General features: G+C 46.3%; 84 protein-coding genes and 1 tRNA gene (1 of these 85 only partly in view). 35 read left to right on the top strand and 50 right to left on the bottom strand.

Going from position 1 to position 115,343, the window contains the following annotated elements; translation table 11 throughout:
- Window positions 1-53: 53 nt before the first annotated feature.
- Both HMPREF1212_RS07820 and HMPREF1212_RS07815 read right to left on the bottom strand, forming a co-directional pair.
- Window positions 54-2,201: a TIM-barrel domain-containing protein gene (locus HMPREF1212_RS07820; RefSeq protein ID WP_046148983.1), complete on the bottom strand. Its 2,148-nt coding sequence runs from the start codon at window positions 2,199-2,201 to the stop codon at window positions 54-56.
- A gap of 102 nt (window positions 2,202-2,303) precedes the next feature.
- A complete protein-coding gene (locus tag HMPREF1212_RS07815) occupies window positions 2,304-5,723 on the bottom strand; it encodes a glycoside hydrolase family 2 protein (protein ID WP_046148982.1) in 3,420 nt (1,139 codons plus the stop codon).
- 193 nt (window positions 5,724-5,916) lie between these two features.
- On the opposite strand from HMPREF1212_RS07815, the gene HMPREF1212_RS07810 reads away from it, so the two are divergent.
- Together HMPREF1212_RS07810 and HMPREF1212_RS07805 are read left to right on the top strand one after the other, a co-directional pair.
- Window positions 5,917-7,191, top strand: a complete 1,275-nt coding sequence (locus HMPREF1212_RS07810) for a dicarboxylate/amino acid:cation symporter (protein WP_232430056.1) — start codon at window positions 5,917-5,919, stop codon at window positions 7,189-7,191.
- A 194-nt stretch (window positions 7,192-7,385) separates the two neighbouring features.
- The gene (locus tag HMPREF1212_RS07805) at window positions 7,386-7,631 is read left to right on the top strand and encodes an RNA recognition motif domain-containing protein (RefSeq protein ID WP_028727320.1); all 246 of its coding nucleotides are present in this window, start codon (window positions 7,386-7,388) and stop codon (window positions 7,629-7,631) included.
- A 139-nt stretch (window positions 7,632-7,770) separates the two neighbouring features.
- Here the strand turns inward: HMPREF1212_RS07805 and HMPREF1212_RS07800 are convergent, their stop codons facing one another.
- The 15 genes from HMPREF1212_RS07800 to HMPREF1212_RS07730 all read right to left on the bottom strand — a co-directional run bounded on the left by HMPREF1212_RS07800 (window position 7,771) and on the right by HMPREF1212_RS07730 (window position 36,865).
- Window positions 7,771-10,128 (bottom strand): ABC transporter permease, encoded by a 2,358-nt coding sequence (locus HMPREF1212_RS07800; RefSeq protein ID WP_046150282.1) that lies wholly within the window; start codon window positions 10,126-10,128, stop codon window positions 7,771-7,773.
- A 159-nt stretch (window positions 10,129-10,287) separates the two neighbouring features.
- Entirely contained in the window at window positions 10,288-12,660 is a 2,373-nt protein-coding gene (locus HMPREF1212_RS07795; protein WP_046148981.1) for an ABC transporter permease, read from the bottom strand.
- Window positions 12,661-12,814: 154 nt separating this feature from the next.
- Window positions 12,815-15,187 (bottom strand): ABC transporter permease, encoded by a 2,373-nt coding sequence (locus HMPREF1212_RS07790; RefSeq protein ID WP_046148980.1) that lies wholly within the window; start codon window positions 15,185-15,187, stop codon window positions 12,815-12,817.
- A gap of 247 nt (window positions 15,188-15,434) precedes the next feature.
- On the bottom strand, window positions 15,435-17,822 hold the full coding sequence (locus HMPREF1212_RS07785; protein WP_046148979.1) for an ABC transporter permease: 2,388 nt from the start codon (window positions 17,820-17,822) through the stop codon (window positions 15,435-15,437).
- 145 nt (window positions 17,823-17,967) lie between these two features.
- Entirely contained in the window at window positions 17,968-20,310 is a 2,343-nt protein-coding gene (locus tag HMPREF1212_RS07780; protein WP_046148978.1) for an ABC transporter permease, read from the bottom strand.
- A gap of 200 nt (window positions 20,311-20,510) precedes the next feature.
- The gene (locus HMPREF1212_RS07775; RefSeq protein ID WP_046148977.1) at window positions 20,511-22,868 is read right to left on the bottom strand and encodes an ABC transporter permease; all 2,358 of its coding nucleotides are present in this window, start codon (window positions 22,866-22,868) and stop codon (window positions 20,511-20,513) included.
- Between the two features lie 17 nt (window positions 22,869-22,885).
- Entirely contained in the window at window positions 22,886-25,258 is a 2,373-nt protein-coding gene (locus tag HMPREF1212_RS07770) for an FtsX-like permease family protein (RefSeq protein WP_046148976.1), read from the bottom strand.
- 649 nt (window positions 25,259-25,907) lie between these two features.
- Window positions 25,908-28,247, bottom strand: coding sequence for an ABC transporter permease (locus tag HMPREF1212_RS07765; protein WP_028727312.1), 2,340 nt, complete (start codon window positions 28,245-28,247; stop codon window positions 25,908-25,910).
- Between the two features lie 141 nt (window positions 28,248-28,388).
- Window positions 28,389-29,474, bottom strand: a complete 1,086-nt coding sequence (locus HMPREF1212_RS07760) for an alpha/beta fold hydrolase (RefSeq protein ID WP_052724937.1) — start codon at window positions 29,472-29,474, stop codon at window positions 28,389-28,391.
- A gap of 36 nt (window positions 29,475-29,510) precedes the next feature.
- Window positions 29,511-31,838, bottom strand: a complete 2,328-nt coding sequence (locus HMPREF1212_RS07755; protein WP_046148975.1) for an ABC transporter permease — start codon at window positions 31,836-31,838, stop codon at window positions 29,511-29,513.
- A gap of 36 nt (window positions 31,839-31,874) precedes the next feature.
- Complete coding sequence (locus HMPREF1212_RS07750) at window positions 31,875-34,208, bottom strand: ABC transporter permease (protein WP_046148974.1); 2,334 nt, start codon at window positions 34,206-34,208, stop codon at window positions 31,875-31,877.
- 137 nt (window positions 34,209-34,345) lie between these two features.
- Window positions 34,346-35,026, bottom strand: coding sequence for an ABC transporter ATP-binding protein (locus tag HMPREF1212_RS07745; RefSeq protein ID WP_028727308.1), 681 nt, complete (start codon window positions 35,024-35,026; stop codon window positions 34,346-34,348).
- A 236-nt stretch (window positions 35,027-35,262) separates the two neighbouring features.
- A complete protein-coding gene (locus HMPREF1212_RS07740; protein ID WP_028727307.1) occupies window positions 35,263-35,745 on the bottom strand; it encodes a DUF5024 domain-containing protein in 483 nt (160 codons plus the stop codon).
- Between the two features lie 38 nt (window positions 35,746-35,783).
- The gene (locus HMPREF1212_RS07735; protein WP_046148973.1) at window positions 35,784-36,365 is read right to left on the bottom strand and encodes a hypothetical protein; all 582 of its coding nucleotides are present in this window, start codon (window positions 36,363-36,365) and stop codon (window positions 35,784-35,786) included.
- Between the two features lie 5 nt (window positions 36,366-36,370).
- A complete protein-coding gene (locus HMPREF1212_RS07730; protein WP_046148972.1) occupies window positions 36,371-36,865 on the bottom strand; it encodes an RNA polymerase sigma factor in 495 nt (164 codons plus the stop codon).
- Window positions 36,866-37,006: 141 nt separating this feature from the next.
- Here HMPREF1212_RS07730 and HMPREF1212_RS07725 point away from each other — a divergent pair, with 141 nt between their 5' ends.
- Complete coding sequence (locus HMPREF1212_RS07725; RefSeq protein WP_046148971.1) at window positions 37,007-38,317, top strand: zinc-dependent metalloproteinase lipoprotein; 1,311 nt, start codon at window positions 37,007-37,009, stop codon at window positions 38,315-38,317.
- Between the two features lie 68 nt (window positions 38,318-38,385).
- Here HMPREF1212_RS07725 and HMPREF1212_RS07720 read toward each other — a convergent pair whose 3' ends face one another.
- The 6 genes from HMPREF1212_RS07720 to HMPREF1212_RS07700 all read right to left on the bottom strand — a co-directional run bounded on the left by HMPREF1212_RS07720 (window position 38,386) and on the right by HMPREF1212_RS07700 (window position 47,283).
- Window positions 38,386-39,204, bottom strand: a complete 819-nt coding sequence (locus HMPREF1212_RS07720) for a DUF6261 family protein (protein WP_046148970.1) — start codon at window positions 39,202-39,204, stop codon at window positions 38,386-38,388.
- Between the two features lie 316 nt (window positions 39,205-39,520).
- Window positions 39,521-41,899, bottom strand: a complete 2,379-nt coding sequence (locus HMPREF1212_RS07715) for an ABC transporter permease (RefSeq protein WP_046148969.1) — start codon at window positions 41,897-41,899, stop codon at window positions 39,521-39,523.
- A gap of 45 nt (window positions 41,900-41,944) precedes the next feature.
- Window positions 41,945-44,323 (bottom strand): FtsX-like permease family protein, encoded by a 2,379-nt coding sequence (locus tag HMPREF1212_RS07710; RefSeq protein ID WP_046148968.1) that lies wholly within the window; start codon window positions 44,321-44,323, stop codon window positions 41,945-41,947.
- 35 nt (window positions 44,324-44,358) lie between these two features.
- The gene (locus tag HMPREF1212_RS26950) at window positions 44,359-44,523 is read right to left on the bottom strand and encodes a hypothetical protein (RefSeq protein ID WP_157316966.1); all 165 of its coding nucleotides are present in this window, start codon (window positions 44,521-44,523) and stop codon (window positions 44,359-44,361) included.
- Between the two features lie 100 nt (window positions 44,524-44,623).
- Window positions 44,624-45,874 (bottom strand): efflux RND transporter periplasmic adaptor subunit, encoded by a 1,251-nt coding sequence (locus HMPREF1212_RS07705; protein WP_028727300.1) that lies wholly within the window; start codon window positions 45,872-45,874, stop codon window positions 44,624-44,626.
- 50 nt (window positions 45,875-45,924) lie between these two features.
- On the bottom strand, window positions 45,925-47,283 hold the full coding sequence (locus HMPREF1212_RS07700) for a TolC family protein (RefSeq protein WP_028727299.1): 1,359 nt from the start codon (window positions 47,281-47,283) through the stop codon (window positions 45,925-45,927).
- Between the two features lie 247 nt (window positions 47,284-47,530).
- Here HMPREF1212_RS07700 and HMPREF1212_RS07695 point away from each other — a divergent pair, with 247 nt between their 5' ends.
- From HMPREF1212_RS07695 to HMPREF1212_RS07670, 6 genes are all read left to right on the top strand, one after another.
- Window positions 47,531-48,883, top strand: coding sequence for a sigma-54-dependent transcriptional regulator (locus tag HMPREF1212_RS07695; protein ID WP_046148967.1), 1,353 nt, complete (start codon window positions 47,531-47,533; stop codon window positions 48,881-48,883).
- 33 nt (window positions 48,884-48,916) lie between these two features.
- Complete coding sequence (locus HMPREF1212_RS07690) at window positions 48,917-50,233, top strand: sensor histidine kinase (protein WP_046148966.1); 1,317 nt, start codon at window positions 48,917-48,919, stop codon at window positions 50,231-50,233.
- Between the two features lie 134 nt (window positions 50,234-50,367).
- On the top strand, window positions 50,368-51,621 hold the full coding sequence (locus HMPREF1212_RS07685) for an Nramp family divalent metal transporter (RefSeq protein WP_028727296.1): 1,254 nt from the start codon (window positions 50,368-50,370) through the stop codon (window positions 51,619-51,621).
- Window positions 51,622-51,811: 190 nt separating this feature from the next.
- Entirely contained in the window at window positions 51,812-53,560 is a 1,749-nt protein-coding gene (locus HMPREF1212_RS07680; protein WP_046150280.1) for a glutamine--tRNA ligase/YqeY domain fusion protein, read from the top strand.
- A 31-nt stretch (window positions 53,561-53,591) separates the two neighbouring features.
- A complete protein-coding gene (locus HMPREF1212_RS07675) occupies window positions 53,592-55,034 on the top strand; it encodes a tetratricopeptide repeat protein (RefSeq protein ID WP_046148965.1) in 1,443 nt (480 codons plus the stop codon).
- The gene (locus HMPREF1212_RS07670) at window positions 55,035-55,946 is read left to right on the top strand and encodes a DUF368 domain-containing protein (protein WP_046148964.1); all 912 of its coding nucleotides are present in this window, start codon (window positions 55,035-55,037) and stop codon (window positions 55,944-55,946) included.
- Window positions 55,947-56,254: 308 nt separating this feature from the next.
- Here the strand turns inward: HMPREF1212_RS07670 and HMPREF1212_RS07665 are convergent, their stop codons facing one another.
- The 5 genes from HMPREF1212_RS07665 to HMPREF1212_RS07645 form a co-directional block, all read right to left on the bottom strand.
- Window positions 56,255-57,649 (bottom strand): ABC transporter permease, encoded by a 1,395-nt coding sequence (locus tag HMPREF1212_RS07665; RefSeq protein WP_046148963.1) that lies wholly within the window; start codon window positions 57,647-57,649, stop codon window positions 56,255-56,257.
- Between the two features lie 15 nt (window positions 57,650-57,664).
- Window positions 57,665-59,200, bottom strand: a complete 1,536-nt coding sequence (locus tag HMPREF1212_RS07660; protein WP_046148962.1) for an ABC transporter permease subunit — start codon at window positions 59,198-59,200, stop codon at window positions 57,665-57,667.
- 29 nt (window positions 59,201-59,229) lie between these two features.
- Complete coding sequence (locus HMPREF1212_RS07655; RefSeq protein WP_028727290.1) at window positions 59,230-59,949, bottom strand: ABC transporter ATP-binding protein; 720 nt, start codon at window positions 59,947-59,949, stop codon at window positions 59,230-59,232.
- A gap of 45 nt (window positions 59,950-59,994) precedes the next feature.
- Window positions 59,995-61,434 (bottom strand): NEW3 domain-containing protein, encoded by a 1,440-nt coding sequence (locus HMPREF1212_RS07650; RefSeq protein ID WP_232430055.1) that lies wholly within the window; start codon window positions 61,432-61,434, stop codon window positions 59,995-59,997.
- A 224-nt stretch (window positions 61,435-61,658) separates the two neighbouring features.
- The gene (locus HMPREF1212_RS07645) at window positions 61,659-63,191 is read right to left on the bottom strand and encodes a TolC family protein (protein WP_046148961.1); all 1,533 of its coding nucleotides are present in this window, start codon (window positions 63,189-63,191) and stop codon (window positions 61,659-61,661) included.
- A 298-nt stretch (window positions 63,192-63,489) separates the two neighbouring features.
- Here HMPREF1212_RS07645 and HMPREF1212_RS07640 point away from each other — a divergent pair, with 298 nt between their 5' ends.
- From HMPREF1212_RS07640 to HMPREF1212_RS07600, 10 genes are all read left to right on the top strand, one after another.
- Window positions 63,490-65,790, top strand: coding sequence for a GH92 family glycosyl hydrolase (locus HMPREF1212_RS07640; RefSeq protein ID WP_046148960.1), 2,301 nt, complete (start codon window positions 63,490-63,492; stop codon window positions 65,788-65,790).
- Window positions 65,791-65,842: 52 nt separating this feature from the next.
- The gene (locus HMPREF1212_RS07635) at window positions 65,843-67,087 is read left to right on the top strand and encodes a GAF domain-containing sensor histidine kinase (protein WP_028727286.1); all 1,245 of its coding nucleotides are present in this window, start codon (window positions 65,843-65,845) and stop codon (window positions 67,085-67,087) included.
- The gene (locus tag HMPREF1212_RS07630; protein WP_046148959.1) at window positions 67,084-68,454 is read left to right on the top strand and encodes a sigma-54-dependent transcriptional regulator; all 1,371 of its coding nucleotides are present in this window, start codon (window positions 67,084-67,086) and stop codon (window positions 68,452-68,454) included. Before HMPREF1212_RS07635 ends, HMPREF1212_RS07630 begins: the two co-directional genes overlap by 4 nt.
- Before the next feature lie 140 nt (window positions 68,455-68,594).
- Window positions 68,595-68,822: a 4Fe-4S dicluster domain-containing protein gene (locus HMPREF1212_RS07625; protein WP_046148958.1), complete on the top strand. Its 228-nt coding sequence runs from the start codon at window positions 68,595-68,597 to the stop codon at window positions 68,820-68,822.
- Between the two features lie 7 nt (window positions 68,823-68,829).
- Window positions 68,830-69,909, top strand: coding sequence for a 3-methyl-2-oxobutanoate dehydrogenase subunit VorB (locus HMPREF1212_RS07620; protein WP_028727284.1), 1,080 nt, complete (start codon window positions 68,830-68,832; stop codon window positions 69,907-69,909).
- A gap of 5 nt (window positions 69,910-69,914) precedes the next feature.
- Window positions 69,915-70,085, top strand: a complete 171-nt coding sequence (locus tag HMPREF1212_RS27120; protein ID WP_167331495.1) for a hypothetical protein — start codon at window positions 69,915-69,917, stop codon at window positions 70,083-70,085.
- 13 nt (window positions 70,086-70,098) lie between these two features.
- On the top strand, window positions 70,099-70,863 hold the full coding sequence (locus HMPREF1212_RS07615) for a thiamine pyrophosphate-dependent enzyme (RefSeq protein WP_046148957.1): 765 nt from the start codon (window positions 70,099-70,101) through the stop codon (window positions 70,861-70,863).
- Between the two features lie 16 nt (window positions 70,864-70,879).
- On the top strand, window positions 70,880-71,422 hold the full coding sequence (locus HMPREF1212_RS07610; RefSeq protein ID WP_028727282.1) for a 2-oxoacid:acceptor oxidoreductase family protein: 543 nt from the start codon (window positions 70,880-70,882) through the stop codon (window positions 71,420-71,422).
- A gap of 70 nt (window positions 71,423-71,492) precedes the next feature.
- Window positions 71,493-73,628 (top strand): putative porin, encoded by a 2,136-nt coding sequence (locus HMPREF1212_RS07605; RefSeq protein ID WP_046148956.1) that lies wholly within the window; start codon window positions 71,493-71,495, stop codon window positions 73,626-73,628.
- A gap of 6 nt (window positions 73,629-73,634) precedes the next feature.
- Entirely contained in the window at window positions 73,635-74,462 is an 828-nt protein-coding gene (locus HMPREF1212_RS07600; RefSeq protein WP_028727280.1) for a transporter substrate-binding domain-containing protein, read from the top strand.
- 4 nt (window positions 74,463-74,466) lie between these two features.
- On the opposite strand, the gene HMPREF1212_RS07595 is transcribed toward HMPREF1212_RS07600, so the two are convergent.
- Window positions 74,467-76,011, bottom strand: coding sequence for a PAS domain-containing sensor histidine kinase (locus HMPREF1212_RS07595; RefSeq protein ID WP_046148955.1), 1,545 nt, complete (start codon window positions 76,009-76,011; stop codon window positions 74,467-74,469).
- Between the two features lie 182 nt (window positions 76,012-76,193).
- Between HMPREF1212_RS07595 and HMPREF1212_RS07590 the strand changes: the two genes are divergently transcribed.
- On the top strand, window positions 76,194-77,489 hold the full coding sequence (locus HMPREF1212_RS07590; RefSeq protein ID WP_046148954.1) for a DEAD/DEAH box helicase: 1,296 nt from the start codon (window positions 76,194-76,196) through the stop codon (window positions 77,487-77,489).
- A 90-nt stretch (window positions 77,490-77,579) separates the two neighbouring features.
- Here the strand turns inward: HMPREF1212_RS07590 and rho are convergent, their stop codons facing one another.
- From rho to HMPREF1212_RS26945, 7 genes are all read right to left on the bottom strand, one after another.
- Complete coding sequence (gene rho, locus HMPREF1212_RS07585; protein ID WP_046148953.1) at window positions 77,580-79,586, bottom strand: transcription termination factor Rho; 2,007 nt, start codon at window positions 79,584-79,586, stop codon at window positions 77,580-77,582.
- Window positions 79,587-79,776: 190 nt separating this feature from the next.
- Window positions 79,777-81,117 carry a tRNA lysidine(34) synthetase TilS gene (tilS, locus tag HMPREF1212_RS07580; RefSeq protein WP_046148952.1) on the bottom strand — a complete coding sequence of 447 codons (1,341 nt, stop codon included), beginning with the start codon at window positions 81,115-81,117 and terminating at the stop codon, window positions 79,777-79,779.
- Between the two features lie 76 nt (window positions 81,118-81,193).
- Window positions 81,194-81,958 (bottom strand): zinc ribbon domain-containing protein, encoded by a 765-nt coding sequence (locus HMPREF1212_RS07575; protein ID WP_028727270.1) that lies wholly within the window; start codon window positions 81,956-81,958, stop codon window positions 81,194-81,196.
- 1 nt (window position 81,959) lies between these two features.
- Window positions 81,960-83,057, bottom strand: a complete 1,098-nt coding sequence (locus HMPREF1212_RS07570; protein WP_046148951.1) for a Nif3-like dinuclear metal center hexameric protein — start codon at window positions 83,055-83,057, stop codon at window positions 81,960-81,962.
- Between the two features lie 12 nt (window positions 83,058-83,069).
- Window positions 83,070-84,827 carry an aspartate--tRNA ligase gene (gene aspS / locus HMPREF1212_RS07565; RefSeq protein ID WP_046148950.1) on the bottom strand — a complete coding sequence of 586 codons (1,758 nt, stop codon included), beginning with the start codon at window positions 84,825-84,827 and terminating at the stop codon, window positions 83,070-83,072.
- A 138-nt stretch (window positions 84,828-84,965) separates the two neighbouring features.
- Entirely contained in the window at window positions 84,966-85,541 is a 576-nt protein-coding gene (locus HMPREF1212_RS07560; RefSeq protein ID WP_052724936.1) for a fimbrillin family protein, read from the bottom strand.
- 71 nt (window positions 85,542-85,612) lie between these two features.
- Window positions 85,613-85,765 carry a hypothetical protein gene (locus HMPREF1212_RS26945; protein WP_157316964.1) on the bottom strand — a complete coding sequence of 51 codons (153 nt, stop codon included), beginning with the start codon at window positions 85,763-85,765 and terminating at the stop codon, window positions 85,613-85,615.
- A 680-nt stretch (window positions 85,766-86,445) separates the two neighbouring features.
- Between HMPREF1212_RS26945 and HMPREF1212_RS07550 the strand changes: the two genes are divergently transcribed.
- Entirely contained in the window at window positions 86,446-86,775 is a 330-nt protein-coding gene (locus HMPREF1212_RS07550; RefSeq protein ID WP_046148948.1) for a nucleotide pyrophosphohydrolase, read from the top strand.
- Between the two features lie 104 nt (window positions 86,776-86,879).
- Window positions 86,880-87,758, top strand: coding sequence for an IS1595 family transposase (locus HMPREF1212_RS07545; RefSeq protein WP_046148947.1), 879 nt, complete (start codon window positions 86,880-86,882; stop codon window positions 87,756-87,758).
- Window positions 87,759-88,118: 360 nt separating this feature from the next.
- Here the strand turns inward: HMPREF1212_RS07545 and HMPREF1212_RS26935 are convergent, their stop codons facing one another.
- Window positions 88,119-88,268, bottom strand: a complete 150-nt coding sequence (locus HMPREF1212_RS26935; protein WP_157316962.1) for a hypothetical protein — start codon at window positions 88,266-88,268, stop codon at window positions 88,119-88,121.
- Window positions 88,269-88,620: 352 nt separating this feature from the next.
- Here HMPREF1212_RS26935 and HMPREF1212_RS07540 point away from each other — a divergent pair, with 352 nt between their 5' ends.
- From HMPREF1212_RS07540 to HMPREF1212_RS26930, 3 genes are all read left to right on the top strand, one after another.
- On the top strand, window positions 88,621-88,908 hold the full coding sequence (locus tag HMPREF1212_RS07540) for a hypothetical protein (RefSeq protein ID WP_157316960.1): 288 nt from the start codon (window positions 88,621-88,623) through the stop codon (window positions 88,906-88,908).
- 6 nt (window positions 88,909-88,914) lie between these two features.
- Window positions 88,915-89,310, top strand: a complete 396-nt coding sequence (locus HMPREF1212_RS07535; RefSeq protein WP_046148945.1) for a hypothetical protein — start codon at window positions 88,915-88,917, stop codon at window positions 89,308-89,310.
- Between the two features lie 108 nt (window positions 89,311-89,418).
- Window positions 89,419-89,661, top strand: a complete 243-nt coding sequence (locus HMPREF1212_RS26930; RefSeq protein ID WP_157316958.1) for a hypothetical protein — start codon at window positions 89,419-89,421, stop codon at window positions 89,659-89,661.
- On the opposite strand, the gene HMPREF1212_RS07530 is transcribed toward HMPREF1212_RS26930, so the two are convergent.
- Window positions 89,658-89,861, bottom strand: a complete 204-nt coding sequence (locus HMPREF1212_RS07530; protein WP_046148944.1) for a hypothetical protein — start codon at window positions 89,859-89,861, stop codon at window positions 89,658-89,660. The two genes, HMPREF1212_RS26930 and HMPREF1212_RS07530, sit on opposite strands and share 4 nt — an antisense overlap.
- Window positions 89,862-89,926: 65 nt before the next feature.
- On the opposite strand from HMPREF1212_RS07530, the gene HMPREF1212_RS07525 reads away from it, so the two are divergent.
- On the top strand, window positions 89,927-91,864 hold the full coding sequence (locus tag HMPREF1212_RS07525) for a DUF2075 domain-containing protein (RefSeq protein ID WP_046148943.1): 1,938 nt from the start codon (window positions 89,927-89,929) through the stop codon (window positions 91,862-91,864).
- Window positions 91,865-91,922: 58 nt separating this feature from the next.
- A complete protein-coding gene (locus tag HMPREF1212_RS27540; protein ID WP_147337537.1) occupies window positions 91,923-92,072 on the top strand; it encodes an HTH domain-containing protein in 150 nt (49 codons plus the stop codon).
- Between the two features lie 79 nt (window positions 92,073-92,151).
- Here the strand turns inward: HMPREF1212_RS27540 and HMPREF1212_RS07520 are convergent.
- Window positions 92,152-92,226 (bottom strand) — tRNA-Pro (locus HMPREF1212_RS07520).
- A gap of 219 nt (window positions 92,227-92,445) precedes the next feature.
- Between HMPREF1212_RS07520 and HMPREF1212_RS07515 the strand changes: the two genes are divergently transcribed.
- Window positions 92,446-93,090 (top strand): recombinase family protein, encoded by a 645-nt coding sequence (locus HMPREF1212_RS07515; protein WP_028728445.1) that lies wholly within the window; start codon window positions 92,446-92,448, stop codon window positions 93,088-93,090.
- A gap of 86 nt (window positions 93,091-93,176) precedes the next feature.
- On the opposite strand, the gene HMPREF1212_RS07510 is transcribed toward HMPREF1212_RS07515, so the two are convergent.
- From HMPREF1212_RS07510 to hypF, 4 genes are all read right to left on the bottom strand, one after another.
- The gene (locus HMPREF1212_RS07510; RefSeq protein WP_028728444.1) at window positions 93,177-95,237 is read right to left on the bottom strand and encodes an acetate--CoA ligase family protein; all 2,061 of its coding nucleotides are present in this window, start codon (window positions 95,235-95,237) and stop codon (window positions 93,177-93,179) included.
- 79 nt (window positions 95,238-95,316) lie between these two features.
- Window positions 95,317-96,081 (bottom strand): hydrogenase nickel incorporation protein HypB, encoded by a 765-nt coding sequence (hypB, locus tag HMPREF1212_RS07505; protein ID WP_046148942.1) that lies wholly within the window; start codon window positions 96,079-96,081, stop codon window positions 95,317-95,319.
- 16 nt (window positions 96,082-96,097) lie between these two features.
- Window positions 96,098-96,439, bottom strand: a complete 342-nt coding sequence (hypA, locus tag HMPREF1212_RS07500) for a hydrogenase maturation nickel metallochaperone HypA (RefSeq protein WP_028728442.1) — start codon at window positions 96,437-96,439, stop codon at window positions 96,098-96,100.
- 1 nt (window position 96,440) lies between these two features.
- A complete protein-coding gene (gene hypF / locus HMPREF1212_RS07495) occupies window positions 96,441-98,708 on the bottom strand; it encodes a carbamoyltransferase HypF (RefSeq protein WP_046148941.1) in 2,268 nt (755 codons plus the stop codon).
- A 177-nt stretch (window positions 98,709-98,885) separates the two neighbouring features.
- Between hypF and HMPREF1212_RS07490 the strand changes: the two genes are divergently transcribed.
- From HMPREF1212_RS07490 to HMPREF1212_RS07460, 7 genes are all read left to right on the top strand, one after another.
- On the top strand, window positions 98,886-99,113 hold the full coding sequence (locus tag HMPREF1212_RS07490; RefSeq protein WP_046148940.1) for a HypC/HybG/HupF family hydrogenase formation chaperone: 228 nt from the start codon (window positions 98,886-98,888) through the stop codon (window positions 99,111-99,113).
- On the top strand, window positions 99,110-100,189 hold the full coding sequence (gene hypD / locus HMPREF1212_RS07485; protein ID WP_028728439.1) for a hydrogenase formation protein HypD: 1,080 nt from the start codon (window positions 99,110-99,112) through the stop codon (window positions 100,187-100,189). The genes HMPREF1212_RS07490 and hypD overlap by 4 nt, the downstream gene beginning before the upstream one ends.
- Before the next feature lies 1 nt (window position 100,190).
- On the top strand, window positions 100,191-101,237 hold the full coding sequence (hypE, locus tag HMPREF1212_RS07480) for a hydrogenase expression/formation protein HypE (RefSeq protein WP_028728438.1): 1,047 nt from the start codon (window positions 100,191-100,193) through the stop codon (window positions 101,235-101,237).
- A 135-nt stretch (window positions 101,238-101,372) separates the two neighbouring features.
- Window positions 101,373-102,470, top strand: a complete 1,098-nt coding sequence (locus tag HMPREF1212_RS07475) for a hydrogenase small subunit (RefSeq protein ID WP_028728437.1) — start codon at window positions 101,373-101,375, stop codon at window positions 102,468-102,470.
- 12 nt (window positions 102,471-102,482) lie between these two features.
- On the top strand, window positions 102,483-104,204 hold the full coding sequence (locus tag HMPREF1212_RS07470) for a nickel-dependent hydrogenase large subunit (protein ID WP_028728436.1): 1,722 nt from the start codon (window positions 102,483-102,485) through the stop codon (window positions 104,202-104,204).
- A gap of 11 nt (window positions 104,205-104,215) precedes the next feature.
- Entirely contained in the window at window positions 104,216-104,956 is a 741-nt protein-coding gene (gene cybH / locus HMPREF1212_RS07465) for a Ni/Fe-hydrogenase, b-type cytochrome subunit (protein WP_028728435.1), read from the top strand.
- 135 nt (window positions 104,957-105,091) lie between these two features.
- A complete protein-coding gene (locus HMPREF1212_RS07460; protein WP_028728434.1) occupies window positions 105,092-105,541 on the top strand; it encodes a HyaD/HybD family hydrogenase maturation endopeptidase in 450 nt (149 codons plus the stop codon).
- 16 nt (window positions 105,542-105,557) lie between these two features.
- On the opposite strand, the gene HMPREF1212_RS07455 is transcribed toward HMPREF1212_RS07460, so the two are convergent.
- From HMPREF1212_RS07455 to HMPREF1212_RS07425, 7 genes are all read right to left on the bottom strand, one after another.
- Window positions 105,558-106,541, bottom strand: coding sequence for a substrate-binding domain-containing protein (locus HMPREF1212_RS07455; protein ID WP_028728433.1), 984 nt, complete (start codon window positions 106,539-106,541; stop codon window positions 105,558-105,560).
- 159 nt (window positions 106,542-106,700) lie between these two features.
- Complete coding sequence (locus HMPREF1212_RS07450) at window positions 106,701-108,713, bottom strand: hypothetical protein (RefSeq protein WP_046148939.1); 2,013 nt, start codon at window positions 108,711-108,713, stop codon at window positions 106,701-106,703.
- A gap of 96 nt (window positions 108,714-108,809) precedes the next feature.
- Window positions 108,810-109,547: an MIP/aquaporin family protein gene (locus HMPREF1212_RS07445; protein WP_046148938.1), complete on the bottom strand. Its 738-nt coding sequence runs from the start codon at window positions 109,545-109,547 to the stop codon at window positions 108,810-108,812.
- A 25-nt stretch (window positions 109,548-109,572) separates the two neighbouring features.
- The gene (gene glpK, locus HMPREF1212_RS07440; protein WP_046148937.1) at window positions 109,573-111,084 is read right to left on the bottom strand and encodes a glycerol kinase GlpK; all 1,512 of its coding nucleotides are present in this window, start codon (window positions 111,082-111,084) and stop codon (window positions 109,573-109,575) included.
- A gap of 36 nt (window positions 111,085-111,120) precedes the next feature.
- Window positions 111,121-112,683, bottom strand: a complete 1,563-nt coding sequence (locus HMPREF1212_RS07435; protein WP_046148936.1) for a glycerol-3-phosphate dehydrogenase/oxidase — start codon at window positions 112,681-112,683, stop codon at window positions 111,121-111,123.
- Window positions 112,684-112,769: 86 nt separating this feature from the next.
- Window positions 112,770-115,115, bottom strand: coding sequence for a transglycosylase domain-containing protein (locus HMPREF1212_RS07430; RefSeq protein WP_046148935.1), 2,346 nt, complete (start codon window positions 115,113-115,115; stop codon window positions 112,770-112,772).
- Between the two features lie 39 nt (window positions 115,116-115,154).
- A protein-coding gene (locus HMPREF1212_RS07425; RefSeq protein WP_046148934.1) for a YeiH family protein crosses the window boundary here: on the bottom strand, window positions 115,155-115,343 show its final stretch. It continues 867 nt past the right edge of the window; only the last 189 of its 1,056 coding nucleotides appear in the window; the start codon falls outside the window, past its right edge; the stop codon is at window positions 115,155-115,157.

Genomic DNA, 115,343 nt, shown 5'->3' with positions numbered 1-115,343 from the left:
GAAACCAACTATGGTATGAAAGGAATGCAGTCGTGGTATGAATAGTGTCCGCCTTATTCGGTCATAAACCGGAAGTTATATTCGCTGAACGACCAAACTTTCTTTCCTTTCGGAACGATCGCTTTTCCTTTCTTACGGCCTTTCTTATCAACCGTAACGTTCAGATCGATACGGGTAAAGGCTCCTTTTTCATAATCATACGAACTGCCATCGTCGTCGTAGAGGGAAAAAGTACCCGGTTTCGTTCCGTAATGTCTTACTTCCAGCGGATACTGCCGGTCGGTAAACTTAGCCATAGCCGGCCATAAGGGGATGATACCGCCGTCTTTTACGTATACGGGGATATTTGAGTCGTTCGGCTTAACGGTAATCACTTCTCCTTCGCCCGCCAGTTTTCCGGTATAGAAATCATACCATTTACCTTGCGGAAGGACGACTTTGCGTTCTTTCTGCCCGGTAAACAAAGGGGCAACCAGTATGTTTTCGCCCACCATGAACTGGTCTTTCACTTCACGGCGTATGGCCATTGCGTAGGGGTTTTCCGTTGCATCCAGCTTTCCCTGTTCCGTTTCCGCTTCGACGGCATAACCATTTTCCAGGTTCATGGCACGTACAGGCGGTGTCCCGTAGAAAGCATAATCGGCAAAAGCTGAATATAAATAAGGGATCAATTGAATACGAAGCAGGGCTATCTCTTTAATTTCCTTTTCTACGTCGGGGAATGTCCAGGGCTTTGTGCCGTCTGCCCACGCATTCAACTGGGCGATAGGAGAAAAACAGACAGTCTGCATGCGGCGCAACCATTCTTCGGACGTCTTGGAAGAACGGACTTCAGGCGTCCACAGCACACCGATAAAGGAGCTGTTTATCAGGGCGGTAATAAAGCCCTTATGATCGTAATAGTCGTTATACAGCACGTACGGATAGGAATTGGTTCCGGCGTTGGCGGCACGGACTTGTCCGTAGGTACGTTTGTTCTGCTCACGGTACATCTTTGTCGTTGCATATTGCATCAGGGAACCGTACAGGTTGCGCAACTGTTCCGCCGGGATTCCGGAAGGGAAGGTGGCCACGTCAGGCCAGAGCCAGGAGTCGTAGCCATCGTTTTCATCCATTTTATAACCGCTCACTCCCATATCTACCTGATGTTTCCTGAAATGGTCGGTCATGATGCGTTGTACTTCCGGCATGGAATAATCGGGCACTTCACCCGACCAGACGGTATGCGATCCGGTATATGGTTTGATCTTGTTATATACTTCGCTATGTTTGGAAACATAAGGATTCATCCACAGATTCAGCTCAATCCCTTTATCCAGCATCTCTTTTACGAAGCCGGGGGCATCCGGGAAACGGCTCTTATCCCACTCGTAGGTACAAGGATAGGCTTTCGTGTGCCATCCCGGTTCGAGTCCGATCACGGAAAGCGGGAAACCTCTCTTTTCAAACTCGGCGACTTCATCCTTCACATCCCGGTCGGAGAACAACGTAGGCGTGCGGTGCCAGAAGCCCAATCCCCAACGGGGAGGCAATGTGCCTCCCCCGTTATACAAATTATACCGACGCACGGCATCCAGCATCGTCGGGCCGGCAAAAAGCAATAGTTCGACTCCTGTGGCAGGAACCAGTATTTCTATATTATCTGAATAGGGTTGTGCAGGCCAGGACGGATCGGCATTACGGTCTTTTTCTTCGGGAGCGTTCGGGCTGTCCTTCCGGACTGCCGTTCCCACCCATACATCTATATAACGGGCGGAATTAATCAGCACGCCATATCCGCGGGAAGAGACAAAGAAAGGAACCGGCGCATGCGTGCGGCCGTTATCGTTTTCGCCATAATGATCCATGTGCAGGCGCATGATGCGGCCGCGTTGTTCTACGGTTTTGAAATGGAGCCCCAGACCGAATATCTTCTCCCCTTTTTCCAGCGGAAAGCTGATATAGGTTTTACCATCCCTCAGTTCCGTCTTTACATCAGAACGGGAAATGGGCAAGATACTTTCCGGCATCTGCTCCAATGCTTCTTTTTTCGGAGTTATATCGAGTTCACTCAACAGATTGATCTTCTCCGGAGTGCCCACAGAGAGTTTCCATATCCCGGCACATTCATTACTGCCCCATTCTTTTGAGGTTACGTTCGATTGACCATAGGCTGTCATGACAAAGCCTATCGCCGCAAATAATAAGGTAAGTTTTCTCATGGTATTGTCTTCTGTGATATTTAGAATGCAAAATAAGAGTTTTTGATCTGAATAACAAATAGACGAATAAAGGCTGAAGATGGATAATCTTTCGATCGCCGGCTACTCCACTTTAAGCGTTATCGTCCCGCCAATCGTATCGCCCGCTTTCAGCGGTTTTCTGAACGGGGCATAATAGCTGTTCAGGAACATTTCATTACCGGCTGTTACGAAATCGGCAACCAGGAAACGGATCCTGTCTTTTTCCAGCCATGAACGCCAGTGCTGTTGGCCGTTGGATGCGACTGTTACCTTACTTCCGGAAGGGGCGACAAGTCCGGCATACCAGATGTTACGGCGAGTAGAACGGAAATCGTTGCTTCCCAATTCATTATAATCCAGGCTCCATGACCAGGTGGGTTCTACCCGCGGGTCAATATGCGAAGGCAAGCCGGAATAGAACAGGTCGGCCTCTCCTACCGGACGGCTGATATGATCTTCAGGATATACACTCCACAGGCCGTCGCGACGCCAGAAGGTTTTATCGAAAGAGGCCGGAGCTTCGAATACCAATCCCCATTGACGGGGGTTGACATCGCCCAATGCATCGAACGAATACGTGACGGAGAGCTTCCCCCCTGCGTTTATATGTAACTGATAGCCGCCCTCAAACTCCTTATAACTACCTTTTACGGAGATCACTACGTCGTCGCCGGCCTTCGTTGCTTCTATTTCAGACACTTTCCACTCCGTACAGATGTCGTTAAACAAAGGGGTGTTTGCATTATGGTTCGGATAGCAGCCGCCACCATTCAACGGAAGCGCCATCAGCCACGGGCCACCGTTCAGGATTTCCTCTTTGCCTTGTTTCAGGGAAAGGATTTGTCCGGTGGTACGATCTACTTCACAGGTGAAGTTCTTGCCGGTGATACGGTATTTATCGTTACTTTTCTTTAGTTGGGTAGCAGCCGGGGACAGTTCCGGCAACTCATTCTGTACCTGTTTTCCAACGGGAATGATATATTCGTCCGCCATAAAACCGCGCGGATCGGTAAACGAGAGATAAAGTTCGTTTGCCTGCTGCGGATCAGCGATCGGAATACGTATCTGTCCGGTTCGGCCAGGCTCGATGGAGACGAAAGAGATGCCTTGTTCGTTACCGTACTTCCAACTGATCTGCAACTCGTTGAAGTCGGTATAAGTATATCTGTTTTCCAGATCGACAGTCAGTTCACGGGCAGGAGACAGCTTTTCCGTATACACACGGATCGGGCTGTATATCTTTTTCATATCATAATATTCCGGTTTAGGACGACGCCAACCGTCGATCGGCCCCCAGGGGCCATAGCCCACCGCATCCCCGTCAGGCAACTGGAAGATATCGTCGATACCCGACCAGATGGAACCGCCCAGTACGCCGGCTGTCTTATACATATTATCCCATGTCGAGGACAAGGCCAGCGCCCAGTCGCTACGTACGCCGGGATCTGTTACCAGTTCGCTCCGGTTGTAGACATTGAGGTGGCAGTATTCACCGTAAATCATCGGGCGTTCGCTTTCGGCAGCTACCTTGTAACCGTTCGGCCCCGGGTAATGGATATTGGCTATCGGAGCCGTGCTTCCCTGGTTATTAAAACCGCCGTATGCCTGATCGTGGAAAGTATGCGGACGGGTCGGGTCGGCTTTCTTCACATAGACTTCCACCTGTGCAAATTCCTCGTTCCAGTACGACTCGTTTGCCATCGACCAGAAGATAACAGACGGATGGTTGCGGTAGAACTGGATAGTTTCCATATTCGACTGAAGGACATAGGGATAATATTTACTATCTCGGTAATTCAGCGTCTTCCAGTTTTCGTTGGCATGGTGGCCGATCCAGCAAACCGGCGCTTCCACTTCCACAAACATTCCCAATTCGTCGCAAAAGTCCAGCAGTTCTTCACAGGGTGGATAATGCGAGGTACGGATAAAGTTACAGTTTGCAGCCCGGTAGAGTTCCACATCTTTCTGCTCCAGTTCGGGAGTCAAGACACGTCCGGTCAGCGGATGGGCTTCGTGGTGGCAGACTCCTCTCAACTTAACGGCTTTTCCGTTCACCAGCAATTGGTTGCCTTTTACTTCCACTTCACGGAAGCCGAAACTTTTTTCGATCTGTTCCGTAGTTGCGTCGGCAGTGCCCAGTTCAACCTTCATCGTATATAAATGCGGATGTTCGTTATCCCATTTCCGGGGATTAGCGACCTTGCCGTTCAGCCACCCTGTCCAGGTTTCCCCCGGAGCCAGTTGCGGTATCGACTGATCCAGTACCACCGGCAGCCCGGTAATCGACAGACGTGCAGCGACATTCTTTTCCGTGTTCTTTCCGGCATTCGTAACGGCCAGATAGACTTTCAGGTCTGCATCTTCATACCGGTCGTCCAGATCGGTCACGATACGCAAGTCGGAAATATGTACTTCGGGTACGGCAAACAAAGTCACCTTGCGGGTTATCCCTCCTATCTGGTGAGCGGCATACTGCGTCAGGCTACCCAGCATATCGGCCAGCGATTCACTACGAACCTTCAGTGCTAATCTGTTTTCGCCCTGTTGCAAAGCACCGGTCGCATCCAGCTCGAACGCAGTCATACCTCCCATGTGAGAACCTATCTCTTTCCCGTTCAGCCAGACTACGCATTCGCTGGATACGCCGTCGAAACGTAGTTTCACTTGCTTCCCTTTCCAGTCTGCGGGTAAAGTAAATGTCGTCTGATAACCGCCAAAGCCGGCTGAATCAACTTTAAATCCCTGCATCGACCACTGTCCGGGAACGACAATCGGGTTCCAGTTTGCATCTGTCGCTTTACCGGTATAAAAATCAGCTTTCGGAGACGGATTAAACAACCAGGTTCCATTCAGCGAAAGTACCGGATTGTACACCCCCGGAACGCTGTAAGGAATGGTTGCATATACGGGTAGATGTTCTTCGGCATCTACCTCCGTATCGATCTTATAGGTCTGTGTATTCACCAGTGCCTGTTTTTGTTCGCCTTCAAACGGGATCGGCTTCCTGGGGTTCGATGAGTAAAGATTCAGTTCCGACACGAGGGCGTTCGGCCCTTTCAACACTTCAAATATCAGAACCAGCTGGCCGTAGGCAAATGCTTTCTTCGGCAGGTCGATCTTATAGCGTTGTTCCTTCCCAGCTTCAAGGGTAACAGGTGACTGCACTTCGTTTCCATCGGCTATGATCCGTTGTTGACGCTCGCTATCAGACAGATAGACTACTTCCAGCTGATAATCGGCCTGTATATCCATCCGGTCGAAAGCATAGATAACTGTTCCACCGAAATTACAGGTCTTTGCGGCTGCGCTTCCGTCTATCCCGCTGGGCATCGTGTAATTATCCCCTTTTACCAGAAACGGCTGTTTACCGTTTACACCGCAATCGTTTGTTGCCACTTGGTGCAGCTTAGCCGTTTGGGCATTCAGTGTTACAACGAAAAGTAACAAGATCAGGGCACTCAGGACAGGTATTCTACTCCTGGATTGTTTAAGGTTATTCATTCTTTTTCCATTTAATTTATTCCACTGCAATATTACGAAGTTCCGGCCAATCCTTGCTTATAAGAAGGGAACCGATTAAAAGAACAGAGGGAACAAATAAAAAAGAAAAGTAGACAAAACGGAACTTCCCCTATCAAATATAGGATAACGTTAATGATTTGCTTTTTTGAGGAAAGACTATTTTCTTTGTAATGTGAAAACGAAAACAGCTAAAAAGAAGACTTTTACATTCCCGCTATATCTACAGATACTTCTGGGAATGCTCGCAGGAATAGGTATAGGCATTATTGCAGTTTACACTAACGGAGAAAAATTCGTTCAGGATTGGATACGCCCCTGGGGGCAGATATTCATCCGACTGTTGCAGCTGATAGCTATTCCGTTGGTATTTATTTCCCTGGTTAAAGGTGTTACGGGGCTTAACGATATTAAAAAATTCTCCCGTCTCGGGGGGAAAACCATTCTGATTTATATCGGGACTACCTTCGTCGCCGTCGTATTAGGCCTTTTCCTCGGACTGATCGTGCAACCGGGAAAATTAGTCAACCGCGAACAGGTTGCCCATATGCAGGATAGCTATAAAACGATTGTCGAAGAAAAAAAGCAAGCCGCCGAGATGACACATAACCAGGGGCCGCTTGCCTTTCTTTATGATATCATTCCTAATAATATAGTCAGCGCCACAGCCGACAATTCGAAAATGCTGCAAGTAATCTTCTTTGCCGTCTTCTTCGGTATCGCAGCTCTGACCATTGCCCCGGACAAGGTAGCTCCGGTCATAAAGTTGTTTGACGGATTGAACGATATAATATTGAGGATGGTAGATTATATCATCAAATTCGCTCCCTGGGGAGTGGCCGCCCTGATGGCCGGACTGGTTACCGACTTTGGAGGGGATACAAGCATATTCAGCGCACTGGCGGTGTATGCCTTGACGGTTGTCGGCGGTATGTTTATACTGGTGTTGATATTCTATCCGTCACTGATCCATTTCTTTACCAGGATACATGTCAGGAATTTTATCCGTGCAATGTATCCGGTTCAGTTATTCGCTTTCAGTACCAGCAGCAGTGCTGCAACCCTCCCCCTCACACTCGAAACCGTAGAGCGCGAACTGAAAGTTTCCGAAGAAGTCAGTTCGTTCGTACTGCCTGTCGGGACGACGATCAATATGGACGGGACGAGCTGCTATCAGTCCATTGCGATCCTGTTCATAGCCCAGGTACTGGGAATAGACCTTAGTATCTCCCAGTTACTGATCATTGTTGCAATGACAATCCTCTCTTCTATCGGGACTCCCGCCATTCCGGGTGGAAGTTATGTGATCCTGACGATGGTGCTGACCTCTGTCGGTATCCCTGCCGAAGGACTGGCCTTGATTCTGGGTATCGACCGTCCGTTAGATATGTTGCGCACAGCCGTAAATGTAACGGGTGATGCTACCGTTGCATCTATTGTAGACAAGTAAAAAGCGATAAAACACCTGTATTCCATTAATTAATGGCCTTATTTCACAAAAAAGATATATTTATTAAATAATAATGGAGAACCATAGTGTTTTATCCAAATAGTTTACGTTCCTTTGCATCGCGAACAACAAGAAGTTTGAAAGCATATTGAACATCTGTTGCCGCTATTATTAATTTTTTTATTTTTATATTTATGAACATGTATGTTGGAAACCTTAGCTATAATGTTAGGGAATCAGATTTGAAAGAAGTTATGGAAGAGTACGGAACAGTTGATTCTGTAAAATTAATTATCGACCGTGACACAAGAAGATCTAAAGGTTTTGCTTTTGTTGAAATGCCTGACAATGCTGAAGCACAGAAAGCTATCAACGAATTGAACGGTGCAGAATATGCAGGCCGTGCAATGGTAGTAAAAGAAGCACTTCCCAGAAATTAATTAGCTGACATTATATTATTATATATCAGTAAGAAGAAGGATACTCCTATTGTGGAGTATCCTTTTTTTGTATCGTATCTCATAAGGTTTTACAACAAAACAAGTTTTATAACAAACCTGTTCTGTTGAACACGAATACTTATTCCGATTTCAAACTATCTACCGGATTGGCATTCGCCGCCCGCCAACTCTGGAACGTCACTGTCACGACCGTAATGATCAGCACAACAAGTAGAGCTACCAGAAATACCCACCAGTACATCGGTGTTTTATATGCGAAACTTTCTAACCATTTTCTAATACTATAGTAGCCAGCCGGTGCAGCTAAAGCGAAACAAATCAGCACAATATAAATATAGGAGCGGTTGAGCATCTCCAATATTTCTCCGTTAGTCGCACCATGCACCTTACGTACGCCGATTTCTTTCCGGCGATACTGCGTATCAAATACTACCAAACCAAATACCCCCACAAGTGATATGATAATCGCCAGTATGCTGAAGACCATTATCAGGCTACGCAGATTTTCCTCCTTATGGTACAGATTATCGAATACCGTATCATAGAACTGCACATCAAACGGATAAGCCGGATCAATGTCTGCCAATGTTTTACGGATATGATTGACAGCCGCATGTGCATCGGTTCCTGCTTTCAGGCGGACATAAGAAACAGGCATCGGGTAAGGGATCTTCCCCACCACAAAAGCAATATTGTTCTCTCCATTGCGAAGTGAAGTAAACTTTACGTTTTCGGTAAACCCTACGATTCGTCCCGGTATCCAGGATTCCAGAATATCTCCCGTTTCCATATCTACAGCTAATTTAGCCGTATGGTTAAATATATAAACAGGAGCTTCCGATAATTCATCAGACAAAGAAAAATCGCGTCCCTCTTCAATCGGAATACCCATCACCCGAAGAAAATTTGATGAAGCCATAATCATAAAGAAGTGGAATTCCTTTTGTTTCAATACTGCTCCATTGGTATTATATCCATCCTTTGAAGCAACTTTCTCCATCGCAAAAGCAACATCTTCAATCCCGGGAAACTCTTTCAACCGATTTACATACGTTTCATGGTGTTTAGTGTAAAGTTCTCCACTCAGCTCTACGATAGCGATCTGGTCTTTATCGAAACCAAGTGAGAAACTACGCATATAATCATTTTGCAACCGGACGAAGCTGGCTCCGATGATCAGCAGGATGGAGACTATAAATTGTACGCTAATCAGAACCGTACGCAGTTTACGACCCGAAGGAGAGAGTCCGAAACTCCCTTTCAGCACTAATGCAGGCGGGAAAGATGTCACATACCAGGAAGGATATAATCCGGCAACCACACCTGTTACCAATGCAACAAGTCCGGTAAGCAGGACAATAGGCAAATTCTTCTGAATGCTCAGATCAGCCTCCACAAATGGTAAAGCAGTAGCCTCGCCAAGCATCCAAACCAACACCAGACTGATCAACCAGGCTATAAGACTGACAATAGCAGCTTCAGCCAATAAAGCGTTTCGTAATAATGTATCGGAACTACCCAATACTTTCTGAGTATTGATACTTTTGATACGAAGAGGCGTCAGGGCCGTACTGAAATTAGTAAAATTGATGGCAGCAACAATAATGATCAATAATGCTATAAAGAACAGCAACAGAGTCACTTCCTTATTCCCGCTACGGAAGATCATACCATCCTGGCTTTCATTCAAATAGTAAATATCAGTCAATGGAGTCAGTTTGAGCTTCTCGTCCTTTTTACCTATCTTACCAAAATCAAAATGAGTATTGAAGTTATCAATTACATCTTGGGCAGCTCCGGCATCATCCAGCAATACATAACAAGCAAAATTACTAGCTTCGAAATTATCCCGCTGGAAGGTCGGCCCGATAGCCGTATAAATCAGGTTCCTCACCTGGGTATTGCCCGGAAAGTCTTTGTAGACAGCACCAACTGTATACTCCCGGTTATCTTTTGTCTGTACGGCTTCTTCGGCATGCAACACCTTACCTACAGCCGGCTGATTACCGAATATTTTACGTGCGGTACTTTCGGGCAAGATCAGTTTATCAGGATCATTCAGACAGTCTATATCTCCTTCCAGTATTGGAAAATCGAAGACACGAGTAATTCCGGGATTACTGGTATATACCGGTTCACGATAACCGATCTTTTCCCCATTCTCTATAACTGAGAAATAAATTGCCGGATTATATGGATAAATCAATGATCCGGCTTCGATATGCGGAGACGAATTCATAACAGTCTCAACAAATCCACGAGGCATAATAAGGCCAAATGTTCCGGGAGTTCCTAATTCCACTCTGAATACCCTTTCAGAAGTAGAATGACAGCGGTCGAAACTACGTTCATAATTTACCTGTATCAGGATAACGATAAAAGCAGCAAAAGCCACTGCCAGTCCGGCCACATTCAAAAAGGTAGCCATCTTGAAACGACGCAGCACACTCAAGAAGTTTCTTAGTATTGTTTTCATTATCATTTATGTTTTGTTATAAACATTCAAATTGCATGCCAAAACAGTAATACGCAACATATCAAACAATTACGCAATCGATCAGTAAACAACAATGTCTAATAATTAGACACTGATGTCAAATTATTAGACATTGATAATGAAATATATAAAGCCTTCTTATTCTGACTTTATGCTTTCCACCGGATTCGAATTGGCCACCTGCCAGTTCTGGTAAGTAACGGTTATAAAAGTGATGGCCGAAACAATAACAAAGGCTACCAGAAATACCCACCAATATATCGGCGTACGGTAAGCAAAGTTTTCCAACCAACAGTACACGCCATAGAAAGCAACCGGAGCCGCCAGAACAAAACAGATCAACAGGATCAAAAGATAGCTTTTGTTGAACATAAACAGTATCTCTGAAGTAGAAGAACCTAATACCTTCCGTACTGCCACTTCCTTGCGTTTGTGCTCACTTTCGAAAATGACCAAGCCAAAAACACCGACAACAGAGATAAATATAGCGATCAGACTGAACAGGGTTATCAGGTTACTTATCTTCAACTCCTTGTCGTACGTATGTTGCAACACCTCATCGTAAAAAGAAACTTTGAACGGATAGACAGGATCGATCTTGCTCAGCGAAGCTTTTACATGCTCCATTGCACCCCATAAGTCGCTACCGGCTTTTACTTTTACATAAGCTGTACTGTAATAGCGGACCCCGTCATTTCCCTTCCAATACTTTCCTCCGATATAAAAAGCCATTGGCGATACTTCGTTACGGAAAGAAGCAAACTTGATATTTGGAATAATTCCGGCAATCTCTTCCCCTTCTACCAGCTCACCCACTACCAGGTCATACATCTCGCGTGCCTTTTCATTAAAGATATATGTTCCTTTATCTTTCAAATCATCTTCCTGCCGGAAATCACGACCTTCAATTACTTTTATTCCCATGACATGCAAGAAACTCGGGGAAACCGGGATACATTGGAAATCGATATTCCTGTCCTTATAATCCCGTCCCCAACCCATATAATAGTCCCGGCTCGCCAAGATCTGGTCTGCACACGTGATAGCATCTATCCCTGAAAATGTTTTCATTTCACTTTCCAACACATCCAGGTTTTTATTGATCTTACCGTTCAGCTCGATAACAATCAGTTCGTCCTTATCGTATCCAAGCGGCGCACTTTGCATATAATGGTTTTGCAGGAACATGAATAGCGAACCGATAATCAGGATAAAGGATGCTATAAACTGAATACTAACCAGCGTACTCCGCAACGCACGTCCTTTAGGCGACAGCCCGAAGCTTCCTTTCAACACCAGGGCCGGTGGGAAAGAGGTGATATAACAGGCCGGATAAGCCCCTGCCAACGCACCGACCAACAAAGCTATGATTCCTGTAACACCGATAATTTTCCATTGCACCCCGAAAGACATATCGGCATCTACCAGAGAAGCAATAAACGAATTTTCCGCCAGGTGCAACGCCACCAGCGAAATCAAATATGCCACAAAACTGATAATGACTGCCTCACCCAGCAAACTCAGCCGCAGCAGGCCGTCTGAACTACCGAGCACCTTCTGCGTATTGATACTCTTTATACGCATCGGCGTCAATGCCGTACTGAAGTTTGTAAAATTGATACCGGCAATCAGCAGTATTATGAAAGCGATGGCAAATAGCACCTGTACCGTCTGGCGACTGGCTTTCGGCATCGAATCGTAAGAAACGTTGGTCAGGAAATGTAATTGGGTAAGCGGAGTAATATGCAGGTCGATTTTATCTCTTTCCCAGTCAAGATCAGAACCGGCCATTTTTGTTTTATCAAAATTCTTTTTGAAGTTTTCCTTCACATCTTCCGTATTTGCCGGATCATCCATGCGGAAAAAGAAAAAATAATTACTGTTGCCCCACTCATCGTAATTTTCTTTCGGATCCATCTGCATATAAATTATATTGCGGACAGATGAATTACGGGGAAAATCTTTAAAAACACCGTTGACGGTAGCGACTACCTTTCCCGATGTCCCACTCATCAATTGTTTACCGATAGCCGATTCATTACCGAACAGGCGATGCGCTATACTTTCAGGAATCATGACTGAACTCGGTTGTTCCAGCGCTGTTTCATCGCCTTCCACCATATCGAAATGGAAAACACGGGTAAAGTCGGGTGTCACTGTCGCAATCGGATCCTTAAAATTTTGTATCTCACCGTTCCGTTCGATACTGTAAAACCTGTCGGAATCCCATAATGTCATAAGAGCTCCGGCCTTGATATGCGGCGACGATTCTGTAAAAGCCCTTGCCAGAGGACGGCTCATAACTGCTATCAGTTCTCCCTGGTATTGCATATCCATCCGGTAAATTGCTTCAGATTCCGGCTGACAGGAATCGAACGTATAATCATAACTCACCTGCATCATGATCACCATAAATGCCGCGAAAGCAATGCTCAGCCCCAGAATATTCAATAAAATGGCCATCTGGAAGCGGCGGAAAATGCTGATAAAGTTTCGTAATATCGTATTCATATTGATTTTTTTACTTAATTCAATCAAATTTCATGCCAGAACGATAACTCTTTAGCAATCAAAAACATTCGCTACACCACTTAAAAATGAATGTCTAATAATTAGACAGTCGTGTCAAATTATTAGACATTCACAAAGGAAATTAAAACCTCGCTTACTCCGCCTTCATACTATCCACCGGATTGGAATTGGCGACCTGCCAGTTCTGGAAAGTAACGGTAATAAAAGTAATAACTGACACGATTACAAAAGAAACCAGGAATACCCACCAGTACATCGGCGTGCGATAAGCAAAGTTTTCCAACCAGCGATACACGCCATAGAATCCTACCGGAGCTGCCAGCAGGAAGCAGATTACCAGAATAAACAAATATCCTCTATTGAACATGACCAATATCTGTGATGTAGAAGATCCCAGAACTTTACGGACAGCGACCTCTCTCCTCCTGTACTCGCTCTCGAACACAACCAATCCGAATACACCGACAATAGAAATAAAGATGGCTATCACACTGAATAAGGTAATCAGATTACTGATCTTCAACTCCTTCACATATGTCCGCTGCAATATCTCATCATAGAAAGAAACCTTGAAGGGATAAACCGGATCGATCTTTGTTAACGATGTTTTCACATGTTTCATTGCAGCCCGCAAGTCGCTACCGGCTTTTACCCTGACATAAGCGGCACTATAATACTTGTTTCCTTCATCTCCCCAACGGTACTTTCCCCAGACATAAAAAGTCATGGGCGATACTTCGTTGCGGAAGGAAGCAAACTTCACATCCGGCATAAAACCGATTATCTCATCTCCGTTGATTTTATCACCCAGTTCCAGGTCGTATGTCTGACGGGCTTTCTCATTAAAGATATAGCATCCGGTATCTTTCAGATCGTCTTCAGGTCGGAAATCACGGCCTTCCGTCACCTTTATCCCCATTGCATGCAGGAAAGAAGGGGTAACAGGAATACATTGGAAGCTGATTTCCCGGTCTTTATAGTCACGTCCCCACCCCATATAATAGTCATGACTTGAAAGTACCTGTTCGGAACAAGCCAGCTCTTCAATCCCGGAGAATGTCTTCAACTCGCTCTCCAACACACCCAGATTCTTATTTATTTTACTATTCAATTCAATAATGATCAGCTCGTCTTTATCATATCCCAGCGGTGTATTTTGCATATAGTGGTTCTGTAAATACATGAACATGGCACCGATAATAAGGATAAAGGAAGCGATAAACTGGATGCTGACCAGCGTACTGCGAAGTACCCGTCCCTTGGACGACAACCCAAAACTTCCTTTCAACACCAACGCCGGCGGAAAAGAAGTGATGTAATAAGCAGGATATCCTCCGGCTAACACTCCGACAACCAATGAGATAATAGCCGTTGCAACAATAATCTCCGATTGTGCCGAAAAAGCCATATCCGCATCCAGCAGGGAAGCAATAAAAGATTTGCTTGCCACAAACAACATTCCCAGCGATATCAGATAAGCCACCACACTCACAATGACAGCTTCCGCCAGCAAACTAAGACGAAGTACGTTATCCGGACTACCCAATACCTTCTGCGTGTTGATACTCTTTATACGCATCGGGGTAAGCGCCGTACTGAAATTAGTGAAGTTGATACCGGCTATCAACAGGATAATGAAAGCGATGGCAAACAGAACACGTACCGTCTGCCGGCTAGCTTTCGGCATTGTATCGTAAGAGGTATTAGTCAGAAAATGTAATTCAGGAAGTGGCGTGAGGCGCAAGTCTAGTCCACCGCTTTCCCAGGTAAAATCTTTACCGAACTGAAGAGTCGCATCGAAATTCTTCTTAAAGTTCTCTTTTACATCTTCTATGTTGGCCGGATCATCCAGACGGAAAAAGAAATGATAATTATTGTTTCCATAGGCATCATAATTCTCTTTCGGGGATATCTGCCTGTAAATTATATTTCGCATGGAAGAGTTACGGGGGAAGTCCTTAAAAACACCGCTGATCGTATAGAGGGTATTCCCCGTTTCCACGCTCATCAGCCGTTTACCCATTGCCGATTCATTGCCGAAAAGACGACGCGCCATACTCTCGGGAATGATAGCAGTCTCCGGTTGATCCAAAGCCGTTTCATTCCCTTCCACCATATCAAAATGGAATACGCGGGTAACACCGGATGTAACTCCCGTTATCGCATCCTGGTAATTTTGCCTTTCCCCGTTATGTTCCACATAGTAAAACACCTCTGAATTCCACGAAGTCATAATCATGCCCCCCTTCACATGTGGCGACGATTCCGTAAAAGCTCTCGCAAAAGGACGACTGACCACAGACCCTAACCCTCCTTCATACTCCTTATCCAACCGGAAGATCGCATCAGCCTGCGGCTGACAAGAGTCGAATGTGTAGTCGTAATTCACCTGCATCATTATCACCATAAAGGCGGTAAAGGCAATACTTAACCCCAGTATATTCAGCAATGTCGCCATTTTGAAACGGCGAAGCACGCTGATGAAGTTCCTTAAAATAGTTTTCATATACAATTAAATTATTACTTCGATTTAAGATTGTCTATAGAATATCTATATCAATAGATACGTAATAATTTAATCAACGTTGCATAATTGTTATTCCTTTTTAAAACTATCTACCGGATATACATTGATTGTTCTCCATCTAAGACCTGTAATATATAATAAAAAGCCCTTGGATATCCAAGGGCTTTTTAAACAATCCGGCAATCCGGAACTGTACTAAAATAATTCTACAAAAAAACAATATAAACTATTCATTCTTGATACTGAATACCGGATTCTCTCTTGCCGCCCGCCAGTTCTGGAAAGTAACCGTAATGATCGTGATCATGGAAACCAGGATAAAAGCTATGACAAATACCCACCAGTAAATCGGGGTCTTATAAGCAAAACTTTCCAACCATTTATTTATTGAATAGAAAGCAACCGGGGCAGCCACAACAAAACAAATACATAATATATACACATACGTCTTATTAAACATTATCAGAATCTCGGAAGTAGTCGATCCCATCACTTTGCGTATACCGATTTCCTTTTTCCGGTACTGGCTGTCGAATACCACCAGGCCAAATACTCCTACGATCGAGATAAATACAGCGATCATACTGAACAAAGTGATCAACGAACTCAGGCTCTCTTCTTTTTCATACAACGTATTCAAAACCTGATCGAAGAACTTAATATCAAACGGGTAATCCGGATGTATCTCTCCCAATACCTCTTTTACGTGAGTCATCGCCGCACGCATATCCGAACCGGCCTTTACTTTTACATAAGCATATGCAGCACCTCCACTATATCCTGTACCCCGTACGTAGAAAGCCATCGGAGTCACTTCCGTACGGAAGGAAGCAAACTTTATATCCGGGATAAAACCTACCACATCGGCATCCTGAATCTTATCGCCCAGCACAAGTTCATAGAGATTCTTCGCCCGCTCATTAAAGATAAACGCACCATTAACCGTTAAGGCATCTTCTTCCCGGAAATCCCGGCCTTCATTTACATGGATATTCATTACTTTCAGGAACGACGGGTCTATCGGCATACACTGGAATTGTATGGTTTGTCCTCTCAACTCACGCCCCCACTCCATATACTGATCCTGGCTCGATAACATAAACTCGCCATAGGTCACATCTTCAATGCCGGCAAAAGACTTCAAACGACTCTCGAAAGCATCCGAGCTCTTCAGTATAGGCGCAGTAATACTCGTCACGATCAACTGATCCTTATCATATCCCAACGGGCTGCTTTGCATGAAATTATTTTGCAGATACATAAACATGGATCCGATGATCAGCACAAAAGAAGCGATGAATTGTATGCTGATAAGCGCATTACGCAATACCCGTCCCTGAGGGGACAAACCGAAACTACCTTTCAGCACCAATGCCGGTGAGAAAGAAGTCATATAATAAGAAGGATAAAGCCCCGCCAATAAACCGGTCAGCAGTGCGATCAGACCTGTTACGGTAAGCAACAGCGGATGCGCAGCGAAAGACATATCGGCATCGACTAACCCCGCAACAGGAGTTTTCGCAGCAATATAGACGAACCATAAAGCCAACAAATAAGCTACTACACTGATACAAACCGCTTCCATCAAGAGGGAGAAACGTAATACTCCGTCAGAGCTACCCAATACCTTTTGCGTATTGATACTCTTTACACGCATCGGAGTCAGGGCTGTACTGAAGTTGGTAAAGTTTATGCCTGCAATGATCAGTATAATCAATGAAATAGCAATAAGAACCAGTACGGTCTGCCTGCTCGATTTAGGAGTCATATCGAAAAGTACATCCGTAGTATAATGTACATCTTGTATACGAGTGAGACGGAAATTCGGTTCACCGGAGTACCACGACATATTCTTCCCCAGATCATCTTTCCTGTAATATTCCAGAAAGTCATTTACCAGCTCTTTAGCCGATTCAGGATTGTCGAGCCGGATATAAAAGTTGTAGCTGGAATTCCCCCAGTCATGCAAATCCTGCTTTTCATCCAGTTTCGTAAACACTGCATTCCGGATGATACTATTACGGGGAAGATCCTTATAGACACCACCAATCGTATAACCACCTTCTTTTGTTGTAAAATAACCGGCCAACCGTCCTTTACTCTCTTTCGCAGTGATCCGCTTACCGATAGCCGATTCCTGTCCGAAAATCTTCTGCGACAGGCTTTCCGGTATCAATACTCTATCCGGTTCGTTCAGGGTTTCGGCCGAGCCTTCCAGCATTTCGAAATCGAATACATCCATGAAAGAAGGATCGACAGCAATGGTCGGTTCCATATAGGTATCTATAAATCCTCCCCGGTCTACCCCATAAAAGGTTTCATTGTAGAAAGGAATAGTAACTGCACCGGCCAGAATATGCGGAGAGAAATCAGTAAAAACGTTACATAACGGACGCGAGAGGACAACCTGTGTCGATGATTTATCCCATTGTAATTCTACCCGATAGATATTATCGGCATTCTTATGGAATGTGTCGAAGTTCTTATCATAGTCTACCTGCATCATGATCACCATAAAAGCGGCAAAGGCAACAGATAGTCCCAGGATATTAAGAATTGTCGCCATCTTGAAGCGGCGCAATACACTGATAAAGTTACGAAGAATTGTTTTCATTAGATGTACTTTTTATTTAGATTGATTCAAATTGCGTGCCAAAACAGCCAACACACTAAATATCAGAATATTGAATATTCAAAGAATTATAGTATATGTCTAAATATTAGACACTGGTGTAAAATATTTAGACATAAAGAGTATATTAATTATCCCTAATATTCTCTACCGGATTGGAAATAGCCGCCTGATAGCTTTGTACTAATACGGTAATAAAAGAAATAATCAGACAGAACAACCCGGCAGTGGCATATATCCACGGTGAAAGTTCGATACGATAGGAATAGTCTGCCAGCCATCCGTTCATAAAGTACCAGACGAGCGGTACAGCAATAACGAAAGCGATTGCCACATACATCAGAAAAGCCTTTACTAACCGGATAAGAACCTGTGCGTTTGTTGAACCGAATACTTTACGCACGGCTATTTCGGACGAACGTTGCTGTATGAAATAAGTCGACATAGCCAACAACCCCAACAACGAGATAAGGACAGCGATCACGGCAAAGATCATTACAATCTTTAAAGTCCTTTTCTGGGCTGTAAACGATTTTTCAACCTGTTCATTGATAAACATTCCCGAAAACTCCAGACCTGTCAACTTCCCATAAACAGCCGCCACCTCTTTACGGGCCACAAACGGATCTCCTTTTACTTCGACAGTGATACTACGCAGTCTCACATCATCCCTATTCGAACAAATCATTACGACTGTCGGACGTTTCGCTGTCAGGATATTATTCAACTGGAAATCTTTAACGATACCGGCCAGCGGTACTTCCTCCCAATTCCTGTGTTTGTAAGAACGGGCATCCTCCGGTAATTCCAATACCTTCATAAACTCCTCGGAAAGATAGTAGCGCACAGTTCCCGCCACCTGATTATCCCGCAGGATTTCAAAACCGAGCATATCGAAAAAGGTCTTATCTCCACGGAACTCCTGCGAACTGATATTCTTACCGTCGTAAACACCGGTAAAGTTCATTCCCATACTGAAAGGAGTACCTTCCGACACCCCGACCCGGTTTACACAGGCCAGCTGTTCCAATTCGTTCACCAGGGTGTAACCAGTCTTGCGATCCGGCAGCTCCCCTCCGTAAATATCGATGATATTGGTCGAATTATAGCCTAACGGGGCATTGACCAGATATCTTATCTGCAAAAACATAGTAATCGAAGCAGCAACCAGACAGATCGTTATCACATTCTGAAAAATAATGAAGAACTTGCTGAATACCATCTTTGTCTGTTTACGGAAAGTTCCCCTCACCACTTCGATCGGTTTTGCATTCGAAATCACGATAGCCGGTAATAGCCCGGCCACAAATCCGGTCAAGGTGATCAGAAGAATGACAATCAATCCATTCAGCGGAGTAACCATTTCGGTAATATCTATCTTTTTCTGCAACAGGTCGCTGGCAAAGGGAGCAAAGAAAAAGGCCAGCAATAAACCGAGCAGAAAAGAAATCGTAGTCAACATGGTAGATTCCATGATCAGGCGCGCAAACAGCTCTTTCCGCGAAGAGCCCAGTAAACGCCTGGTAGCCATCTCTTTTGCCCGGAAACCTGTTTGTGCCACTGTCAGGTTGATATAATTGATAATAGCAAACAACAGGATAAGCAGGCCGACCGATAATAAAATAACTACAAATTTATAGTCACCCCTCTCTATCGTAACCGACCCGAGTTGTCCTTCCGGTTCCCAGAAATACAGCTTCTTCAGTGGGATAAACTCTACAACAGTCGACAACTCCCGTTCATATATCCAAAAGAATGTTTTAAACCAGTCCTTTATTTCTTCCGACCGGGAAGATATATCGGCTCCGGCACGTTCCATGACAAACACATTGACAGCTCCGGCACTGTTATAATTATCGAACATATCATATCCTACTGCCTTCAGATTATCTACCCGTGCCAAAATATCTTTATCGGGGATAACGGAATGCCGTATATCCTTCATCACTCCGTTGACAACCAGGGTCAGATCCTCTTTGACACGGATCGTTTTCCCTATCGGATCCTCATTTCCAAAATATTTGTTGGCAAAAGACTCGGATATCACGGCATAGTTTTTAGCAGCCAACGCCTGCTCCCAATTACCTTTTACCAAAGGGAAATTGAAGAAATCGAAAAAAGTCGTATCGGCAAGCATCAGGTTTACCGTCAGGTTCTGGTCACCGTTCTGAATAGGAAGATGGTCAAAGATGTTACAGAATACATGGCATACTTTTTCAATCTCCGGATAACGTTCTTCCAGACGGTACCCAATCTCAAAAGCAGATCCTATATCCCTCCCGTTACTTAATTCATAAATACGTTCCGCTTTTTCGTGATAGCGATCGGTCGACAGTTCACCGACTACATAACTGGCAATCAGAATCACAAACATCAGTGATACGGATAAGCCGAACAGGTCGATAGCCGTGTAGGCCTTGTTCCTCCCTAAGAAATTAAGGAAGGATTTAAAATTCAAAATATTACTCATGGTTCATCAACAATTTGGTTTTACTCACACCTTATATTACTACTATTCATTAGATACCTTATTCTATTCAAAATGCGTGCCAAAAGGGATAACACACTAAACACCAACCATATAAACCTGTACATAAAAAGAAGTCCTGTCCAATAATTGGACAGGACTGTCTAGTTTCTTTACAAATCAATACCGTTAATCCGGAAGGATCAATTATCCTTTATATTCTCTACCGGATTGGTTGTTGCCGCCTGATAGCTCTGTATAAATACGGTTACAAATGAAACCAACAGACAGAACAATCCGGATACGACAAATATCCACGGAGACAACGTGATTCGGTATGAATAATCGACCAGCCAACCGTTCATGAAATGCCAGATCAGCGGTATGGCGATGATAAAGGCAATCGCCACATAGGTAAGGAATGCTTTAACCAATCGGACAAGAACTTGTATGTCCGTTGAACCGAAAACTTTACGTACGGCTATCTCGGAAGAACGTTGCTGGATAAAATAGGTCGACATGGCCAGCAATCCCAGCAAGGAGATCAGGATGGCGATGAAGGCGAAGATCACTACGATGGTCAGTGTTCTTTCCTGAACGGCAAACGATTCTTCAACCTGCTCATCCATAAACTTACCGGTAAAGTCCATGCCGGTCACCTGTTTAAAAGTGTCGGCTACTTTCTGGCGGGCAACATAGGGATCACCACTCACTTCAACGAGAATGTTCCAAGGCTTATCTTCAAGATCTTTCGGGTTATCTTTCAGAATGATGAACATCGGGCTGTTTTGTTGCAGGATATTACGCAGCTGGAAGTCACGTACAATACCCGCCAGGGGCTGGGTACCCCAGTGGGAAAGGTCGACGGTACTGGCATCGTCGGACAGTTCCAAGGCACGCATGGCACTCTCGGTGAGATAATAGCGAGACGAATTGGCCACATGGTTATCGCGCAGGAATTCAAAGCCGAGGATACCGGCATACGACTTGTCGCAACGGAGCATCTGGAAGCTGATTTTCTTACCGTCCGCGTAACGGGCAGTGTAATTCATTCCCATATTGAAAGGGGTTCCCAGTCCGGCTCCGACACGATCGACGCTGGCCAGTTGTTTCAGTTCGTTCATAAGCGTGAAACAGGTCTGCTCGTCGGGCAGCTCCATACCGTTTATGTCGATAATGTTGGTCGTATTATAGCCGAGAGGAGCCTTAATCATATATCTCACCTGCAAAAACATGGTAAGCGAAGCGGCAATCAGGCAGATGGTAATAGTATTCTGAAAGACGATGAAAAACTTGCTAAACACCATCTTCGTCTGCTTACGGAACGTACCGCGTACTACTTCGATAGGCTTGGCATTGGAGATCACAATGGCCGGCAACAATCCAGAGATAAAGCCGGTGAGGGCGATCAGGAGTATCACGATCATACTGTTCAATGGAGTGAACATGCCAAGCAGATCGATCTTCCTATCCAACAGATTACCGGCATACGGAGCGAATACGAAAGCCAACAGCAATCCGAACAGGAAAGAAACAGCCGTCATCAGCGTCGATTCCATGATCAAACGTGAGAAAAGTTCCTTACGCGATGAGCCAAGCAGACGACGGGTAGCCATCTCTTTAGCACGGAAACCGGTTTGTGCTACCGTCAGGTTGACATAGTTGATTATAGCGAAGATCAGGATGAGCAGGCCTACGGACATCAGGATCATAACGAATTGCCAGTTACCGCGCTCGATAGTGTACATACCCCAGGGACTGGTTTGTTCCCAGAAATAAAGTTTCTTCAGAGGCACAAAATGGATACCCTTCGATTTGTCTTCTTCAAATGACCGGAGGAAGGTTGCGAAATATTCGCGGATATCGGCCGAGCGCGCAGTAATGTCAGCACCAGCCCGTTGCATCACGAAAACGTTGGTGGCTCCATAACTGTTATAGTTGCCGAACACGCCTTCATCCTCTGCCAGAAGGTGAACATTTTCGATCCGGAAAAGGATATCCTGATAGGGGATAACGGAGTTGCTGATATCTTTCATAATCCCGTTGACGGTCAGCGATAATTTGTCGTTGATACGGATCGTTTTGCCCATCGGATCTTCATCGGCAAAATAACGGTTGGCAAAAGATTGGGAGATCACGGCGGAGTTTCTGGCTGCCAATACAGTGTTCTTATCTCCTCTTACCAGCGGAAAACTGAAAAAGTCGAAAAAAGTAGTATCGGCAAGCATCAGGTTGGCCGTCAGGTTCATATCACCTTTCTGAAGCGGCGTTTTATCAAAAACGCGTGTCATAACATGACACACTTTTTCAATCTCCGGATAACGTTCTTCCAGGCGATAACCTATCTGATAGGCAGACCCCATATATTCACCATCAGTCAGCACATAGGTACGATCCACGTTTTCATGATAGCGATCGGTCGTCAGCTCGCTGGTCACATAAGTGGCGATCAGGATAACGAACATTAATGATACCGACAGACCGAACAAGTCGATGATAGTATATCCTTTATTCCGTGCCAGGAACTTAAAGAAAGATTTTAAATTTAATAGATTACTCATAATATATTATTGTTTAATTATTCACTCTTGACACTATTCACCGGATTCTCATTAGCCGCTTTCCAGTTCTGGAACGTGACCGTCAGCATGGTAATAGCCGCCACAATCACAAAGGCCAGTGCAAATACCCACCAATAGATCGGTGTCTTGTCGGAGAAGCTCTCCAACCATTTATGTACGCCATAATAAGCGAAAGGAACAGCGATAACGAAACAGATCGCCACAATACGCAGATAAGACTTATTGAACATATTCAGGATCTCTCCTACCGTCGCCCCAAATACTTTACGTACTCCGATCTCTTTCCGGCGGTATTGTGTTTCAAAGACAACCAAGCCAAAGACGCCTACGATCGACAGTACGATAGCCAGCAGGCTGAACAAAGTTATCATCTTTTTCAAATACTGTTCCTTATGATAGAGGTTATTGAATACAGTATCGTAAAACTCTATCGTGAACGGATACGCCGGGTCGATATCAGCAATAACCTGTTGGATATGGGCTACAGCGTCTTCCACATTGCTTCCGGCCGCCAGGCGGATATAGCAGACAGGGGTTACCTGTCGCTTGGTAACGATGAAAACCAGTGGCCGGGTAAATGTGCGCAACGACGAGATTTTCACGCCTTCGATAAAGCCGGCCACATGCCCGATACCCATCCAACTCTTCTTCAGCAGGTGATTGGGCTCCATATCGGGTACGAGTTCTTGTACGTTGCTGGTGAAAACACAGGTGTACGTGGAATCGTTCTGTGCATCCGAGCGAGTGAAATCGCGACCACTGATGATGGGTATTCCCAATACATCGAGTAAGTTCCACGAGGCATATACTATTTCCGAGTTAAATTCTTTATCGTTGCAAATGAAATTATTTGCCGAATAGTTGTTCGAGGCGCCAACCTTGTCGCTAGCAAAGCCTACGTTTTCGATGGCGACATGTTCTTTGAGGCGATTCTCCAACAGTTCGCCCGACTGTCCGGCCATATCGGTGCTCAGGAGAATCATAGCGATCTGGTCTTTATCAAACCCGAGTTTGAAAGAACGCATATAGTTATTCTGAAGCTGTATGAAGATGGAACCGATAATCAAACCGATAGAGACGACATACTGGAAACCGATCAGGATCATACGTAACTTCCGTCCCGAAGTGGATAGTCCGAAACTACCTTTCAAGACCAATGCCGGTTGGAAAGAGGTCATGTACCATGCCGGATACAATCCGGCTACCGTTCCTAACAGGATGGCTATCCCCGCCATCATAAATATCAGGGAAGTATAGTGAAACAGGTTCGTATCTGCTTCAACGAATGAAAGAACGCCTGCCCTGTGCAACATCCAGGTGAGCAGGAAAGAGAGCAGGCAGGAAAACAGACAGATAGCGATCGCCTCGACTACCAGACTCGTCCGCAGGCTGACAGTCGAACTGCCTAAGACCTTCTGCGTATTGATGCTCTTGATTCGCATTGGTGCCAGCGAGGTACTGAAGTTCGTAAAATTGATCCCGGCAATGATGATGATCAGTATGGCAATCAATACCAATAAGCGCATGGTACCGAGATTGCCGGTTTTAGTTAAGTCTTCGTATTGACCGGGCATATAATAAATATCAGTCATAGGGATCAGGTGCATCTTCGTCTGGTCGCCGTCGCCATATTTAGAAAAGTCGAAGGTTTTGTTGAAATTGTCTTCCACCTCCTGACGGGATGCGGGTGAGTCGAGCAAAAGGTAACCCGTGAAGTTCTGGGAATACCAATCGTTTTTCGCCCAATCCTCCTTCATCCGGGCATAAATGGCATTGGGCATCTGCGAGTTTTCAGGAAAATCTTTATAGACACCGCCGACAGTAAAATTTTTCTGATCCATGTACCATATATAGTCCTGACAATAAATGACTTTTCCCAGGGCCGATTCTTTACCGAACATTCGTTTAGCCATGCTTTCGGGGATAAGCACCTTCTCCGGATCTTCCAAGCAGGTGGCAACGCCTTCTTGTATAGAAGGTTGAAACACATCGACAAATCCCGGATAACAGGCGATGACCGATTCTTTGAAACCTTTCCGATTGTTCTCCTCTCCTACCGTTACATACACATCCCCACCGGAAGGTCTTAGCAATACAGAGCCTTCGATATGGGGAGATGAGGTAAATACGGCATCGGCTAATGCGCGGGGTAATATGGAAGCGTAAACGTCTTTTTCTCCGTGTTTCACATCTACCCGGCAGATACGTGAAGCCGTCGGATAGCACCGGTCGAAAGTCTGCTCGTATTTAACTTGCATCATAATCACCAGGAAAGCCGTAAAAGCAACAGTCAGCCCTACTATATTCAGAAAAGACGCCATCTTGAAACGGCGCAGTACGTTAATAAAGTTACGCAATATCGTTCTCATCAGTACAATGTTTTTTGTTATTTCATCTTCTATGCTTTCTAACGTTCAAATTGCATGCCAAAACTACAAATAATTAATTATCAAGCATATACAAATAAACTTAATTCAACATCTGTCAAAATATTAGACAGTCCTGTCTAGTTTTTTTACATGCGCCAGGACTACTGAGACAGCACGCTAGCTCTATAGTACGGCACCTTCAGCCCTATAGGGTGAGGTTGCTTACTCTATAGGGTGGCATCACCTACCCTATAGGGAAAAGCGTACTACTTTATAGGGAAAAGCGTAAGCCTTTTTCTGAACGGGTAGGCACCGGTTCGCCAACGGGTAGGCACCCATTTAAAATAGTTCCCGACCCATTTCTAACAGGTCGGGAGCTAATTTTATCCTACACCGCAGCTATCGGATATTTATTCTGAAAAATGTTTTTGGGAATTTTGGGTTCATGCCTTCATTCAGCCATTATTTCACTGAAAATATGATAGTTACCATATGAACCCGGTATTCAGTTTGCCTTCATCTGAAAATTGCGGGTTCATCGGATGAAGGCAAAAAGGAAGTGCCTTCATATCTACACCTATTGCATATCAATGGATAAACAATTAAATGAAGGCATGAAGGCACTTTTTCCGAAAACAGCTATCATAAGTTATTTACCAGCTATACTATCCACCGGATTGGCATTGGCTGCATAGTAACTCTGAACGAACACGGCTACAAATGAGATCAACAGGCAGAAAGCACCGGACGCTATAAAGATAAGCGGATTCAGACTGATCCTGTATGAATAATCCGACAGCCATTGCTTCATGATATACCATATAATCGGTGTTGCGATGACAAAGGCTATTGCCACATAATTCAGAAATGTACCAACCAACCGCATCAATATCGCCTTATTATCCGATCCGAATACTTTGCGGACAGCTACCTCCTGCGAACGTTGCTGAATAAAGTAAGTAGACATAGCCAGCAATCCCAGCAGCGAGATCAGGATAGCAATACCGGCAAATATCGAAACGATCTTCACCAAACGTATCTGCGAGTCGAACGATTCCTGTATCTGGTCATCCAGATATTTACCTTCAAACTCTACCTTAGTAACATCTTCAAATATCTTACGTACTTCATTATATGCAGTATAAGGATTGCCTTCCACTTCTATCAAAACATGCCAGGGCCAGCTGTTCGGCTCATTGAAGTCTTTAAAACGCAGCATGATAGGAGAACTTTCGTCTGTGATACGGCGCAGATGGAAATCTTTCAATACACCTAAAATTGGTGAGGGTTCACTGTCTTTGAGATTAAAAACCTTGGCATCTTCCGGTATATCCATATCCCGGAATGCCCGTTCAGACAGATACCAACTCCAACTATTTGTCGAAGCCACCTGGTTATCATGCTTAATCTCCAACCCCAGCATCTTAAAGGAAGCACTGTCGAGAACCATCTGCTGGAAACTAAGAGATTTGCCTTCATAAACACCTGTCAGGTTGTTGGTTCCGCTGAAAGGAGTTCCGTTACTGAAGCCAATCGATTTGACACATGTCAACTGGCGCAGTTTGTCTACAGCAGCTGCACGCTCGCTATCAGAATTGAACTGGTTCTCGGCCACAAGGATATTCTTTGTATTATAACCTAATGGAGCCTTAATCATATGGGAAATCTGAAGCCCCATCACCAAAGCTGCCGCGAGTGTGGCTATCGTAATGATATTCTGAAAAGTGATAAAGCATTTACTGAATACCATCTTTGTTTGCCGGCGGAATGTACCGCGTACCACCTCTATCGGTTTCGAGGAAGAGATAAGCAGAGCCGGTAATAATCCGGAAAGAAAACCGATCAATAGGATCACTCCTGCTGCAATTCCGATCCACCCCGGAGTACAAAGATCTGTCAGGTATAAATGTGTATTCAGCAATCCATCGGCATAAGGTACTGCCGCCATAGCCAGCAATAGACCCAGACCAAACGATATCAGGGTGAGGAATAACGATTCCAGCATCAGGCGCAGGAATAATTCTCCACGTGAGGAGCCCAGTAAACGGCGTGTAGCCATCTCCTTCGCCCGCTGTCCGGCCTGTGCAACCGTCAGGTTGATGTAATTGAAGATAGCAAAGATCAGGATCAGGATGCCGACAGACATCAGTACCAATACGAAGTTACGGTCTCCGTGTTGTAAGCTTGAGTATGGGAATGAGGCAAAATAAAGTTCATTCAACGGCGTTATCGTAATTTCTTTCCATACATCTATTTGATAAGGCCAGAAAGATTCTTTAAAGAATTCATGAATGTCGTCTATTTTCCCCCGCAGGTCGGCTCCTTCATGCAGCATCAGGAAACCGGCAGTGGCACCGGCATTATTATAAGAGGTCTTGGTCAGCCCACTATTAAACTCTCCGACACGTTCTATACGGATCAGTATATCACTGGGCGGAAGGACTGACTTACGTATGTCTTCTATCACCCCTGTAACAATAACGGAAGTTGAGTCGCTGATACGGATGCTTTTCCCCATCGGATCATCCTGTCCGAACATTTTGTTGGCAAAAGTTTTGGAGACAACGGCGTTGTAACTATCCTGTAATGCCTGATGGCGATTGCCTTCCAATAGTTTAAAGGAAAAGAAATCGAAGAAAGTAGAGTCGACACAGGTCATAGATGCCTTCAGCTTCTTATCCCCGTAAAAAACCTGCCAGTTATTGAAATAGTCGGCAATGACCGGACAAACTTTCTCTATCTCCGGATAACGATCCTGTAAACGATAAGGTATAGGAAGAGCAGTGGCCGGGCCGCTTTCATTTCCTATCACATAAATGCGATCCCTGTTCTCATGGAATTTGTCGGTTGCTAGTTCCTGCGCGGTATAAACAGTGATCAGGATAACAAACATCAGCGAAATAGATAATCCGAAAACATCGATCGCCGTATACGCCTTGTTCTTACTTAAGAACTTGAGAAACGAATTAAAATTCAGTACATTATTCATATCTTATAGTGTTATTTATTCATCTAACTCTACACAACAAACATCAAAATACATGCCAAACAGAATAATACACTATATATCAACAAAGTAAATTTTCATAGTTAAAGTCTGCCTGTCTAATTATTAGACACTATTGTCTATTTATTGGACACAGGAACGGACGATCTCTACAAACCTTTCCGGTTCTTCCAGATTGGGTGAATGTGCAGAGTTTTCCATTGTGTAAAATCCTTTTTCCGGAGCGGATATCCGCTCACTGTATTCCTTGGCCAACCGGTATGATACCTGGTAGTCGTACTTGCCCTGAATAATGTAAACCGGAATATCGAAGGAAATGGAGCTTTCAAAAAGATTATCGTTGAGAACATTTCCAAACATATTCCTTGTTGAAAACATTGTTCCGCGAAGATAATTTATTTTCTCACCAAAAGTATAACCTTTAAAGTATAACAGATCCATCATGACAGCAATCATAGAGCTATTCTCATGTTTTATTCCGATTCCGTATTCATTCATCAGGAGAGAACGGGTGGTAAACAGATAATCGTTTGAAGGGAAACCGGCAGCATTCTTATCCCATTTACTTAGTGATTTTACAGCACTCTTATCGCCTCTTTCCTGTGCCTGATCCAGCATATAGTCGTATGCTGCACGTTCCGACTGGAGCTGGTCGCTCACCTGCCCTATACCAAAATAGGCTTTATATAATTCGGGATATTTCCCGATGGTCTTTATCCCTAGATACGAACCCCACGAATGCCCCATCAGATATATTTTACCTTGTCCGAAACGTTTACACAGATATTCGGTCACCTGGCGGGTATCTTCTATGAATTGTTCGACAGTCATCCCTGCCAGGTCGGTGTCTGGGCTGAAAGTCATACCCGCTCCCCGCTGATCCCAGTAACAGACGGTAAAGTATTTTTCCAGGCGTTCGTCTTTTTCGTCTGCTATACAAAGTGGCAACTCCGGACTTCCAGGCCCTCCATGAAGAAATAGTAGGATCGGATTATCCGGGTTTTCTCCACGCAGGAAATACCCTTGCTTGATACCGCCGATATCCAACCAACCTTTTTCCGCAATAGCATTTTCAATGACCTTACCATGACTGTCTGTTAGTTTATCCAGTTTTCCACTGCTGTAACAGAGAACGGATAACACTCCGATCAATAATAGCCCTGCGACCGACAAAAGAACGATCGATATTACTTTAATTAGTCTTTTCATATAACAAACATTTATCTACCGCACAAAGGTAAGATATTATTTATTGGCTATACTATTCACCGGATTGGCATTGGCTGCTTTATGACTCTGGAAAAAGACTGTGACAAATGAGATCAACAGGCAAAAAACACCGGCAGCGACAAAGATCAACGGGTTCAAGGAGATCCGGTAAGAGTAGTCGGACAACCACTTACTCATAAAGTACCAGATAGCCGGTGTCGCAATTACGAAAGCGATGCCGACATACATCAGGAATGCGCCGATCAGACGGAACAGAATAGCCCGGTTATCCGAACCGAACACCTTGCGGATAGCTACCTCCTGCGAACGTTGCTGGATAAAGTAAGTCGACATGGCCAACAATCCCAGCATAGAGATCAGAATGGCTATTCCGGCGAAGATGGAAACGATCTTGGTGGTACGTAGCTCCGCCTCAAACGACCTCTGCACCTGCTCATCCAGATAAGTACCGTCGAAATCCAGTCCGCCGGAAGCCGTTTTATATATATCACGTATTTTTTCGTAAGCGGTGTACGTATTTCCTTCCACTTCCACAAGGATACTCCAGGGATATACATCTTTCCGGGCACTGATACGAACCATAGCCGGACGGGTCTCATCCGTAATATTGCCTTGCTGAAAATCACTTACAATACCGGCTATCGGTGTAGCTTCTTTGTTCCATAGAAAACTGGGAGCATCCTCCGGTAGTTCCATATCCTTCATCGCCTTCTGGGTCACATACCAGCTATTTTCGGCTAACTGGTTGTCACGGACAATCTTATAGCCTAACATGTTGAATGCCGTACTATCCATGATGAATTGCTGGAAGCCGAGGAACTTACCTTCATAATCGGCAGACTGATTATTACTTCCGCTAAGCGGCATACCGGCAACCAGACCGACCCGTTTAACGAAAGACTGGCGACCGAACTCGTCGATGGCGGCATTACGGTCGGAGTTGTTGGCAAAGTGATTTTTTATCTCCAGGATATTCTTTGTATTGTATCCGAGTGGTGCACTGATCAGGTGACGCGATTGCAGAATCATGACAATAGAAGCGGCGATCATCGCAATCGTGATCCCGTTCTGGAAAGTGATGAAGATTTTACTGAATACCATCTTCGTCTGCCGGCGGAACGTACCGCGCACAATATCGATCGGCTTCACCGACGAGATCAACACAGCCGGCAGTAACCCGGAAAGGAAACCGATCAGTAAGATCAGCACGATGGCAGCCATGATCCATACCGGCGTGAAGGTCGCCCACATGTCAACCTTGGTCTGCAACAGGTTATTTACAAAAGGAACCGCCGCAAGCGCCAACAGCCAGCCTATTCCGAAAGAGAGAACAGTCAGTAAAGTAGACTCCTCCATCAAGCGCAGGAACAGCTCTTTACGGGATGACCCCAACAAACGGCGGGTTGCCATCTCTTTAGCCCGCTGACCGGCCTGTGCCACTGTCAGGTTTATATAGTTGAATATCGCAAAGATCAAAATCAGGATACCAACGGACAACAGTACGATAACGAAACGTTTATTACCGAACTGAACGGCTCCGAACCCTTGCGAACCACTAAAATACATATCATGTAAAGGCATCAAACCGACTTCTTTCCACATACCCTGCTTATAAGGCCAGAACGATTCCTTGAAATAACTAAGTATATCATCGATCTTCGGAGTCAGGTCGGCGCCCGGTTTCATCATCAGGAAAGGAACGGCTGCACCGGCATTTCCGGAATGCTCCATACTGATCGAGCCGTTAAACTCATTCGCACGTTCGGCACGCATCAGCAGATCGGCATAAGGGATGGTTGAGTTTTTGATATCTTCCATAACACCGCCAACCATGTAAGATGTTGAATCGCCGATCACGACACTTTGTCCTACCGGGCTTTCGGTACCAAATAGTTTGTTGGCGAAGGTACGCGAGAGCACCACATTTCCTCTGTCTTCCAATGCCCGCTTCGCATCCCCCTCCAGCAGTTTGAAAGAGAAGAAATTGAAGAAGCATGAGTCGGTAGCTATGACCTTTGCAGTCAGTTTTGTCTCGTTTCTTTTTACAGTTTGAGGGGCGACTCCGGTGGAAATGACCGGACAGACCTTTTCGATCTCCGGATAACGCTCCTTCAGGTTATAAGCTATCGGTAGACCGGAAACCGGACCCATATCGCTGGTCAGCACATAAATACGATCACCGTCGGTATGGAACTTATCGACAGATAATTCCTGCACGGTGTAAACGGCGATCAGGATAACGAACATCAACGATACCGACAGTCCGAACACGTCAATCGCCGTGTATGCCTTATTCCCTTTCAGGAATTTCAGAAACGATTTTATATTCAACAGGTTATTCATGCTCTTCTTTTTATATTATGTATCTCTTCAACTAGATTACTTGTTGGCAATACTATTCACCGGATTGCTATTAGCCGCTTGATGGCTCTGGAAAAAGACTGTCACGAACGATATGAACAGACAGAAAACTCCGGCTGTAACAAAGATCAGCGGGTTCAGGGATATCCGGTATGAATAATCGGACAACCATTGATTCATAAAATACCAGATAATAGGTGTTGCAATGACAAAAGCAATGCCGACATAGACCAGGAACGAACTGACCAGACGGTATAAAATGCTTTGGTTATCCGAACCGAATACCTTGCGGATAGCCACCTCCTGCGAACGTTGCTGGATAAAATAAGTAGACATAGCCAGCAATCCCAACATAGAGATCAGAATGGCAATACAGGCAAAGATGGAAACGATCTTGGTGGTACGCACTTCCGTTTCAAACGATTTCTGAACCTGCTCGTCCAGATAAGATGCACTAAAATCGAATCCGCCGGATATCTTCTTAAAGATCTCTTCTAATTTATTGTAAGCCGTATAAGGATCCCCTTCCACTTCTACCAATATCGACCAGGGGCCGAGCTTAGACCGATCGACAACGCTGACCATCGTCGGAGAAGTTTCATCGGTGATATTTCCTATGTGGAAATCACGCAGGATACCGGCTATCGGTATGGTATTGTCCCCCATTTTGAAACTTGGAGCATCCAAAGGCAATTCCATTTCACGCATAGCCTGCTCAGTCAAATACCTTCCCTCATCCGCCAATTTGTTATCACGCACGACTTCAAGCCCTAATATGTTGAATGCAATGCTATCCATTTGCATTTCACGGAAGAGCTGAAACTTACCCTCGTAACTGGACGAAATACCGTTACATCCGCTCAACGGCATCCCGTTAGTCAGTCCGATACGTTTAACGAACGACTGACGGGCAAACTCATCAATAGCCGCATCGCTGTTGGATCTGTTTCCAAAGTTATTGTTGATCTCCAGGATATGCTTCGTATTATATCCAAGCGGAGCATTAATCAGATGACGCGATTGCAGGATCATAACAATGGAAGCTGCGATCATGGCAATTGTGATCCCATTCTGGAAAGTAATGAATACTTTGCTGAACACCATCTTCGTCTGCCGACGGAACGTACCACGCACAATATCGATCGGCTTTACCGAAGAAATTAGTATGGCCGGTAGAAATCCGGCTATAATACCGGTCAACAGAATCAGTACGATTGCAGACACAAACCAAACCGGCGTGAAGGTTGTCCCCAAGTCGATCGGCATATTCGGTTGCAGGAGATTATTGACAAAAGGCACTACTGCATTCGCAAGCAACCATCCGACAACAAAAGAAAGTATTGTCAGCAGAGTTGATTCTTCCATCAGCCGGAAAAATAACTCCTTGCGCGACGAGCCGAGCAAGCGTCGGGTAGCCATCTCTTTCGCACGCTGTCCGGCCTGGGCTACCGTCAGGTTGATATAATTAAAAATGGCAAAGATCAGGATAAGGATGCCGACCGACAGCAATACGATCACGAAGCGTTTATTGCCACTCTTGAGCATACCGGACATGTTTATACCCGAGAAATATATTTCTTCAAGCGGTACAAGGCCGACTTCATGCTGCATTCCCTGTTTATAGATCCAGAATCTCTCTTTAAGGAAAGCGAGTATATCATCCGTCTTCTGGTTCAGGTCAGCTCCCCGGTTCACCATCAGGAAGGCGGTGGTCGAACCGGCATTCATCGGGTTGTCCATACGGATCGACCAGTTGTATTCGGTTGCCCGCTCCACCCGGAACACGATATCGGCATAAGGCAAGGTCGAGTTTTTGATATCTTCCATGATACCGCTGATCTGGTAAGAGATCGAGTCGCCGATTACAATACTTTCTCCCACCGGGTCGTTTGTGCCAAACAGTTTATTGGCAAAGGTGCGCGACAATACAACATTTCCTTTGTTTTCGAGCACCTTGTCAGGATCTCCATTCAATAGTTTGAAAGAAAAGAAACGGAAGAAACAGGAATCCACAAGCAATGGTTTTGCACTCAGCTTTCTCTCATTCCAGGTGATAATTTGCTGATCGATATTACTGGTGATCACCGGGCAAACCTTTTCGATCTCCGGGTAACGTTCTTTCAGGTAATAAGCAATAGGTAGTCCGGTGGAGAATCCATCATCCCTGGTCAGTGCATAAATACGATCGCCGTCGGTATGGAATTTATCGACAGACAATTCCTGAGAGGTGTAAACGGCGATCAGGATAACGAACATCAACGATACCGACAGTCCGAATACGTCGATGGCTGTGTATGCTTTATTTCTGCTTAAGAATTTCAGAAATGATTTTATGTTTAACAGGTTATTCATCTTTTAATCGAGTTTATTATTCTTTACTTGTGGCGAGAAAGATAACATATCCCGCCTTCACAGGTAGGATATGTTCATGTTTGTTCTTGACTTTTTAAATCTAGCTATATGTTTATGTGTCTGGAAAAATCTTTTGATCAGATAAATTCGCTTACCGATGAAACGATGCTACCGTCGAACAGGTTGATGATACGGTGGGCAAAGCTGGCATCATGTTTGGAGTGGGTTACCATGATAATGGTTGTTCCCTCTTTGTTTAGTTCGGTAAGCAACTGCATAACTTCGGCACCGTTCTTGGAGTCCAGGTTACCGGTCGGCTCATCGGCAAGGATGATCTTCGGGTTGGAAACGACGGCACGGGCAATGGCTACACGCTGCTGCTGACCTCCGGAGAGCTGTTGTGGGAAGTGAGCAGCACGGTGGCTGATGTTCATACGTTTCAGGATATCGTTCACCATTTGTTTGCGTTCGGAAGCTTTTACTTTCAGGTAAGTCAAAGGCAGTTCCACATTCTCGTAAACATTCAGTTCGTCGATCAAGTTGAAGCTCTGGAATACGAAACCGATATTACCTTTACGTACCTGTGTACGTTCTTTCTCTTTCAGGTGGCCCACTTCCTTATCAGCCAGGTAATAATCACCCGAAGTCGGGTTATCCAACAAGCCCAAAATATTTAATAATGTTGATTTACCGCAACCGGAAGGTCCCATGATGGCAACAAATTCTCCATCCTTCACTTCCAATGATACATTGTTCAATGCTATTGTTTCTACCTCTTCTGTACGGAAATGTTTACTTAATCCTTCAATTTTAATCATGGCTATTTGTTATTAAATTATACAATTCTATTTGTTTTAATACTTCTGTCTATATAAGGGCAAATAGTGTGCCAAAGTTGGTAATTAATTAGTTTACAAACAACTAGAATAATTACTATTTTGCCGATGTGTCAAAATATTAGACAGTGGTGTAAATTTATTAGACAGTAGGCAGGCCAAAACAAAAGCATCCGACCTTCCCAGGCCGGATACTTTCCAATATAGTTACATTTTAATCATTTGGTGTTCTGTATATCGAACACTCCGGTGTCTATGAAGTCTGTATCAAATTCGAAATTCCCGGCTTTTTTAGGATTATAATCGAACCGCTCGATCTTGCTGACCGTCACCTTGCCGGACTTGGAGACAGACAAGGAATAGGAAATATCCGTATTCCCGCTTCCAAACCGGTAGAATGAAGGCAACAGCTTCCCGCTCTTCTTGTCGTCGATGATCTTGTAGGCGGCATTCTTGTCCTTATCAAAGGCTGCCACAAATTCATCCAGCAGTTTCTGGTTGTTTGAGAAAGTAACCGTCTTGATGATCTTCTCCGTCTTTTTCGTCTCCCGGTTCTTGTTATAGATCACGTTCATATCGATCGTATCCATGTTCTCGCACTTCTTCATAAGAGCGTTCAGGGATTCCTGCGCCTTCAATCCTTCGGTCATACATCCTGCCAGGAGGATTACACACAATAAAATAGTCTTCTTCGCTTTCATAATGTTTATCTTTTGATGATTGATACTGTTCGTTCCTTTTATTCGTTATATAAGATCCATTTCATCTCCTGCCGGAAATACTTGTTCGGGTTTTCCTTCAGTATTTTTAGGTAAGGGTTGGTAGCATTTATTTCCCTGTCACGAAGTAGTTTTTCTTTCCGGTTAACCTGCCGGGCTATTTGTTCGGCCTCTTCCTGCTGAAGTTTTACTTCGCGGAGGCTGTATTCCAGTTCCGGCAGGATCTCCTTCATGTCGGTAATACGTACGCCGTTGCGTACAATGTAACTTCCTTCGTAGGGATTGAAGGAGGCCGGACGGTCGAAGCCCAGGGAATAGACCAGAAAGAACAAGAGGGAGACGGCGACACCGGTTCCAATCCATAACCAGAACTTGCCGGAGGATTTCAGGGAGATGCGTCCGGCTTCGGCAGGCTGTCCGCTGAATTCCTCTTTGATCCCTGTCTCAAAATAGGCGAATACGGACTGGTATGACCGGAGTGCTTCCGGGACGCTGGGGCTATTGAAGAATGCATACAATTCCTGCTCTTCCGCGTTGGAGGTCTGTCCGTCGAAGAAACGTTCCAACAAATCTTCTATATGTTTCTGTTTGTTTGTCTGCATAGCTGTTACATTTTAAAAAATAATTCTTTCACCCGTCTTCTGGCACGTGAGAGATTCATACGGACGGCTTCGGGAGTGCTGCCGGTCAGGGAAGCGATCTCCTCCACTTCGTATCCGTCGACATGCTTCATGCGGAGGATAATCTGCTGAAGGCCGGGCAAGCGGTCGATGATGCGCATCACCTGGTCGACATTGTCTTTCTGCTCCAGTTCGGTATAAGGGGTCGACCAGTTACCAGGGACGACAGACTCGGTGAGCTGTTCCCTCTGCCGCAGCTGGAACGATTTGAGCCGGTTCAGCGACAAATGCTTCGTCGTTTGCAGAGCCACAGCCTCCACGCTGTCATACCGGTCGAGTTCCCCCCGGATATACCAGAGTTTCAGAAAGACCTCCTGCACGACATCCTCCACCTCTTCCGGATCATCCAGCAAACGGCCGGCGCAACGGATCAGCTTTTGCCGCAGGGGTACTATTTCTATTTTAAACTGTTCTTGTTCCATTCTACTATAAAGACAACCGGACAGCGGAAACGTAACATTTTATATTGAATAAATATGCTATTCTTTTATTAAACCCGTTTATTAATCATATATTTTTACCTAAGTTTGCAACATTGTTTTAAATATAAAAACATTTCATCTATGAATATCAAATATTTGCTGTTAGTATCCATATGGATGCTGTTATTTGCCGGTTGTAAGGATTCCAACACCGAAGATAACTTAAAATTGGAATTATCGGAGTCATCTTTTGAGAATATCAGCAGCGAAGGAACGACGTTGACTGTGGAGATCAGCAGCAGTAATACCTGGACGGCGGAGACTTCTTCGACCTGGTGCAAACTCGTACCTGCCCAGGGGGCAAGCAATCAACCGATCAAGATAGTCGTAGATGCCAACTTAAATACAACCGTAAGAGACGCTTCAATCGTCATAGCTTCCTCCGGAATAAAAAAGACGATCACTGTCAACCAGCAGGCCGGCAGTACAAGCGCAGACGAATATCATTATGAACTCCCCGTCATCTTCCACGTGTTGTACAAAAGCTCCGGCGATCCGTTGCAATATGTCAGTCAAAACCGTTTGGCAGAAATACTAAACGCAGTCAACGACCTGTACAAAGACAGGAGCAATAGTATCGGTATGAACCTGACTTTTACGCTGGCGACTACGAATCCCGACGGGGAAACATTAACTTCTCCGGGAGTGGAATATATCAAATGGCCGGACAGCTACCCTATCGACTGCGACGCATTTATGTCCGACAATACCGGAAAAAACGTAAAATATCTTTGGGATCCTAACCAGTATATCAATGTGATGATTTATAACTTTGCATCGGACCCGGAAACAAATTCCGTCACTTTGGGTATTTCTCATTTGCCATTCACTACCACAGGCAACAATTCTCTGGAAGGGCTCAATGAAACCAAGTATTCTTACCTGGAACTAAAGAACCTCAATTTCCCCTATTGCTGTTCCATCAACAGCCTTTATATCGACCAGCAATCGACTTCTACCACCTACAATACGACCGATGTAACCGTGACCGTGGCTCACGAGCTAGGTCATTATTTAGGAGTGCACCACGTCTTTTCGGAAGATGAAAACGGCACCTATGACGGATGTACCGATTCCGATTATTGCAAGGATACGCCGACATACAATAAAGTGTATTACGACCAGTGGGTAGATATTCAACTGTCTTTGGGAGTACGTGACTTGCCTACCCTCGCTTTAAGGGAAAACTGCACGACCGGCCAGAAGTTCACGTCCCGTAACATCATGGATTACGCCTTCAGCTATTCCGACCAGTTCACACAAGACCAGCACGACCGCATCCGCCATGTATTGGCCTATAGCCCATTGATCCCCGGGCCGAAGAAAAACCAGACAAAAGCCGGAGCCGCCATCGACGGAGTACTGAAATTGCCTATACGTACTGTAAAATAGAGGAAAGAAGATTAGATAATAAAAAAAGATCCCTGCCCGAAAAGGACAGGGATCTTTTTTTATTAATTCTATTCGATCACCGGGCGGTCGTCTTCCGGTTTCTTGTTTTTGTTTGCCTTGGCGATACCGATACGCTGGTTGTAGCGGGCTTTGGTTTCGTCGATCAGGGCGTTGACGGAAGTGATGAAGGCGGCGGTTTCGGCCGTAGGATTGATCACATTTGTAGCAGTCGCCAATAAAGCCATATCGTCATAAAGAGGATCGAGACGCAGACGGACAGCCTTGCTATTCTCCACTGTTGCAACGGCACGGCCTTCGGTACGCTGGGCGGTCAGTTCGATGAAACGTTGGTTCGAAGCCTTCAGTTCGTCCAGCACGGTGGTGAGGCCGAGGGTGGCGACGTTCGTCTTATTCGGTTCTTTTTCCATATCGAGCAGCAGGCCGTTTATCTGCTGTGTTTCCTGTTGGTCGGCCAGTTTGTAGATACCCACATAAGGTTTCACCTGATTGTAAAGGCTTATGGCCGCATTTTTCTGGGCAGCGACCGGGCTTTTACGGGTTTGAGAGATAGTGGTAGTAAAATATACGATCAGGTCGTCGCGACGTTTGTCTTCTTCGGCCAACAGAGCAGTTTCATCGCTGGTACGCGATAGATTTACCAGGTCATCCAACAGGCCGAGGTCGGTATCGAAAGCCGTCACCATCTCATTGCTGAACCCCAGCGCACTGGAGCTTACCAACGAGTCTGCGCTTTCAATTACCGGGCGGTCATCTTCCCCACTCTCCTCTTTCCGGAAAAGAGCCCTGAAACGATTCAGATGGTTGGCATATTCCGAATTATTCAGATTGCCAAGGAAATACTCCTGAATCTTAGTTAATGTCCCCATAATTTTATTTTTAAAATGATTGCTTGTATAATACGGATGCAATGTAAGGATTAAGAATCAATCGGAGATACTTTTTTCATCTTTTTTTAGCAGTTGGAAGAGATTTATTATGCCGAAAGTAAAACTTCCGGGGAGATAAAAGCGATTGAAAATGGAATCCGTAAAACTTCCTGGGGTGTAAAAGCGATCGGAAACGGAATCTGTAAAACTTCTGACGGTGTAAAAGCGATTGGAAACGTAAAAAGTAAAACTTCCGGCATCCTGAAAGCGATTCAAGTTACCGGAAGTTTTACATATTGCATTTCCAACGTTTTCCCTAATCCGCCTTTATACTCTCCACCGGGTTTTCATTCGCCACATTCCATGCCCGTATCAACACGCAAGCGATGATAATGACGTAGACGAACAAGGCCGCCCCGATAAACATAAAGAGATTCAGATGGATGCGTTCGGCGAATTTCTCCAGCCAGCCCTCGGCGTTGATATAGGCGATGGCGGCACCGATCGCCAGGGCAGGAAGGGCGATGTAAGAGACGTCGCGCGAAAGCATACGGAGGATACTTTCGGCCGTAGCCCCGTTCACCTTGCGGATGGCTATTTCGCGGCCGCGGCGGTTTGTCTCGTCGGCCGTATATCCCAGCAGGCCGATCAGGGCAATCAGCAGAGTGACGATGCCGCTGATCATGATCGCGTCGCGGAAATCACGGTCGTCCTGGTACTGGCTGACTATATCCATTTTCAAAACGGAGGCTTCGACCCTTCGGCCGGGTATGGCTTCCGTCAAAACGCGGTTGACTTCCGAAAGCGTTTCTGACGACAGCGTGTTCATCTTTATCAGGATATTGACCGGAGGATTGTAGCAGTCGGGAGTGGCATAAAAAAAGACGGAGGCACGCATATCGGGGCCTTTCAACGAACCGATGCGGAAATCGTCGAACACGCCGGTGATGGTAAATACGCTCGAACTGTCGCTATGCTCACTGACGATAACACCTTTGCCAATGACACTTCCCGTCCAACCGGCCGTTTTCTCCATCAGTTCGGTGAAACGGCGGCTGACCATGATTTTATCGGCATTGGCCTCATTGGGACGGAAAGCCTCGCCTTCTACAACGGGTATCTCCATCAGGTCGAAATAGGAGTCGCCTACGAAATACATGTCGGCTATGTTGAACAAATCCCGGTCATCACCCGGAATGCTGATATTGTTGCCGGACGGACTATAAATAGGTAATGATGTGCAGCACGATACCAGATCCACCTGAGGCAAGCGGCGCAGTTCGGCCATAGCAAGCTCGCGCTGTTGTTGGCCGGCACCCCGCGTATCGCAATAGACCAGATTCTCGTAGGCGTAGCCCGTATCGCTCGCAATCATCGTGTCGTACTGGCGGCTGATGGTAATCAACAGGGCCACCAGATAGGCGGTGGCAACGAACTGCACGAACAGCAGGCAGAGTTTCCAGTAACGCTTCGATTCTTTCATACTTCGGAAGGCCGACGCCACCGGGATACGCATGAAAAGCCAGGTCGGCACAAGGCCCGTCACCGCAAATACCACCACGCAGATGGCCAGCAGGATCGACAGGGTAGGCAACGTGAAGAGGGCTGATAGCGAGGCTGACAATAATTCTTCTATCCTTCCTTTGAAAATGACAATCAGGAAGGCAGCCAGCAACAACGAAAGCAGCAGGTGCAGGAACGATTCGGAGAGGATCATACCGAAGATATTTTTTCCGGATGCACCGTAGCATTTATGTACGGCCACCTCCTTGGCGCGGCCGATCAGGGTGGAAATCACCACCAGGATATAATTCAATACGGCGATTGAAATCAGGATGATAGCCATGAAAAGGAGCATGTAATTCATGTCCTTCACATCTTTGCTGTTATTGTGGATGTCTTGCAACGGGAAGATGGAGTAAGAGAGGTCTACCCCGGCTTTTTTCAGGCCTTCCATATCCTGGTTGCGCTCCTGCATGCGGCGAATGGCGGGGGCCAGTCCGTTGGGATCGGTGCCGGGGAGCAGCTTCACGTAAGCGATATAACGGTCGTTCCCCACCCAGTTGGTCGTGCTTCGTTCCGACATGGCGGCCAGCGAAGCCACGGCATCATAGCGCAGGTGGCTATTTTCGGGGATATCCTCAAACACGCCGCCGATGATGAAGGGAGAGCCGTGGTTGGCGTCGCGCACGAAGGTCTTGCCTACCGCATCCCCCACGCCGCCCATCTTCTCGGCCAGCGAACGGGAGATCATCACGTAGCCGGGACGTGCCAGGGCTTCTTTCGGATTGCCTATCAGTATGGGACGGGGGAAGATGTCGAAAAAGCTGGTGTCGGCCAACAGGATCGTAGCCCTTAAATATTGCTCTTCGGGAGTCATGATCAGTTCGTTGTTCTCGCCGATACGGGTGTAGCGGGTGGCAAACTCCACACCGGGCACCTCGGCTTTCATACCGGGGGCGATGGCGCCGCTCACCTGTCCCCAGGAGTCTTTTTTGCCGTCTCTGTTCAGGTCTGACTTCACGAGATAAATCCGTTCGTTATCCGGATAGAAGTTATCGTACGAACGCTCGAAGCAGACTTTCGCTACCAACACTAGTCCCATCGCCAGTCCGACGGCCAGCGCAAGGATCTTGATCCCGTTACTCCTCCCCTTCTTAAAAAGGGAACGGAGTGCCATGTTGAAATTCTTCATATTTGTATTGCTTTTATTTTATTTCGTAATATATACATCCTTTTCCTATTCCGATTTCAGGCTCAGCACCGGATTGGCATTCGCCACCATCCAGGTACGGTAGACCACCGTCAGGAGGATAACCGCCAGCACGACCACGGAGCCGGCCAGGAACAGGCCGGCATTCATCGGGATCTTTTCCGAAAACTGCTGCAACCACTTTTCGCCGGCAAACCACGAAGCACCCGCACCGATCAGAATAGCTGGCAGTGCCATCCATACAATATCCGAGGAGATCAGACGGAGGATATCCCGTTCGGTGGCCCCGTTGATTTTGCGTACGGCAATTTCTTTCCCGCGGCGGTTCGTCTCGTCGTTGATGTAACCGATCAGACCGATCAGGGCGATGATCAGGGTGATGATGCCTCCGGCCATCACTGAGTCGCGGAAAATACGCGAGGTATCGTAGAGCTTCGCGAGGCTGAAACGGTAATCGACGAGGTTGATGTCGCGGTCGGGCAGGAATTCTTTTATTACATTATTTATATGGGCCAGATTCTCCGCATTCCTTTCACGGAATTTGACAACAAGGGTCTGCTCGGCCCGTTTACTGAAAAAGATGGCGGAGTTGACCATGCCTTCCTGGCCGATCTGTCCGATGCGTACGTCGTCGTAAACGCCGACAACGGTGAAGGGATCGTTCGTGCCATGCCCGCCGATATCGAGCCTCTTGCCTACCACACCGTCTTTCCATTCGAATACGTTGGCCAGTTCGGTAGCCATCTGGCGGCTCAGCATGACAAGTTGCATAGAGTCGGAATAGGATTCGTCGAAGGCTTGTCCCTCTATCACCTTCATCTCCAGCAGCGAGACGAAGTTGGCATTGGTGCCGTAAAGATCCTGGAAATGGGCTACGGCATCGTCCGTACCGGGACGGTAGACGATATCGCCCGAACCGGAAAAGGCCGGCAATTCGTAGCAGGTCGTAACGTCTTCCACTTCCCCCTGCTTGCGGATTTCATCCATCAGCGCTTTGCGTGAAGATTGGGAAACGCCTTCCAGGTTACAATAAGCCAACCGGTCATAAGAGTATCCGGGATTATCATTCACCATGAAACTATATTGCCCGCCAATGACGATGAGCAGGCATACGAGGAAACCTACCGCCACGAACTGGATAAACAGCAAGGCTTTCTTCCACGACCGCCGGGAGTTGGTGTACGAACGGAATACCAACGCAACGGGAATCTTGGCGAACAGTTGGGAAGGTAGCAGGCCGGCCACCAGAAACACCAGCACACAGACGCCCAACAGGATCATCAGCGTATCGGGCGTGAAAAGCGACGACAGCGAGGTGCCCAGCAGTTCTTCCACGATACGGCGGAAACCGAATACGAGGAGTGTGGAGAAGACAACGGATATCAATAGGTTGAGAAATGTCTCCGAGAAGATCATGTCGGTGATGTTCCAGCCCGTCGCGCCGTAGCATTTATGGATCGCCACATCCTTCGAGCGGGTCACCATCGAGGAGATGACCAGCAGCACATAGTTCATCAGGGCGGCAAAAAGGATGGCGAAAGCGATGGCTGTCAGCATCACGGCCATACGCTTGGTGGCCGGAGAGCTGGCATAAAGCTCGCCGAGCGGACGCAGGAAGATGCTATAACTCATGCCCTGCTCCTTCAGTTTCTTCGAATCGACGTGACGGTCGAGCATTTCGGCCATAGGTTGCAGCATATCGTCTGCCGACAGGCCGGGTTGCAGGAGGACGTAGGCGTTGTAGCTGTCGCCGCCCAGCCATTGGTCTTCCTTCGTCCAGCCGGCAATGGCCTTGAAGGAGGAAAGGGAGACCAGTATATCGTAATAAAGATGGGTATTCTTCGGAACATCCTTAAACACACCGCCGACCGTGATCTGGACGCCGGGAAAAGTCTCCACCTCAAAGGTTTTGCCGATCACGTCTGCTCCGTCGGGGTCTATTTTACCGGCCATTTCTTCCGAAACAAGGGCATAAAGGGGGCGCGACAGTGTCTCCCGGGCATCGCCGGCCAGCATTTCGCGGGGCAGAACGTCGTAGAAACAGGAGTCTGCCATAATGAAGGTGGCCTTATATTTCTTATCGCCGGATGTTTTCATGACCAGTTCGCCCATTCTATCACAACGGGTAGCGGCCTCCACACCGGGGATCTCGGCTTTCATACCGGGAGCTACTCCGCCACTGACGCAGGGGAAGCCGTCATGGCTCTTATCTCCGATGCTAAAGTTCTCCTGGATAGCAAAAACCCGGTCAGACTCGGGATAGAAATTATCGTACGACAACTCGAAACATACTTTGGCAATAAGTACCAACCCCATTGCCAGGCCTACGCCCAACGACAGTATCTTAATATCATTATGTCTGCCCTTTTTGAACAGGGTGCGGAAAGATATGTATAAATTCTTCATTATAATAGTGTGTTTTATATTCGGTTATTGCCAGTTTAGAATGTTTCTGCATCGTTGTCTTTGCCCTGAAAGGGCTGACTGTGAATAGCCCCCGGTGAAGCCGGGGGTTCACATTGACCACCACCCGGTGATCCCCGAAGGGGGTCAACCATATCGTATTGTTCGCCCCCTTCAGGGACGCACCATCCGGCGGGTATCATAATCCCCCGGCTTCACCGGGGGCTATTCACAATTAGTCCCTTCGGGACATACTACGACACTAAAAATATTCACCTTTTCCTATAATTGCCACATCATTGATCACTCCAATACCAGCACCTCATTATCCTTGTAGCTTTCGTAGCTCGATACGATTACCTTCTCGCCTGCTTCCAGACCTTCGATCACTTCATAATACTGCGGGTTCTGGCGGCCGATCTTGATCTTGCGGCGATAAGCTTTCTTACCGTCCTTATCGAGTACGAAGATCCAGCTACCACCTGTGCTCTGGAAGAAGGTTCCGCGCGGGATGATGATGCTTTCGGTCGGCTGACCCAGTTCGAGATTGATATAATAAGTCTGTCCGCTGCGGATATTGTCAGGACGTTCGCCGGTAAACACAAAGTCCGTGCGGAACTTTCCGTCGCGTACTTCCGGATACACCTTGCGTACGGCCAGTGCGAAACTGGTTCCCTGACGGTCGAAGGCGGCACTCAATCCCGGCTTGACACGGTCGATATAATGTTCGTCGATCATGGCCTCCACCTTATAATCGGAAAGGTCGTTGATCTGTCCGATCTTCATACCGGCAGTCACGTTCTGTCCCAGCACGACATCGAGTAGACCCAGTTCTCCGTTAATCTGTGAGCGGACATTCAGGTGTTCCTTCCGTTCATGAACCAACTGGATGTTACGGCGCATGTTAGCCAAACTGGTTTCCATCTCTTCCATCTGGATGGTACGGGAAATCGAGTCCTGATATAAACGCTGCACAACGAGGTCATATTTCTTTGTCGCCAGTTCATAGTCTTCTTTCGCTTTCAGGTAATCTTCCTTGGCGATCAGGCTTTCTTCATACAATTTCTGCTGTTGGTGATAAGCACGGCGGGCACGGTTCATATCCACGTCCAGCTGGGCTTTTTCCAGTTGGTTGCTTAACTTGTCCTGTTCCATCGCTACCTGGGTATTACGCAGGAAGTTCTGTTTTTCTGCCAACTGTGCTTCCGCATCCAGGATCTGAAGGTCGAGGCTGGAGTTGGAGAGACGTACAATTACATCGCCTTTCTTCACCTGGGCTCCTTCTTCCACTACTTTCTCCTGTACGATACCGCCTTCTTCCGGGCTTAACTGCACGACGGTGATTGGCTGTACCTGTCCGTCCACACGAACGAAATCATTGAACTGTTCACGTACCGCATTGCCGATGCTGATGCCGCGCGCATCTACTTTCAGAGTCGATGCATGATCGCCGAAGATGATCCAGCCTACCAATACAAGGAATAAAACGCCACCTGCTACATAAGGTAAATGTTTCTTCTGAATGCCTCTTTTCTTTTCTAATTGAATATCCATGATTGTATGTTTTTATTTCTTTATTATCAGTATAATTATGTGCTTTGTTCTTAGTTTACACCTTCGATTAAAGGTTTGCCTTTATAGTAATCGACGAGCTTACACTTCATCAGATACATCAGTTTCCGTTGCAGCAGGTCGGCTTTCGACAATAATAATGTATTGGCACTGGTTTGCAGGTCGATCGGGCTCATCAGGCCTTCTTCAAACTTACGGAAAGTAACCTGGTAAGCAATTTCATCGGCTTCTGCTTTCTTTTGCATCTGGATCGTTTCCTTTGCATAGCCCTCACGATCGAGAACAGCCTGTTCGATAGCTGTCTGCAACTGGCGAAGCACTTCCGTCTCCTGTTCCTGGGCGATACGCATATTATTGCGTGCTTTGCGCAGGTTGGTCAGACGACTCAGTCCGTCGAAGAGCGGGAAGCTCAGGTTGAAAGCTATGTATTCGCCACGGTTATTCTTAAATTGGCTACCGAAAGGAGTAACAGGTTCATAATCACTGGCTGTTTTATCGGCTTTTAAATCCTCAAAATAGTTAGTCGAAACACCGGCTGTAAAAGAAATACTCGGCAGCAGACGACCTTTATATACCAAATACTGCATCTTGGATGCTTTCAGTTGCAGTTTAGCTTGCATGGCTGTCGGGTTATTTTCAGAAGCATAGTCATAAATCTCATCGATAGATTCCATCATGGAGGCATACGACTGGTCGAGCAACAAAGTATCGACATCCAGCTCCATATCGGAAGGGAAATTCATATTCTGCTTCAAAGTAAGCACAGCGGCATCATATAAATTCTGCTGATGAGTCAGGTTATAGTCATTGGCAGCAACCTGGGCTTCGATCTGGGCTACGTCTGCTTTACCCTTCAATCCCAATTCTTCCTGCCGTTTGGTTCTATACAGGATACGACTGTTTTCTTCCAACTGTTCGGCGGCCAGCTTTACTGTCCCCCGATAGTAGACCACATTCATAAATGCCTCCATCGTATTGATGGCCAAATCGTCCTTTTCTTTCTGGATATCGTTCATTCCCAATTGACGGTTAGCCTTTGCCATACGCCACTGATTGATTAACTGTCCCCCGTTAAAAATAGGAATAGAAACATTCAGACCATAAGAGTTATTAAAAGTCGACGTATTCTTATAGGTATTATCCTTCGGGTTGATAGAACGCCCGTAACTATACTGCGCTCCTACACTTGCACTCATAGAGGGGAAAAAGGATGCCACCGCCGAATTAAGATCCGCTTTATAGGAGTCGCTCGTATAAGCTTGTTTCTTCACTTTAGGGCTATTCTCAACGGCGTAATGCATACATTCATCCATTGTCCAGAGCTTTTCCTGGGCCATAGCAACTGTTGCCAGGCTGAACGAAAGAACTGATGTCAATATTATCTGTTTCATTTTTGTGTTATTTTCTGCCATAGAAAAGGCAAAGAGCGTGCCAAACTACATAAAACATTACTTATCAACAGATTGACAATTCTCCGGATTTCCCGAAGTGTAAAAAAATTAGACAGTGGTGTATAATTATTAGACAAACGGTGATAAACCGTTTCCTCCCTATTTTATCTGTCTAAATATTAGACACAGGTTAGGAAGTGTAAAACCGAACCTGTATCTTTGCACACATAAATACATTATTATTACAATGGCTAAACAAGGCACCATACTGGTTGTAGACGACAACAAAGGGATTCTGACCGCAGTACAGATGCTGTTGGGAACCTGTTTTGAAAAAGTGATAACGATCTCCACACCCAACAAGATAAAGACGACATTACATAATGAAGATGTAGATGTGGTTTTGCTGGATATGAACTTCAGTGCCGGGATCAACACCGGAAATGAAGGATTGTTCTGGCTTTCTGAAATAAAAAAGGAAGAGCCGTCCGTCCAGGTAGTTCTGTTCACCGCTTACGCCGATATCGACCTGGCAGTAAGGGGCATCAAGGAAGGAGCAACCGATTTCGTGGTGAAACCCTGGAATAACGCCAAGTTGCTGGAAACTCTGAAGACCGCTTACGATATCCGGATGGCGAACCGCAAAGGTATCCCGCACGAAAACGACAAGCAGGTCATATCCAAAGAAAGCGGTATGTTCTGGGGAGAAAGCAATGCCATGCAACAACTCCGCAACCTGATCGAGAAGGTAGCCAAGACGGATGCCAATATCCTCATCACCGGTGAGAACGGTACGGGTAAAGAGATGTTGGCAAGGGAGATCCATATACTCTCGAACCGCAAAAAAGAGGCTATGGTTCCGGTCGACATGGGAGCCATCACCGAGACCTTGTTCGAAAGCGAGCTGTTCGGCCATATGAAAGGAGCCTTTACGGATGCACGTGCCGACCGTCCCGGTAAATTCGAAGCGGCAAATAACGGTTCGCTGTTCCTGGATGAGATCGGCAACCTCTCCTATCATCTGCAAGCCAAATTATTGACGGCCCTGCAACGCCGCAGCATCGTCCGCGTAGGCAGCAACACACCTATCCCTATCAATATCCGCCTGATCTGTGCCACCAACCGCGATTTGCAGGAAATGGTACAGAAAGACCAGTTCCGCGAAGACCTTTTGTACCGTATCAACACCATCCATGTGGAGATACCGTCTCTTCGCGAACGACCGGAGGATATTGTCCCGCTAACGGAGATATTCCTGGCCAAATACACCAACATCTACGGCAAGTCGACCATGCGCCTGAGTGCCGACGCCAAAGAGAAACTGAAACAACAACCCTGGTTCGGCAATATCCGCGAGTTGGAACATACCATCGAAAAGGCAGTGATCATCACAGATGGGGATACGCTGGAAAGTACCGACTTCGATTTTCCCCGTAAGAAAGATGCTCCGATGAAAGAGGTTACTACACTGGAAGAAATGGAATACAACATGATCAAGAATGCCATGGATAAATACAACGGCAATCTTTCGCTTGTTGCAAGCCAGCTGGGTATTTCACGTCAGACACTGTACAATAAAATAAAACGTTACGAATTATAATGTGCCAACCAGCACATTGACACATCATTTGTTATGTTAAAAGGCATTTATCATAGTCTCACCTTCCGTCTGGGCTTGTTTGGAATACTGACAATTGCCGGAACTTATACGGCCATGAACCATAAATGGGAATGGTTCATCCTCCTTTCTATCGCCTGGCTCTATTCCATACAGATGATGCGTAATTTATTCAAGCGGAATGCCCAGAAGGTAGCATTCATGTTCGATGCGATAGACAACAGCGACTATGCTTTCCAATATGCCACCCGCGGGCGCTCATCGAACGACAAGCTGGTGAGCGAGTCATTGAACCGTATCACCCAGATCCTTTTCCAGGCGAAAGCGGATGCCGTACAGAAAGAAAAGTACTACGAGCTTATCATGAACTCGGTAAACACGGGGATCATCGTCCTGGACGACATCGGAAACATCTTCCAGACTAACAACGAAGCCCTGCGCTTACTGGGACTTTCCGTATTCACCCACGTCAAGCAGTTGGCCCGCATAGACGAGAAACTGCAACAGACAATCACCGATATCCGTCCGGGAGACAAGCACCAGATCTCGTTTGTCAACGAACGCGGTACCGTGAACCTGTCGATCCGCGTATCCGAAATGACCCTGCAGGACAAACATGTCCGTATCCTGGCTATCAACGATATCAACAGCGAACTGGATGACAAGGAAATCGACTCGTGGATACGCCTTACCCGCGTACTGACACACGAAATCATGAACTCCGTCACCCCTATCACTTCCCTGAGCGACACGCTGCTTTCCCTGCATGAAGATGCCGACAGCGAAATACGTAACGGACTGGAAGTGATCAGTACTACGGGGAAGACGTTGATATCGTTTGTCGAGTCTTACCGCAAATTCACGCACATCCCGACGCCCGAACCTTCGCTGTTCTATGTACAGAAATTCGCGGAAAGGATGATAAATCTGGCCCGCCATCACAACAATTACCCCAATATAACGATTAATATAAGTATAGAACCGGCCGACCTGATCGTTTATGCCGACGAGAACCTGATCACCCAGGTCGTACTGAACCTGCTGAAAAACGGAATGCAGGCCATAGGCAGCGAACAACCGGACGGACGTATCGAACTGAAAGCTTATTGCAACCCGGATGAATCGGTAGTCATAGAGGTCAGCAACAACGGCCCCGTTATCCCACCGGAAGAGGCGGAACATATCTTTGTCCCGTTCTTCACCACCAAGGAAGGCGGAAGTGGTATCGGACTTTCCATCTCACGGCAGATCATGAGGCTTTCGGGTGGTAGCATTGCCCTGAAGAGCAATCCGGCTATCAGCAAAACGTCGTTTATCCTGACATTCCCGTAAGAGGAAACGGATGCGGTTTCGGATGAACAGTCGATCCCGACCGGAATGAGCACCTTATCCCGACCGAGAGCGACACTCGATTGCGACCGGAATAGAGTATCGATTGAAAAGTAAACAAAAAGATAAGACAGAATATGAAACTTCTAGACAAACTCAAAATCAATCACAAACCCCGCTCAGGGGGATTAGACTTACTTAAATACATTGGCCCCGGACTATTGGTTACCGTCGGCTTCATCGATCCCGGAAACTGGGCGACCAACCTGGCTGCCGGGTCGGAATTCGGATATGCCCTGCTGTGGGTGGTTACTTTTTCTTCCATCATGCTGATCATTATCCAACACAACGTAGCTCACCTCGGTATCGTTACCGGGCTCTGCCTGTCGGAAGCGACCAACAAATACATGCCGCGTATGCTCAGCCGCCCGATCCTCGGTTCGGCCATGCTGGCCAGTATATCCACCTCTCTGGCGGAAATCCTGGGTGGAGCCATTGCCCTTCGTATGCTGTTCGGTATGCCGATCAAGATAGGGGCGGTCATCATTACGATTGCCTGTCTGATCATGCTGCTCAGCAACACCTATAGCAAGATAGAACGTTGGATCATTATGTTCGTCTCCATCATCGGGCTCTCGTTCCTTTATGAACTGGCGCTGGTAGACGTCCATTGGGGGCAAGCGATACAGGGATGGGTAAAACCGTCGTTCCCGCCAAACTCGATGCTGATCATTATGAGCGTGCTCGGCGCCGTAGTGATGCCGCACAACCTGTTCCTGCACTCGGAAGTGATCCAGAGCCGCGAATGGAATCTGGAAGACGAGACGGTGATCAAGAAGCAATTGAAATACGAATTTTATGATACGCTCCTATCGATGGTTATCGGTTGGGCAATCAACTCGGCCATGATCATCCTGGCTGCCGCCACCTTCTTTAAAGAGAAAATCGCAGTCGAAGAACTGGATCAGGCACAACAGTTACTGGTACCTCTGGTAGGGAATAATGCGGGGGTCATATTTGCGGCCGCGTTATTGCTGGCAGGTATTTCATCAACCATCACATCGGGGATTGCCGGTGCTTCCATCTTTGCCGGATTCTACGGGGAGGCATATAACCATAAGGACTTACACTCCAAGTTAGGGGTTATCCTGTCATTCGTCCCGGCACTGCTTATCATCTTTCTGATCGGCGATCCTTTCAAAGGGTTGATCCTCTCTCAAATGTTGTTAAGCGTACAGTTGCCGATCACGGTCTTTACGCAGGTATATCTTACTTCAAGCAGGAAAGTGATGGGGCAATACGTCAATTCCCGTTCGACCACCATCCTGTTGCTGTTGTTGGGAACAATGGTCACCGTATTGAACATCGCCCTGTTGATCAGCTTGTTTTAAAAAATTAATCCGGTTTGCCGGCATAACCATCGCACGCAGCCTTATAAATGAGATAATGGCTATGGAAGTATTATGCTCTGTTCGATAAAATTAAGCCTCAAATACAGGAAAAAACTTGTATCGCTATGTAGCAAATAAAGAAATCGCTACCTTTGCTCCGTTAAAAAGAAATAACATATTCAGAACAGATATGAGCGATATCAGAACGAACGAAGAAGAAGGCAAAAAGAGCCTGAATTTTATTGAAGCAAATGTTGAGAAAGATCTGGCAGAAGGTAAAAACGGCGGACGCGTACAAACCCGTTTCCCACCCGAACCCAACGGTTACCTGCATATCGGACACGCCAAAGCCATTTGCCTGGACTTCGGCATGGCAGAACGTTACAACGGAGTTTGTAACCTTCGTTTCGACGACACCAATCCGGTAAAAGAAGATGTAGAGTATGTCGATGCAATAAAAGAAGATATAGAATGGCTCGGATTTCATTGGAACAACATCTATTATGCATCCGACTATTTCCAGCAGTTATGGGACTTTGCCATCCGTCTGATCAAGGAAGGGAAAGCCTATATCGACGAACAAAGTTCGGAAGTTATCGCCCAGCAGAAAGGAACCCCTACCCAACCGGGTATCAACAGTCCGTACCGCGACCGTCCTATCGAAGAGAACCTGGAGTTATTCAAAAAAATGAGCGACGGCGAAGTGGAAGAAGGTGCGATGGTATTGCGTGCTAAAATCGATATGGCGAATTCCAACATGCACTTCCGCGACCCGATCATCTACCGCGTGGTTACCTCAGCACACCATCACCGCACAGGCGATAAATGGAAAGTGTATCCGATGTACGACTTCGCACATGGTCAGAGCGACTACTTCGAAGGAGTTACACACTCGCTTTGTACCCTGGAATTTGTGGTACACCGCCCATTGTACGACCTCTTCATCGACTGGCTGAAAGAAGGCAAAGACCTGGACGATAACCGCCCCCGCCAGACTGAGTTCAATAAATTGAACCTGAGCTATACGCTGATGAGCAAACGCAACCTGCTCACGCTGGTAAAAGAGAAGCTGGTAGACGGTTGGGACGATCCCCGTATGCCGACAATCTGTGCTTTCCGCCGCCGTGGTTACTCCCCCGAGTCTATCCGCAAATTTGTAGACAAGATCGGTTATACTACATACGATGCCCTCAACGAATTCGCTTTGTTGGAAAGTGCCGTTCGTGAAGACCTGAATGCCCGTGCCACACGTGTATCGGCCGTCCTCGATCCGATCAAACTGATCATCACCAACTATCCGGAAGGAAAAGTGGAAGAGATGGAAGCGATCAACAACCCGGAGGATGAAACAGCAGGAACCCACCTGATCGAATTCAGCCGCGAGCTGTGGATGGAAAGAGAAGACTTCATGGAAGATGCACCGAAGAAATTCTTCCGCATGACTCCGGGACAGGAAGTCCGCCTGAAGAATGCCTATATCGTGAAATGTACAGGCTGCAAAAAGAACGATGCCGGCGAAGTGGTGGAAGTATATTGCGAATACGATCCGAATACCAAGAGCGGTATGCCCGATAGCAACCGGAAGGTAAAAGGAACCCTGCACTGGTTGAGTTGTGCCCACAGTCTGCCCGCAGAAGTCCGCTTATACGACCGTCTCTGGAAAGTAGAGAATCCACGCGACGAATTAGCCGCTATCCGCGAAGCAAAAGACTGTTCCGTTCTGGATGCGATGAAAGAGATCATCAACCCGGACTCATTAAATATACTGACTAATTGTTACGTAGAGAAATATCTGGCAGATGCCAAACCGTATGATTACCTGCAATTCCAGCGTATCGGTTATTTCAACGTAGACAAAGATTCGACGCCGGAAAAGCTTATCTTCAACCGCACCGTATCCCTGAAAGATACCTGGAGCAAGATGAAGGATAAAGCGTAATAAACAAGATAAAAGAGAATTTACCTGATATATGAAAGAAGATGATATTTCACGCCTGTTACAACGTTACCTGGATGCACACGAAAAAGGGAAAGAACCCTATTTCGACGCAGATGAACTCAGCGACTTGTTGGACAGTTTTGAAGAATCGGATGATTATAAATACTTCGATGAAGTTTTAGCCTTAGGGCTAAAGCTTCATCCAGGTAATACGGATTTACAAATCAGGCAGTGCCTCTTTTATGTCTATAATGAAGATTATGACAGTGCGCTCGCTTTGATCGATTCTATTGCCGAAACCGACAACCAGGACCTGGACTTATTACGATTGGAATGTTTTTGCATGCTCGACGAATATGATAAAGTAGTCGAATTTACGGAAGACATCGCTGCACGGGATTGTGACTATCTGGAATTAGCATTCGAGTACATCGCTCCCCTTCTAAGTGATATGGATATGGGTAAGGAAGCGCACGATTATATCAAACGCGGCATTGCCTTATTCCCGGACAATCTCACCCTGAAAGATGAGTTATGCTACAATCTGGAAATGGAGGGCGACATCGACGGTGCCATTGCCATATGCAACGAACTGATCGATAAAGATCCATACTCGCACGACTATTGGTTCTCGCTCGGACGCCTGTATTCCATCAAGTCGGAATTCGATAAAGCAATCGAAGCTTTCGACTTTGCCCTCACCTGCGACGATTCGGATCCCGAACTGAAAATACTGAAAGCTTACTGCCTCTACATGAACGAAAATTATGAAAAGGCACTCGAAGTATATAAAGAGATAGAAAGCGAATCGGATATGTCGGAACGTATCAAGCCGTTAATGGCAGAATGCTACATCAAACTGGAAGATTATGAAGGAGCATACGCGATGCTGAAAGACATCATCGGAAAGAAGGTCACAGCCAATGAGCCGGCAGCATACATTAATTATATCCGCTGTTGCACGGAAACCGACCGCGACCGGGAAGCGTCCAAAGCGCTCATAAAAGCTGTAGAGTTATTTCCGAGTAATGTCCGGATACTCTCCTTACTGGCATTGACTTACGTTGAGAACGGGGAAGATAAACTTGCTATCGAGACAACCGAACGGTTGTTCGACGTGCTGGATCAAGGAAGTGATTATCAACCGGAAGATTACGAAAGCCTGTTCCATGCCGGACAGTTCCTGTATATGAAGGGAGAAATAGAGAAAGCGCTCAAATACTACCATAAGGTGATGGAAGTCAATCCCGACATGCCTTATATACATCTTCATATGGCGATGGCTTATCTGGCAAAGGGAGATATGAGACATTTCGGAGAACATTTCTCGCAGACCTCTCCGCAGGAACTGGTCGAATACCTGGAAAGCTCGGGGGTAGACTTCAGCGATGTGGAACAGCAATTGATGGGTAAACACATTCCACCGGAAGATCTTACAAAAGAATTCCTCAATAATAAAGACAACAACAATTAAATGAACAGAAATCTAAAAGACTACGGTCTCTTACTTTTGAAAGGCATGGGAATGGGGGCGGCAGATGTTGTCCCCGGTGTATCTGGTGGTACGATTGCCTTTATTGTAGGTATTTATGAAGAGCTGATCGATTCGATCAAAAGTATTAACGGAGCGAGTCTGAAATTACTTTTTACCGGTAAGATCGCCGCCTTCTGGAAAGCGATCAATGCCAATTTCCTGCTATCGATCGTTGCCGGTATCGGCATCAGTATTTTCTCACTGGCAAAGATTATTACCTGGTTGCTGGTGACACACCCTATCCTGGTTTGGGCTTTCTTCTTCGGGTTGGTACTGGCTTCTACCTGGTTCGTATCGAAGGATATCAAGCAATGGAACTGGAAATCGATCCTGTGCTTTATCATCGGAGCGGTCATCGCCTATTACATCACAGTGGCCACACCGGCGGAGACTCCCACCAACCTGTTCTTTATCTTCCTTTGCGGGGCGATCGCTATCTGTGCGATGATCCTGCCGGGTATTTCGGGTAGTTTCATCCTTGTTTTGCTGGGTAAATACTTCTACATTATGGAAGCTGTAAAGACATTCAATATACCGGTGATGCTCGTTTTCATTTGTGGAGCGGTACTGGGTATCACCTCTTTTTCACGCGTCCTATCATTTGCCTTGCGCAGATTTCACGACACGACGATCGCCGTACTGGCCGGATTTATGCTGGGTTCGCTGAATAAAGTATGGCCGTGGAAAGAAACGATAGAAACATATACAGACAGTCACGGTGTTATCAAACCGCTGGTAGAGGCAAATATCCTGCCCGATCAGTTGGTATGGGAAGCAGTCGGATTAATGATCTTCGGCTTTGCCATCGTATATTTCCTTGAAAAGTTATCCATGAAGGGAGCTAAGGCTTAAAAAAGAAATCTCTTCCCTATGCTCACGCACGGAGAAGAGCTCGGTCTCTCGCCAAAGAGAACCTCATCAATTATGTTAACCTTATGGGTTATAAAGGGAGCGATTCGCCAAGAGTTGCTCCCTTTTCTTGTTGAAAACACACATTATTATAGTTTTGTTCATTCGTATTCCGGCAGCGCCATCTATAATACAAATGGCGTGCCAAAAGCATATACATCTATTTATCAACCACATACTATTTCAACATCAAACAGGTTATGTCAAATAATTAGACACCGCCGTCTAATTATTTGACAATCTAAATCAATTTATCTCACATCATACCTTGTAAAGAAATAAAAACAAGCTATGAACAGCACGGCGATCGTTACGATCATCGCAATCAGGTAGCCACTGATAAACTCGATACGCTGACCGAAAGAAGCGATCTGTTCCTGGTATTGCGGGATCTGATCGATAGCGACAGGCTTTTTGCTGGTGGAATAATCCTCATAAGGGTTATACCAATGCGGACTGTCGGCATCCTTCGCATCAATATCCTTGAACCATTGCAAGAACCTCTCCTGGAAAATATGCAAGTCATTCCAGTTCTTCTGGAAACGCAGGTAACCACCTCCCAAAAACGCCTCATTCATATAATCGAACTGCGCAATCGGTGAAAGTAACGTGAAATTACGGGTCTGCTCGAACTGACGGAATTGTTGCAGGTAATAGGCATCATTATACTTCTTATCATTATTCATCAGATTAGTCTGGATATTTGCACGCAACTCATGCCGGGGATAAAATGGATCCCTGCTATTGGAAGACCAACTTCCAGCCGGTGCGTTACGGTTAATATCATAAGATGCTTCGTGGCGTTTCTGAGCCACTTCTTCCGATGTCGGTATGCTGAACAACTTCTTTGCCCAGAATACAGAGGTATTAGGAATGATAACCGCGGCAAACAACCAGAAGCAAAGGGAAATAAGCAAGCTGATATTTGAATAACGTGTTACCACCGACGACAACAAACCAAAGACGGCAAAAGTAGTAATGAATAAAAGACTGATCAATATAAATCCGCCCGTCTCGATCATAAAGCTACCGTTCAACTGCACCTGGCCGGAAACAGCCAGAATAAGCAGGCTGATCATAATACCGATCAGTTCCATGAGTCCTACCACTGTAACGATGCTCAACAGCTTGCTGCATAGGAAAGTCCGTCGGGGTACGGCATTTGAAAAGACCAAAGCCAGCGTCCTCTCCTCTTTCTCACCCGAAATGGCATCAAAAGCAAAAAGTAAAGTAATAAAGCTCAGGAACATGGAAACAATAAACGACCAGCTCAAACTGTCTCCCCTGCTCAACAAGGGATTGTTACTGTCATGGCGTACCGAATAATTGAACACATTATAGGCACTATAACGGATGCGATTAGGCAAATAGTTTTCCTTACAATCGGCAACTATACTGTTTTCGCGTGGAGAAGTGACAAAATAATTCGGCACCGTCGCCACCTTCGATACATTCTCAGCAAGTTTGCCTATTGTTTCCTGTTGTGCTTTGCTATACTGGGCATAGTTCTTATGCAGATCCTTAAAAGAGGAAACAAATGAAATGCTCCCCAAAGCAAACACTAACACAACAATTACAAAAGAAACCTGGAAGCGCAGGCTATACAGATAGTTCTGCAATTCCCGTATATATAAAGTTGTAAACATAACTGTAATTATTTATTATCTGACATCATATTTCATAAACGACACGATTGTTCCTATCAACAAAACGATCGCCAATCCCAGTAAGGCCGATAAGCGACCCAGCGCATCACCTAAAGCAGCTGAAAGCGTTGCCTGCCCGGGGACATAACGGGGAAGGCTACTTGTATCAGGATATGGAAATTCACTATACCCTCTGTCAAACCTCTTCCAGGCTGTTTCATCCCCCGAGTCCAGTTCCGCCTGTGTCGGAAACTCTTCCAGGGGCTGAGGAGTAAAGTAAGCTATAGACTCAAACAACTTTTGATCCTTGTAATAGGTAATAACGCTCTCGCGGTAGTTGCGCACACTCTCCATATATTTAAGAAAACTACCCGCATTAGTACGACACAAAGCTTCTGTCGTCTGGGCAAACAGTTCAGAAGGCGACAGCCAGGCGATAACCTGTTGCAATTGTTGCTGACGCAACAGACCATCCAGATAATTCCGTTGCAAAGCCCATTTCTTGTCCGCATTGTTCAGCATAACAGGGGTTGCCCAAATCTGCAACTGCTGATGAAATATAGGTAAATCCCGTGAGCCACCGGCTAACTCAGTCCACCCTTTCTCATCACCATTGGCATTATTATAGTTCAAGCTCCCCAGATTGTACTTTTGAGCAATACGCGGTGCTTCTTCTCTCTGTTCTTTATAAAAAGTTTCGTCATAATCCTGCATGGCGGCCTGTACGTTATCATACAAGGGGGCTTTTGAAATACTCTGTGCCAGGTAAGTCGCAATGTTAGGCATCAGGAACAGGAACCATATCCAGCACAGCAAGCTGATAATAATGGATGAAGACGAATGTGTCACCCTACTGGAAATGAACATTCCCAACAAAAGAAATACCATCATATAGATAACCGACGTCAGCAAGAGCAGTAATAACCCGCCCCAGTCGGAAGCAGAGAATGAAACCTCCGGATTAACCACAATAATAAGGCAAGCCAGCAGGTAACAGAACAGCAGGATAGGCAGCAACGTAAGCAACAACCCCAATAACTTTCCAATCAGGAAAGAGATACGGCTTACCTGTCCTGTAAAAGTCAGTTTCATCGTCCCGTCTTCCCGCTCCCGGGTGATGGCATCATACGAAAAGACGAGTGCCAGCAACGAGATCAGGATAGCGATCACTTTAGAAAAGTCTATGGAGAAGAAGGCATTCAGCAACGGGTTATCGCGGGTAAGGGTATGCCCTTCTGGAAATAGCGGATATTCCCAGAAGAGTATTTTTACCTTATTCCCGATATTGCTGATAATACCTGTACTGAATATACTCAGCGGCTCCGGCTCCTGAACCACGGTCGGACGTACAGCCGACCATACCCGGCTCTCTTTCATTTCCTTATCCGCCTGTGCCTGCTCTATCTTATAGACACGCACCTGGTTCTGATAATTATCCACACTGACGATCACCGTAAACGGTATCACCAGCAGACACAGCACAAACCCTATAATAAACCTGACCGACAACAAGTTCAGCAGGAAATCTTTCTTTGCTATTAACCAAATCATAGTATATATGTATTATATCGTTTGTACTCTTACTCTATGACAGCTTCCTGCATATAATCCAGATAGATACGTTCCAGGTCATCCTGAAGGAATTCTTCACGGCTGCGAAGCATCACCAGACGGCCTTCTTTCATGATACCGACGCGGTCGGCTACCGCTTTGGCACGGAACAAGTCGTGGGTACACATCAGGATACTCTTTCCGGCGTTACGCAGGTTGATCAGTATCTGCATCAATTCAGCTGCACTCTTAGGGTCGAGGCCGGTGGTCGGTTCGTCCATCACGATATTGTCGGCATCCTTGATGATGGCGATTGCCAGACCTACTTTCTGTCGCATACCTTTGGAGAAGGTCTTCAGTTTACGTTCGAAGGCTTCTTCCTGAAGGCCGACACGGCGCATGACGTTATAATAGTCGGTCTTTGTCAGGTTCGGCTTCCCTCCCAGACGGGCGAAGAAGTCGAGGTTCTGACGGGCGGTGAAGTTGCCGTACAACATCACATTCTCGGAAACGAAAGCGACGTGGTTCTTTGTTTCCAACGGGTTTTCCATCACGTCGATACCGTCTATCAGGGCATGGCCGGAAGTAGGTTCGATAAAGTTGAGGAAGATATTGATAGAAGTGGTCTTCCCCGCCCCGTTGGCACCCAGTAAAAAGAATATTTCACCCGGTTTGATTTCCAGGTTCAGTGAATCGAGGGCCAGGTTGCCGTCTTCATATCTCTTTGTCAAATCGATTGCTTGTAGCATAATGTTCTTATTTTTATTTGTTATTATTCTGTAATTGTATATTGCTTACCGTTTGCTAAGCTTCATGCCGAACCAAACGATTCCGCCGACAAAGCCGATGAGCAACAAGATCAGGAAGATGGTTCCGATGATGGAAGTGGAAGCATTTACCTGGATACGGACAGTCTTGTCTTCGGTATCCACCTTGCGGTTATCGGCCATAGCTTCGGTCTTGATCTTTACTTCCTGGGCACCTACTCCTCCGTCCGACGGCGGGATGATGGTTACCTTCACGGTCAGTTCCTTTTCCGGTTCGAGACTGCTGATCACATCCGGTTCGATACGGGTATCCCAACCCAGCGGTTTCTCCGTTGTCAGCTTGATGTTATCCAGACGGCGGGTTCCTCCGTTGCGGACGGTCACGTCCATAGCCACTTCTTTTCCGACAGTCGTTTCATGATAGAGGTTGTTTGCACGCACTTCGATCTTTCCCTTTCCACGGGGGATGATCTCCAGGTTTTCGCTTCCGGCCTTTTCACCGTTGGCGGCGGAGACAGTCTGTACCTGGAATTTGATCGGCTTGTCGATCACTACCTGCTGATCGTCGCGATCCGGCAGATAGACTTGCAAAGATAACTTCTTTATGTTTACCCCCTGTGCAAATTTGATCTGAGTCACTTTACTTTCGCCATCGGTAAAGTCGTAGCTTATCTGGCGCGGCAGATCGAGGATCTCCAGGCGGTAGACATCATCCGAGGTGGAGAAACGTTCGAGGGTCAGGTCGTAGGTCGCCTTGCTGCTCAGGTCGGCTTCCTGGCTGAACTGCATAGACGAGATATCGATCACGTTCACACTGGCATCCTTCTTCAAATAGATATTCTTTTCATCTTTCCGGTTGTTGTAATTCAGCGCCACCGTCAGGTTCTCGGCATCCTTCAGCAGCTCGAAGTCGGCAGTCGCCACCTTTCCCAACTCGATAAACGGGACACGGAACTCGTAGGGAGAGCCGATAATCGTTTTCGACTCGTTATCTACTAACGATACATATATATTATATATTTTACCGGAACGCATTTCGGGAGTGAATACGTCGAAGTGTTCCTGAAACTGGTTCAGGTACTCCTCATTTCCTTCGAGGGCACTCTTCAACGTGATCTTCACCTTGCGCTCGCCCCGCTGATCCTGATACTTCACGGCACGTTCTACGGTGATGTAACTCTGTTGCGAGATCAGTTTAAGGATCAGCTTCTGATAGTCTACCTCCTTACTCAGCAGCTCATTCTTCGAGCGGTTGAAGTCGTTGGCAGAGATGGCTTTTTCATTGTACAACTTCGTGTCGTTCTGATACTTCTGTTTGGCCACTTCATAATCGGCACGCGTCTTCTTCAGGTCGAGCAACAGGGCTGCTTCGCTATTTTCCTGTGCCCGGACGCCGAACGACAGCATCAGGAAAGCCAGCAATACTGGCAGTGTTTGAATCATTTGTTTAATCATTGTCGTATTCATTATATATATATTTATCTTTCCGATAGGGAACTTCTAACTCAAAAGCGCCCTGTAACTAGTATTTTTCTTCTATATTCTTTTGCTTTTGAGCATGCTCAAAATTAATTTCGGGCTTGCTAAAAATCAATTTCGAGCTAGCTCAAAATTAAATTCATGCATGCTCAAAAGTATACTTTCTCATATATTTTGAACTAATAAGTCACTATCCGAGAATTAGTTGTTGCCTACTTTCCGGCTAGTTCCTTGTCTTCCGGCATGAAACTGCGGTTATGTTCGAAGTCATACATCGTCTTCCGGTTCAGGTCGGCTACTGACAACCGGTAGGTGATATAACTGTCTATATAAGCCAGTTGCACCTGCGAAAGACGCTCCTGCTCGATAGAAAGTTCCTGGCTCGTCATGTCGCCGTTTTCGAAACGCATCTGGCTGATACGGTAACTCTGTACGGCTACTTCCTGGTTGCGGCGGTTGATACGGTAACGCTTCTCGGCTTCATACACGCTGCGTACTATCTCGCGGATTTCCTGTTCGATGGTTCTTTTGGTGTTGTCGAGGTTCAGTTCGCGCTGTTTCAGGCGGACTTGTTCGCGGCGTACCTGGTTCTTGGCACGTCCCCAGTCCATCAGCGGGTAAGAGACGGTCAGGGCGATACCACGGTTGGAAGGGCGGTCGCGCATATTATCGAACGAAGAGCCGACCAGCTGGCCTACCGATCCTTCTCCCCGCGTACTCAATCCCGTAAAGTCGTAATAGGCGGAGATATTTCCTTTGAACTCCCGTTCGCGTTTGGCGCGTTTCACTTCGATGGCTTGCAGTTCGATGTCCAGGTTGTCTTCCTGTATCTCCATACGGTTGCGCAACGCTTCATCGATGGCCTGTTGCATGTCGACGATAAAAGCTTCAAACTCCATATCCGCTTTCAGGTCGATCTCCTCTTTCAGATCCAGGCCGATCAGCAGTTTGAACTGGTCTTTGGCAGTCGACAGTTTGCCTTCGCTTTCCATCACGCGGGCTTCATCCTGTGCCACGGTGATCTCGGCGATCAGCATTTCCCCTTCGGGAAGGTTGCCTGTTTCCTGTTTCAGCTTGGTGATGCGATAGGCTTCGCGGGAGTTGGCCAGGCGATCCTCGTTGATCTTATGTTCGTAAGCCAGTTTGTACACGTTGTAGAAACCTTCGGTTACATTATATACGATGTTCATCTGGACACGGGTGAAGTAGCAGGTGCTCTTCCGGAAGTCGAGTTCGGCCACCTTCATATTCTCTTTCAGCTTATTGGCGGTAAAGATCGGTTGGTTGAAGGACAGGGCGAAACGGCTGTATACCTGGTCGCGTTCCAACTCCTCGTAATCCTTTTGTGAAAGCGTGGTACGGTAATTCTCCCAATACATTTTAGATGACAGGGCAAAGTTACCGCCGGTGGGCAATACATACGTGAAGTTCAGGTTTCCTCCCACCTGCAGGGAACCGGTAGAGTTATACACCGGCAGACCGTCGGCCTGAGACACCTCCGTCAGTTCTTCCGTCCACGAAGGGGTGAAGAGGCTGAAGTCGAGCATCGGCTTGAACTGCGCTTTCGTGTAGAGGTAAGAGTAGCGGGTGGCATCCATGTCCTCCTTGTAGTATTTCACCGTATAGCTTTCGCCCAGGGCAATACGGATGGCCTCATCATAGGTGATCGTCCGGAGGTTTTCCGTCTCCGCATGTCCCGCCAGGGCGAACCCTATTAATAAAGATGCTAACAAATTTCTTTTCATATTATATCGAATTAAATCTTTCCGGGTAACACATTACCCAATTATCGTTATTTGTTTCCTTATACGCCTATAATAAGGCAAATGGCGTGCCAAAACAGCAATCGGTTGATTATACATCGCTTACGGAAACGAGTAACTTTTTACTCATGGGTAAGCGGGAAGAGCCTTACCCAAATTGGGTAATTCTTTACCCATTCAGGGATATTTCAGAGGATAATACAATCTATTCAGCAGAAAATTATAATCCGGACACGGGAAAAGCCATATCTTTGCCCAACGATATTAAACAAGTAATACCATGAATATAAAACAAGTAACCCGTTATGCCTTTTTATCTCTGACACTATTCACTACGTTGGTTTCTGCCGGGACGAAAGAGCCCGTCGATTATGTGGATATGTTTATCGGCACCTCCAATTCCCGGTGGATGCTGGGGCCTTATGCCCAGGAACCGTTCGGTATGGTGCAACTCGGCCCGGACAACCAGGGAAACGTTTGGATGGGCGGATACGAATATGCCATCAACAGCGTCTCCGGCTTCAGTCACCTGCATGCCTGGACGATGGGCGGATTGATGATCATGCCGACAACGGCCGACCTCGCCCTGTCGAACCCTTCGGTGGATTCCCCTTACAAGGGTGCGAATGCCGGCTACCATTCCCGTATCCTGAAAGAGACGGAAAAAGCCTCGCCGGGATATTATTCCGTCTATCTGTACGACCATGAAGTGAAAGCGGAACTTTCCGCCACCACCCGTTGCGGCATCCATCGTTACACCTTTCCCGAAAGAAAGGAGTCGAGAATATTAATAGACCTCCTCTTCCCTACCGAATGGGATTACGGGTTCAGCGTAAAAGATGCGTGCATCACCAAAGTAAGTAATACAGAACTGGAAGGGTATGCCGACTGTCAATCAGGCCCGTGGAGCAGCTGGAACAAATACAAACTGCATTTCATCGTCCGCTTCAGCAAACCGTTCTCCCAACTGAACGGCTGGAACGAAGGGGAAGAAAAAGAAAATATACAAGCGATCGCTGGAAAGAACGACATCGGAGTCTATGCCCTTTACAACACAGAAGAAGGGGAAAGTATAACCGTCTCCACAGGCTTATCGCTGGTCAGTATCGAGCAAGCCCGTTTGAATATGGAGACAGAACTGGCACCTTTGCAATACGACTTCGACCGCGTAGCGTCACAAACCCGCAATAAATGGAACGAACTGCTCGGCAAGATCGAGATTGAAGGAGAGAACGAAGTGGATAAAACCAAGTTCTACACCAACCTCTACCGTGCCTATGCCGGCAAGCAAACCTGGAACGACGTAAACGGACAATACCGCGACGCCTGCGAAAACGTGCAACAACTGGATCACGGCAATATGTACGGCGGCGACGCTTTCTGGAACAGTTTCTGGAACCTCAACGGACTCTGGTCTATCCTTTCGCCCCGCATTGTAGACGATTGGGTGACCACCCAATTGGAAATGTTCAAACATACCGGATGGACAAGCAAAGGGCCGGCCGGACTGGAGTATTCCGGTATCATGGAAGGCTCGCACGAAACCGCCCTCCTGGTGGCCGCTTACCAGAAAGGCATACGCAAAGACGGCGAAGAGATCTACAAAGCGGTAGCAAAGAATGTAACGGAACCCGGCATCAACCATCCTTGTGGCGGCAACTGCGGCAACCCTCTACTCGACGTTTACATCAAGCAGGGTTATATGCCGATGGAAAAGGGTGTCGTTTCCAAAACACTCGATTATGCCTACGACGACTGGTGCGTCTCGCAACTGGCCTTTGCCCTCGGCAAGAAGAAGGAAGGGAAAGCCCTGCTGGCACGTTCCATGAACTACAAGAATGTATTCCATCCGGAGAAGAAGTTCGTTATGCGCCGCGACAGCCTGGGTAACTGGGATGCGGACTTCGATGTCTTTTCCAACAAAGGGTTCATCGAAGGGAACAGCTGGCAATATTCCTGGTATGTGCCGCATGATGTGCCGGGGTTAGTCGGTTTTCTGGGTAAAGACTTGTTCAACAGCCGCCTGGAAGAGGGCTTTATCAAGTCGGAAAAGCATAAGTTTGCCGCACATGTATTCGACCGTACGACGGGACAGTCTGCCGAATTCTATATCAACCAGGGGAACGAAGTGAATATGTGTACCCCATTCCTGTTCAATTATTCCGGCAAACCGTGGCTGGCGCAAAAGTGGTCGCGTGCCATCCTGGACAGTTTCTACGGCTCCACACCCTATCACGGCTGGGAAGGGGATGAAGACGAAGGACAGATGGGTGGCTGGTATGTGATGAGTGCCCTCGGCTTCTTCGAAATGAACGGCGGCGCTTCCCTTCAACCGGAACTGGAACTGACCAGCCCGCTGTTCAACAAAGTCACCATCCATTTAGACCCGGATTATTATAAGGGAAAGACCTTTACGATCGAAGCACGTAACAACTCGAAAGAAAACATCTATATCCAAAAAGCGTATCTGAACGGCAAAGAATTAAAACATCCCCGGATACCTTTTGCCGCCATTGCCGCCGGAGGAGAACTGGTACTCGAGATGGCCGATCAGCCGGCGTACGGGTGTTTTAAACATTAATTGCTCTTTATTCGTCTGCTTTTTATACTTTTGTACAAAGATCAGAAACAATATGCCACTATTTAAGAAGAACGAACAAGCCGCACAGCCGAACCTGGAGCTACTGCTTTCGGAGTTTAACCGGTCGCTGGCACTGATCGTCGACAAACAGTTACTTATCGGCAATATCGTTGCCAAAGTAAAACAGATATGCCCCGTGGAAAGTATTTATATCTTCCTGCGGGATGAGAATACAGGCAAGTACAGGCAGCAAAACGAGGCAAAGAACAAACCTGTGACGCTGACAGGCCGGAGCCGGTTGGTCAACTGGCTGTCGGTAAACGAAAAGCATCTGATCGTATCCGAGCATCCGGACATTATCGATTATTTCCCGGAAGAAGAGCAGGAAGCCATACGGCAGCTGGGCTCCGAACTGATCTTTCCCCTTAAAGTGATGAACCAGACAAACGGCACCATCTTCATAGGAAAGAAAAATGACGGCACCCGCTTTACCGAACAGGAGCTGAACCTGCTCTCCATCCTGATCAACCAGGCGAACTTTGCGATCGAACATGCTTCGCTATACGAGATACAAACGGAACGCCTGAAGAAGATGTACCGCACCGACCGTCTGGCTACGCTCGGCGAACTGGCTGCCGGTGCCGCCCACGAAATACGGAACCCGCTGACGGCTATCCGCAGCACAATCCAGTATCTGAGCAAAGACTTCAGCAGCGACCCGGCAAAAAGCGAAATGATGACGGAGCTGATCTCCGAAGTGGAACGTATCAATAAAATCGTACAAGGCCTGCTGTCGTTTGCCCGTCCGTCAGCCCTCGATGCTTCGGAGGTAAACATCGAGCAACTGATCAACCAGACGCTTTTGCTGGTGACGAATACCTTACGCAAACAGAATATAGAAGTAGAATTCGAATACTTCACCGACAACACGACCATACAGGCCGATGCGGAACAGCTGAAACAGGTTTTTCTCAACATCATCCTCAACGCTGTCGAGGCAATGAACCGGAATACTCCCGACCGCTCGCGTACATTAATAATAAGTATAGAGAAAGGGGCTCCCATCAACCCTCATTCCCGTTACCTGATCATTTCATTCGAAGACACCGGAAGGGGCATCGAACAAAAAGACATCGAGAATGTATTCAACCCTTTCTTCACGACAAAAGAGGAAGGAACCGGACTCGGCCTTGCCATCTGTTACGGCATCATCAACCGGCATGAGGGCGAGATAGAAGTAAAAAGTACGCCCGGCAAAGGCACTTGTATGAATGTAAAACTACCGCAACGTATATGAAAGCAAAAATAGTAGTGGCCGACGACGAACCGCGCATCCGTAAAATGATCTGCCGCCTGCTCACGGACGAAGGATATGATGTGATGCCTGTCGAAAACGGACGGGAAGCAGTGGAAGCGCTCCTCTCCTTCCAGCCCGACGTTATTTTACTGGATCAGCAAATGCCGGTCATGACCGGAGTGGAAGCGTTGGAAGAAATCAAACAGATATCGCCTAACCAGGTCGTCCTCTTTGTCACGGCTTTCGGCTCTATCTCGCTGGCGGTCGATGCCGTAAAGAAAGGAGCTTACGACTTTATAGAAAAGCCTTTCGACAACGATAAACTACTACTCACCGTAGGCCGTGCCATCGAGCATACCCGGATGAAAGGAGAAATATCGAACCTGAAAAAGAGCCTGGGCGAAAAGAAAAGTGCCGTCATCGGAGACAACACCGGCCTGAAGCAGGTAATGACACAGGTGCGCCGGGTGGCAGAAACCAATGCGACAGTGCTGATACACGGCGAAAGCGGAACCGGTAAGGAATTGATTGCCCGTGCCGTACACGACAACAGCCTTCGCAGCCAGGGCCCGTTTGTGGCTATCAACTGCGGGGCAATCCCTCTTACCCTGATGGAAAGCGAGCTGTTCGGACACGAACGCGGCGCCTTTACCGATGCCAAAGAAGCCAAAGCCGGCACTTTCGAGCGGGCGGATGGCGGCACGCTGTTCCTCGATGAAGTGGGCGAACTGCCTTTGGATGCACAGGTCAAACTGCTTCGCGTATTGGAAGAACGGAGAATTACCCGCATCGGTGGAAAGAAAGCCATTCCGGTAGACGTCCGCATCGTAGCGGCTACCAACCGCAACCTGGACGATGAGGTGAAGAACGGGCATTTCCGGCTCGACCTGCTCTATCGCCTGAATGTGTTTACCCTGATCCTTCCGCCCCTGCGCGAGAGGAAAGAAGATATTCCCCTGCTGACCAATTTCTTTATCCGCAAATATAACCGGACGCTGAGCCTCGACGTACAGTCCGTCAGCCCCGAAGCAATAAGCCTGCTTACGTCTTACGACTGGCCCGGCAACGTGCGCGACCTGGAGAATGCGATACAGAGCTCAATGATACTTTGTACCGGAGGCGTGATCCGTCCCGAACATCTGCCCGACCGGATAAAAGGGTACGAACTAGCCGAAGCACAGACCGTAAGCGGAAGCAGCGGAAACAGTATCCGGGAGATCAATGCACAGATGGAGAAAGAGCTTATTATTGAAGCCCTGAAAAAGCATAACTTCAATCGTACCCTGACAGCAGAGGCTCTCAATATCAGCCGGAAGACATTGTTTAACAAAATGAAGCGTTATGGGCTGTCGTCGGATGAAAATTGACACTGCGCCTTTGCTATTCATTGGCTATCTGTCATTGTTACGAGGAATGATCTATTAAAAAACAAAACATCCCCTTGTTTTTATAACATTAGTTCTTAACTTTGCCATCCTACACGACATAAAACATAATTAGTTATACTATGGCAAAAATAAAAGGAGCGGTAGTTGTCAACCAAGAGCGCTGCAAAGGATGCAACTTATGTGTGGTTTCCTGTCCGAGCGATGTACTGGAATTACACCCGCGTGAAGTGAATAACAAAGGGTACCATTATGTGTACATGAAAAACCCGGATGCTTGCATCGGTTGCGCCAGTTGCGGATTAGTTTGTCCGGACGGTTGTTTAACCATCTACAAAGTAAAAATATAAAAAAGATATGGCAGAAGAGATAAAATTAATGAAGGGGAATGAAGCCATCGCACATGCAGCTATCCGCTACGGTGCCGACGGATACTTCGGTTACCCCATCACTCCGCAGTCGGAGATCCTGGAAACCCTGATGGCTGAAATGCCCTGGGAAACTACCGGAATGGTAGTACTGCAAGCCGAAAGCGAGGTTGCGGCAATCAATATGGTATATGGCGGTGCCGGTACCGGCAAACGTGTAATGACTTCATCATCCAGCCCCGGTATCAGCTTGAAGCAGGAAGGTATTTCCTATATTGCAGGTGCCGAGTTGCCTTGCCTGATCGTTAACGTGATGCGTGGCGGCCCCGGTCTGGGAACAATCCAACCCAGCCAGGCAGACTACTTCCAGACTGTAAAAGGGGGTGGACACGGCGACTACCGCCTGATCACGCTCGCTCCTTCTTCCGTACAGGAAATGGCGGATTTCGTAGGACTGGGTTTCGACCTGGCCTTCAAATATAACAACCCGGCTATTATCCTGGCAGACGGTATCATCGGCCAGATGATGGAAAAAGTGGTTATGCCTCCTTTCCGTCCCCGCAAGACAGAAGCCGAAATCATCGCCGAATGTCCGTGGGCAGCACAGGGTAAGCTGAAAAGCCGCAAGCCGAACGTGATCACTTCACTGGAGCTCGACCCGGCCAAGATGGAAGAGAACAACATCCGCTTCCAGGCTAAATATCGCAAAATTGAAGAAAACGAAGTACGTTACGAAGAGTTCCATTGCGACGATGCGGAATACCTGCTGGTTGCTTTCGGTTCTTCCGCCCGTATTTGCCAGAAAGTGGTGGAGATCGCTCGTGCGGAAGGCATCAAACTCGGTTTGTTGCGTCCGATCACTTTATGGCCGTTCCCGACAAATGCTATTGCCGCTTATGCCGATAAGGTAAAGGGTATGCTTTCTGTCGAACTGAATGCAGGTCAGATGGTAGAAGATATCCGCCTGGCTGTAAACGGGAAAATAAAGGTTGAACACTTCGGCCGCCTGGGTGGTATCGTGTTTACTCCGGATGAAGTACTGAATGCGTTGAAAGAAAAGTTATTTTAATTTGTATGATACGCGGAAGTAAAACTGATAGTATATTAACAGCCCTGTTCATGGTATTGGCGGCAGCAGCGATCATCTGCTACTTCGCCGTCGACGACCGCCATGTATTCTTATATTGCGGCGGCGCAGCCATCTGCTTCAGACTGGTTCAATATCTACTGAGATTTATTAGATAATTTAGCAACAATTATGGAACTCAACGAAATAATTAAACCGGAGAATCTGGTCTACACAAAGCCGGAATTGATGAACGACAATCCCATGCACTACTGCCCCGGTTGCAGCCACGGTGTCATACATAAGCTGATCGCCGAAGTGATCGCCGATATGGGAATGGAAGAAAAAACAATCGGTATCTCACCGGTAGGATGTGCCGTATTCGCTTATAACTATCTGGATATCGACTGGATAGAAGCAGCTCACGGACGTGCTCCTGCCATCGCATCGGCTATCAAACGCCTGAATCCGGAAAAGATGATCTTCACCTATCAGGGTGACGGTGACCTGGCCGCTATCGGTACAGCCGAAACGATCCATGCAGCCAACCGTGGCGAAAACATCGTGATCGTATTCGTGAACAATGCTATCTATGGTATGACAGGCGGCCAGATGGCTCCTACTACACTGGAAGGCATGCCTACCGCCACTTGTCCGTACGGCCGTAATATCGCCCTGAACGGTTATCCGCTGAAGATCAGCGATCTGCTGGCTCAACTGGAAGGAACTTGCCTGGTTACCCGCCAGAGCGTACAGACTGCCGCTGCCGTTCGTAAGGCGAAGAAGATGCTTCGCAAAGCCTTCGAAAACTCTATGGCCGGTAAAGGTACTTCGGTTGTCGAATTCGTTTCCACCTGTTCATCCGGCTGGAAGATGACGCCCGAAAAGTCGAATACCTGGATGGAAGAAAACATGTTTCCCTTCTACCCGCTGGGCGACCTTAAGAATAAAGAATAAGTAATACAAGAACGACATGAAACAAGAAATTATTATAGCAGGCTTTGGCGGACAAGGCGTTCTGTCGATGGGTAAGATACTTGCTTATTCCGGACTGATGGAAGGTAAGGAAGTCAGCTGGATGCCTTCATACGGCCCTGAACAACGTGGTGGTACAGCCAACGTAACCGTTATCCTGAGCGACGACCCGATCAGCTCTCCGATCCTGAACGAATATGATATCGCCATCATTCTGAACCAACCTTCGATGGATAAGTTCGAAAGCAAGGTGAAACCGGGCGGTATCCTGATCTACGACGGATATGGAATACATACACCGGTTAAGCGTACCGACATTGGCGTTTACCGTGTGGATGCGATGGATGCTGCTACCGAAATGAAGAATGAGAAAGCATTCAACATGCTTATCCTGGGCGGTTTATTAAAAATTGTTCCGATGGTAAAACTTGAAAATGTACTGCTGGGGTTAAAGAAGTCTTTGCCCGAACGCCATCACAAGCTGATCCCGATGAACGAAGCTGCCATAAAGAAAGGTATGGAGATCATACAGAAAATGTAATCTTGCAAAAAGAATATAAAGAGGGGCGTTTCTTTCGCAGGAACGCCCTTTTGTTTTATCTTTGCAACCCATGAAGCATTGCTTATACATATTATTGTTGCTGATAGTATCTGCCACAACCGTTCTGGCTCAACGAGGAGCCGGCAAGGCAGATCAACGGGGAGGAAGAGGACAACGCGGTGGCTTCTCTCTGTCAAATCTTTCTTCATCACAGAAAGAAATACCGGACAGTTTACTGGTTGCAGACAGTACCACGCTGAATTCCAAGCGTCTCGTCGCTTACCGTCTTACGCCGCTCCTGGGTGAACCCTACGTTGCCCCACTGGATACCAACAAGCTGAACTTCGGTAATACGACGCTGGTCGAAAGTAAATCGTTAGCCATAGGATACCTGGCCAATCTGGGATCTCCTGCACAGACAAAGATCTTTTCCGAACGGAAAGAGGCCCGCGACTTCATCTTCGCCGATGCATACGATTACTACATCACGACACCGGAGAATGCCTATTTCTACAACACAAAAATCCCTTATACCAATATTATGTACACCACCGCCGGCGGTAGTACCAATAAGGAAGAACAGCTGAAAGGTACGATGACCATGAACTTCGGCAAGAAGATCAACGTGGGTGGCGACCTCGACTACATATACGGACGGGGACATTATAAAGATAACGGGGATAAACTGTTAAGCTACCGTCTCTTCGGTAGTTACCAGACCGACCGTTACGAAATGCATGCTTACCTGAGCAACTTCAACTTCGTGAATTATGAGAACGGCGGTATGGCGAACGACTCGACGATCAACCATCCGGACGAATATTTCCCGGAAGGACGTCCTTCCGATACCAAATCGTACGATGTCCGTTATCAGGCAAGCGCCTGGAACCGTGTGCGCGGCAAACGATATTTCCTTACTCAACGCTATAATCTCGGATTTACCCGCGAACTGGAAGAAGCCGACGAAGAAGGAAACGTGCAGGAAGTATTCGTACCCGTATCCAGTATCATTCATACAATCGATTACGAAGACAACCGCCGTCGTTTCATTTCCCATAGTTCACTGCTCGACTCCGCTTATGTAGTCAAGGACGGTAACCAAAGTTTCCCCCGCATCTACGGACTGGGAGCGACACTGAACGACCTGACCTCTTCATGGAATTTAAAAAACACGATCGGGCTTTCTCTCCGGGAAGGATTTCAGGACTGGGCAAAATTCGGACTGACTGCCTTCCTTACTTTAGAAAAGCGCCGGTTCAAACTGGAGCCCAAGATAGAAGGATTACGTTATGGAGAATATGGTAGAGGCCCCCATTTCACGGTCGATAATTTCGACCTTAGCAGTCTGCCGAAAGACAAGATATACGACGAGTTTTCCACCTATATCGGAGCGGAACTGTCTAAACGCATGGGAAGCATCCTGACCTATAATGCCCGTGGCGAGCTCTGCCTTATTGGTAGCGATGTCGGAGAATTCCGCGCTACCGGTAATCTGCAAACCCGTTTCAAGCTATTCAAGAAAGATGCAACGATCAGGGCGAACGCTTATATCAAAAACGTAACACCTGCCTTTTATATACGTCATAACCACTCCCGTTACTTCTGGTGGGACAATGACGATTTTAAAAAGATACAACAGATATATGCGGGTGGAGAGATCGACCTCGAATCGACCGGAACGAACTTGTCGGCCGGAGTGGAAAGCATTCAGAATTATATCTTCTTCAATAAAACGGGAATGCCCGAACAACACGGAAGTAATCTGCAGGTGGTAAGTGCCCGCCTTAAACAGAACTTCCGTTATCGCGCTTTCGGTTGGGAAAACGAGGTGTGCTGGCAGATGAGCAGCGATAACGAGGTGCTGCCTCTTCCTAAGTTCAGCGCTTACTCCAACATGTATCTGGCTGCCAAAGTAGCAAAAGTACTGACCGTACAGATCGGAGCCAACGTATATTACAATACAGCGTATTATGCTCCCTACTACGAACCGGCTACCCAGCAATTCCAGGTTCAGGACGAAGTGAAAGTAGGCAATTATCCCCTGATCAATGCCTACGTAAATTTCCACCTGAAACAGGCTCGCTTCTTCATTATGGCTTACAACTTGAGTAGTAAATTTGTTGAGCCGAACTATTTCTCGCTGTCACATTACCCGTTGAACCCGATGGTGCTGAAGATGGGTATTGCCGTTACATTCAATAATTAATACAGTATGAAATCGCGGAAGTTACTGGTGGTCTATATGATCTTGCTGGCAGTCGTCCTGGTTGCCATGTTTCAGTTGTTTCAGTTCAACAAAGAAAAACCGGTTCTTCCCAGAGACTATCCTGAAATAAAGAAAGAGGGCATCCTGCGCATCGTGACGGAATACAACCAGTCAGGATATTATGTGGCCGGAGATACGATCGAAGGTTTCCAGTACGAACTGAGCCAGGCTATTGCCAAACTGTCCGGGCTGGAAGTGCAGACCCATCTGGAAATGAGCCTTGCCGAAAGTTTCCGGGAGTTGTCCGACAATACATGCGATGTGATTGCACGCAACATTCCTATCACCAGCGATATAAAAGAGAACTATTTGTTTACCGAACCGATCGTTCTCAACAAACAGGTACTGGTACAACGCACGGAAGAAGCGAATAATGGTATCCAACCGATCCGTAACCAGTTGGATCTGGCACAAAAGACCTTATATATACCCAAAGACTCACCGGCCAGACTGCGTCTGCAAAACCTGGCACATGAGATAGGCGACACGATTTATGTCGAGGAAGATGAGCTTTATTCCAGCGAACAACTGGCTATTATGGTTGCCAAGGGAGATATCGACTACGCCGTATGCGACCTGCAGATAGCCAAGATATCCAAAGAGAATCTGCCCGAAATAGATATCGATACCGATATCAGTTTCACGCAACTTCAGTCATGGGCAGTCCGTAAAGACTCCCCTATCCTGCTGGACAGCCTGAACAGCTGGCTTTCACAAATAAAGGAAAGCGGCTTGTATAAGCAAATATACAAGCGCTATTATGGGAATAAGTAATTACTCAATCGTGTGAGGGCAGAATAAACGAGAAGGTGGAACCTTCGCCCAACTTAGACTCCACATGGATCGAACCGCCCATTTTTGTAACCAGTCCGTTACAGATGGCAAGACCGAGCCCGATACCTTCCACGTAGTCATTGATCTTTACGAAGCGGTTGAACAAGCTCTGCAATTTATCTTCCGCAATCCCCATGCCGGTATCTTTCACATAAAATTTCAGGCGGCCGTCTTCCAGCGCTTTATATCCCATCGTGATACTTCCCTCTTTCGTATTCTTGATCGCATTGTTGATCAGGTTATTGATAAGCTGCAACAAGCGGATCTGGTCTGTGCCGAACGTGCATTTGTCCAGCCCTTTTTCCAGTTTTAATACCACTCCTTGCGGCATACGGGGTTTTACGGAAGCATAAGTTATATCCATCATTTCATTCAGATCGACCGGGACGTAACTGATCTTTATAGCATCCGCTTCGATCTTCGACAGATCGAGAATATCGTTGATCAACTGCATAAGCAAGAGGTTGTTCGCCTTGATGATCTCATAATACGACATCCGTTCTTCATCTGTATCCGCAAACGCCATCATTTCTGAAAAACCGGTAATAGCATTCAGCGGGGTACGGATCTCGTGGCTCATGTCCGCCAGGTACTTCGATTTCATTTTATCGGCTACCTCCGCCTTCGCACGGGCTTCTTCCAGGGAGAGTGCCTGCCCTTTACGATCCTGTATGTTGATCGAACAACCCAGGATAACCGAAGGACGTCCCTTTTCGTCACGTTCATACACATATGCAGACGCTTCACGCCAGTGATAATCTGTATTTCCGTTATATTTTACCCGGACTTCGAACTTTACTTCCGACATTTTACCGGAACACATCTTACGCAAGAGATCCCAATAGTTCTCCTGATCTTCGGGATGCACATTACTTATATATTCCGGCCAGGATATCGCTTCCTGTATATCACGATGGCCTTCATTACCACTCAAGAGTATTTTTGTATCCGCGTATTCATCCGTACTGTCCGGATTAACGAAAATGGAGCAGGTATGTATATCGCTCGACTGCAAGGCCAGTTTTGTCAGGGTCTGCGTTCTTTTAAACGCATTTTCCATTGCGTTCTTTGCAGTTATATCACGCCAGAAAGCAAGCAAAAGGTTTTTCCCATTGCTTAAGGATATCGGGAATTTTGTGACTTCGATATCTTTGATTTCACCTGCCGGCGTCTGCACCTTTCCGTGAAACTCCACCGTCTTTCCGGTATCGATCACTTCGCGGTCGATCTCACAACGTATCTCGGCAGACAACAAAGTATCGTAATTCACATCCGAATCATCATGCCCTTCTATCAGGGAAGCATTAATTCCCGTAATATCTTCCATGAACTTATTCCAGTAAAGATAATTGAAATTATTACTTGCATCCTTTACAAATACCCCTAAAGGTAAATGATCCAGAATAGTATTCAATAGTTCGCGAATACTACCCTGTTCCTTTAAAGTTAACTCTGACGGAAGATCGTCAAGACCATCATTAATCCCCATATCACTTGCTCTTTTTATCAAAATCGGGCATAAAGATATTTATTTTTATTATACTTAACCAGAAAGCAGACGATAAATCAACGCCTGCAATAAAAAAAAGCGTATTTATAACAAGAGTACTACCTTCTGTTATAGAAATTGACAAATAATATTTACCTTTACGGTGAATTTAATGATAGAAGATGAGATTTGACGAATTGGATTTAGAGGAGGCTGTATTGGATGGCCTCGATGCTATGAATTTTCAGGAAACTACTCCTGTACAGGAATTAACGATTCCGGTTATTTTAGAAGGGAAAGATATCATTGCTTGTGCGCAGACCGGTACGGGGAAAACCGCTGCTTACGTATTGCCGTTGATTAACGAGTTAAGCAAAGGTAATCATCCTGACAATGCCATTAATGCGATCATTATGGCTCCTACCCGCGAATTAGCCCAACAGATCGACCAGCAGATCGAAGGATTTACCTATTTCGTGCCGGTATCGGCCGTTGCCGTATATGGCGGAACCGACGGTATTGCGTGGGAACAACAGAAACGAGGTATGGAAATGGGGGCCGACATCGTGATCGCCACCCCTGGACGTTTATTATCGCATATCAAACTGGGTTCGGTCGATCTTTCGAAAGTATCTTTCTTTGTTCTCGATGAAGCCGACCGTATGCTGGACATGGGATTTTACGACGACATTATGCAGGTGTACAAGCAACTGCCTGATTACTGTCAGACAATCATGTTCTCCGCTACCATGCCCCCCAAAATACGGACATTAGCAAAAACCATCCTCAAAGATCCCGAAGAAGTCAAAATCGCCATCTCCCGTCCCCCCGAGTCGATCATGCAGACTGCTTATATCTGCTACGACCCGCAAAAGATCAAGATACTGGAAGACCTGTTCCAGCAAAGCCGTCCGCAACGTGTCATTATATTCTCATCTTCCAAGATGAAGGTGAAGGAACTTGCCTCTACCCTGAAACGGATGAAGTTCAACGTAGCCGCCATGCATTCCGACCTGGAGCAGACGCAGCGCGAGGAAGTAATGAAGGAATTCAAAAACGGACGCATCGATATACTGGTAGCAACGGATGTCGTATCACGCGGCATCGACATCAACGACATCAAACTGGTTGTCAACTTCGACATACCTCACGACCCGGAAGATTATGTACACCGCATCGGCCGTACCGCCCGCGGAACCGGAGGCGAAGGATTGGCTATCACCTTTATCAGCCTGGAAGAACAAGCCCAGTTCAAACGGATTGAGACGTTCCTGGAAAAAGAGGTCTACAAAATACCGATCGATCCGAAATTCGGAGAAGCCCCCTTATACGAACCTGAAAAGTATGGAAATATGCGTCGTGGCCGCGGTCGTCCATCCAAATCCGGCAACGGAGGAGGCAGAAAGCCCAGCAATCGCCAAGGCGGTAACTCCGGAAAAGGACAGCAACATCGCGGCAGACCTAGAAAAGAAGCTTAACATAGAAAAGTTCATTATTACATATGCAAATAAAAAAGGAGATATACCATCGCGGTATATCTCCTTTTTTATATAATAGTTTGTTATCTATTATCCGTTCATAGAAGCCAGGAACTCCATATTGTCGTAAGTCTGTTCCATACGTTTCTTTACAAACTCCATTGCTTCGAGCGAGTTCATATCCGACAGATACTTGCGGAGGATCCACATACGGTTCAATGTACTTTCATCCTGCAACAGGTCGTCGCGACGAGTACTTGAAGCGGTGATATCCACAGCCGGGTAGATACGTTTGTTCGACAGTTTGCGGTCGAGCTGCAATTCCATGTTACCTGTACCCTTGAATTCTTCAAAGATAACATCATCCATCTTGGAGCCTGTTTCAGTCAACGCTGTAGCCAGAATCGTCAGGCTACCGCCGTTTTCGATGTTACGGGCAGCACCGAAGAAACGTTTCGGCTTCTGCAGGGCATTCGCATCCACACCACCGGAAAGAACCTTACCGGATGCAGGCTGAACGGTATTATAAGCACGTGCAAGACGTGTGATAGAGTCTAACAGGATTACTACATCGTGGCCACATTCCACCATACGTTTTGCCTTGTTCAGAACGATTTCGGCAATCTTTACGTGGCGTTCTGCCGGTTCGTCGAAAGTAGAAGCGATCACTTCGGCATCTACGCTGCGAGCCATGTCGGTTACTTCCTCCGGACGTTCGTCGATCAGCAGGACGATCATGTACACTTCCGGATGGTTGGCTGCGATTGCGTTAGCGATATCTTTCAGCAACATGGTCTTACCGGTCTTGGGCTGTGCCACGATCAGACCACGCTGTCCTTTACCGATCGGCGAGAACAAGTCTACAACGCGAACGGAAATATTATCGTTCACCTTCGGAGCCTTACGTGCGGTAAGCATGAATTTTTCGTCGGGGAAAAGCGGTGTCAGGTGATCGAAAGGAACGCGGTCGCGTACGTCTTCCGGCGAACGGCCGTTGATCTTGTCCACTTTTACCAGCGGGAAATATTTTTCACCTTCCTTCGGAGGACGGATAGCACCTTCCACCACGTCGCCTGTCTTCAAACCAAACAGTTTGATCTGCGACTGCGATACGTAGATATCATCCGGAGAAGTCAGGTAGTTATAATCAGAAGAACGCAGGAAACCATAACCATCCTGCATCATTTCCAATACGCCGGTTCCTGTCAGGATACCGTCAAATTCGTATTGTTTTTCCTGCGGTGCATTGTTATTATTGTTGCGCTGGTTGTTGTGGTTGTTCTGATTGTTCTGTCTGTTGTTAGGACGAGGAGTGTTTTGCTGCTGCGGTTGCGGAGCGGCTTCCTTTTCAGGCTGTGCTGCCTTTTCCTGTGGTTGCGGCTTGGCTGGTGAAGGAGAGAACGGGAAGAGCTGGTCGAGAACCGATTTTGTATCGGGATGTCTGAACACCACTCTTTTTGGTTCGTTTTCCGACGCCGGAGCCTCGTTTGCAGGAGCTTCAGGAGCCGGTACTGCCGGAACTTCAGGTGCTGCTTCCACTACAGGCAACTCTTCGGGAGCACCTTCCACAACAACCGGAGGTAACAATGGTTTTTCCACTGCCGGGACTTCCGCCGCAACAGTTTGGGTAGCTTTTGAAACTACCACCTCGTCCGTGTCGTTAGCAGGAGCAACCGCACCGGCTACTTTTTCCTTTTTCTCGATACGAACTCTTTTCTTACGATCAGGTTGTTCCTTCTTTTCTGCAGCAACTGCTACTTTCTTTTCCTCTACGGGTTTTGCCGCTTCCGGAGCCGGAGCTGCTGCAACGTCTTCTGTTTTCGCTGCTTTCACTTTGCTTTCAGCCTTAGGAGCTTTGGCTGCCGCCGTTTTAGGTGTTTTCTTCGCTTTCGTCTGCTTTTCAGCTTTCTTAGCCTCTTTTTCTTTCTCCTTTTCTGCCTGTTGACCTGCATAAGAGATAGCTTGCTCATCAAGAATACGGTAAACAAGTTCTTCTTTTTTCAAAGAACTTATTTTCTTAATTCCCAACTCTTCCGCTATACTCTGCAATTCAGGAAGGAGTTTTTCATTTAGTTCTAGAATGTTATATTTCTGCATATTGAGAAGTGAGTAATAAAAACGGTAGACGATAAAAGATTGTACAACACGTGCTTACCGCTATCATTGTATCTTAATAGTTTTTGATAATAAATAAATTTCAATGTAAATAACCGGATTGTTTAGCTAATTTGAATCATTAGTAACACATCTGCGGAGTAAATCTTTGCAAATGTAAGAACATTTTTAGTTATTCTATTATTTTTGTCGAAAAAAAATTCACAACCAGCACACTCTTAGTCTCTTTGTCGATACAAAAGCGATTATCGGAGCGCTCTCCCACAATCCAGAGAATGTTTTCGCCGCTACAGAGAAGCCATGTCTGCTCTTTATCTATACGGCTGAATTTATGATCTGAAAAATAATCGCTCAGTTTCTTACGGCCTTTCATTCCAAAAGGAATAAACCAGTCTCCTTCTTTCCATTTACGAAGTGTCAGGGGAAAAGAGAGTTTGTCGTAATCAAAATAAGCGATATGCTTATCCTTTCGGATATTGAAGTCACTATTAATAACAATCTTCTGGAAAGAAAGTTCAATAGGGCCACGCCAGATATCCTCCAGAACATCGTCGGCGGTAAAGGTATATTCCTGTATTTCTTCCTTACCGACCGGAGAAAGCAACAGGTATTCGCGGTCTTTCAGCAACAGGTAATCGGACGAATAAAACATCTTGCCGGGTTCTTTTGCCAGCGAACGGAATATATCATCGGCCACCTGCCGGGTAAAGCCATATGGTTTCAGCAACTCGTACAGAATAGTTGCAGGCGAAGGATAGTCCGTCAGCCGGGCTATCGGAATACGGTCTCCCTCCTCCACCAATTGTCTGCGGGCTTCTTCCACGACATACAGATAGATAGCTTCTGTTTCGGCCAGATGATCGGCCGTACGTGCGATAGAGGCCTTTACGGATGGATTCAGCTCTTCCAGTAAAGGAAGCACGCGGAGACGGATAAAATTACGCGTATAGGCATCCGACAAGTTCGTGCTGTCAGTTACATACGACAAATGCTGCTCTTCCAGCCAGGCCAGTATCTCGCTGCGGCTGACTGTCAGCAAAGGGCGCACCACATAACCGTTCTTCGGACGGATACCTCCCAGCCCACGGATACCTGTACCACGAATCAGGTTCAATAAGACAGTCTCCACGCTGTCATCGCGATGATGGGCAACTGCGATAGCTTGTGCACCCAGACGTTGCCGCATCTCCTCAAACCAGTTATAACGTAGTTCGCGGGCAGCCATCTCGATGGAAAGGCTGTGTTCGGCGGCATAAGCCGTTGTATCAAAATCTATCTTATGGAAAGGGACGCCCAGGTTACGGGCTGTTTCCCCGGCAAATACTTCATCGCGGACAGACTCGTCGCCACGCAGATGAAAATTACAATGCAACGCAATACAGGTATAATCGAGCTGCACGAGCAAACTCAGCAAAGCGACCGAGTCGGCTCCTCCGCTGAATCCGACCAGAACGGGAGCGTCACCGGCCAGCAACTGCTGTTTCTCTATGTATGCACGAACGATATTCCTCATTTGCCATATAAAATTATGGCTTTAGCCAAACATATTTCAGCTAAAGCCATAAGCTTTTTATTTACTGTGTCAGTATTTATTCTTCTACACCAGCCAGTTCCGGGTCGATCATGATACGTCCGCAATATTCGCAAACGATCACTTTCTTACGCAACTTGATATCCATCTGTTTCTGGGGCGGGATCTTGTTGAAGCAACCACCGCAGGCATCACGCTGGATATAAACCACAGCCAAACCATTACGTGCACCCTTACGGATACGTTTGAATGCTGTAAGCAAACGCGGTTCGATCGTAGTTTCCAGTTTCTTAGCCTTTTCGCGCAGTCTTTCTTCTTCCTGCTTCGTTTCAGAGATGATCTCTTCCAGCTCGCTTTTCTTCTGAACCAGGTCAGCCTTACGGCCGTCCAGTCTTTCAGTCAACTGAGCGATCTCTTCTTTCTTATGACTTATTGATTCACCGAATTCGCGGATTTTCTTTTCAGAAAACTCGATTTCAAGTCCCTGGAATTCGATTTCTTTTGACAAGTTATCAAATTCGCGGTTGTTGCGCACGTTATCCAGTTGCGATTTATATCTCTCGATCAGACCGGTAGACTCAGTGATTCTGTGTTTCTGTTCAACAACAGCATTCTCATAATCCTGGATCTCCGTCTGATAGTTCTGAAGACGGGTTTCCAATCCTGCGATCTCATCTTCCAAGTCCTGAACTTCCAGGGGAAGCTCTCCACGAAGCGTTTTGATCTTATCAATTTCAGTCATCATCGTCTGAAGTTGATACAGCGTAGAAAGCTTTTCTTCAACTGTATACTCTTTTTCAGCTGATTGTTTATCTGTAGCCATTCTATAAATATTTTACCGGGTTTGAATTAACATTCGAAAAATGTACGGCAAAGGTAGGGAATTTTTTCGATATTATGTTATAAAAGATGTCTTTTGTACATACTTCAGACTCATAATGGCCTATTACAGCCAGCAATATGCGGTCTTCGACATCGTAAAAGTCATTGTATTTAGCTTCTCCGGTGATGAATACATCTGCCCCGTAGGCGATTGCGTCCTTTACCAGAAAAGCACCGCTGCCACCACATAGTGCCACCTCTCGTATCGGCTTACCTGTAAAGGCTGAATGCTTTACGCAACCTACCTGGAACAGGTCTTTTATCCGTTGCAGGAAATTCAGTTCGTCCTCTTCCTCCGGCAACTCTCCCACTACACCGGAACCTACCTGATCCCAGGTGTTATTCAACGGGTAGAAATCGAAAACCGGTTCTTCATACGGATGAACGGAAAGCAAGGCACGGGTAATGGTCGACTTGCGGAAAGCAGGCAATATCGTTTCGATACGTATCTCACGCTCTACATGCAACTCTCCCACTTCGCCACAAAACGGATTCGTACCTTCACCGGCACGGAATGTTCCTTTGCCTGCCAGATTGAAACTGCACGAGTCATAAGCTCCGACCGTTCCGGCACCGGCATTGAACAAAGTCGTCCGCACCAGTTCCGCATACGCTTCGGGCACGAAAGTAACCAGTTTCAGCAAGGCACCTTTTTGCGGGCTCAGCACACGTACGTTTTCCAGTCCGATCAGTTCGGCCAGGCGGAAGTTTACACCTCCGGCAGCATTATCGAGGTTGGTATGGGCGGCATAAATCACCAGATCGTATTTGCATGCCTTCATCATACACCGCTCGATATAACTGGAGCCTGTCAATGATTTAAAGGCTTTAAAGGCTAAAGGATGATGAGAAATGATCAGATTGCAACCCAACTCTATTGCCTCGTCGACCACCTCTTCGGCAACATCGAGACAAAGCAGCACACCAGTGGTAGACTGGTTGACGTCACCCACCTGTACACCTGTATTGTCCCAGCTTTCCTGCAAGGGTAGCGGAGCGTATTGCTCTATTTCTTTCAAAACATCCTTTATCCGTAGCATATAGATATCTTTTTATTCTTTTACGTCTACCTTCAGGCACAACTCATCCAGCTGCACGTCGTCGATAACAGACGGAGCATCGAGCATGACATCGCGGCCTGAATTGTTTTTCGGGAATGCGATACAGTCGCGGATAGAGTCGAGTCCGGCAAACAGAGACACCCAACGATCCAGACCATAAGCCAAACCACCGTGAGGAGGCGCCCCGTATTTGAATGCGTTCATCAGGAAGCCGAACTGAGACTGGGCTCTTTCTTCGGTGAATCCCAGCAAACGGAACATCTTATCCTGCAATTTGCTGTCGTGGATACGGATAGAACCTCCACCCACTTCAACACCATTGATAACCATATCGTAAGCATTGGCACGTACGGCACCGGTATCACTATCCAGCAACGGAATATCTTCCGGCTTCGGTGAAGTGAACGGATGGTGCATAGCATAGAAACGCTGATCTTCTTCGCTCCACTCAAACAGCGGGAAGTCGATCACCCACAGGCATACGAATTTATTCTTATCACGCAGGCCCAACTGACCGGCTACTTCAAGACGCAATTCGCAAAGCTGTTTGCGTGTTTTCATCGCATTGTCGCCAGAAAGGATCAGGATCAGGTCGCCCGGTTTTGCACCGAAAGCTTCCTTCATCTGCTGCAATGTTTCCTGTGTATAGAATTTGTCTACGCTTGACTTCACGCTGCCATCGGCTTCCACGCGGGCATATACCATACCCTTCGCTCCTACCTGCGGGCGTTTAACGAATTCAGTCAGCGCATCCAGTTGTTTACGTGTATAGGTTGCTGCTCCTTCCACACAGATACCGCCTACATAAGCTGCATCATCGAATACGGAGAAACCATGACCTTTCATGATATCCATCAGTTCGACAAACTTCATGTCGAAACGCAGGTCAGGTTTGTCGCTACCATAATATTTCATAGCATCGTGCCAGGTCATACGCTGGAACGGCTCTTTGATCTCGATACCGCGAATTACCTTGAACAGGTGTTTTGCCATACCTTCGAAGATATTCAGCACATCTTCCTGTTCAACGAAACTCATCTCACAGTCGATCTGTGTAAATTCCGGCTGACGGTCGGCACGCAGGTCTTCGTCGCGGAAACATTTCACAATCTGGAAATAACGGTCGAAGCCGGAAACCATCAGCAACTGTTTCAAAGTCTGAGGCGACTGCGGCAATGCATAGAACTGTCCCGGGTTCATGCGGGAAGGAACAACGAAGTCGCGCGCACCTTCCGGTGTCGAGTTAACAAGAACCGGTGTTTCTACTTCCAGGAAACCTTGCTTATCGAGATAGTTGCGCACTTCGAATGCCATACGGTGACGCAGTTCAAGATTGGCACGAACAGTATTACGACGCAAGTCCAGGTAACGGTATTTCATACGCAGGTCGTCGCCTCCGTCGGTTTCATCTTCGATAGTGAAAGGAGGAGTTACGGCTGCATTCAGGATATTCAGCTCCGAAACGATCAGTTCGATCTCCCCTGTCGGGATATTGTTGTTCTTGCTCGAACGTTCTCTTACTGTTCCTGTAACCTGAATCACATACTCACGTCCCAGTTTGTTTGCCTTTTCACAAAGTGCGGCGTCTACTTCCTGGTTGAAAACCAGCTGAGTTATACCATAACGATCGCGGAGGTCGACAAATGTCATACCACCCATCTTACGAGTCTTCTGCACCCATCCGGCCAATGTAACCACCAGACCTTCGTCTGCCAGGCGCAAGTTTCCACAAGTTCTTGTTCTATACATCTTTTTAAAGATTTATTCTGTTTTAATGTGCAAAGATAATCATATTTCTATATCCAGCATGACTGAAGAGTATGTTAGTCGTCATTTCTGCAAATTTCGTAACCTCCTATCTTAAATTCCCCCATCAGGAGAAGGAACTCATAGAAATCGTCTACTTCCGGTCGGGAGTGGCAGAGATAATTGTCTAATGTTTCTAATTTGTAGGGAATCAACACCACCCGCTTTTGAAACAGCACAATAGGTAAATCCGGCATCCTCTGGAGGATAAATACTGGTTGTATATATTATTGGTGTCATAACCAGCAAAGAAAATTGATGCTTAAAGTTCAGCGTAAGAGTCACTTTCTCTATGTCGGTGGCATTAGCAACACTGGCTGCTATCATCAAGTCGCTGGCGGCATAATTTGCTGCATCACTTTGGTCGGCGGCCGGTTGAAGATGCTCATTATTAACCAACGAAGAAACAATCTCATTTGTTGCTTGTAAGGGATCTATTGTAATCCTCTCTTTATATGGAGGATAGGCAATATAAGTTACCCCCTCGTAATAATAAATTTTAGAATCTATTGGCAGACTCCAACGGGTTGTACCATCTTCTGCTACGGTATATGTTAGTCTCATGTTATCGATGTTGTCTACTATTGCACCATTCTTTATTGCAAAAAGACCGATAGCATTCCCATCACTAAATGTCGTCTTATATCCTTCAGTCATCGTACGTGTCAGAGGCACATCGGTTTGTTCAGGATTACTAAAATCACTTTTTGTAGCACAGATAGTTTGAACTACAGGATGTGCCGCATTAGTACCGACACCGCTTCACCGTCCGAAAAATCCATAAAGGATTTCAGCGCATATCGGTATGTATGGGCTATCGGTCGTTTCCTGTCCCTTTCCAGTTTTGAAATGACCGTTTTCATGTAAATTGTTAAATCCATTTTTCCTGTTTTTTTTATGTTTTTACTCTCCAAATGTCAGGATTTCAGATCTTTTACTAACACACAAATCCGGTTTTTGGTTACTTGGGGACAGCACAAAGATATTTTTGGAACGTTTCCAGGAGGAAAAGGAAAAATCATCCAGATGATTTTTTTAGCTATCCAAAATTGAAGAGAAAAAGGATAAAGAACATCGGGAGTTAAGAGGCAAAATACCTGTTTTCCTCTCTGGAGAAGTCCATTTTATAGATGTTAAGAAGATAGCAAAATTCTTATTTCTTTTCCTAATTACTGACAAGGATAAGAAAATCATTCAAATGATCTATCTAATCTATATACAAAATGATAAAATAGCTCAATGCTATGATCCATTTTGTCATACCTTAACTCCGCGAGAACAGCATATACCCTGAAGAATATAGAATTTATCACATCCAGTTCATAGAAAAGGTTGCTATATTGACATTTTGATTTTCGCGGAGGCATAGACACTGCAAGCCGGCGGATAATACCAGCCAGATATGATTCGTACACCCGCGTAAAAGCGTCAGCAACCTTCTTCAAGAATAGTCGCTTGGCAAAAAACTCAGGATATTTCATATAAAATATAATTTATTTTATCAATTAGGTATAATCCCAACTAATTACTTATATTTGTTGAAACTTATAGACTTTAAAGCATGACAACATTTGAAGAACTTATAGATATCATCGTAAAATTCAGAGATGAGAGAGATTGGGAGCAGTTTCACAATGCCAAAGATCTAGCATTAGCATTATCTATCGAGGCTGCAGAATTAAATCAACTATTCCTTTGGAAATCCCCAGAAGAAGCGAATGTAGAGAAAATAAAAGAGGAATTAGCGGATATCCTAAATTATGCACTATTAATTGCCAACAAATATGGTTTTGATGTTTCTCAAATTATACTTGATAAAATAAAAAAAAACGCGGAAAAGTATCCTGTTGACAAAGCTAAAGGATCCTCGAAAAAGTATAACGAACTATAAATTAAGGTAACTACATACCACTTTACAGCAACAAAGTTAGCAATTTATTTGGTATATGAAAAATATAATGTGTATATTTATATCCACTTTAAAAACACACACGTATGTTACAGAATATCAAAAGTATTATATGCTTATTCAACATGTTCCCGGACGAACAGGCTTGTATAGACTACCTAGAACATATAAGATGGGGAAACCTTGTCATTTCTCCCTTTGACCAATATTCAAAAGTCTATAAGTGCAAGAACAACAGATATTATTGCACCCGGACTAACAAGTATTTCAATGTAAAAACCAAAACCTTTTTGGAGAACACGAAAGTTTCCCTTCAAAAATGGTTCTTTGCTATCTGGCTGGTTACTTCTTACAAGAAAGGTATTTCCTCTTTGCAGTTGGGACGTGAGATCGGAGTAACCCAAAAAACGGCATGGATTATGCTGAACAAAATAAGAGAAGCATTTTCATTGAATACCGATTGCGAACCAGTAGATGGAGAAGTAGAAATTGACGAAACTTTTGTTGGAGGGAAAAATAAGAATCGACACAAAGATAAGAAGGTGAAAAACTGTCAGGGAAGAAGTTACAAAGATAAAATTCCTGTTTTCGGCATTCTCCAACGTAAAGGAAAGGTACGGACTATTGTCGTTCCTGACACCAAAGTAAAAACGCTTAACCCTATAATAAAAGGCTGTATAAAACCGGGTTCGACCCTATATACCGACGAATGGAATTATGGAGACATAAATTGTTTGTATAATCACAAAAATGTTAACCATAGTGCTCATTTCTACGCTAGCGGTGATTTACATACGAACAGCATAGAAGGATTTTGGAGTATAGCCAAACGTTCGGTCAATGGAACCTATCACTACATATCCAAGAAACACATGCAAGGATACTTCGACGAATTTTCATTTAGATATAACACACGGAATATTTCGTCATTTGAAAGATTCAATTTATTTTTGTCCTATATTTAAGCCTATGGAAAATAAAAAGAAACAGACAAAGAGAAACAAGGTTCAGGAATTCGGGTACAAAAAACCGTATTCTAAGTATGAAGGTGTAGAGACACAGCTTGACCCGTTTTTGAGAGCGTTGGTCAGGAGAAAGCCAGATACGAAAAAGAAATGAGTTTTATCTATCTCTCATTTATATTCTCGCCGGTTTCAAAATCACCGGCGAGATTTGCGTCAATTATTGCTGAACAAATATCTATCAAAATTGTAACTTCATAACCGTTAACCTTTAATTGTGAACCGACCGCATTTTTAAGCCTAAAGTTTATAAGATTATACAATCTATCAAAAATGCTATTTTCTCCGGCGTGAAATAACTCTTTAGATCATATAAGGATAAACGTCTATTCTCCTTTTTTTTAGTTCTTCTGATGAAACTCTATTAAGTGTAAATGTTCCATTTTTTATTACGTCTGGAATATCATAAGTATCCTTATAATCTTTTTTCTTGTTATGCTTTATTTTTTTCATGACTCAATATATTTAGTAGTTTACTCATGCAAATATAGCCATTATTTGATATTTCCATACATTTTATTTGGTAGATGATAAACATTTACTATCTTTGTACCGGAGATCGAGATCAATCGAATAGATTGATTTAGGTTAAAATCGGCTCATGCCTTCTGAATCACCACCTCGGATAAAAAGAGCCATTGAACAATACAACAGGGTGACTGCACCGTACAGGCGTAGGCTTCTTCCCTTGTTGTATTGGGTTTGTGGTGAACCTAGAAGGCGAAGGGCGGCAGTCTACGTTTCTTATCCTAGATTTGTAGTTGTTGCTATCTAATAATTTAGTAACACTATAAATAAAATGGATATGGAAAACAAGATGAGCGAAAAAGCCTTAATGTATAGAGAGAAAAGGCAAGCTAAAAAATTCAGGGAAAATATACTATTCTTGATAATTGTGCTAGCTATTATAGGTATTCCTATTGGAATAATATATACGGCATTTTCTAATAGTTCAGAAGATAATAAAAAATCAAGATATGACGGTGAGTATTGGCGTTCGGTAAACAGAGAGCAACAATTCAAAGATGCCGGACTGGACGAATTTGCTAAAATAGAAAGAAGGGAAAGAAGGAAAAGACTCAAAAATAAATAACAAAGTATGAAAGAAAAATTGAAATTGTTTTTGAGTTTTTTATTAGGAGTATTACTTGTTCTTATTTTATTGTTTTCTACTGGCAAAGTTGAGATAACAGAAGATTTTGTTGCCAAAATAAAAATAATTGGTATAGGTTTTGGTAATCACAAACTAGAGGGTTCAGTTGTATCAGATATAAACAGGCTGAAAAAGGAATTGGAATTTCTAAATTTGGATGCTCAAGAAAACGTCATAACATCAAGGAAAAAACTAATAGAGGTAAACGAGTTGTTAGAAAAATCTAAGAAAGCAAAAAAAGAAGCTGAAGAGAAGTTGGAGGAATATAAAGAAGCAACTTTAAGATGGTGTGAAAAGCATTCAGAATTAATAGAAAAAGAAAAGAAAATGAATAAAAAATGAATAACACTAATGAATCATAGGGTGATTCGTGGAGTTCGAGAGTGAAAGGGGGCGGGTAATATTCGCCCCCTTGATATTAGAGTACAAACTTTTAAAACATACAGGATTATGAGATTTACAGAAGAACAAAAATCAAAAATTTCAGCAAATTTGAAAATATCATTATGCCCTAACTGCCATTATGATGGTAAGCAATTATTTGAAGATGGAGAATATCAACTAACATCTTTTAATACAAGCCCAACATCTGATTCTATGGTTAGAGTTCATTTACCAATAGCAGCTATTGTTTGCCCTATATGTGCTCACGTAACATTATTCTCTTTGTTGGATTTAAAGAATAAAAGTTAAGGCATTTTTATACTTTCCCTAAATGTTACATTGTTAGATTTAGGTTCACGTGGACTACCGAATCTTTCAGCAAACTTGTTGACAACACTGTCAGCGAAAATATCCGCTAACTCTTTAACCGCTTCCTTGTCTTTTAGCAATTCGGCTAAGAGGCAAGGATTTGTTTTTTCTAAACTCTGTTCTTTTCTCTTCTCTTCCATCTTCTTTAATTATTAAAGGGTTTATAATACTGTAAAGTGGTATGTAGTTACCTAAATTAAAATCCATGATGGCTAAAAGAGTAATATATCAAGAACCTCAATCCATATTTTTCAAAGATGTAATGACTAATACATTTGTAGATAAAATGATAAAAACTGCAATGTACTACAACATAAACCCCAGTGATTCAGAAGTAAGATCTTGGGGTAATAATGCCCCTAAGATAAAAGATCTACTTGAATTAAGTGGAATTACAGATTCTTATATAACATTCGAGCATTTAGTTCCATACAATATGAAACGCATTGATTGTATTTTGTATGGTAGAAACTTATTAGGTCAAGGAAATGTCGTTCACATCGAACTAAAACAGTGGAGTAATAAAGGAGTCCAAGCTGCAATATCTGAAGGGAATTTTAACATTGATGAAATATCAGATGTAACATATAAAGTACAAGCATATACAGGTAGAGGTAATCGATTAGTAGCCCATCCATCTCAACAAGTAAGAGGTTATAATGATTATCTAACGGGATTCATTGAGGTATTAAGCAATAAAGAACTTCTTATTGAAGGCATTGCATATTGCTATAATTATCGTAAAAACGTAAAGCCAAATGCATTATATGATGCAAGGTATGATGAACTTCAAAAAACATACAAAACATATGCTGGAGACGAAGTTCAAGAATTAGCAAAACGCTTACAGAGCGCTTTAGGAAGGGGGGATGGTTTGACTATTTTCAATAAAATGATAAATAGCCCCATACGCCCATCTAAAAAATTACTCGAATCTGCAGCAAGTCTGATTCATGAAGGTAATTCATCGGAATTTGCTTTAATCGAAGAACAAATCATTGCTCGCAATGTTATACTTGACAAAATACGTAAAATAGGCAAGAAAAAAAGTGTAATTATCGTAAAAGGAGGTCCAGGCACAGGTAAAACAGTCATTGCCTTGCACATACTTTCCATATTGGCGAAACACAAGAAAAAGTATAACATCCATTATGCAACAAAGTCAAAACCATTATTGGAAGGCATTAAATATCGATTACCTCGCGGTAGTAAAGCTAAATATTTATTCTCAAACATTACTCAGTTTCTTCCTGCAAATTTTGAAAGAGACAGTTTGGATGTATTGCTGGTAGACGAAGCTCACCGTATCTCAAATAATGCAAACAATCAATATACACCATCCAACAAACGAACAAACCTCTCACAAATACAAACAATTGTAAGAGCATCTAAAATATCCGTATTCTTCATCGATGACAAACAAGCTATTAGAAGTGTTGAAATTGGATCATCAGAACTAATCCGAGATTGTGCAAAAGAATATGAGGCTGATATTGTTGAAATTGAATTAAAATCTCAATTTAGATGCAATGGTTCTGATAACTATTTAGACTGGCTTGAACAAGTTATTTATAATGAGCCTATAAAATCATCTTTTAAAAAAGAAGAATTTGATTTTAGAGTTTTTGATGATCCACAAACATTGTATGAAGAAATAAAGAAAAAAGATAATGTTGAAAATCAAACAGCCCGTCTCACTGCAGGCTTTTGTTGGCCTTGGTCTAGTGATTTAGATGAAAATGGTAATTTAGTAAAAGATGTAACAATTGATAAATTTGCAATGCCTTGGGAAACAAAAGATACTATTACTAGTATTCCTGAAGGTTATGTTAAGTGGTATGAATGGGCATATAAACCTGAAGGAATAAAGCAAGTTGGATGTATATATACAGCACAAGGGTTTGAATTTGATTATATAGGGGTTATCATTGGTCCAGATTTGCGATATGATACAGAAAAACAATGTTTAGTTACTGATATAAATAAAATAAAAGATCCTGTATTAAAGAGAAATTCCACAAATTTCGATAACTATGTTCGCAATATTTATCGAGTTTTAATGTCACGTGGGATGAAAGGATGCTATGTATATTGTTGTGACAACAATTTAAAAGAATACATCAAATCAAAATTACAACAATAACTCTATAATTATAAAAATAAGGCTCCGTTTCGGAGCTTTATTTTTATATGTACAGTTTGTGTTACACGAAGCAATGATCACAGTTTTAAAAAAAGCTAATAAGCCTTTAACTAGCAGTGAAATCGCTGATAAAATTAATGATCAAAATTTATATAAAAGAAATACCCTGCCTTATCAACGCTTATTAAAGAGAAATAAGACGTTTTAGCATAAAAAAAACGAGCCAATACAATAATGTACCGACTCGTTATCTCTTTAATTAGCTGAAAACAACTTTTTGTTTTGTGTCGGGGTACCAGGATTCGAACCTGGGACCCCCTGCTCCCAAAGCAGGTGCGCTAACCGGACTGCGCTACACCCCGTTTTACAACCGCTTTATTGTCGATTGCGGTGCAAAGGTAAGCATTTATTTTTAACCACCAAATATTTCGTGTTTTTTTTTAATTGATTACTTTCGCATCTGTTTTATTACCTCAACTAAAGGGAAAGGAGGAAAAGCAAAGGAAAGAAGTAGATCATTAAACATGAACATATTGCAGGCCAATATGTTATAATATAAACATATCAACATTGAAAATAGTATGATAATTGCCTATACACGAACATATTCAAACAAGCAACAAAGTGACAATCAAAAAAATGCGATTGAACAATTTGCAGTAAATAATAACATAACCATAGACAAATGGCATAATGATTCTCGAACTACTTCTTCACGCCATAAAAACAGGCTTGAAGAAATAATTAAGAATATGAATGCCGGCGACACACTGATTGTGGCAGATGTTACCCGTCTAAGCCGGAAATTAATGGAAATTATGCATTTGATCTTGTTATGTATTGAGAAGAAAGTGACACTTTACTGTCTTAAGGAAGGGTACACTTTCGAAGATAACGTCGACAGCAAGACGTTGGCATTTACTTTCGGACTCGTTTCAGAGATTGAAAGTAAACTAATCTCGACCCGTACAAGAGAATCTCTTGAGATCAGTAGAAATAAAGGGACAGCTCTCGGACGACCCAAAGGAACTCCTAAAATGGATCACCTGCTTGCTCAGAAAGAACAGATAGAAAAAGAGCTAAACGAAGAAAAAGCGACTTATGCTGAACTGGCTGAATATTACCAGGTGTCATTAAGTAGTTTTAAAAATTTCGTCAGAAACAATATCAGCCCTAGCCTTCCGGGAAGAAAAAGAACCGGAAAGAGAAAGAAAAAGATGGATTGAACAGTCAATAAATAAAAAGGGGAATTGAAAATAATCGACAGGCTAATACATTTTCAATTCCCCTTTTTTATTTCGTATTTATACGATCACTTTTCAATCCTTATCCGTGCATCGACAGCAAACAATCCCCGGTCAGTTGCCAACAGCGGATTAATATCCATCTCTTTTATCTCAGAAGCAAAGCGAAGGATAGTAGAAAGACGAACGATAATATCTGCATATTGCTGCTCATCAATACCTTTTTGTCCACGTGTTCCCTTTATGATTGGATATCCGCGCAAAGAATGGATCATTGAATATGTTTCATCATATGATAAAGGAGCCAACCCGTATGATACATCTTTCAGTACTTCGACGAAAATACCTCCTAATCCGCAAAGTATAACATGGCCGAAACCTTCCTCATACTTCGCACCGAGGAACAACTCCTGCCCTTTCAGCATAGGCTGAACCATAATGGCCGTTACATCCGGTAAGCGCATCATACGCTCGAATTCGAACAATAAATGTTCTTCACTCCGGATATTCAAGGCAACGCCACCGATATCACTTTTGTGTACAGGACCAACCACCTTAGCTACAACCGGGAATTTTACCTTCTTGGCAAATGCTATCAGCTCGTCTTTATCCGTCGATGTAAACTCTTCCACTAACGGAATATTTGCAGCTCCCAATAAAGTTCGAACCTGTTCGGGTGCCAGATAACCGTTTGAAGGTAACTGATCGATAATCCGGCGTACTTCCGGTACGTTGACACCATATAACTGAATATCGGTACTCATCGGCTTCGGCGTATTGATCACGCGCGAAAGAGCTGTTCCCAATGTCACCTCATCGGAGAAGTTGACGTGACCTTTCTTTACAAAACTGCGCACTTCAGGACCTGCCGTTACAATAGATGGTAAAACAGGGAAGATAGGTTTCTTACATTCCTCCATCTTTTTATGAAGTACCTCGTATGTCTCATAGAGTTTGACCAGGCCGGGACTACCGAAAATAACCATCATCAAATCGATCTCCTCAAAATGATTTTCACAATAATCGATCGCGGTAGCCAAATGTTCAGGCGTACCGGTTCCGATTATATCGATCGGATTACCGACAGCGGCTCCAGGATACAATTTGGATTTCAATTCAGCAGCAATCGGCCCTTCCAGATTCGGCACATTCAGACGCCCTTTCGAAAGAGCATCGGCCAACATGACCGCCGGGCCTCCGGCATGGGTTATAATAGCACAATTCTTTCCTTTCACCTCTTTCAATGTAAAGATACTGGCAACCGTAGTCAATTCTTCACGACTGAAACAACGTACGATACCTGCTTTACGGAACAAAGCTTCAACGGCTGAATCCGAGCTGGCTATTGCACCGGTATGTGACGAAGCGGCACGTTTACCCGACTCCGTACTACCAGCTTTAATGGCAGCAATATGACAGCCTTTACGGATCAATGAGGATGCATGATAAAGCAATTTATCCGGATTCTTGATTTGTTCTATATAAAGCATTTTAATCTTTGAGTCGAGCACAGGATCAAAGTGACGATCCATATACTCAAGCACCTCCTCCACTCCAATCTGCTTGGAGTTACCGACCGACCAGACAGATGAGAAACGCAACCCTTTTGTCAATGCAGACTCGATAATGAAAAGTGCCGTACCTCCGGAGCTGGAAATAAAATCCACTCCATCCGGATGAAATTCAGGTATAGGTTGCGTAAATACGCCGTGAAATTTCGTATTCATCAGCCCGATACAGTTCGGGCCGATCATGGAAGCGCCGGCTTCGTTCACTGTTGCCAGCATCTGGTCTTCCAAAAGGGCTCCCTCATGGGTTTCTTCGCCAAAACCGGCAGAAACAACGATAAAAGCTTTTACATTCTTCTGATTAGCCAGCACATCGATAGCTTCAGGACAGGAAGGACCGGGAATCGACACGATAGCCATCTCTGTGTCCGGTATATCATGTACAGAATGATAAGATTTCAAGCCTTGTACATCGTCTTCCCTAGCGTTGACAACATACAGTTCTCCTTTATATTTACCATCCAGAAGATTTCGTACCAACCGTCCACCCGGCTTGTGTACATTATTTGAGCCACCTACTACAACGATGCTCTTAGGGTCGATTAATTCTCGGTTAATCATAACATTTTGATTAATTTGGTTCAATGAATTGGAACAAATATAGCTTTTTTATCTATTCATCCACCGAAATCCGGGTAATTTATTTACATTTTGTACACTCTGAGACCAACCAATCGCACCAGGCATCCATTCCGGTTCCTTTCGTAGCCGACACTTCAAAGACCTTTAAATGGTGATTTACCTTCAAAGCATTATTCTTCAACGCCTCTACATTTGTATCCAGATAGGGTGCAAGATCAATCTTATTGATCACGCAAATATCAGCTTCAGCAAAAATATGCGGATACTTCAAAGGCTTATCATCCCCTTCCGTGGTACTCACGATTACGACTTTCTTTGCCTCTCCCAGATCGAACATAGCGGGACAAACCAAGTTGCCAACATTCTCGACAAACAATATCGAGCCATTTTCCGGAGAAAGATGCTTAACGGCATGGTTCACCATATCAGCTTCCAGATGGCAGCCTGTTCCGGTATTCACCTGAAACACAGGTATATCGAGGACTGCGATACGGTCGGCATCATTGGATGTTTGCTGGTCGCCTTCAATAACATATATCTTTGGGGAGGGCTGTTCGCGAACAGCCCCTACGAGATGGCGGACAGTTTCTTCCAGAAGCGTTGTCTTTCCCGAGCCGGGTGAACTCATCAGGTTCAGGCAAAAGATCTCTTTTGCTTCAAAATAACCGCGATTGCGTTCAGCCAGCAAGTTATTGCGCTGAAGAATATCCTGTTCGAGTGTTATTACTTTGCCTTCATCGTGATAATGATGGTGATGTTCATGGCCATGATCATGGTCGTGTTCGTGATGATGATGCTCTCCGCATCCGCAAGTTCCACACATAAGCGTTTTGTATTTATTATTTAATAACAATCGATTTTACACGAAGTTCTTTTCCTTTAATGATTTTAACACAATAAGAACCGCACTCCGGACAAGAAGCGAATAATGCTTCCATCGGGAATGTATGTCCGCAGTCGGTGCACTGTCCTTCACCCTCAATAATATGGCGTACAATAGTTGCCTGTTCGAGCATAGACCCTTTCACTGCGCTTTCCAGGGCGAAAGCCAGGGTTTGTAGCTCCACACCGGCAAGGCGTCCGATCTCCAGCTCCAACTCTTCGACCGCTAACGAACCACGGTTGCGCGCCTGCTCTTCAGCAAGATCCACAATACTTTGTGCAATAGACATTTCGTGCATATCATTCTTTTTTATTCCGGGAAGCGGCAATAGCCAGTTGACCGACTGCCACTCCTCCATCGTTACAAGGTATACGGCCGGGAACATACAACGGAATGCCGGCTTCGGCAAAAAGACGCTGCAACTGCTCCGTCAGCCTTTTATTTTGAAAACAGCCGCCGGAGATGACCACACGGGAAACTCCGGTTTGCTTTAGAAGCCGTTTCCCTTCATCCAACAGCAGATAAGCGATCGTATTATGGAACCGGGCGGAAATATCACAGACAGATACTCCGGAAGCCAGATCATTCAATAATTCTTTAAACAGCGGACGAAAGGAAATAACATCTCCTTTTATTAGAACCGGATAGCGGCCAAAGGGTTCAATAGAGGCCACTTGTTCGAGCCGTACCGGTGCTTCGGCCTGGTGAGTCGATACATCACAAAGTCCCAGCAAAGAAGCAACAGCGTCGAAAAGCCGACCGACACTGGAAGTATAAGGTGTGTTTATCCCTTTCTCCATCATAGTAATCAGCATCCGGATCTTCTGTTCTCCTATCCGCTCGATGAAACCATCCAGAAAGCGAACTGATTCTCCGAAGTAATGCCACAAAAAAGCGACAGCCATCCGCCAAGGTTCAACAGAAGCCTTATCACCGCCGGGCAGCGGGACATACTCGAAATGCGACAAACGACGATACGTCTTACGGTCGCAAAGAAAAAACTCGCCGCCCCAGACTTTACCATCGTCACCCAATCCGGTTCCATCCAGCACGATAGCTATTACCTGTTCATGCAATCCGTACTCCAACATACAGGCCGCAGCATGGGCATGATGATGCTGAACCTTCAGCAAAGGTAATCCGCAACGCACAGCCGTACGTTCCGCTTCCTGCGAAGAAAGATAATCAGGATGCAGATCGCACACCAGAGAGGTTGGCGTGAAACGGAAAAGATGTTCAAACCGTTCCAGGGATTCCGTATAGAAGCTGAATGTTTCCCAATTCTTTAAATCGCCGATATACTGGCTTTGCAGGATCGTATCTTCCTTTCCCAAAGCGAACGTATTTACTTTTTCTGCTCCGAAAGCCAGGATTCCTTCCACCTCTACATCGGCAAAGAAAGGCTCGGGCACGTAACCACGCGAACGACGGATCAGACAAGGCTGCCCGCCGCAAACCTGCAAAACCGAATCATCCACCCGGTTATAAATATCCCGGTTATGATGAAGTATCAACGGCACTTTACCGGATAACTGTTTCTCCGCTTCCATAGGAGTAATAGCAATCGGATAATCACTCAGGTTTCCGCTGGTCATAACCAATGCCGGGACATCCAGCGCTGTAAACCAATCATAATGCAATGGCATATACGGCAACATACAACCTAACGTTTGCATATCCCGGTTGATATCAGCAGCAAGGGCTTTCTTTTGCTTCAGCAAGACGATCGGACGACGCCAGGAGATCAGGCAATCTTCTTCCACAGGATCGACTTCAGCATATTCTTTCAGTAGACCGACTGAACGGAACATAACGGCAAAAGGCTTACTGTCGCGCTGCTTTATCTCACGCAGACGTTTCACCGCCTGTTCGTTCGCAGCATCGCATATCAAATGATAGCCGCCGATACCTTTTGCCGCAATCACTTCACCTTCGCACAGTAAGCGGCAGGAAAGATCGAACAGCGTCCGGTAGTCGGTTATCTCTACATTATTATATCGGGTATAATAGAAAGGCCCGCAATGATTGCAGGCCACAGGTTGCGCATGAAATCGTCGGTCACTGACAGTTCCGTATTCTTTTCCGCAATCAGGACACATCGCAAAAGCAGACATGGTTGTCTGTTTCCGGTCATAGGGCAGATCACGGATGATGGAAAAGCGCGGGCCGCAATGGGTACAGTTTATAAAGGGATATTGCAGACGATGGGGCTGCTCCTTCCTGTCTTGCAGGCATTCCGGGCAAACGGCGATATCGGGTGCCACCTGCGTTACCTCGTTCGAGTCGGAACGGCTGGGTGTAATGGAAAAGTCCGTGTAATTCGTGGCCGGATCTTCTACCTCCGTCACCCAGATGCTATGAATTGCAGCAACAGGCGGATGCTCTTTCTTTATACGGGAGATAAACCGGTCGCATTGCTCCGGAGTCAAGATAGCCCGGATGCAAACACCGTTATTCCGGTTATCGACCTCTCCTTTTATCCCCATCTCACTTGCGATACGATAGATAAAAGGACGAAAGCCAACGCCTTGCACTAATCCACGGATTGTCAATATCGATATTTTCACCCTTTATGTTTTAACTGTCCGGACAAATATAGAGGGTTTACCCGAATAAACAAACCGTCCGGACAACAATACAGATAGTTTTTATTTATCACTTAATAGATAATATGTATCATTTAACACACCTTTTCCAAAACATATTACCTACTTTTGAAGTTGTTAATAAAAACAAATCAACTTATGTGTCTTGCAATCCCGGGTAAAATAGTAAGCATTGACCGCTCCGAGCCTGATCTGACGATGGCAAAGGTCGATTTCAGCGGCATCGTAAAGAGCATCTGTATCCAATGGGTGGATGTAGCAGAAGGCGATTATATTCTGGCACATGCCGGAATGGCGATCTCCGTAGTGAATGCTCAGGAAGCAGAGGAAACACTGGAAGACCTTAAGAAGCTGCAACGCTTATGAAATACGTCGATGAATACAGAAACAACGATCAGGTACAATCGTTACTCCGGGCTATCCGGCAGGTAACGACCCAGCCGTGGCATATCATGGAGATATGCGGCGGACAGACACATGCCATCGCCCGTTACCGCCTGGAAGAACTATTACCGCGAGAGATACATTTGCTTCACGGCCCCGGATGTCCGGTATGTGTAACTCCGGTTGCACTGATCGATCAAGCACTGGAACTGGCCGGACAGCCCTCTGTCATACTGGCCTCATTCGGCGATATGATGCGTGTGCCGGGAACAAAGGAAGACCTGCTGCAAGCCAAAGCACACGGGGCGGATGTCCGCATGCTTTACTCCCCGCTCGATGCGGTTGAACTGGCAGAAGCTTATCCAGATAAGGAAGTCGTCTTCTTTGCTATCGGCTTTGAAACGACGGCTCCCGTCCACATGATGGCTTTAAAAGAAGCACAGCGGAGGAAGTTGCCGAACTTTTCGCTCCTCACCTCTTTATTTACCGTTCCTCCGGCTATGGAAGCCATCCTTTCCGACCCTGAATGCAAAGTGGACGGTTTTCTTACAGCCGGACATGTTTGTGCAATCACCGGCAATACAGCTTACCATAAACTGGCAGAGAGATATAAGACACCCATGGTCGTAACCGGCTTTGAACCGGTCGATCTGCTGTATGGCATTTACCGCTGTCTCCTTCAATTGGAGAACGGAAGCCATTTTGTAGAGAATGCCTACAAACGGGTCGTACCGGAAGAAGGCAATCCCGCCGCCCGCCGTTTAATGGATGAAACACTCGAACCATGCGACCAGGAATGGCGTGGGATCGGACTCATTCCCGGCAGCGGATTACAATTAAAGAAAGAGTATGCAAACTATTCCTCCCGGGAGAAATTCCCGTTCCATCCGAAAGGAGCTGAAATTTCATCCAGATGTATTGCCGGAGACATCATGCGCGGCATCAAGCAACCATCCGACTGTCCTTTCTTCGGAAAGGCCTGTTCGCCGGAACGTCCGGTAGGAGCTCCGATGGTTTCGTCGGAAGGAGTTTGCGCTGCATACTATAAATATATGTAATATGAAGAGTGAAGATTTTAGTTGTCCGGTTCCGCTGAATAACGCCGATTGTGTACTGATGGCACACGGCGGTGGCGGACGTTTGACGCATCAACTGATCAGTACAATATTTTATCCAGCCTTCCGCAATGCGCTGCTGGAACAGGATCATGACGGCTGTGTCTTTCCCGTTCAGGAAGGACGGATGGCCTGCTCGACCGACTCGTTCGTTGTCGACCCCATTTTCTTCCCCGGTGGCGACATCGGAGACCTGGCAGTGAACGGAACGGTGAACGACCTGGCCTGTTGCGGTGCCCGCCCGCTCTATCTGACGGCCGGATTCATACTGGAAGAAGGATTGCCGCTAGCCGACCTGCAACGGATCGTACAATCCATGCGCCGGGCAGCCGACAAAGCCGGCGTACAGATCGTGGCAGGCGACACCAAAGTGGTGGAGCGCGGTAAATGCGACAAACTATTCATCAACACCAGCGGTATCGGAGTCGTGCCCGAAGGCATCCGCATCGCCCCCGACCGTGTAGAGACCGGGGATGTTGTCATTTGCAGCGGGCCGATAGGGGCACACGGCATTACGATCCTCTCCGCCCGCGAAAGTCTCGGATTTGAAACAAATCTGAAAAGTGATACAGTTTCGTTAAACAATATGCTTTCCCGGTTGTTAAAAAATATAGAGGAAGTCCATGTCCTACGCGATCCCACACGGGGTGGCGTAAGCGGGACATTGAACGAGATAGCAAAAGCTGCCAACGCAGAGATCGTGCTGGATGAAGCCGCCCTCCCGATCCCCGATGCCGTCAAAGGCGCTTCGGAGATACTCGGGCTCGACCCGCTCTATGTGGCCAACGAGGGATTGGTGCTGGTCATCCTCCCCGAAGCCCGGGCACAGGAGGCGCTTGCTATCATGAAAAGCTTCCCGGAAGGAAAGGATGCAACAATCATCGGCCGTGTAACTGCAAAAGGAAACGCGATCGTAAAGATGAAAACACTATACGGTAACTACCGCATTGTAGACATGCTGAGTGGGGAACAGTTGCCTCGCATCTGCTGACGGGAACCGTCAACGAGAGGCGACGACTACCGTCAACGGGTGATGACGACTACCGTCAACGAGAGGTGACGACCGCCGTCAACGGAGGATGACGATCATCGCAACAAAACAAAGAAACCAATAAATTACTAAGATATGGAAAATAAAAGACCGACCGTCTACGAGGAATGCCGACAGAAAGGCATCTCCCGAAGGGATTTCCTGAAATTCTGCACTACCATGGCCGCCCTTATGGGATTGGAAGCATCCGGGGTTGCACAGGTTGTCAATGCACTGGAAACGAAGCCCCGCCTGCCGGTTATCTGGCTTCACCTGCAGGAATGCACCTGCTGTACCGAATCGTTCATCCGCGCCGCCCACCCGATCGTGGCGACTCTCCTGCTCGATAAAATCTCACTCGACTATACGGAAACCCTGATGGCTGCTGCCGGCGAACAGGCTGAAGCTGCCAAAGAGGAAACCATGAAGAAGTATCATGGCGAATACCTGCTTATGATAGAAGGCTCGATCCCGACCAAAGACGAAGCCTATTGCTGTGTAGGCGGTAAAAGTGCTTTGCAGATCACGAAGGAAGCGGCAGAAGGTGCCAAGGCGATCATTGCTTGGGGAAACTGTGCCTGTGCCGGTTGCGTACAGGCGGCTAACCCGAACCCGACCGGTGCCAAAGCCATTCATAAGGTAATAAAGGGGAAACCTATTATTAATGTACAGGGCTGTCCTCCTATCGCCGACGTGATGGCTGGCGTTATCATCTATATGCTGACGTTCGAACGCATGCCGCAGCTCGACGGTCTGGGACGTCCGAAGATGTTCTACTCCCGCCGCGTACACGATACCTGTTACCGCCGTGCCAACTTCGACGCCGGACTGTTCGTTGAAAGCTTCGACGACGAGAATGCCAAGAAAGGTTATTGTCTCTACAAAGTGGGCTGTAAAGGGCCGAGCACGTACAACTCGTGCGGTATTATCAAATGGAATGAAGGGACGAGTTACCCGATCCAGAGCGGTCACCCCTGCCTGGGTTGCAGCGAAGAGAACTTCTGGGACAACAGCCCGTTCTATAAACGGATGCCCGACGTTCACGGCTTCGGGATCGAAGCGACTGCCGACCAGATCGGCCTTGCCCTGGGAGCCGCAACAGCAGCCGGTATCGCTGTTCACGCCGTTGCCACCAATATCCGCAAGAAGGAGTTGATCGACAACGACGAACCGGAAAGTAAGTCTAACATCTAAATTCGTATTACCATGTCTGAAAGAATCGTTATAGACCCTATCACCCGTATCGAAGGCCATCTGCGGGTAGAAGCTGTCATAGAAGGCGGCAAGATTAAAGACGCTTACAGTTCCGGTACGATGGTACGCGGAATAGAAAATATAGTACGCGACCGCGACCCGCGCGATGCTTGGGTATTCGTAGGACGCGTTTGCGGCGTGTGCACCTCCATCCATTCGCTTTGCTCGGTGCGTGCGGTCGAACATGCGTTGGATATCACCATTCCTCCCAATGCGGAAATGGTGCGTAACATTATGGAAGCAGTGCTTTATATGCACGACCATACGGTGCACTTCTATCAATTGCACGCGCTCGACTGGGTAGATATCGTCTCCGGCCTGAAAGCCGACCCGCAGAAGGCTGCCCTCCTCGCCCAGCAACTCTCTCCGTGGGCGAAGAACACGGAAGGTTACTTCAAAGCGACACAAGACCGCCTGAAGAAATTTGTTGCAAGCGGCCAACTGGGTATATTCTCCAACGGCTACTGGGGACATCCGGCCTACAAGCTGACACCGGAGCAGAACCTGATCGCCACAGTACATTACCTCGAAGCACTGGAATGGCAGAAAGAGATCGTGAAGGTACATGCCGTCTTCGGCGGAAAGAACCCGCATCCGAACTTCCTCGTCGGCGGTATGCCGTGCAGTATCGACCTCAACGAAGCCAACTCGATCAATGCCGAACGCCTGGCGCTGGTGAAACAGAAGTTGCAGGAAGGCAAAGACTTCATCGACCAGGTCTATATTCCCGACCTGCTGATGATCGCCGGAGTCTACAAGGATGAATGGAGCAAGATCGGCGGCGGCGTAAGCAATTACCTGTCGTACGGCGACTTCCCGCTGCACGGATATGCCGGTATAGAAGATTTCATGAGTCCGCGCGGTATCGTGTTGGATCGCGACCTGAGCAAGGTGCATCCCGTAGATGCCAACTCTCCCGATGAGATAAAAGAATACATCTATCACTCCTGGTATAAATATACGGAAGGCGATAAAGCCGGTCTGCATCCCTACGACGGGGAAACCAATCTGGAATATACAGGCCCGAAACCACCTTACAAACACCTGGATGTAGAAGACAAATACAGCTGGATCAAAACCCCGCGCTGGAAAGAAAAGCCGATGGAAGTTGGCCCGCTCGCCCGTCTGGTCGTGGCGTATGCCGCCGGTAAGGAACCGCAAAAGACGGCTGTCGACAATGTCCTGGCAGCACTCGACCTTCCGGCCAGTGCCCTTTTCTCCACCCTGGGCCGTACAGCCGCCCGCGGGATCGAGACGCAGTTGGTAGCCGGCTGGGCACTCGAATTCTTCGACCAACTGATGAAGAATCTGGAGAACGGAGACTCACGCATGGCCAACCCGGTGATGTGGGAAAACGAGAACTGGCCGAAGAAAGCGCAGGGTGTCGGACTGACCGAAGCTCCGCGTGGCGCACTCGCCCATTTCATCGTGATGGAAAACAACCGGGTGAAGAATTACCAGATGGTGGTTCCTACTACCTGGAATGCTTCGCCGAGAGACGAGAACGGAAATCTATCCCCTTACGAGTCGGCCCTGATCGGCACACCGGTACACGATGCCAACCAGCCGCTCGAAATCCTCCGGACAATTCACTCTTTCGACCCGTGCCTGGCTTGTGCCGTGCATCTGTATGACGAAGAAGGGAAGTATGTACACCAAATGGATACGTTTTAAATAGTATTGCTATGAAAAGTCGCAAGAAACGCCTCACCGAGGTATATGTATGGGAGCTTCCCGTACGTATTTATCACTGGGTAAATGCATTGTGTATCGTTATACTCTGCATTACCGGATTTATCATTGCCGATCCTCCCGCTATACTGAATGCTTCGGAAGCGTATTTCAGTTACTGGTTCGGCATCGTCCGTTTCATCCATTTTGTAGCGGCCTTCGTGTTCTTCTTCAACTTCGTATTCCGTTTGTACTGGGGATTCGTGGGAAATCGCTTTGCCCGGTGGACGAACTTCATCCCGTTGAAGAAAGCGCAATGGCAGGAAGTGCTGGAAGTCATTAAGGTCGATATCCTGATGATAAAGAACAAGCCGGTCGAAAGTATCGGGCATAATGCTTTGGCGAGCCTGATCTACTTCGGTACGTTCTGGGCTTTCCTGCTTCAAAGCATTACGGGCTTCGGACTGTATGCCAAGATGAGCCAGTCGGCATTCCCTCAACTGTTTGCCTGGACGATCCCGCTGATGGGCGGCGACCTGATGGCACGGCAGATTCATCATTTCCTGATGTGGTTCTTCATCCTCTTCGCCATCGTACATGTCTATCTGGTGTTCTATCACGACTACATCGAACAGCGTGGCGAAACGTCTTCCATCATCGGTGGCTGGAAGTTTATCGAAGAAGAGATTGCAGACAAGGAAGAGATAACGGAGACGGCTGAGACGATCACCAAGATTGCAAAAAAGAATGAGTGATACTTGACTCTTAACAGGACTATAGTGCTACGGGGTATGATACACTAGTGTTAACATAGCTGGCACTATAGTGTTGGTATCCCTAGCACTATAGTGCTATTCTTTCAGATATAAAACCCTGCTTATTACGAATTTATGGAAAAGAAAACGCTTATATTAGGTGTCGGCAACTTGTTGCTGAAAGACGAAGGAGTCGGTATTCACGTCATCCGGGCTCTTGAAAAAGAAACGCTTCCCGCCCATGTCACCCTGATGGATGGCGGGACGGGTGGCCTTCATCTGATCAGCTGGCTGACGGGCTACGACCATATCATCATGGTCGACGCCACCCTCGACAGTAACCCGCCGGGTACCGTCCGCCTAATCCGTCCGCAATATGCCAGCGACTATCCTCCCCTGATGAGTGCTCACGAGATCGGCCTTCGCGATATGATCGAAACCATGATCCTGACCGGCGACCTTCCCGAAGTGCATCTGATCGTGATCTCCGCCGCCAACCTGAATGAAGTGAATATGGAACTGACTCCGGAAGTAGAGGCTTCTATTCCGGAAGTGATAAGGGTTATTCGGGAGTTGATTGAATAATGAATACCCGAACCAATCAATAAGGTGAATTGCTGTCCTGATACTCCCCGGCATTCCCCTTGTTCACGACAGTGGCAGGCATCACGATCTGTTTTTCTTCAATGGCCTTACCTTTTAATAGATCATCAGCCAGATCCACACATTTGGTGATCATGGACGGCGAATAAAGCGTTGTAGCAACATCTGTTACCGTTGTTGAAAGGATCAACGACAGGAACGCCTGCGATCCGCCACAACCGACAACGACTTTGATATCAGTACGCCCGGATTCGCTGATCGCTTCGATCACGCCGGATGCCACCTCGTCATCCTGGGCATAGAAGGCATCTACCGACGGGTCACCGGCCAGGATACGGGCTGCCGCTTCCTTACCGTCAGCACTTGTATATAATGAAAGAGTTTGTGTAGTCAACCGGGTGGAAGGTGATTTGGATTTCAGTTCCTCCGTAAAAGCACCGACACGGGCATCACTCGATGCCGGATCTTGCGTGATCTTAAAAGCAACCACATGTACGGCTCCTTTTGATGCAATATACCCCGCCGCATTCTTTCCGGCAGCCGCATTATCACCTTGTACCAATGCCGTATATCCATCAGTCACCCCGTCTTCAAACATAATAACGGGTATTCCCGCCGAGAAAGCGAAATCGAGCGCCTCTTTTCCGATACCTTCGGGAACAACCACCAGTATTTGACAACCTGCTTCCAGAGCCATCCGTATCTGGTTTGCCTGCTGTGTTTTATCCTTGGCCACATAGGTTGCGTAAGTCAACCCTTTCGACTCCAACTGATTGGTTGCATAATAACTTAAGGCTGTACGCCAACTGTTCGTCTGGTTTTTCAGACAAACCGCCACCTGCGGATGTTGTGCCGGACACGGCTCATCATCATCGCTGCAAGCTGCAAATAAGATCATCACTGATAAGAATGCACAAGTTAAAGCCAATAGACGTCTCAATAAAAATGGTTTCTTTAATGTTGAAAATGTACTGGTTTTCATGTTCACTAGTTTTAATTCATAATATAATAGCAACTCCGCTCAGGAGCCATACAACAAAAGCAAAACTATATAATACCATAGCTATTTCCTAAAAACAGCAATAGACAATTCAATAGACAATTGCAGCCATCGCCAACAAAGCGTTGATTTATAAGCCGCTTAAAATCGACTCATATACTCTTCCAGCGACACGTCTTTATCCAGTCCCAGCTTTTTTCGCAAGCGGAAACGGGAAGTATTCACACTTGCCTTATGATTTCCGAGAGCTAATGCGATCTCTTCCGAAGAAAGATTCAGGCGGATAAGCATAGCCAGCAACTCATCATTACGTGTCACGGCAGGGCAAATCTCCCGTAACCCCGATAGGAAAGATGGGTAAAGGAGACAAAACTGACGACGGAACTCCTGTTCCTCATCGGCTGTCAGCAGACAAGGAGAAAGACTGTTGATCACATCCTGCATGGTGTGCTGAGCCTCCGCCGTTTCAATCTGTATGCGGAGTTCTTCGTTTTTACGATTCAGCTTTTGTCGCTCGGTCAGCATCTGACGGAGTTGAGCCTCCTTCTCCTCGATCTGACGAAGGGATTCCCTGTGCCGGATTTTATCTAATTCATGTTGGCGAAGACTAGCCTCATGACGCAAACTCAAAGTGCGGTGGCGCATAGTCAGCCAAAGCATAAAAACAACACATAATAAGATGGACAGGACACCGATCAGTATATAATGTCGCAGGGAACGTTCCCGCAATTGTAATTCGGCACGCAACAACCGGTTATCCTGTTCCTTTTCCTTTGTTTCGTATTTAACCCGGAACTGCGAGATCAGTCCGGCATTCCGGCGTTCGGTAAACAACTGGTTTGCCTGATGAGCCATTAGCAGATAACGGGACGATTCGGCCGGACGCTTTGTTTCTGCATACAACTCTCCCAGCGCATAATAGACCAGGCGCTGCTGATTCACCAGTTGGTTCTTTTGTATATAATCGCCACAAGCCAGATACGCCTCAATCGCCGCCTCTGTCTCTCCTACCTCCGCCAGCACATCCCCCAACAGGCGGTATGTCAACACCGAAAGGTTATTCAACGGTTTATTCTTCAGTTCTCCGATCAGCCGGCGGGCAGCGGCAATGGCCTTTCCGTCTTTCCCTTTCGTTTCATTGACAGCCAGGATGCAGGCATAATTATCATAAAACTCATGATAAAACGAGTTCTGCGAACGATCCGGCATACGAACCTGCATACTGTCCAACAATGTTGCCGCCTTTTCATACTCTTTCGATTGAAGAGCATAATAAGCAGACAAATTATCTACCCGGAGAAAGGCATCGGGAACACCACTCAGGCGGGCTGCATCCCTGGCTTTATCGAGATGAGTCATTACTTCCTCCTCCAATCCCCATTCGTCATAAAGCTGTACGACATTTGTCTCGGCTGCACATAGTCCGTACGGATTCTTTTCCCCTTCACCGGTAGCCAGCAGAGCATCATAAGCGGCAAGGGCTTCCTCAAATTCTCCAACCTGCTGATACTGGTAGATCAGGTTACCCAGCACAAACACGATCTTCGACTGATCTTCCAGCGTCTTTATGATCTCCAGGCTCCGTTCGCCGCAAGCTATCGCCTTACGTATTTCACCGGTCTGGTTATAAATGACAGAGGCAATGCCATTATCCACATAAAGCTGATCTTTCTCCCTACCCTCCTCCGGACGTGACAAAGCACGATCTATCAAAGCCACAGCTTCATCCAGACGTGTCGCTTCATAGAGGGAGTAAGCAGTACTGATTTCCGCACTACGAGGGTAGTTTCGTACAAACCAGAACTTGTTTTCCTTATAAACTGAACTGAAATAGTCCGCCCCGTCCTTACGTTGCCCGGAAAAGATATAACAATAGACCAGTTGCAGAAATCCTTCATCTATCAGGTTTGCCACAGGCTTTATGTCTTCTCCGGTTGGTTCCAGGGAGATTAATTGCTGATAAGCGGATATGACAGCAGGATAGTCCTCGCTTTTTTGCAGTTCACGAGCTTTGTCGAACAACTGTTGTGCATGGCTATGAAGTTCGGATAACGAATCCGGTCGCAACGCAGACTGGTCACTATGGGATTTATGGTTTCTGCATCCGGACAGTATCAGACAAAAGACTAAAAGTAATGTGGTTGTTTTACTCATTTCAATAGATCTAAATTAGATAAATGCTACTCTCTTCTTCCAGAATAGCACTACGAATATAGCAATTATTTAAGATAGATCTAAAGCGTTTAAGTCCTATTTCAGAACATAATACAGCATCGCAGCTATCGCAGATCCTGCAATCGGTGCAATTCCGGGGATCCAGGCATATTCCCAATGACTGCTTCCTTTTCCTTTAATCGGAAGAATGGTATGCATAAAACGCGGAGCCAGGTCGCGGGCCGGATTAATGGCATACCCGGTCGGCCCACCAAGCGACAGACCGATCACCCAAACCGTAAACGCCACCGGAATCGCTCCGACCGATCCAAGCCCGATCGGTAGCGTACTGTTACTTTCATACGTCAACTCCCCATCCGTAATATAAAAGACAACGAACATCAGGACAAACGTCCCCACCATCTCCGTCAGGAAATTGATAACCGGATTACTGATCTCCGCATTGGTACAAAACACGCCCAACTTTGCCGCCTGGCTATCCGTTGCATCGAAATGATCCTTGTAAACCAGCCAAACCACCAATGCCCCTAACGCCGCTCCCAGAAATTGGGCAAGAATATAAACAGGCACCTCGCTCCAGGGAAAAGTCCCCCCGATAGCCAGCCCGATCGAAACCGCAGGATTCAGATGAGCCCCGCTATACGGCCCGGCCACAACCACCCCGATAAAAACACCTAATGCCCAGGCGGTGGTGATAGCCATCCACCCGGCACCGTTCCCTTTTGTCTTTGTCAGGCAGACATTGGCAACTACACCGCCTCCCATCAGGATCAGCAATATAGTTCCTATAAATTCAGCAAGAAATGGTGTCATGGTAAGTAAGGTATTAATTATAAGATCAGATTTCACTCTCCATCGCCCAGTTCATCGTACGGCCAACCGCTTTATGCCAATCGGTAAGCAAAGCCATTGCCGTCTCGGGCTTCATCTTAGCCGTGAATATAGTATCCAGCGACCATTGTTCCTTCAGCTCATCCATATCCTTCCAGTAATTCACTGCCAGGCCGGCCAGATAAGCCGCCCCTAAAGCCGTTGTTTCCAAGATACGGGGGCGAACCACCGGGCACTGGCAGATATCCGCCTGAAACTGCATCAGGAAATTATTGGCAATAGCCCCGCCGTCTACACGGATCTCTTTCGGCTTGGCATGAATATCGTTTTCCATAGCCATCAGGACATCATACACCTGATAGCAGATACCTTCAAGCGCGGCACGTGTCAGATGGGCGGCCGTCGTTCCCCGGGTAATGCCAATGATAGCACCACGGGCATACTGATCCCAGTAGGGAGCCCCTAATCCGGTCAGGGCGGGAACAAAATAGACCCCGCCGTTATCAGGAACCGACTTGGCCATCTGTTCCGTCACCGGTGCATTCGGGATCAGACCGATACCGTCACGCAGCCATTGAATGACTGCTCCGCCGACAAACACACTCCCTTCCAGTGCATAGGTAACCTTGTTCCCCAGTTTCCAGGCAATCGTCGTCAGCAGGTTATTTTGTGAGAAGACAGGCTTCTCCCCGGTATTCACGATCATGAAACATCCGGTTCCGTAGGTCGTTTTCATCATACCCTCTTCCAGGCAAAGCTGCCCGAATAAAGCGGCTTGCTGGTCACCGGCCATACCGGAAACAGGAATACCCGCTTTAAAGATAGGTGTAGAGGTTTCGCAATATACCTCGCTGCTGCTTTTCACTTCAGGCATCATGGAAGACGGGATAGTAAAAAGATCCAGCAACTCCTGATCCCACTGCAACGTATTTATATTGAAAAGCATCGTACGGGATGCATTGGTTATATCGGTGATGAACTGAGCACCGCGCGTCAACTTCCAGATCAGCCACGAGTCGACGGTTCCGAAGCAGAGTTCCCCCCTTTCAGCCCGTTCGCGGACACCTTTCACATGGTCGAGTATCCATTTTACTTTGGTAGCGGAAAAGTAAGCATCGATCACCAGGCCGGTCTTTTGCTGGATATAGTCGGCATAACCTTCAGCCTTCAGTTCTTCGCAATAATCGGCTGTGCGGCGATCCTGCCATACAATGGCATTATACACAGGGAAACCGGTCTCGCGATCCCAGACAATGGTCGTCTCCCGCTGGTTGGCAATACCGATACAAGCTATATGGGTATCCGTCACATCGGCCTTCGCCATCGCTTCCTTGATCGCGGACGATTGCGTGTACCATATTTCGTTCGGGTCGTGCTCTACCCAACCCGGCTTAGGAAAATATTGCTGGAATGCTTTCTGGGAGAAAGTGATGATCTCTCCCTGGCGGTTAAACAGAACGGCCCGGGAAGTCGTCGTACCCTGGTCTATAGACAGTACATATTTATGTCTGAAATTCATATTCTTCCTTTCTGTTAGTTCATTATCATTTTCTTGTTAATCCAATATGTAATGGGCAGCCACACGATTGAATTCTTCCAGTTGCCCGGCTTTCCAGGAAGCGTCTTTCCCTCTTTCCTCCGCCAGGATAGCAACAACCTGCGGAGCTATTGCCATCGCTGCACGGGCATCCATAAACAAGATCCGCAGACGGCGGGCCAGCACATCCTCCAATGTCCGTGCCATCTCATTACGGATGATCCAGGTAACTTCCCCCCGCGTATAAGCATACCGGGGATGCAACTTCTCTCCCATTTCCGGGGCAGAAGCCACCAGTTGCCTGATCGCATCGGCATCCGTACCATATACATATAAAGGATCGGAATAATCGGGAGTGACTCCGGAGCCATGAACCGGGAACGTTTCGGTTACACAATCCCGTGTCGGCACATGCATATAACGAATTGCATAATCGAGTGTGTCCTGCGCCATCTTCCGGTAGGTAGTCCACTTCCCTCCGATTATAGTTATTAAACCCGATTTCTCACGGATAAGTTTATGACTGCGCGAAATCTCTTTCGTTTTTTTCCCCTCGTTACGCGGAGCCGCCAAAGGACGAAGCCCGGCAAATACGGACAAAACATCGCTCCGCTGCGGGGCACGGTTCAAGTAATTGGCAGCCGTATTCAGGATAAACTGCACCTCTTCCTCCAGGGCGGCCGGTTCCACGCTCGACCCCTCCATCAACGTATCGGTGGTGCCTACCACCACCTTATCATGCCAGGGCACAGCAAACAGGACACGTCCGTCGGATGTTTTAGGGATCATAACCGCACAATCGCTGTCAAGAAAAGAAGCATCCAGCACAAGATGGACTCCCTGGCTGGGGCGGACAGTCGGACGGTTGCCCGGCTTATCCATCTGCAGTATCTCGTCGGCAAACACTCCGGTGGCATTGATAACCGAATGAGCCTTCACCCGGTATATATCACCTGTTTCTTCATCACGGACAACGACACCCGTCACCTGTTTCTTCTCTTTCAACAGGCCGGTCACGTTCATATAGTTCAGTACGCAGCCACCCGCCTCCACAGCCGTTTGCGCCAGGTTGATTGCCAAACGGGAATCGTCGAACTGGCCGTCGTGATAAAGCACACCGGCAGTCATACCTTTCTTACGAAGCATAGGGATCGTCTTTACGGCACGCTTGGGGCCGATACAAATAGACCGACCGAGACTGAGCTTCCGGGCCATCAGGTCGTACAAGATCAGGCCGACCGTATAGAAAGGCCCTTCCCACCAACGGTAACAAGGGATCAGAAAAAGCTGGTCTTTCACCAGATGGGAAGCATTATGGCGAAGCAGTCCCCGCTCATGCAGTGCTTCCAGAACCAGCGACACATCCCCCTGCGCCAGATAACGTACTCCTCCATGCACCAGCTTCGTGCTCCGGCTAGAGGTTCCTTTCGTAAAATCCGAACGTTCGAACAAGGCCACGCTATATCCGCGGGTTGCTGCATCGAGCGCTATTCCCAAACCTGTGGCTCCACCGCCTATTACGACAAAGTCGAATACTTTTTCCCGGTCATCCAGCAGGGAAATAACTGATTCTCGTTCCATAATACCCTGTATAAAATATTAACTCCCACAAATCTAACAAATTATTTAGATTTGTGGGAGCCGGGTATGTTAATTAACTTAGTCTGTTATTCGAACATCTTGTCGATACCGCCAATATCTGCCGGAGTATGCCTCCGCTCTTCTTCCGTTGTCGTCTTACAAGGGTTCGCATATTGTTCGGGGACATCAAAATCCTCCTCCTCCGAATAACCGAGCGTCTTGTCGGCATATACTTTCTGCATGAACAAACCGTAGATAGGCAAAGCCATGCTTGCCCCCTGTCCTTCCGACAGACGGTCGAAATGGATGGAACGTTCTTCACCTCCTACCCAGCAACCCGACACCAGGCTCGGGGTAAAGGCCATGAACCAACCGTCGGAGTTGTTCTGTGTCGTACCGGTCTTACCGCCCATCGGCGCCTTGATACCATAACGGAAACGGACACGGCTACCTGTTCCGCCATCGATCACATTCTTCAGCATATGGAGCATCTTATAGGAAGCATCTTCCGTCAACACCTCGCTCATCTGCGAATTGAAGCTGGCAATCGTATTTCCATACGGGTCTTCTATACGGGTCACATAAATCGGTTCCGCACGGATCCCCTTGTTGGCAAAGACAGTATAACCACTTACCATTTCGCCCACCGAAACGTCAGGCGTACCGAGACAAATCGAGATCACAGGATCCATCTGGTTTTTCAAACCGAACGAATGGAGCAGGCGTACGAACGTATAAGGAGACATCTGGCTCATCAGCCACGCCGTCACCCAGTTGTCCGAATTCTGCAACCCCCACTGGATGGAAACACGTTCGCCGACCCGTTTGGCACTGGCATTACGCGGTGTCCAGGGGATACCGTTCTCGTCAAAGTATGTATTTTGCACATGCATCATTTCGTCGCACGGGCTGAAACCTTCAATCATCGCCAGCGAATAAAGGAACGGTTTGATAGTCGAACCGATCTGGCGGCGTCCGCCATTCACCATATCATACTGGAAGTCGTTATAATCGATCCCCCCTACATAAGCTTTTACATAACCGGTACGCGGATCCATCGACATGAAGCCGGTACGCAGGAAGCTTTTATGATAACGGATAGAGTCCATCGGCGACATAAGCGTGTCGATCGGCCCGTTCCAGGAGAATACACGCATATCGACAGGCGTATTGAACACCTTGCGTATCTCTTCCTCTTTCTCGCCGGCCTTTTTCATAATCCGGTAGCGGTCGGTCTGGTGCATGGCACGTGTCAGAATGGTATCCACTTCACCCGGGCGAAGGTCTATCGAGAAAGGAGCCTGTTTCTTCTTTTTGTTTGCCTGGAAGAAAGCAGGTTGCAGGTCTTTGCTGAAATGCTCGCGAACAGCCTCTTCCGCATACTGCTGCATACGGGAGTCGATCGTCGTATATATCTTCAAGCCATCGGTATAAAGATTGTAGAACTCGCCATCCGCTTTCTTGTTCTTGTTGCACCAGCCATAAAGCGGATTGGTTTCCCAGGCCAGGGAGTCTTCATAGAACTGCTGTTTCTGCCAACCCCTGTACTCAGCACGGTCGGGTTTCTTGCGGGTCATCAAAATACGCAGATATTCACGGAAGTAAGGCGCCGGGCCGTCCTTGTGATCCATACGGGTAAAACGCACGGTCAGCGGCAGCGCCTTCAGCGAATCGCATTCGGCACGGGTGATATAACCTGCTTTCTGCATTTGCTCCAGCACCGTATTACGGCGGCCTCGTGTACGTTCATTCTGACGTACCGGATTGAAGTAAGAAGGGTTCTTACACATACCGACCAGCGTAGCCGCTTCCTCTGTCTTCAGATTCTTCGGATTAGTACCGAAATAAACCCGGGCAGCCGATTGAATACCGACAGCATTATACAGGAAGTCGAATTTATTCAGATACATATTAATGATCTCTTCCTTCGTATAATAGCGTTCCAACTGGACGGCAATCACCCATTCGATCGGCTTCTGGAACAGACGCTCCATCAGGTTATCGGCATTCGGCGAAAACAACTGTTTAGCCAACTGCTGGGTAATGGTACTACCGCCCCCACCGCTCTTCTGCATCAGGATACCGCGCTTCACAATAGCACGGAAAAGCCCCAATGCATCGATACCGCTATGTTCGCTGAAACGGACATCTTCAGTAGCGATCAACGCCTTCACCAGGTCGGGCGAAAGATCCTGGTAGTTCACATAAATACGGTTATCTTTACTATGTGCATAACTTCCCAGCGTTTTCCCGTCGGACGAGATAACCTGGGATGCATATTTATCGATCGGATTTTCGAGCTGTTCCACCGGCGGCATATAGCCGATAGAGCCATTCGCTATTGAATAAAACAACAGGAATACAACACCTACCCCCGCGGCGAACAATACCCAAAACGAAATGATAATGCCTTTTGTAATCTTTGATGCCATCTTCTTTATTTACTTAGAAAGCGCAAAGATAGAAAATAATTACAACATCGGCATCAAATACTTAGCCAAACAATAGCCTCCTACCAATAACCATACATATAATAACAAGGCCAATATAAACGGTTTGGCTCCAGCTTTTTTGAATTTCTCAATGCTTGTCTCCGTACCGAGTGCCGTCATAGCCATTGTCAGCATAAACGTATCTACATTATTAATACCGTCTACCAC

Source organism: Parabacteroides sp. HGS0025 (assembly GCF_000969845.1).
GTDB classification, from domain to species: domain Bacteria; phylum Bacteroidota; class Bacteroidia; order Bacteroidales; family Tannerellaceae; genus Parabacteroides; species Parabacteroides gordonii.
Note: the sequence above shows the minus strand (reverse complement) of the source record. Positions and strands in the feature narration are given on the sequence as shown.

What these genes read in the sequence shown, in the direction of transcription:
- hypB (WP_046148942.1), bottom strand. Translation starts at nt 96,081, where the DNA reads ATGTGTGGAACTTGCGGATGCGGAGAGCATCATCATCACGAACACGAC.
- HMPREF1212_RS07665 (WP_046148963.1), bottom strand. Translation starts at nt 57,649, where the DNA reads ATGTTTACAACTTTATATATACGGGAATTGCAGAACTATCTGTATAGC.
- HMPREF1212_RS07690 (WP_046148966.1), top strand. Translation starts at nt 48,917, where the DNA reads ATGTTAAAAGGCATTTATCATAGTCTCACCTTCCGTCTGGGCTTGTTT.
- HMPREF1212_RS07445 (WP_046148938.1), bottom strand. Translation starts at nt 109,547, where the DNA reads ATGACACCATTTCTTGCTGAATTTATAGGAACTATATTGCTGATCCTG.
- HMPREF1212_RS07570 (WP_046148951.1), bottom strand. Translation starts at nt 83,057, where the DNA reads ATGCTACGGATAAAGGATGTTTTGAAAGAAATAGAGCAATACGCTCCG.
- HMPREF1212_RS07535 (WP_046148945.1), top strand. Translation starts at nt 88,915, where the DNA reads ATGAAAGAAAAATTGAAATTGTTTTTGAGTTTTTTATTAGGAGTATTA.
- HMPREF1212_RS26950 (WP_157316966.1), bottom strand. Translation starts at nt 44,523, where the DNA reads ATGATACCCGCCGGATGGTGCGTCCCTGAAGGGGGCGAACAATACGAT.
- HMPREF1212_RS07820 (WP_046148983.1), bottom strand. Translation starts at nt 2,201, where the DNA reads ATGAGAAAACTTACCTTATTATTTGCGGCGATAGGCTTTGTCATGACA.
- HMPREF1212_RS07475 (WP_028728437.1), top strand. Translation starts at nt 101,373, where the DNA reads ATGGAAAATAAAAGACCGACCGTCTACGAGGAATGCCGACAGAAAGGC.
- HMPREF1212_RS07790 (WP_046148980.1), bottom strand. Translation starts at nt 15,187, where the DNA reads ATGAAAACTATTTTAAGGAACTTCATCAGCGTGCTTCGCCGTTTCAAA.
- HMPREF1212_RS07525 (WP_046148943.1), top strand. Translation starts at nt 89,927, where the DNA reads ATGATGGCTAAAAGAGTAATATATCAAGAACCTCAATCCATATTTTTC.
- glpK (WP_046148937.1), bottom strand. Translation starts at nt 111,084, where the DNA reads ATGAATTTCAGACATAAATATGTACTGTCTATAGACCAGGGTACGACG.
- HMPREF1212_RS07490 (WP_046148940.1), top strand. Translation starts at nt 98,886, where the DNA reads ATGTGTCTTGCAATCCCGGGTAAAATAGTAAGCATTGACCGCTCCGAG.
- HMPREF1212_RS07725 (WP_046148971.1), top strand. Translation starts at nt 37,007, where the DNA reads ATGAATATCAAATATTTGCTGTTAGTATCCATATGGATGCTGTTATTT.
- HMPREF1212_RS07770 (WP_046148976.1), bottom strand. Translation starts at nt 25,258, where the DNA reads ATGAGAACGATATTGCGTAACTTTATTAACGTACTGCGCCGTTTCAAG.
- HMPREF1212_RS07430 (WP_046148935.1), bottom strand. Translation starts at nt 115,115, where the DNA reads ATGGCATCAAAGATTACAAAAGGCATTATCATTTCGTTTTGGGTATTG.
- HMPREF1212_RS07675 (WP_046148965.1), top strand. Translation starts at nt 53,592, where the DNA reads ATGAAAGAAGATGATATTTCACGCCTGTTACAACGTTACCTGGATGCA.
- HMPREF1212_RS07600 (WP_028727280.1), top strand. Translation starts at nt 73,635, where the DNA reads ATGAAATCGCGGAAGTTACTGGTGGTCTATATGATCTTGCTGGCAGTC.
- HMPREF1212_RS07435 (WP_046148936.1), bottom strand. Translation starts at nt 112,683, where the DNA reads ATGGAACGAGAATCAGTTATTTCCCTGCTGGATGACCGGGAAAAAGTA.
- hypE (WP_028728438.1), top strand. Translation starts at nt 100,191, where the DNA reads ATGAAGAGTGAAGATTTTAGTTGTCCGGTTCCGCTGAATAACGCCGAT.
- HMPREF1212_RS07760 (WP_052724937.1), bottom strand. Translation starts at nt 29,474, where the DNA reads ATGAAAAGACTAATTAAAGTAATATCGATCGTTCTTTTGTCGGTCGCA.
- cybH (WP_028728435.1), top strand. Translation starts at nt 104,216, where the DNA reads ATGAAAAGTCGCAAGAAACGCCTCACCGAGGTATATGTATGGGAGCTT.
- HMPREF1212_RS07710 (WP_046148968.1), bottom strand. Translation starts at nt 44,323, where the DNA reads ATGAAGAATTTATACATATCTTTCCGCACCCTGTTCAAAAAGGGCAGA.
- HMPREF1212_RS07780 (WP_046148978.1), bottom strand. Translation starts at nt 20,310, where the DNA reads ATGAGTAATATTTTGAATTTTAAATCCTTCCTTAATTTCTTAGGGAGG.
- HMPREF1212_RS07720 (WP_046148970.1), bottom strand. Translation starts at nt 39,204, where the DNA reads ATGGGGACATTAACTAAGATTCAGGAGTATTTCCTTGGCAATCTGAAT.
- HMPREF1212_RS07640 (WP_046148960.1), top strand. Translation starts at nt 63,490, where the DNA reads ATGAATATAAAACAAGTAACCCGTTATGCCTTTTTATCTCTGACACTA.
- HMPREF1212_RS07705 (WP_028727300.1), bottom strand. Translation starts at nt 45,874, where the DNA reads ATGGATATTCAATTAGAAAAGAAAAGAGGCATTCAGAAGAAACATTTA.
- HMPREF1212_RS07795 (WP_046148981.1), bottom strand. Translation starts at nt 12,660, where the DNA reads ATGAATACGATATTACGAAACTTTATCAGCATTTTCCGCCGCTTCCAG.
- HMPREF1212_RS26945 (WP_157316964.1), bottom strand. Translation starts at nt 85,765, where the DNA reads ATGGATTTAACAATTTACATGAAAACGGTCATTTCAAAACTGGAAAGG.
- HMPREF1212_RS07550 (WP_046148948.1), top strand. Translation starts at nt 86,446, where the DNA reads ATGACAACATTTGAAGAACTTATAGATATCATCGTAAAATTCAGAGAT.
- HMPREF1212_RS07650 (WP_232430055.1), bottom strand. Translation starts at nt 61,434, where the DNA reads ATGAATACGACAATGATTAAACAAATGATTCAAACACTGCCAGTATTG.
- HMPREF1212_RS07450 (WP_046148939.1), bottom strand. Translation starts at nt 108,713, where the DNA reads ATGAGTAAAACAACCACATTACTTTTAGTCTTTTGTCTGATACTGTCC.
- HMPREF1212_RS07730 (WP_046148972.1), bottom strand. Translation starts at nt 36,865, where the DNA reads ATGGAACAAGAACAGTTTAAAATAGAAATAGTACCCCTGCGGCAAAAG.
- HMPREF1212_RS07560 (WP_052724936.1), bottom strand. Translation starts at nt 85,541, where the DNA reads ATGACTGAAGGATATAAGACGACATTTAGTGATGGGAATGCTATCGGT.
- HMPREF1212_RS26930 (WP_157316958.1), top strand. Translation starts at nt 89,419, where the DNA reads ATGAGATTTACAGAAGAACAAAAATCAAAAATTTCAGCAAATTTGAAA.
- HMPREF1212_RS07530 (WP_046148944.1), bottom strand. Translation starts at nt 89,861, where the DNA reads ATGGAAGAGAAGAGAAAAGAACAGAGTTTAGAAAAAACAAATCCTTGC.
- HMPREF1212_RS07630 (WP_046148959.1), top strand. Translation starts at nt 67,084, where the DNA reads ATGAAAGCAAAAATAGTAGTGGCCGACGACGAACCGCGCATCCGTAAA.
- HMPREF1212_RS07695 (WP_046148967.1), top strand. Translation starts at nt 47,531, where the DNA reads ATGGCTAAACAAGGCACCATACTGGTTGTAGACGACAACAAAGGGATT.
- HMPREF1212_RS07765 (WP_028727312.1), bottom strand. Translation starts at nt 28,247, where the DNA reads ATGAATAATGTACTGAATTTTAATTCGTTTCTCAAGTTCTTAAGTAAG.
- HMPREF1212_RS07610 (WP_028727282.1), top strand. Translation starts at nt 70,880, where the DNA reads ATGAAACAAGAAATTATTATAGCAGGCTTTGGCGGACAAGGCGTTCTG.
- HMPREF1212_RS07660 (WP_046148962.1), bottom strand. Translation starts at nt 59,200, where the DNA reads ATGATTTGGTTAATAGCAAAGAAAGATTTCCTGCTGAACTTGTTGTCG.
- HMPREF1212_RS07605 (WP_046148956.1), top strand. Translation starts at nt 71,493, where the DNA reads ATGAAGCATTGCTTATACATATTATTGTTGCTGATAGTATCTGCCACA.
- HMPREF1212_RS07680 (WP_046150280.1), top strand. Translation starts at nt 51,812, where the DNA reads ATGAGCGATATCAGAACGAACGAAGAAGAAGGCAAAAAGAGCCTGAAT.
- HMPREF1212_RS07805 (WP_028727320.1), top strand. Translation starts at nt 7,386, where the DNA reads ATGAACATGTATGTTGGAAACCTTAGCTATAATGTTAGGGAATCAGAT.
- HMPREF1212_RS07470 (WP_028728436.1), top strand. Translation starts at nt 102,483, where the DNA reads ATGTCTGAAAGAATCGTTATAGACCCTATCACCCGTATCGAAGGCCAT.
- HMPREF1212_RS07745 (WP_028727308.1), bottom strand. Translation starts at nt 35,026, where the DNA reads ATGATTAAAATTGAAGGATTAAGTAAACATTTCCGTACAGAAGAGGTA.
- HMPREF1212_RS07545 (WP_046148947.1), top strand. Translation starts at nt 86,880, where the DNA reads ATGTTACAGAATATCAAAAGTATTATATGCTTATTCAACATGTTCCCG.
- HMPREF1212_RS07590 (WP_046148954.1), top strand. Translation starts at nt 76,194, where the DNA reads ATGAGATTTGACGAATTGGATTTAGAGGAGGCTGTATTGGATGGCCTC.
- HMPREF1212_RS07460 (WP_028728434.1), top strand. Translation starts at nt 105,092, where the DNA reads ATGGAAAAGAAAACGCTTATATTAGGTGTCGGCAACTTGTTGCTGAAA.
- HMPREF1212_RS07620 (WP_028727284.1), top strand. Translation starts at nt 68,830, where the DNA reads ATGGCAGAAGAGATAAAATTAATGAAGGGGAATGAAGCCATCGCACAT.
- HMPREF1212_RS07735 (WP_046148973.1), bottom strand. Translation starts at nt 36,365, where the DNA reads ATGCAGACAAACAAACAGAAACATATAGAAGATTTGTTGGAACGTTTC.
- HMPREF1212_RS07455 (WP_028728433.1), bottom strand. Translation starts at nt 106,541, where the DNA reads ATGAAAACCAGTACATTTTCAACATTAAAGAAACCATTTTTATTGAGA.
- HMPREF1212_RS07815 (WP_046148982.1), bottom strand. Translation starts at nt 5,723, where the DNA reads ATGAATAACCTTAAACAATCCAGGAGTAGAATACCTGTCCTGAGTGCC.
- HMPREF1212_RS07740 (WP_028727307.1), bottom strand. Translation starts at nt 35,745, where the DNA reads ATGAAAGCGAAGAAGACTATTTTATTGTGTGTAATCCTCCTGGCAGGA.
- hypD (WP_028728439.1), top strand. Translation starts at nt 99,110, where the DNA reads ATGAAATACGTCGATGAATACAGAAACAACGATCAGGTACAATCGTTA.
- HMPREF1212_RS07750 (WP_046148974.1), bottom strand. Translation starts at nt 34,208, where the DNA reads ATGAATAACCTGTTAAACATAAAATCATTTCTGAAATTCTTAAGCAGA.
- HMPREF1212_RS27120 (WP_167331495.1), top strand. Translation starts at nt 69,915, where the DNA reads ATGATACGCGGAAGTAAAACTGATAGTATATTAACAGCCCTGTTCATG.
- rho (WP_046148953.1), bottom strand. Translation starts at nt 79,586, where the DNA reads ATGCAGAAATATAACATTCTAGAACTAAATGAAAAACTCCTTCCTGAA.
- HMPREF1212_RS07715 (WP_046148969.1), bottom strand. Translation starts at nt 41,899, where the DNA reads ATGAAGAATTTCAACATGGCACTCCGTTCCCTTTTTAAGAAGGGGAGG.
- HMPREF1212_RS07575 (WP_028727270.1), bottom strand. Translation starts at nt 81,958, where the DNA reads ATGGCTACAGATAAACAATCAGCTGAAAAAGAGTATACAGTTGAAGAA.
- HMPREF1212_RS07510 (WP_028728444.1), bottom strand. Translation starts at nt 95,237, where the DNA reads ATGATTAACCGAGAATTAATCGACCCTAAGAGCATCGTTGTAGTAGGT.
- aspS (WP_046148950.1), bottom strand. Translation starts at nt 84,827, where the DNA reads ATGTATAGAACAAGAACTTGTGGAAACTTGCGCCTGGCAGACGAAGGT.
- HMPREF1212_RS07635 (WP_028727286.1), top strand. Translation starts at nt 65,843, where the DNA reads ATGCCACTATTTAAGAAGAACGAACAAGCCGCACAGCCGAACCTGGAG.
- HMPREF1212_RS07685 (WP_028727296.1), top strand. Translation starts at nt 50,368, where the DNA reads ATGAAACTTCTAGACAAACTCAAAATCAATCACAAACCCCGCTCAGGG.
- HMPREF1212_RS07595 (WP_046148955.1), bottom strand. Translation starts at nt 76,011, where the DNA reads ATGGGGATTAATGATGGTCTTGACGATCTTCCGTCAGAGTTAACTTTA.
- HMPREF1212_RS07775 (WP_046148977.1), bottom strand. Translation starts at nt 22,868, where the DNA reads ATGAGTAATCTATTAAATTTAAAATCTTTCTTTAAGTTCCTGGCACGG.
- HMPREF1212_RS07800 (WP_046150282.1), bottom strand. Translation starts at nt 10,128, where the DNA reads ATGAAAACAATACTAAGAAACTTCTTGAGTGTGCTGCGTCGTTTCAAG.
- HMPREF1212_RS07755 (WP_046148975.1), bottom strand. Translation starts at nt 31,838, where the DNA reads ATGAATAACCTGTTGAATATAAAATCGTTTCTGAAATTCCTGAAAGGG.
- HMPREF1212_RS07615 (WP_046148957.1), top strand. Translation starts at nt 70,099, where the DNA reads ATGGAACTCAACGAAATAATTAAACCGGAGAATCTGGTCTACACAAAG.
- HMPREF1212_RS07625 (WP_046148958.1), top strand. Translation starts at nt 68,595, where the DNA reads ATGGCAAAAATAAAAGGAGCGGTAGTTGTCAACCAAGAGCGCTGCAAA.
- tilS (WP_046148952.1), bottom strand. Translation starts at nt 81,117, where the DNA reads ATGAGGAATATCGTTCGTGCATACATAGAGAAACAGCAGTTGCTGGCC.
- HMPREF1212_RS26935 (WP_157316962.1), bottom strand. Translation starts at nt 88,268, where the DNA reads ATGAAAAAAATAAAGCATAACAAGAAAAAAGATTATAAGGATACTTAT.
- hypA (WP_028728442.1), bottom strand. Translation starts at nt 96,439, where the DNA reads ATGCACGAAATGTCTATTGCACAAAGTATTGTGGATCTTGCTGAAGAG.
- HMPREF1212_RS07700 (WP_028727299.1), bottom strand. Translation starts at nt 47,283, where the DNA reads ATGAAACAGATAATATTGACATCAGTTCTTTCGTTCAGCCTGGCAACA.
- HMPREF1212_RS07645 (WP_046148961.1), bottom strand. Translation starts at nt 63,191, where the DNA reads ATGAAAAGAAATTTGTTAGCATCTTTATTAATAGGGTTCGCCCTGGCG.
- HMPREF1212_RS07785 (WP_046148979.1), bottom strand. Translation starts at nt 17,822, where the DNA reads ATGAAAACAATTCTTCGTAACTTTATCAGTGTATTGCGCCGCTTCAAG.
- HMPREF1212_RS07670 (WP_046148964.1), top strand. Translation starts at nt 55,035, where the DNA reads ATGAACAGAAATCTAAAAGACTACGGTCTCTTACTTTTGAAAGGCATG.
- HMPREF1212_RS07655 (WP_028727290.1), bottom strand. Translation starts at nt 59,949, where the DNA reads ATGCTACAAGCAATCGATTTGACAAAGAGATATGAAGACGGCAACCTG.
- HMPREF1212_RS07540 (WP_157316960.1), top strand. Translation starts at nt 88,621, where the DNA reads ATGGAAAACAAGATGAGCGAAAAAGCCTTAATGTATAGAGAGAAAAGG.
- HMPREF1212_RS07515 (WP_028728445.1), top strand. Translation starts at nt 92,446, where the DNA reads ATGATAATTGCCTATACACGAACATATTCAAACAAGCAACAAAGTGAC.